This is a genomic window from Acidovorax sp. Root219 (genome assembly GCF_001428665.1).
Classification (GTDB): Bacteria; Pseudomonadota; Gammaproteobacteria; order Burkholderiales; family Burkholderiaceae_C; genus Acidovorax.
Genome location: NZ_LMIJ01000010.1, coordinates 164,872 through 280,214, shown reverse-complemented (window position 1 = coordinate 280,214; position 115,343 = coordinate 164,872). Strand labels below are relative to the sequence as shown.

94 protein-coding genes and 1 pseudogene (1 of these 95 running past the window's edge) are annotated in these 115,343 nt (G+C 66.6%); 59 read left to right on the top strand and 36 right to left on the bottom strand.

The annotated features are described in order from the left end of the window. The 10 genes from ASE28_RS09595 to ASE28_RS09550 form a co-directional block, all read right to left on the bottom strand. A protein-coding gene (locus ASE28_RS09595) for a catecholate siderophore receptor Fiu (protein ID WP_057266401.1) crosses the window boundary here: on the bottom strand, positions 1–1,205 show its 5' portion. 1,135 nt of this gene lie to the left of the window's left edge; 1,205 of the gene's 2,340 nt are visible here — the first part of the coding sequence; its start codon is at positions 1,203–1,205; its stop codon lies off the left edge, out of view. A gap of 327 nt (positions 1,206–1,532) precedes the next feature. Then, positions 1,533–2,468, bottom strand: coding sequence for an MBL fold metallo-hydrolase (locus ASE28_RS09590; protein WP_057266400.1), 936 nt, complete (start codon positions 2,466–2,468; stop codon positions 1,533–1,535). A gap of 121 nt (positions 2,469–2,589) precedes the next feature. Continuing rightward, positions 2,590–2,979: a D-ribose pyranase gene (rbsD, locus tag ASE28_RS09585; protein ID WP_057266399.1), complete on the bottom strand. Its 390-nt coding sequence runs from the start codon at positions 2,977–2,979 to the stop codon at positions 2,590–2,592. After that, entirely contained in the window at positions 2,976–3,929 is a 954-nt protein-coding gene (rbsK, locus tag ASE28_RS09580; protein ID WP_057266398.1) for a ribokinase, read from the bottom strand. Before rbsK ends, rbsD begins: the two co-directional genes overlap by 4 nt. Further along, complete coding sequence (locus tag ASE28_RS09575) at positions 3,926–4,939, bottom strand: LacI family DNA-binding transcriptional regulator (RefSeq protein WP_057266397.1); 1,014 nt, start codon at positions 4,937–4,939, stop codon at positions 3,926–3,928. Before ASE28_RS09575 ends, rbsK begins: the two co-directional genes overlap by 4 nt. Before the next feature lie 43 nt (positions 4,940–4,982). Then, the gene (locus tag ASE28_RS09570) at positions 4,983–5,978 is read right to left on the bottom strand and encodes an ABC transporter permease (RefSeq protein ID WP_057266396.1); all 996 of its coding nucleotides are present in this window, start codon (positions 5,976–5,978) and stop codon (positions 4,983–4,985) included. Further along, positions 5,975–7,573, bottom strand: coding sequence for a sugar ABC transporter ATP-binding protein (locus ASE28_RS09565; protein ID WP_057266395.1), 1,599 nt, complete (start codon positions 7,571–7,573; stop codon positions 5,975–5,977). Before ASE28_RS09565 ends, ASE28_RS09570 begins: the two co-directional genes overlap by 4 nt. Before the next feature lie 39 nt (positions 7,574–7,612). Then, positions 7,613–8,566: a sugar ABC transporter substrate-binding protein gene (locus tag ASE28_RS09560; RefSeq protein WP_057266394.1), complete on the bottom strand. Its 954-nt coding sequence runs from the start codon at positions 8,564–8,566 to the stop codon at positions 7,613–7,615. A 282-nt stretch (positions 8,567–8,848) separates the two neighbouring features. After that, entirely contained in the window at positions 8,849–10,537 is a 1,689-nt protein-coding gene (locus ASE28_RS09555) for an AMP-binding protein (RefSeq protein WP_057200003.1), read from the bottom strand. 64 nt (positions 10,538–10,601) lie between these two features. Next, positions 10,602–11,342, bottom strand: a complete 741-nt coding sequence (locus tag ASE28_RS09550) for a hypothetical protein (RefSeq protein WP_057266393.1) — start codon at positions 11,340–11,342, stop codon at positions 10,602–10,604. Between the two features lie 100 nt (positions 11,343–11,442). Between ASE28_RS09550 and ASE28_RS09545 the strand changes: the two genes are divergently transcribed. Continuing rightward, positions 11,443–12,339 carry a triacylglycerol lipase gene (locus ASE28_RS09545; protein ID WP_057266392.1) on the top strand — a complete coding sequence of 299 codons (897 nt, stop codon included), beginning with the start codon at positions 11,443–11,445 and terminating at the stop codon, positions 12,337–12,339. 33 nt (positions 12,340–12,372) lie between these two features. Here ASE28_RS09545 and ASE28_RS09540 read toward each other — a convergent pair whose 3' ends face one another. From ASE28_RS09540 to ASE28_RS09530, 3 genes are all read right to left on the bottom strand, one after another. Then, positions 12,373–13,341 carry a tripartite tricarboxylate transporter substrate binding protein gene (locus ASE28_RS09540; RefSeq protein WP_057266391.1) on the bottom strand — a complete coding sequence of 323 codons (969 nt, stop codon included), beginning with the start codon at positions 13,339–13,341 and terminating at the stop codon, positions 12,373–12,375. 130 nt (positions 13,342–13,471) lie between these two features. Beyond that, complete coding sequence (locus tag ASE28_RS09535) at positions 13,472–14,467, bottom strand: lipase chaperone (RefSeq protein WP_235516082.1); 996 nt, start codon at positions 14,465–14,467, stop codon at positions 13,472–13,474. A gap of 19 nt (positions 14,468–14,486) precedes the next feature. Then, complete coding sequence (locus tag ASE28_RS09530; protein ID WP_057266389.1) at positions 14,487–15,428, bottom strand: triacylglycerol lipase; 942 nt, start codon at positions 15,426–15,428, stop codon at positions 14,487–14,489. Between the two features lie 166 nt (positions 15,429–15,594). On the opposite strand from ASE28_RS09530, the gene ASE28_RS09525 reads away from it, so the two are divergent. From ASE28_RS09525 to fabB, 9 genes are all read left to right on the top strand, one after another. Further along, a complete protein-coding gene (locus ASE28_RS09525; protein ID WP_057200007.1) occupies positions 15,595–16,077 on the top strand; it encodes an Lrp/AsnC family transcriptional regulator in 483 nt (160 codons plus the stop codon). 49 nt (positions 16,078–16,126) lie between these two features. Then, a complete protein-coding gene (locus tag ASE28_RS09520) occupies positions 16,127–17,020 on the top strand; it encodes an ABC transporter ATP-binding protein (RefSeq protein ID WP_057200238.1) in 894 nt (297 codons plus the stop codon). Further along, positions 17,017–17,850 carry a hypothetical protein gene (locus ASE28_RS09515; RefSeq protein ID WP_057200008.1) on the top strand — a complete coding sequence of 278 codons (834 nt, stop codon included), beginning with the start codon at positions 17,017–17,019 and terminating at the stop codon, positions 17,848–17,850. The genes ASE28_RS09520 and ASE28_RS09515 overlap by 4 nt, the downstream gene beginning before the upstream one ends. Next, positions 17,847–18,803 (top strand): hypothetical protein, encoded by a 957-nt coding sequence (locus tag ASE28_RS09510; protein ID WP_057266388.1) that lies wholly within the window; start codon positions 17,847–17,849, stop codon positions 18,801–18,803. Before ASE28_RS09515 ends, ASE28_RS09510 begins: the two co-directional genes overlap by 4 nt. A 278-nt stretch (positions 18,804–19,081) precedes the next feature. Then, the gene (locus ASE28_RS09505; protein WP_057200010.1) at positions 19,082–19,813 is read left to right on the top strand and encodes a GNAT family N-acetyltransferase; all 732 of its coding nucleotides are present in this window, start codon (positions 19,082–19,084) and stop codon (positions 19,811–19,813) included. Between the two features lie 122 nt (positions 19,814–19,935). Beyond that, positions 19,936–20,811, top strand: coding sequence for an HlyC/CorC family transporter (locus ASE28_RS09500; protein WP_057266387.1), 876 nt, complete (start codon positions 19,936–19,938; stop codon positions 20,809–20,811). Continuing rightward, positions 20,811–22,442: an apolipoprotein N-acyltransferase gene (gene lnt, locus ASE28_RS09495; protein ID WP_057266386.1), complete on the top strand. Its 1,632-nt coding sequence runs from the start codon at positions 20,811–20,813 to the stop codon at positions 22,440–22,442. The genes ASE28_RS09500 and lnt overlap by 1 nt, the downstream gene beginning before the upstream one ends. Positions 22,443–22,610: 168 nt before the next feature. Further along, complete coding sequence (gene fabA / locus ASE28_RS09490) at positions 22,611–23,141, top strand: 3-hydroxyacyl-[acyl-carrier-protein] dehydratase FabA (protein WP_057200013.1); 531 nt, start codon at positions 22,611–22,613, stop codon at positions 23,139–23,141. Next, positions 23,138–24,352 (top strand): beta-ketoacyl-ACP synthase I, encoded by a 1,215-nt coding sequence (gene fabB / locus ASE28_RS09485; protein ID WP_057200014.1) that lies wholly within the window; start codon positions 23,138–23,140, stop codon positions 24,350–24,352. Before fabA ends, fabB begins: the two co-directional genes overlap by 4 nt. A gap of 51 nt (positions 24,353–24,403) precedes the next feature. Here the strand turns inward: fabB and ASE28_RS09480 are convergent, their stop codons facing one another. Beyond that, positions 24,404–25,315 (bottom strand): LysR family transcriptional regulator, encoded by a 912-nt coding sequence (locus tag ASE28_RS09480; protein ID WP_057200015.1) that lies wholly within the window; start codon positions 25,313–25,315, stop codon positions 24,404–24,406. A 154-nt stretch (positions 25,316–25,469) separates the two neighbouring features. Between ASE28_RS09480 and ASE28_RS09475 the strand changes: the two genes are divergently transcribed. From ASE28_RS09475 to ASE28_RS32915, 8 genes and pseudogenes are all read left to right on the top strand, one after another. Then, positions 25,470–26,540, top strand: a complete 1,071-nt coding sequence (locus tag ASE28_RS09475; protein ID WP_057266385.1) for an asparaginase — start codon at positions 25,470–25,472, stop codon at positions 26,538–26,540. A gap of 451 nt (positions 26,541–26,991) precedes the next feature. Beyond that, a complete protein-coding gene (gene glyQ / locus ASE28_RS09470; protein WP_057200239.1) occupies positions 26,992–27,912 on the top strand; it encodes a glycine--tRNA ligase subunit alpha in 921 nt (306 codons plus the stop codon). 23 nt (positions 27,913–27,935) lie between these two features. Then, complete coding sequence (gene glyS / locus ASE28_RS09465) at positions 27,936–30,068, top strand: glycine--tRNA ligase subunit beta (RefSeq protein ID WP_057266384.1); 2,133 nt, start codon at positions 27,936–27,938, stop codon at positions 30,066–30,068. Between the two features lie 35 nt (positions 30,069–30,103). Continuing rightward, positions 30,104–30,673 (top strand): D-glycero-beta-D-manno-heptose 1,7-bisphosphate 7-phosphatase, encoded by a 570-nt coding sequence (gmhB, locus tag ASE28_RS09460; RefSeq protein WP_057200018.1) that lies wholly within the window; start codon positions 30,104–30,106, stop codon positions 30,671–30,673. A 69-nt stretch (positions 30,674–30,742) separates the two neighbouring features. Continuing rightward, entirely contained in the window at positions 30,743–31,501 is a 759-nt protein-coding gene (locus tag ASE28_RS09455; protein WP_057200240.1) for a 1-acyl-sn-glycerol-3-phosphate acyltransferase, read from the top strand. Positions 31,502–31,519: 18 nt separating this feature from the next. After that, a complete protein-coding gene (locus tag ASE28_RS09450) occupies positions 31,520–32,464 on the top strand; it encodes a M48 family metallopeptidase (RefSeq protein ID WP_057266576.1) in 945 nt (314 codons plus the stop codon). Positions 32,465–32,500: 36 nt separating this feature from the next. Next, a pseudogene (locus ASE28_RS32920) lies at positions 32,501–33,031 on the top strand (MBL fold metallo-hydrolase); the annotation flags it as partial. Between the two features lie 201 nt (positions 33,032–33,232). Then, positions 33,233–33,643 (top strand): rhodanese-like domain-containing protein, encoded by a 411-nt coding sequence (locus ASE28_RS32915; protein WP_369818153.1) that lies wholly within the window; start codon positions 33,233–33,235, stop codon positions 33,641–33,643. 63 nt (positions 33,644–33,706) lie between these two features. On the opposite strand, the gene lysM is transcribed toward ASE28_RS32915, so the two are convergent. Beyond that, positions 33,707–34,189: a peptidoglycan-binding protein LysM gene (gene lysM / locus ASE28_RS09440; RefSeq protein WP_057200020.1), complete on the bottom strand. Its 483-nt coding sequence runs from the start codon at positions 34,187–34,189 to the stop codon at positions 33,707–33,709. Positions 34,190–34,381: 192 nt separating this feature from the next. Here lysM and ASE28_RS09435 point away from each other — a divergent pair, with 192 nt between their 5' ends. Further along, the gene (locus tag ASE28_RS09435) at positions 34,382–35,149 is read left to right on the top strand and encodes a type III pantothenate kinase (RefSeq protein WP_057266383.1); all 768 of its coding nucleotides are present in this window, start codon (positions 34,382–34,384) and stop codon (positions 35,147–35,149) included. A gap of 24 nt (positions 35,150–35,173) precedes the next feature. On the opposite strand, the gene ASE28_RS09430 is transcribed toward ASE28_RS09435, so the two are convergent. From ASE28_RS09430 to ASE28_RS09420, 3 genes are all read right to left on the bottom strand, one after another. Continuing rightward, on the bottom strand, positions 35,174–35,947 hold the full coding sequence (locus tag ASE28_RS09430) for a hypothetical protein (RefSeq protein ID WP_057266382.1): 774 nt from the start codon (positions 35,945–35,947) through the stop codon (positions 35,174–35,176). Between the two features lie 59 nt (positions 35,948–36,006). Further along, positions 36,007–36,669 (bottom strand): TetR/AcrR family transcriptional regulator, encoded by a 663-nt coding sequence (locus ASE28_RS09425; RefSeq protein ID WP_057266381.1) that lies wholly within the window; start codon positions 36,667–36,669, stop codon positions 36,007–36,009. 247 nt (positions 36,670–36,916) lie between these two features. After that, a complete protein-coding gene (locus ASE28_RS09420) occupies positions 36,917–37,531 on the bottom strand; it encodes a phasin family protein (protein ID WP_057266380.1) in 615 nt (204 codons plus the stop codon). 228 nt (positions 37,532–37,759) lie between these two features. Between ASE28_RS09420 and ASE28_RS09415 the strand changes: the two genes are divergently transcribed. From ASE28_RS09415 to ASE28_RS09365, 11 genes are all read left to right on the top strand, one after another. Further along, entirely contained in the window at positions 37,760–39,745 is a 1,986-nt protein-coding gene (locus tag ASE28_RS09415) for an SDR family oxidoreductase (protein ID WP_057266379.1), read from the top strand. A gap of 111 nt (positions 39,746–39,856) precedes the next feature. Further along, positions 39,857–40,945 carry a dTDP-glucose 4,6-dehydratase gene (rfbB, locus tag ASE28_RS09410; RefSeq protein ID WP_057200025.1) on the top strand — a complete coding sequence of 363 codons (1,089 nt, stop codon included), beginning with the start codon at positions 39,857–39,859 and terminating at the stop codon, positions 40,943–40,945. Continuing rightward, a complete protein-coding gene (gene rfbD, locus ASE28_RS09405; RefSeq protein ID WP_057200026.1) occupies positions 40,942–41,832 on the top strand; it encodes a dTDP-4-dehydrorhamnose reductase in 891 nt (296 codons plus the stop codon). Before rfbB ends, rfbD begins: the two co-directional genes overlap by 4 nt. 11 nt (positions 41,833–41,843) lie before the next feature. Then, complete coding sequence (gene rfbA, locus ASE28_RS09400) at positions 41,844–42,728, top strand: glucose-1-phosphate thymidylyltransferase RfbA (RefSeq protein WP_057200027.1); 885 nt, start codon at positions 41,844–41,846, stop codon at positions 42,726–42,728. 18 nt (positions 42,729–42,746) lie between these two features. Further along, positions 42,747–43,310: a dTDP-4-dehydrorhamnose 3,5-epimerase gene (gene rfbC / locus ASE28_RS09395; protein ID WP_057266378.1), complete on the top strand. Its 564-nt coding sequence runs from the start codon at positions 42,747–42,749 to the stop codon at positions 43,308–43,310. A gap of 32 nt (positions 43,311–43,342) precedes the next feature. Further along, entirely contained in the window at positions 43,343–44,314 is a 972-nt protein-coding gene (locus ASE28_RS09390) for a glycosyltransferase (protein WP_057266377.1), read from the top strand. Continuing rightward, positions 44,311–45,426 (top strand): DUF1972 domain-containing protein, encoded by a 1,116-nt coding sequence (locus ASE28_RS09385; RefSeq protein ID WP_057200030.1) that lies wholly within the window; start codon positions 44,311–44,313, stop codon positions 45,424–45,426. The genes ASE28_RS09390 and ASE28_RS09385 overlap by 4 nt, the downstream gene beginning before the upstream one ends. Continuing rightward, entirely contained in the window at positions 45,423–46,319 is an 897-nt protein-coding gene (locus ASE28_RS09380; RefSeq protein WP_057266376.1) for a hypothetical protein, read from the top strand. The genes ASE28_RS09385 and ASE28_RS09380 overlap by 4 nt, the downstream gene beginning before the upstream one ends. 342 nt (positions 46,320–46,661) lie before the next feature. Further along, positions 46,662–50,543 carry a glycosyltransferase gene (locus ASE28_RS09375; protein ID WP_082608004.1) on the top strand — a complete coding sequence of 1,294 codons (3,882 nt, stop codon included), beginning with the start codon at positions 46,662–46,664 and terminating at the stop codon, positions 50,541–50,543. Between the two features lie 57 nt (positions 50,544–50,600). Then, a complete protein-coding gene (locus tag ASE28_RS09370) occupies positions 50,601–52,397 on the top strand; it encodes a methyltransferase domain-containing protein (RefSeq protein WP_157421924.1) in 1,797 nt (598 codons plus the stop codon). A 33-nt stretch (positions 52,398–52,430) separates the two neighbouring features. After that, entirely contained in the window at positions 52,431–52,946 is a 516-nt protein-coding gene (locus ASE28_RS09365; protein ID WP_057266373.1) for a hypothetical protein, read from the top strand. A gap of 2,987 nt (positions 52,947–55,933) precedes the next feature. Here the strand turns inward: ASE28_RS09365 and ASE28_RS09355 are convergent. From ASE28_RS09355 to ASE28_RS32465, 9 genes are all read right to left on the bottom strand, one after another. Then, positions 55,934–56,818 carry a hypothetical protein gene (locus ASE28_RS09355; protein WP_157421923.1) on the bottom strand — a complete coding sequence of 295 codons (885 nt, stop codon included), beginning with the start codon at positions 56,816–56,818 and terminating at the stop codon, positions 55,934–55,936. Between the two features lie 214 nt (positions 56,819–57,032). After that, entirely contained in the window at positions 57,033–58,166 is a 1,134-nt protein-coding gene (locus tag ASE28_RS09350; RefSeq protein ID WP_057266370.1) for a glycosyltransferase family 2 protein, read from the bottom strand. Beyond that, complete coding sequence (locus ASE28_RS09345) at positions 58,157–59,341, bottom strand: bifunctional 2-polyprenyl-6-hydroxyphenol methylase/3-demethylubiquinol 3-O-methyltransferase UbiG (RefSeq protein ID WP_057266369.1); 1,185 nt, start codon at positions 59,339–59,341, stop codon at positions 58,157–58,159. Before ASE28_RS09345 ends, ASE28_RS09350 begins: the two co-directional genes overlap by 10 nt. After that, entirely contained in the window at positions 59,338–60,099 is a 762-nt protein-coding gene (locus ASE28_RS09340; RefSeq protein ID WP_057266368.1) for a hypothetical protein, read from the bottom strand. Before ASE28_RS09340 ends, ASE28_RS09345 begins: the two co-directional genes overlap by 4 nt. A 15-nt stretch (positions 60,100–60,114) precedes the next feature. Then, positions 60,115–60,975, bottom strand: coding sequence for a hypothetical protein (locus ASE28_RS09335; RefSeq protein WP_162261371.1), 861 nt, complete (start codon positions 60,973–60,975; stop codon positions 60,115–60,117). 77 nt (positions 60,976–61,052) lie between these two features. Next, positions 61,053–62,063 carry a GNAT family N-acetyltransferase gene (locus ASE28_RS09330; protein WP_057200042.1) on the bottom strand — a complete coding sequence of 337 codons (1,011 nt, stop codon included), beginning with the start codon at positions 62,061–62,063 and terminating at the stop codon, positions 61,053–61,055. Continuing rightward, positions 62,060–63,397 (bottom strand): ABC transporter ATP-binding protein, encoded by a 1,338-nt coding sequence (locus tag ASE28_RS09325; protein ID WP_057266366.1) that lies wholly within the window; start codon positions 63,395–63,397, stop codon positions 62,060–62,062. Before ASE28_RS09325 ends, ASE28_RS09330 begins: the two co-directional genes overlap by 4 nt. Further along, positions 63,387–64,178: an ABC transporter permease gene (locus ASE28_RS09320; RefSeq protein WP_157421922.1), complete on the bottom strand. Its 792-nt coding sequence runs from the start codon at positions 64,176–64,178 to the stop codon at positions 63,387–63,389. Before ASE28_RS09320 ends, ASE28_RS09325 begins: the two co-directional genes overlap by 11 nt. Before the next feature lie 81 nt (positions 64,179–64,259). Then, complete coding sequence (locus tag ASE28_RS32465) at positions 64,260–64,958, bottom strand: Crp/Fnr family transcriptional regulator (protein WP_162261372.1); 699 nt, start codon at positions 64,956–64,958, stop codon at positions 64,260–64,262. A gap of 319 nt (positions 64,959–65,277) precedes the next feature. Here ASE28_RS32465 and ASE28_RS32675 point away from each other — a divergent pair, with 319 nt between their 5' ends. From ASE28_RS32675 to ASE28_RS09275, 8 genes are all read left to right on the top strand, one after another. After that, positions 65,278–66,726, top strand: coding sequence for a FecR domain-containing protein (locus tag ASE28_RS32675; protein WP_162261373.1), 1,449 nt, complete (start codon positions 65,278–65,280; stop codon positions 66,724–66,726). Between the two features lie 93 nt (positions 66,727–66,819). After that, positions 66,820–68,892, top strand: coding sequence for a CHASE2 domain-containing protein (locus ASE28_RS09305; RefSeq protein ID WP_057266363.1), 2,073 nt, complete (start codon positions 66,820–66,822; stop codon positions 68,890–68,892). Between the two features lie 55 nt (positions 68,893–68,947). Continuing rightward, positions 68,948–70,501, top strand: a complete 1,554-nt coding sequence (locus ASE28_RS09300; protein WP_057266362.1) for a c-type cytochrome biogenesis protein — start codon at positions 68,948–68,950, stop codon at positions 70,499–70,501. Between the two features lie 415 nt (positions 70,502–70,916). Then, positions 70,917–72,590, top strand: a complete 1,674-nt coding sequence (locus ASE28_RS09295) for a bluetail domain-containing putative surface protein (RefSeq protein WP_082608001.1) — start codon at positions 70,917–70,919, stop codon at positions 72,588–72,590. A gap of 179 nt (positions 72,591–72,769) precedes the next feature. Then, positions 72,770–75,121, top strand: a complete 2,352-nt coding sequence (locus ASE28_RS09290; RefSeq protein ID WP_057266360.1) for a tetratricopeptide repeat protein — start codon at positions 72,770–72,772, stop codon at positions 75,119–75,121. Positions 75,122–75,229: 108 nt separating this feature from the next. Then, entirely contained in the window at positions 75,230–76,765 is a 1,536-nt protein-coding gene (locus ASE28_RS09285; protein WP_057266574.1) for a class I SAM-dependent methyltransferase, read from the top strand. Positions 76,766–77,029: 264 nt separating this feature from the next. Further along, entirely contained in the window at positions 77,030–78,592 is a 1,563-nt protein-coding gene (locus ASE28_RS09280; protein ID WP_157421921.1) for a hypothetical protein, read from the top strand. A gap of 165 nt (positions 78,593–78,757) precedes the next feature. Beyond that, positions 78,758–79,309 (top strand): hypothetical protein, encoded by a 552-nt coding sequence (locus tag ASE28_RS09275; protein ID WP_157421920.1) that lies wholly within the window; start codon positions 78,758–78,760, stop codon positions 79,307–79,309. Between the two features lie 55 nt (positions 79,310–79,364). On the opposite strand, the gene ASE28_RS09270 is transcribed toward ASE28_RS09275, so the two are convergent. From ASE28_RS09270 to ASE28_RS09235, 8 genes are read right to left on the bottom strand one after another with little or no spacing between them, the layout of a single operon-like run. Further along, positions 79,365–80,255, bottom strand: coding sequence for a 3-keto-5-aminohexanoate cleavage protein (locus ASE28_RS09270; protein WP_057266357.1), 891 nt, complete (start codon positions 80,253–80,255; stop codon positions 79,365–79,367). Between the two features lie 13 nt (positions 80,256–80,268). Beyond that, positions 80,269–81,435, bottom strand: a complete 1,167-nt coding sequence (locus ASE28_RS09265) for an acyl-CoA dehydrogenase family protein (protein WP_057266356.1) — start codon at positions 81,433–81,435, stop codon at positions 80,269–80,271. A gap of 4 nt (positions 81,436–81,439) precedes the next feature. Next, positions 81,440–83,419, bottom strand: a complete 1,980-nt coding sequence (locus ASE28_RS09260) for a biotin carboxylase N-terminal domain-containing protein (RefSeq protein ID WP_057266355.1) — start codon at positions 83,417–83,419, stop codon at positions 81,440–81,442. Next, positions 83,416–84,231, bottom strand: a complete 816-nt coding sequence (locus tag ASE28_RS09255) for an enoyl-CoA hydratase/isomerase family protein (protein ID WP_057266354.1) — start codon at positions 84,229–84,231, stop codon at positions 83,416–83,418. The genes ASE28_RS09260 and ASE28_RS09255 overlap by 4 nt, the downstream gene beginning before the upstream one ends. 14 nt (positions 84,232–84,245) lie before the next feature. Beyond that, on the bottom strand, positions 84,246–85,427 hold the full coding sequence (locus tag ASE28_RS09250) for an acyl-CoA dehydrogenase family protein (RefSeq protein ID WP_057266353.1): 1,182 nt from the start codon (positions 85,425–85,427) through the stop codon (positions 84,246–84,248). Between the two features lie 55 nt (positions 85,428–85,482). Beyond that, the gene (locus ASE28_RS09245; RefSeq protein ID WP_057266352.1) at positions 85,483–87,096 is read right to left on the bottom strand and encodes an acyl-CoA carboxylase subunit beta; all 1,614 of its coding nucleotides are present in this window, start codon (positions 87,094–87,096) and stop codon (positions 85,483–85,485) included. After that, a complete protein-coding gene (locus tag ASE28_RS09240) occupies positions 87,093–88,004 on the bottom strand; it encodes an SDR family oxidoreductase (RefSeq protein WP_057266351.1) in 912 nt (303 codons plus the stop codon). The genes ASE28_RS09245 and ASE28_RS09240 overlap by 4 nt, the downstream gene beginning before the upstream one ends. Before the next feature lie 3 nt (positions 88,005–88,007). Beyond that, a complete protein-coding gene (locus ASE28_RS09235; protein ID WP_057266350.1) occupies positions 88,008–88,736 on the bottom strand; it encodes a TetR family transcriptional regulator in 729 nt (242 codons plus the stop codon). Between the two features lie 313 nt (positions 88,737–89,049). On the opposite strand from ASE28_RS09235, the gene ASE28_RS09230 reads away from it, so the two are divergent. Further along, positions 89,050–90,159, top strand: coding sequence for a carboxypeptidase regulatory-like domain-containing protein (locus ASE28_RS09230; protein WP_057266349.1), 1,110 nt, complete (start codon positions 89,050–89,052; stop codon positions 90,157–90,159). Here the strand turns inward: ASE28_RS09230 and ASE28_RS32910 are convergent. Beyond that, positions 90,133–90,363 carry a hypothetical protein gene (locus ASE28_RS32910; protein ID WP_235516081.1) on the bottom strand — a complete coding sequence of 77 codons (231 nt, stop codon included), beginning with the start codon at positions 90,361–90,363 and terminating at the stop codon, positions 90,133–90,135. The two genes, ASE28_RS09230 and ASE28_RS32910, sit on opposite strands and share 27 nt — an antisense overlap. A gap of 532 nt (positions 90,364–90,895) precedes the next feature. On the opposite strand from ASE28_RS32910, the gene ASE28_RS09225 reads away from it, so the two are divergent. The 20 genes from ASE28_RS09225 to ASE28_RS09130 all read left to right on the top strand — a co-directional run bounded on the left by ASE28_RS09225 (position 90,896) and on the right by ASE28_RS09130 (position 115,186). Continuing rightward, a complete protein-coding gene (locus ASE28_RS09225) occupies positions 90,896–92,212 on the top strand; it encodes a M12 family metallo-peptidase (protein ID WP_057200062.1) in 1,317 nt (438 codons plus the stop codon). Between the two features lie 166 nt (positions 92,213–92,378). Next, positions 92,379–92,987 (top strand): hypothetical protein, encoded by a 609-nt coding sequence (locus ASE28_RS09220; protein ID WP_057266348.1) that lies wholly within the window; start codon positions 92,379–92,381, stop codon positions 92,985–92,987. Beyond that, complete coding sequence (locus tag ASE28_RS09215; protein WP_057266347.1) at positions 92,984–94,744, top strand: type I secretion system permease/ATPase; 1,761 nt, start codon at positions 92,984–92,986, stop codon at positions 94,742–94,744. The genes ASE28_RS09220 and ASE28_RS09215 overlap by 4 nt, the downstream gene beginning before the upstream one ends. 19 nt (positions 94,745–94,763) lie before the next feature. Next, complete coding sequence (locus ASE28_RS09210; RefSeq protein ID WP_057266346.1) at positions 94,764–96,518, top strand: type I secretion system permease/ATPase; 1,755 nt, start codon at positions 94,764–94,766, stop codon at positions 96,516–96,518. A gap of 57 nt (positions 96,519–96,575) precedes the next feature. Beyond that, a complete protein-coding gene (locus tag ASE28_RS09205; protein ID WP_057266345.1) occupies positions 96,576–97,937 on the top strand; it encodes an HlyD family type I secretion periplasmic adaptor subunit in 1,362 nt (453 codons plus the stop codon). Positions 97,938–97,941: 4 nt separating this feature from the next. Further along, entirely contained in the window at positions 97,942–99,327 is a 1,386-nt protein-coding gene (locus ASE28_RS09200) for a TolC family outer membrane protein (protein WP_057266344.1), read from the top strand. 196 nt (positions 99,328–99,523) lie between these two features. Then, on the top strand, positions 99,524–100,624 hold the full coding sequence (locus tag ASE28_RS09195; RefSeq protein ID WP_057200068.1) for a glycosyltransferase: 1,101 nt from the start codon (positions 99,524–99,526) through the stop codon (positions 100,622–100,624). A gap of 164 nt (positions 100,625–100,788) precedes the next feature. Then, positions 100,789–101,679 (top strand): acetylglutamate kinase, encoded by an 891-nt coding sequence (gene argB, locus ASE28_RS09190; RefSeq protein ID WP_057200069.1) that lies wholly within the window; start codon positions 100,789–100,791, stop codon positions 101,677–101,679. A 16-nt stretch (positions 101,680–101,695) separates the two neighbouring features. Then, positions 101,696–102,388 carry a response regulator transcription factor gene (locus ASE28_RS09185; RefSeq protein WP_057200070.1) on the top strand — a complete coding sequence of 231 codons (693 nt, stop codon included), beginning with the start codon at positions 101,696–101,698 and terminating at the stop codon, positions 102,386–102,388. A gap of 69 nt (positions 102,389–102,457) precedes the next feature. Then, entirely contained in the window at positions 102,458–103,909 is a 1,452-nt protein-coding gene (locus ASE28_RS09180) for a sensor histidine kinase (protein ID WP_057266343.1), read from the top strand. Positions 103,910–104,087: 178 nt separating this feature from the next. Next, positions 104,088–104,756, top strand: coding sequence for a nucleoid occlusion factor SlmA (gene slmA / locus ASE28_RS09175; RefSeq protein ID WP_057266342.1), 669 nt, complete (start codon positions 104,088–104,090; stop codon positions 104,754–104,756). 135 nt (positions 104,757–104,891) lie between these two features. Beyond that, the gene (locus ASE28_RS09170; RefSeq protein WP_057266341.1) at positions 104,892–105,626 is read left to right on the top strand and encodes a TetR/AcrR family transcriptional regulator; all 735 of its coding nucleotides are present in this window, start codon (positions 104,892–104,894) and stop codon (positions 105,624–105,626) included. Positions 105,627–105,631: 5 nt separating this feature from the next. Further along, the gene (locus ASE28_RS09165; RefSeq protein ID WP_057266340.1) at positions 105,632–107,428 is read left to right on the top strand and encodes an acyl-CoA dehydrogenase C-terminal domain-containing protein; all 1,797 of its coding nucleotides are present in this window, start codon (positions 105,632–105,634) and stop codon (positions 107,426–107,428) included. Between the two features lie 48 nt (positions 107,429–107,476). After that, complete coding sequence (locus ASE28_RS09160; RefSeq protein ID WP_057266339.1) at positions 107,477–107,917, top strand: DUF2147 domain-containing protein; 441 nt, start codon at positions 107,477–107,479, stop codon at positions 107,915–107,917. A 90-nt stretch (positions 107,918–108,007) separates the two neighbouring features. Then, entirely contained in the window at positions 108,008–110,428 is a 2,421-nt protein-coding gene (locus ASE28_RS09155; protein ID WP_057266338.1) for a 3-hydroxyacyl-CoA dehydrogenase/enoyl-CoA hydratase family protein, read from the top strand. Positions 110,429–110,446: 18 nt separating this feature from the next. Further along, positions 110,447–110,965 (top strand): DUF4442 domain-containing protein, encoded by a 519-nt coding sequence (locus tag ASE28_RS09150; RefSeq protein WP_057266337.1) that lies wholly within the window; start codon positions 110,447–110,449, stop codon positions 110,963–110,965. A gap of 15 nt (positions 110,966–110,980) precedes the next feature. Next, the gene (locus ASE28_RS09145) at positions 110,981–112,180 is read left to right on the top strand and encodes an acetyl-CoA C-acyltransferase (protein WP_057266336.1); all 1,200 of its coding nucleotides are present in this window, start codon (positions 110,981–110,983) and stop codon (positions 112,178–112,180) included. Between the two features lie 343 nt (positions 112,181–112,523). After that, complete coding sequence (locus tag ASE28_RS09140) at positions 112,524–113,411, top strand: alpha/beta fold hydrolase (RefSeq protein ID WP_057266335.1); 888 nt, start codon at positions 112,524–112,526, stop codon at positions 113,409–113,411. A gap of 27 nt (positions 113,412–113,438) precedes the next feature. Further along, on the top strand, positions 113,439–114,320 hold the full coding sequence (locus tag ASE28_RS09135; protein ID WP_255361072.1) for an acyl-CoA thioesterase II: 882 nt from the start codon (positions 113,439–113,441) through the stop codon (positions 114,318–114,320). 89 nt (positions 114,321–114,409) lie between these two features. Continuing rightward, a complete protein-coding gene (locus ASE28_RS09130) occupies positions 114,410–115,186 on the top strand; it encodes an enoyl-CoA hydratase (protein WP_057266334.1) in 777 nt (258 codons plus the stop codon). The last annotated feature ends 157 nt before the right edge of the window (positions 115,187–115,343 follow it).

The window sequence follows — 115,343 nt, the reverse complement described above, 5'->3', positions numbered from 1 at the left end:
GTGGTCAGGCTGGTCTGGTTGATGGCGATCTTGTTGGTCTGGTTGACGTTGGTCGGCAGGTTGCGCGTCACCGTCCAGGTGGAGGGATCGTTCGGGTTGGGCGTGGCCAGCAGGGCCGACGCGGCGGTGAGCGCACCGGTGGCGGGGAAGCCGCCGCCCATGAAGGCCGTCAGTCGGTAGTCGTTGTGCGTGCGGCCAAAGCGCGTGGTGTTGCGCAGCTTCATGCCCGAGGCGAAGTCATGCTCGATGCGCGCCGTGACCATGTCCATCTCCACCTTCGCATAGTCCGAGGTGGTGCCGTAGAAGTTGCTCGAATCCACGCGCCCTGCGGTGTTCAGGAAGGTGCGGCGGTTGGCCAGGGCCAGGGCGTCCGGTGAGGTGTAGCCGGGCAGGCCGATGGTGGGCACGCCGCCGTCGGGCACGTTGTCCTGGTTCACGTGCAGGTAGTTCAGGAACACGCGCGTGGGCGAGTTCAGGCCCAAGGCAAGCGAGGGCGCGATGCCCCAGCGCTTGTTCTTGACCAGGTCGCGCCCGGCGACGCCGGAGTCCTCGCTCATCACGTTCAGGCGGAAGGCGGCCCCCGGGTAGGCCTCCAGGGCCTTGTTCCAGTCCACCGTGCCGCGCTTGTACGAGGCGCTGCCCGCGCCCAGCGATGCCGCAAAGCTGTTTTCCAGCGTGGGCTGCTTGCTCACCAGGTTGATGGCGCCGGTAGGGGAGGTGCGGCCCGTGTCGGTACCGGCCGGGCCCTTGACCACTTCGACCTGCTGGATGTTGAACACGTCGCGCGAGACCGATCCCAGGTCGCGCACGCCATCGACAAAGATGCTGCTGGAGCTGTCGAAGCCGCGCATGTAGATCGCGTCGCCGGTGCTGGTGTTGCCGTTCTCTCCGAGATAGAAGGTACCGGCGCCGGGGGTGTTGCGCAGGGCTTCGGTCAGGGTCGAGGCGGCCTGCTCGCGCAGCACCTGCTCCTTGACCACCGAGATGGTCTGGGGCGTGTCCAGCAGCGGCTGGGTGAACTTGGGCGAGGAGACGGCATTGGCCTTGTAGTTGTCGGCGGCCGATTCGACCTTGACCTCCTGCAGCGTGCCGCCGGTGGCGGCGGTCTGTGCCTGGGCGGGCATGCCCAGGGCCACGAGGGCCGCCGTAGCCGCCATGCCGACGGGGTGTTTGCGGCTCTTGATGTAAGTGGTGTTGTGCGCCATGAAAGTATCCGTAGGAGTGAGAAACCGGAACTTGGCTGGCTGCAGGGACAACAGGCACGCGGAGAATGCGGCGTGGCAATGTCGGTCGATGGTGGCTGGCTGAGAACCCGCGCAGCCGAACGTACCGATGGCTTGCAGGAATATCAAATGATAACAATTATCATTTAATTGTGGTTACATATGGCAGCATCCAGTCCTCACGGCACCTGAAGATGGTCGAGAAATGTGGCGATGCAGCAACAGCGTGACGCGCAGGGGCACAGAAGGGCTTGAGAAGCCGCCCCTCTGGCAAAGGCAACGGGGTGCGACGTGACCCAGGCGTCTATTTCAGGCGTTGTGCAGCAACTCGCCCCGGCGCACGGCTGCGCCCGAGCGCACCAGGTCGTCCATCAGGCCCAGCAGCCAGTCGTCCTGGCCCTGGTCGCCAAAATGGCGCGCATGCAGCATGCCGAAGTAGGGTGTGGCGAGCGTCCAGGCCGTGAGGTCGGCCAGGCTGATCTGCTGCCACTCGAGCAGCTTGTACTTGAGCAGTACCTTGGCGGCGTAAAGCGCATGCTTGTGCGGGTTGCGCACGAAACCGTCCAGGCGGCGGCGTGCGCCCTCGATGGCGCGCGGTGCGTCGGCAAACACCGGGCCATGGCCCGGGATCACCGTGCGCGGCGCCAGGCGCTCGATCAGGTCGAGCGTGGCGCCCACCTGGGCGAATGCATCCTCGCCTTCGAGTTCGGGGAAGACCACGCCGAAACCGTTCTCCCACAGCGCGTCGGCCGAGATCAGGATCGCATCGCGCGGCTCGAACAGCACGACGGAATGCGTGTCGTGCCCCGGCGCGGCATGCACCTGCCAGGTGCGGTCGCCCAGCAGCACGCAGGACCCGGGGTCCAGCAGGCAGTCGGCACGGAATGGAGGGCACTGCTGGCCGGTGGGGGTGTAGCTCAGCGCGTAGGCGTCCCACTGGCGCACGTGCCGGGCCTGCCCGGGGGGGATGGAGGTGAGTGCGCGCGGCCAGGCTTTTTGCAGTGCGGCGTTGCCGCCGCAGTGGTCGCTGTGCAGGTGGGTGTTGAGCACCCGGTCCAGCGGCCTGCCGCCCAGGGCCGCCTGCACCAGGGCCACGGTCTGCTCGGCATGGCTGCAGTAGCCGGTGTCCACCACGGCGGTGTCGTAGTGGCCGATGAACAGGATGTTGTTGGCCGATAGCCAGCCGCGTTCCAGCACGGCGATTTCAGGGGGCAGAAAGGGCGCGGCAGAGGCGGGCGTGGGCATCAGGAGGGGACTGGCAGATGGCGTGGCGCAGCGGGTGACCCGCTGCTGCGATCTGCCAGCCTAACCCAGCGCAAGCGTCTGCCGGGTTATCCAAAACCCGTGCGTTACCGCGCAGATTGCATCAGAACGTGACACCGGCACACAGAATCACGTTCGCATAGGGCGTGCATTCCCCGGTGCGCACCATCACGCGGGCCTCGCGGCACAGGCGCTTGAATTCTTCGTGCGGCACCGCCTCGGGTGCCACGGGCAGGGTGCACCAGCCGGGCAGTGCCCCTGCGGCACGCTCCACGGCCTCGGTGGCGATCAGGGCGCGTTCGACCTGCATTTCGGACAGCACGGCCTGCAACACGTCGGCCACCGCCGGGATGCCCGGCGTCAGCGCCAGATCAATGCGCCGGGGGCCGGGCGGGATCGGCAGGCCCACGTCGCCGATCACCAGCATGTCGCCATGGCCCAGGCAGGCAATGGCGTGGGAGAGTTCGGCGTGCAGCAAGGTGGTGCGTTTCACAGCGGGATCCAGTCGGGTGGTTGCGGGCTTGCCGCCACGGCGGCCCGGGTGGGGATGGAGGGCTGGGCCCCCGCCTGCGTCACGCACAGCGCGGCAGCGCGAATGCCATCCCGCACGGCGGCGTTCAGCGGCTCGCCGCGCGCCAGGGCCACGGCCAGTGCGCCAAGGAAGGTGTCGCCTGCGGCGGTGGTGTCCACGGCCTTCACGGCCATACCCGGGTGGTGCGTGCTGCCCAGGGTGTCGGCTGCCACGGCGCCGGCTGCGCCCAGCGTGACCACCACCTGCGCCGGCCCCAGGCCGCGCAGCGTCTGTGCGGCCACGGCGGCGTCGGACACGGTTTCCACGGCAGTGCCTGCCAAAGCCGCAGCCTCCACCTCATTGACCACCAGCGTGTGCACCAGCGGCCACAGGCCCTCGGGCAGGCGCTGGATGGGAGAGGGGTTGAGCAACACGCGGCAATCGGCTGCAAACGCCTGCTGCGCGGAGGCCAGCACCTGGGTCAGGGGGGTCTCGAACTGCAGAACCAGGCTGTGGGCCTGGGCCAGTACGACGCCGAGGGCCTGTGTGTCGAGTTCGAAGCGGCCATTGGCGCCGGGTACCACGACGATGCGGTTCTGCCCGGTGGCTTCCACGGTGATGGCCGCCACACCCGTGGTCTCGGTGGGGTCGGTCTGCACGCCGCTGTGGTCGATGCCGTCCTGTGCCAGGCTGGTGCGCAACGTATGCCCGTAGGCATCGCCGCCCACGCGGCCGAACAGGTGCACGCGGGCGCCCTGGCGTGCGCAGGCCACGGCCTGGTTGCCGCCCTTGCCGCCAGGCACCAGGTGCAGTGCCTGGGCCAGCACCGTTTCGCCCGGGCCTGGCGCATGTGCCACCTGCAGCACCAGGTCCATGTTGAGGCTGCCCACCACCGCGATGTTGGGTGTGTCGTGCTTTGCCGCGGCCGTCATGGCTGGACCTGTGCCGTGGAAGCACGCACGCGCAGCTCGGGTTGCAGCATGACCTTGCGCGCATCCTGGCGCTTGCCGTCGATGCGTTCGAGCAGCATGTCCACCGCCAGCGCACCGATGCGCTGCTTGGGTTGGGCCACGGTGGTCAGCGGCGGGCTGGTGAAGGCGGTGAGCTCGATGTCGTCGAAGCCCACGATAGACAGCGCTTCGGGCACGCGCAGGTCACGCTCGTGCGCTGCGCACAGCGCGCCCATGGCCATCAGGTCGTTGCAGACGAACACGGCGGTGGGCGGCTGCTGCGCGCGCAGCACGGCATGCATGGCCTCATAGCCGCCCTGGCTGGTGAAGTTGCCGTGCCAAAGCAGGCCTTCGCCCGTGCCGCAGCCGGCATCGGCCAGCGCGGCGCGCCAGCCGGCGATGCGCTGCTCGCTGGGCGCAATGCCCTCGGGCCCGCCGATGCAGGCGATGCGCCGGTGGCCCAGCGACAGCAGGTGGCGCGTGGCCAGCAGGCCGCCCTGCATGTGGGCGGTTTCTACCAGGTCGCAGGGCTGCTGCTCGGCCAGCTCGATCTCGCGGTCCACCAGCACCGTGGGGATGGACAGGCCCGCCAGCTGCGTGGGCAGCGTGGCGTCGTGCCCGGTGGAGACGACGATCAACCCGTCGATGCGGCGTTCGGCCAGCACCTGCAGGTAGCTGCCCTGGCGGTGCGCCTCGTCGTTGGTGTTGCACAGGATGAGGTTGTAGCCCGCTCCGAAGCAGCGGTCTTCCACCGCGTGCACGATCTCGGCGAAGTAGGGGTTGGAGCTGTTGGGGATCAGCATGCCCAGCGTGCGCGTGTTGTTGCTCTTGAGGCTGCGGGCGATGGCGCTGGGCACGTAGCCCAGGGCGCGGATGGCTTTTTCGACGCGCTCGCGCCCCTCGGGGCTCACGTGGCGCGTGCCGTTGACCACGTGGGACACCGTGGTGACCGATACGTCGGCATGCCGCGCAACGTCCTTGATAGTAGCCATGGAGAAAATGGTGAGACAGGGAATTCGTGGGGAGATGGAAGGTTCAGGCCGCCGCGCGCCGCTGGCGCAAGGTGTCCACGATGACCGCCGCGACGATCACCACCCCCGTGATGATGCGCTTGCTCGGCTCGCTGGCACCCACCTGCGCCAGGCCGGCCTCCAGCACTGCAATGATCAGTACGCCGAAGGCGGTGTTCACCACCGAGCCGCGCCCGCCCATCAGGCTGGTGCCGCCGATCACCACGGCGGCAATCACCTGCAGCTCCATGCCCGTGCCGGCATTGGGGTCGGCCGCCTCCAGGCGTGCCGACTGCATCAACCCGGCCAGGCCGGCCAGCAGACCGGTCACGGCGAACACGATGACGCGGATGGGCCGTGGGTCCACACCGGCCAGGCGCATGGCCTCCTCGTTGGTGCCAATGCCGACCACGCAGCGGCCGAACACCGTGTGCGTGAGCACCAACTGCGCCACTACCACCAGCGCCAGCGCGATCAGAAAGGCCACCGAGATGCCGCCGAGCATCGGCGCGGACAGCCATGAGATCGCGTCGCCCACGTACTGTGTGCGCGAATCGGTCACCACGTAGGCCCCGCCGCGCACGGCCTCGAGCATGCCCAGCGAGACGATGAAGGACGGCAGGCGCCACGCCACCGACACGGCCCCGGTGACGGTGCCGCAGATGAGACCCGTGGCCAGCGCCAGCAGCGCGGCGGCGGGCACGCTCCATTTCCACTGCACGATGGCGGCGGCCGAGGTGGCGGCGGCCAGGGCCATCACCGAGCCCACCGAGAGGTCGATGCCGGCGATGATCAGCACGAAGGTCATGCCCACGGCCATCACGGCCAGCGCCGGGATCTCGTTGGCGATGGTGACGAAAGTCTCCACGCTCCAGAAGTAGTCGGAAAGGGTGGAGAACAGCGCCACCATGCCCGCCAGCACGGCCATCAGCCCGAGGTAGGTGCCCAGCTGGCTGCGCCAGGCGGGCGTGGGGCGGGGTGCTGCAACAGCGACAGCGGCAGGGGATGCGGGGGCGTTCATACGGTGGCGGGACTGGAAGAGGATGAATGGCCAGGGGCTTCGCGGCCACCCGGCTCGGAGAATGCAGCGGCCAGCAGCGATTGCTCGGACCACTGCCCGCGCTCGAACACGGCCACCAGGCGGCCGGCGCTCATCACGCCGATGCGGTCGGCCATGGCCATCAGCTCGCGCAGGTCGGACGAAACCATGAGCAGTGCACGCCCGCTGGCGGCCATGCGGTCGAGCTCGCCATAGAGTTCGGCGCGTGCCCCCACGTCCACGCCACGCGTGGGTTCGTCGAGCAGCAGCACCCGGCCTTCGCGGTGCAGCCAGCGTGCGAACACCACCTTCTGCTGGTTGCCGCCCGAGAGCGTGCCCACGGGTTGTTCGGGGCTGCGGCAGCGAATGCCCAGTGTCTGGACGAATCCCTGCACCAGGCGGTTTTCCTTGGCGCGCTGCAGCCAGCCTGCGCGGGAGATGGTGGAAAGATCGGACAGCGTGGCGTTGATGCGGATGGATTGGCCCAGCAGCAGGCCCTGGGACTTGCGGTCTTCGGTGACCAGGCCCACGCCGGCCGCGATGGCCTGCATCGGTGAGGCAAAGCCGCGTTGCAGTACGCGCGGCGCGGCGCCTTCCGCAGTGTCAGGATCAGGGTGCAGGGTGACGCTGCCCCGGTCGGCGCGGTCCGCGCCGAACAGCAGCCGCACGAGTTCGGTGCGGCCCGAGCCCACCAGGCCCGCAATGCCGAACACCTCGCCAGCGCGCAGCTCCAGGCTCACGTCCTGCACCGCCGTGCCCCGGCCGATGCCCTGGGCGCTCATCACCATCGGGCCGGCGGCGCGGCGCGGGCGGTGCTCCAGGTCGCTGACGGAGCGGCCCACCATGCGCTGCACCAGGTCGTCCTCGCTCATGCCGGCCATGGGGCGCGCGTCCACCAGGCGGCCATCGCGCAGCACAGCCACCCGGTCGGCAATGCGGCGCAGCTCTTCCAGGCGGTGCGACACGTAGACGATGGCCACACCGCGCGCCGTGAGGCGCGCGATCTGGTCGAACAGGTAGCTGGTCTCGCGCGGGGTGAGCATGGCCGTGGGCTCGTCGAGCACCAGGATGCGTGTGTCGTCCTGCAGGTTGCGCGCAATCTCCACCATCTGCTGCTGCCCTATGCCCAGCTGCGACACGGGCGTGGCGGGGTCGATGCTGTCCAGGCCGATTTTGGCCAGTTGCGCGCGCGCAGCAGTATGCAGTGCATCGCGCCGCAACCAGCCCGCGCGGTGCGGCAGGCGGCCCATGAGCAGGTTCTCGGCCACGGTGAGCGTGGGCACCAGGCCCAGCTCCTGCATCACCATGCGCACGCCCAGGCGCTCGGCCTCGCGGCGCGAGGCAGGGGCGTAGGTCTCGCCGGCCAAGCGCATGCCGCCGCGCGTGGCCGATTCCAGCCCGCAGACGATCTTGGACAGGGTGCTCTTGCCCGCACCGTTCTCCCCCGTGAGCGCCAGCACCTCGCCGGCGTTGAGCGCGAGCGTGATGCCGTCGAGCACGGTGGCGGTGTAGTCCTTGCCCACTGCGTCGATGCACAGCAGCGGCGCGGCAGGGGCTTGGGAGGCACGTCTGTTCATATCGTCCAGCGGCTGGGAGTGGCGGCTGAGAGCGGCCGTTTACTTGCTGCCCTTGGTGACCAGCACCACGTCGGTCTTCACCTCGGCGGGCAACTGGGCCTGGGGCGTCTTGGCGGCAATCGCCTTTTGCGCCAGCTCGATGCCAAACACGGCCTGCTTGGCGGCGTACTGGTCGGCGGTGGCCAGCACGCGGCCATCGGCCAGCATGGGCTTGATGGCGCCGATGTTGTCATAGCCCACCACCTGCACCTTGCCCGCCTTGCCCGCGGCCTTGACGGCGGCGACCACGCCCAGCGCCATGCTGTCGTTGCCGGCCAGCAGGGCCGTGAGGTCGGGGTGCTCGCGCAGCATGCCGGCGGCCACGGTGTTGCCCTTCTCGATCTCCCACTGGCCCGACTGCACACCCACCACGGTGATGCCGGCGGCCTGCATGGCGTCCTTGTAGCCCAGGGTGCGCTGCTGTGCGTTGAAAGTGGTCGACACGCCCTCGATGATGCCCACCTTGTCGCCCGACTTGAGGGACTTGGCCAGGTGCTCGCCCACCAGCTTGGCGCCGGCGCGGTTGTCCGGACCGACGAAGGGCACGGTCAGGTTCTTTTCCTTCAGGGCATCGCCGTCCAGCCGGTTGTCGATGTTGACCACGATGATGCCCTTGTCCACGGCGGCCTTGACGGCCGGCACCAGGGCCTTGGAGTCGGCCGGGGCGAGCACGATGGCGCTGACCTTCTGCGCCACGGCCTGCTCGATCATCTTGATCTGGGCCGCCGTATCGGTCTCGTTCTTGATGCCGTTGGCCACCAGCGTGTACTCGCTGGCGTGGGCCTTCTGGTGCGCCTTGGCGCCGTCTTCCATGGTGCGGAAGAACTCGTTGGCCAGCGACTTCATGACCAGGGCGATCTTGGGCTTGTCCTGCGCCCAGACGGGGCTGGCAAGCATGCCGCCGAGCACGGCAATGGCGGCGGCGGTCTGAACGGAACGGCGGGTGAACTGCATGGTGTCTCCTGTTGGAATGGTGGGCAAGGCACGGCCACCGAAAAGCCGCGCGAAATTGCGCGAGAGCCCCGGTGGCGTACCAAGCCAGTGCTGTGTCGCCTGGCAATCATATCGCTCGCAATCGTTTGCGCAAACGATTGCTAATCGGGGATTACCCTAAAAAGTGCGATGCGCGAAGCGCAGTCGAGGTGCCTCGGGACGCATCCACTGGGCATACCGGGGAGCCGAAAAAAGGGCGCCGAAGCGCCCTGGAAAATGGGGTGGCCAGTGTCGGCCGAGGTGCTATGCCGTGGGCGCGCGCAGCTCGCGCCGCAGGATCTTGCCCACATTGCTCTTGGGCAGTTCGTCGCGGAACTCGATGTACTTGGGGCGCTTGTAGCCGGTCAGGTTCTCCTGGCAGAAGCGGGCCACGTCTTCCTCGCTCAGGGCCGGGTCGCTCTTGATGACGAAGATCTTGATCGCCTCGCCCTGCTTCTCGTCGGGGATGCCGATGGCCGCGCACTCCACCACGCCGGGGCACAGCGAGACGACCTGCTCGAGTTCGTTGGGGAAGACGTTGAAGCCGCTGACCAGGATCATGTCCTTCTTGCGGTCGATGATGCGCGTGTAGCCGCGTTCGTCCATGATGCCGATGTCGCCCGTGCGCATGAAGCCGTCGGCCGTGAAGGCCTTGGCGTTCTCCTCGGGCTGGTTGTAGTAGCCGGTCATCACGTTCGGGCCGCGGATGCAGATCTCGCCCGATTCGCCCTGCGCCAAGCTGTTGCCTGCGTCGTCCTTGATGGCAATGTCGATGCCCGGCAGCGGCAAGCCGATGCTGCCGCTGAACTCGGTGTTGGTCACCGGGTTGTTGGTGCCGATGGCGCAGGTTTCGCTCATGCCCCAGCCCTCGATCATGGTGCTGCCCGTGAGCTTCTGCCATTGCTTGGCCGTGCCCTCCGACGCGGCCATGCCCCCGGCCTGCGACACGCACAGGTGCGAGAAGTCGAGTGTGCGGAACTGCGGGTTCTGCAGCAGCGCGTTGAACAAGGTGTTCACGGCGGGCAGCATGTGGAAGGGGCGCTTCTTGAGTTCGGCCACGAACTTGGGGATGTCGCGCGGGTTCGGGATCAGCGTGAGGCTGGAGCCCTGGCGGATGGCCAGCAGGCACAGCGTGAGCGCGAAGATGTGGTACAGCGGCAGCGCAGCAATGCTGTTGGCGCGGCTGAGGTCGCCGACCTTGGACAGGGCGGGGGTGAACCAGGCCTCGGCCTGCAGCGTGGCGGCGACGATGCAGCGGTGGGTGAGCACCGCGCCCTTGGACAGGCCGGTGGTGCCGCCCGTGTACTGCAGGAAGGCGATCGAGTCGAGCGTGGCCTGGCTGGGCGCCAGCGTGCGGCGCTCGCCCAGGGCGAGTGCCTTCTTGAACGGGACCACCTTGCGGCCGTTGGTCAGCGGCAGCTCGTAGGCCGGCACCATCTTCGCCAGGTGGCGCACGGCAAACGTGATCCAGCGGCCGAACCACGGGCCGAGCAGGTCGCCCATCGAGGCCATGACCACATGCTTCACGGCCGTGTTGTCGATCACCTCGGCCAGCGTGTGGGCAAAATTTTCCAGGATCACGATGGCCGTGGCACCCGAGTCCTTGAGCTGGTGCTGCAGCTCGCGCGCGGTGTACAGCGGATTCACGTTCACGCAGGTGTAGCCGGCGCGCAGCACGGCGGCCATGGTCACGCCGAACTGGGGCACGTTGGGCAGCATGATGGCCACACGGGCCCCGGGCTCAAGCCCCAGGCCCTGCAGGTAGGCGCCCATGGCGCCGGACAGGCGATCAAGCTCGCCGTAGGTCATCCACTGGTCCATGCAGACCGAGAAGGGGCTCGATGCGTTCTTGCGGAAGGACTCCTCCAGCATATGGGCCACAGAGCGGTATTGCTCGGGCTTCACGTCGTGCGGGACGCCCGGGGGGTAGCTCTTGAGCCAGATCTTTTCCATGCGCTTTTCCTTGCTCGCCAGTAAGTGTTGGGCACAGATTGTCAAAGCGCGAGGGGGCAATCAGCTATCGGGCTTGTCCTAGGGTGCGGGCCAGTTCGGTCCCCGAGGTGACAGCATCGCCGTCGAACAGCAGGTGCATCAGTGCCTGCTCGCGCTGCTCGATGGTGGCCAGGAACTGCTCGACCGCGCCGCGCTGGCGTGCCAGCTGGCCGAAGGTGTCGAACCCGGCTTCGAGAAACTGCTGCAAGGCACCCATGCCGGCTGCCGTGGCAGGCCCGCGCATCATGCGCAGCATGGTGCGCAGGCCGGGCGTGCGGGTCAGGCGCGCCAGGTCGCGCCCCATGGCCAGCACCCGCGCCAGTTGCTGCTCGCGTCCGGTGCGCTGGCCCACGGCGCGCCATGCGGCGGCGTAGCGGGGGGCTTCGGGTGCGGCGGCATCGGCCTGCAGCCAGGCGCGGCCCATGTCCTGGTCCAGGTTCTCGGTCTGGGCATGCAGCACGGCCAGCGCCACGGCGGTGTCCACCACGGGGCGGGGAAACATGGTCTGCAGTGTCCCTGCGATGCGGGCGAACTGCTGGTCGCGGGCCGTGTAGTCTTTGTCGCTGTAGAGCTCCTCCAGAAAGAAGCGCGCTGCCGGACCAAACGCGGGCGACGCCATCAGGTCGGCATAGGTGCCGGCAAAGCGGCGCGCCTGCAGCGTTTTGACGGTGGCCACCACCGCCCCCAGGGGCACGTCCCCCGTGCGGTGCAGGCGCAGCGCGTTGACATCGGCAATGCTGTCGCGGATGGTCTGGGCCGCGTCCATAGGTCCGTCTCCTGAGGCCGCACAATGCAGCGACGCCATTAGAACCTGTTCAAAATGGTCTTGCACAGCGTCGTTGACGGGAAACAACTCCATTCAAATCATGATTGCGCACGGGCAAAAAATCCTTCTCCTGATTCTGGCGCTGGCTGAAGCCGCCTGGCTGGCCTGGCAGTGGCCACAATCCCCCGCGCGGGCGCTGGCCGGTGCGCTGTTGCCCCTGGCCTGGTTCTGGCTGGTGATGGCCATCGAATTCGTGCTCATGCACCGGCTCAATCGGCGCGAAGTCGCACCACGGGCGCGCCTGTCCCAGGTGGTCGGCGCCTGGTGGGCCGAGATATGGGTGTCCCTGGTGGTGTTCTGCTGGCGCCAGCCGTTTCGCCACCAGGCGGTGGGGGACTGGCTGCCGGGCCAGGCGACGGGCCGCCGCGGCGTGGTGCTGGTGCACGGCTTCATGTGCAACCGGGGGCTGTGGCTGCCCTGGTATGCGCCGCTTCGGGCGCAGGGCCATGCCCATGTGGCGGTGAACCTGGAGCCGGTGATGGGCTCCATCGACGACTATGCCGCGATCATCGAGGACGCCGTGCTGCGCGTGACGGCTGCCACCGGCATGGCACCGGTGTTGCTGTGCCACAGCATGGGTGGCCTGGCGGTGCGCGCCTGGCTGCGCGTGCATGCGGCCGATGCGCGCGTGCACCGCATCCTGACCCTGGGTACGCCGCACGGCGGCACGTGGCTCGGGCGCTTCAGCCGCGCCGTCAACGGTCGCCAGATGAGCCTGGCAGGCGACTGGGTGAAGGGCCTGCTGAGCGTGGAGCCGCAGGGGCGGGCGCAGCGCTTCACTTGCTGGTACTCCAACTGCGACAACATCGTCTTCCCGGCCAGCACCGCGACCCTGGTCGGGGCGGACAACCGCTTCCTCGACGGCCTGGCGCATGTGCAGATGGCACTGCACCCCGAAGTGATGGCTGCCTGCCTGGCAGAGATCGGCAAGGACTGACTTGGCCCTGGCGCGGCGCACCAGCCCAGCCGCTTATTCGATCTTGATCTTCGCGGCCCGGATCAGGAACTCGTACTTGCTGTTTTCCGAGCGCACGAACTGCGCGAACCCGTCCAGCGTGAGCTCCTCGGGGGTGATGCCCATCTGCTTGAACTTCTCTTTGCCGGCCGCCGACTGCATGGCGGCCGTGAAGGCCGCCGCGTAGCGCTGCGCATCGGTCTGCGGCAGCGATGCCGGTGCGAACAGCCCGAACCAGGTCGAGACGTTGAAGCCCTGCACGGCATCGTTGATGCTGGGAACCTGCGGCAGCGCGTCGCTGCGGCTCAGGGTGGTCACGCCCAGCGCGTGCAGCTTGCCCGAGCGGATGTGCGGCAGCGCCGACGCGAGGTTGTCGAACACCATCAGCACCTGGCCCGACTGCAGCGCTGCCAGCGCCGGGTTCGAGCCCTGGAAGGGCGTGTGGCCCATCTTGGTGTTGGTCAGCGACTTGAACATCTCGGCCGAGATATGGCCGATGCTGCCGTTGCCGCCCGAACCGTACTTGGCCTGGTCGGGGTTTTTCTTGAGGTACTGCACCAGGTCGGGCGTGGTCTTGATGCCCAGCTTGGCTGCCTGCTCCGCGTTCACGACCAGCACGTTGGGTGTGCGGGCCACAAGTGCGATGGGCTTGAAGTCCTTGATGGCGTTGTACGGGAAGTTCTTGTACAGCCAGGGGTTCACTGCATGGGTGGCCACGGCGCCCATCAGCAACTGGTTGCTGCCGGCCGGTGACTTGGCCACCAGGTCGGCGCCGGTGCCGCCGCCGGCGCCGGGCTTGTTCTCCACCTTGATGGCGCCCAGTTGTGCAGCGGCGCCTTCCGCGATGATGCGGGCCGAGGTGTCCAGAGGGCCGCCCGCAGGGTAGGGCACCACGATGGTCATCGGGGCGGAAGGGGTCTGGGCCAGGGCGGCGGTGGCCGCCATGGCCAGGGCCACACTGAACAAGGTGCTACGGAGCGACATCGGGATCCTCTTGATTTCCGGAGTGCGCAGTATATGCACGTGTACAGGGTTTACCCTTTGTTACTTACCGAATGGTCAAACCGCCTGTACAGGTGGAACGCGCTCAAGAGGCGATTGGCTGTGCCCCGCTTCAGCGGACGGGAATTCCGCCCTGGAGTGCACGCAACGCCAGGGCGGCATCCACGCGCTGCAGTTCTTCCGGCGTGAACAGCTGCTGGCGCAGTGCCTGAGCCGCCGCCTCACCCTGTCCGGTGCGCGCCTGGCTGAGTTCGTCGAGCCGGCTTTGCCACTGCTGCTCCTCGCGGTCCAGTTGCGCCAGGGCATGGGCGGCCTGCTCCCCGAACTGTGCGCTGCGCGCCGTGTGGCGCTGGAAATCGCCCACGCCCTGGGCGTTGAAGGCGGCCGTCTGCGCGGCGGCATCCATGTGGGCCGTGGCTGCAGCGCGCTCGGCACGGCGCTCGGGAGCGAGTTCGGCTTCGGTGGCGCGCAGCGCGCTGTCACGCTGCTGCGGAGTGAGTTGGGTATTGCGCGCGATCTCCAGGCGCGCCAGGGTGTAGCGGTCGAGTTCGGCCTCCTGTGCAAACAGGGCGTCGTACTCTTCGTCCTGGAAGTGCTGCTGCCGGATCTTCTGGCGCGCCTCCATGGCCTCGCGCAATGCGCGCGGATCACCGGGGTCGCGGGGGGCCGACAAGGCGCCCAGTGCCACGCGGTAGTCCACATAGCGCTCGGTCAGGGCCAGGGCGCGCGTGGCCAGTTCGGCGGGGAAATACTTGCCCACCAGTTGCGCCAGGCGTTGCTTGAGCGCTTCGGGATCGCTGGCTTCGCCGGCTTCGAAGAGGAGGGCCTCCAGCGTGTTGCGCAGGCCGGGCACCAGCAAGGGGTCGGCCCCCCCGGCTGTCGAAGAGGCGGCCGGGGCAGCGGCGAGGGCTGCGGAAGCCGGTGTGAGCGCTGCCGATGCCGTGTGGCCGGCGGGCGCCGCCGCGCCTGCCGCAGGCAAAGCCGCGCTGGCGCCAGGACCGGTGTCCTGGCTCGCCTCGGCCCGCCAGGCCCGCCACCCGAGCACGGCCGCGACCATCAATGCCAGCACAATGGCAGCGGTTACGGCAGGGCGGGGGAAACGGTCCATGGCGGTGATCATCGCAAAATCACAGGCCGGCCGCCTTGAGGCGGTTGGCCTGCTGGCGGTACAGCGTGACCGGGTCGGTCGAGAACCAGTCGCGCAGGCCCACGAGCTGGTTCACTTCATCGAGGTGGTTCTGGCGGTAGTCGCCCAGGTGGGTGCCCAGGCGCGAAGAGCAGGCCGAGACCAGGCCGTCGCTGGCTTCGCCAAAGACCAGGCCCAACACGCCGAGCAGGGCGTCGCTGGCGTCGAGCACATTGGTCAGGGTCTTGGTACCCGTCCAGGAGTAGTAGCGCACGCCGTTGACCAGCTCGGCGCCATTGCCGCAGCCTGCGGTGGGAACGCCCTGCGGGAAGCGGCGGTTGAACGCGGCCGAGCCGGCGGTGGTGAGCGAATCGAGCGCAGCCGTGGGCATCTGCGGCAGGCCTGAGCCGCCCGAGGTCAGGTTGATCAGCGCCACCAGGGCCGATGCCGCGCCGCTGGCGACGGTTTCGGACACCGAACCCGCGGGCGCCACGCCGCGCAGGATGTCGGCCACGCGGGACCCCCGGTTCACGCCGCCCACCGAGGTCACCGAGGCGATCTTGCCCGGGGCCACGCCGGCCACGTAGCGCGCGGTGGGGCCGCCATGCGAGTGCCCCACCAGGTTCACCTTGGCTGCGCCGGTGATGGCCAGGATGTTCTTCACCTGGGCCAGCAATTGCTCGCCGCGCACTTCGGTGCTGTTGGCTGCCGAAACCTGGGCCACGTAGACCTTGGCTCCGCCCTGGCGCAGCGCGTCGGGAATGCCGTAGAAGTAGTCCACGCCCAGCGCCGAGTCGAAGCCGAAAAGGCCGTGCACCAGCACGATGGGGTAGCGCGTCTGCGTGTACCCGGCCTGTGCGTGGGCACTGGCCCCGAGGAGCAGTATTGATACCGTGGCGGCGAGCGCCAGTCGCCGCAGAAGGTGGCCAAAGAAACCTGTCATGTGCTTGTCTCCGTTGATGGATATTTTTGGTTCTCACAAAAAAGAACGACCGTTCGTTTTTGCGGTATTCATTGTTCTTTGGCAGCCCCTGGTGTCACTATCGGGACATACCCGAGTTTGGTGAAGGGCCATCGCGGTCGACGCCAATTTCGTAGAATCCTGCGCCATGACTGCTTTCAACGCACTTGACAAGCTGGATCGAGCAATCCTGCGCCGTTTGCAGGAAAACGGCAGGGAAACCTACGACGTGATCGGCGAGCAGGTGGGCCTGTCGCCCAGCGCCGTGCTGCGCCGGGTCAAGCGGCTCGAAGACAGCGGCGTGATCGCGCGCTACGTGGCCCTGGTGCCGCCCGAGGCCGTGGGCCTGGGGCTCACCGCCTACCTCAACGTGCGCCTGGAAAAGCACACCGAGAGCCACAAGCGCAACCCCATGGACGTGTTCCGCGCGAGCGTGCAGACCTGGCCCGAAGTGGTCGAATGTGCCTCGCTCACGGGCGAGATGGACTACCTGCTGCGCGTGGTGGTGGCCGACATGGCGCACTACAGCCGCTTCATCATGGACACGCTGCTCAAGCACCCCAGCGTGCAGGACTGCAAGACCAGCTTCGTGCTGGACCGTGTGAAGGCGACCACGGCCGTGCCCGTGTGAGAATCCGCGGGCCTGCTCCCATGCCAGGGGAGGTGTTTCACGGATGCCCATGATCGCCATCGACGACCTGCACTTCGGCTACGGCCGCAACGCGCTCTACCAGGGGTTCTGCGCAGAGGTGCGCCAGCCCGGCATCTACGGCCTTTTCGGGCGCAACGGCAGTGGCAAGTCCACCTTGCTCAAGCTCCTGTGCGGGCTGCTCACGCCCTGGGGCGGGCAGGTGCGGGTGATGGGCCAGGTGCCCCGCCAGCGAGCGGCGGACTTCCTGGCCAGTGTCTACATCGTCCCCGAGGAATTCCACCTGCCCAATCTGACCACGGGCCAGTTGGCAGACACGCAAGGCGTGTTCTACCCGCGCTTTTCCACGGCTCTGTTCGGCGAATACCTGGCCGAGCTCGAGGTGCCCACCGCCAGTCGCTTCGAGGCCATGAGCCTGGGGCAGAGGAAGAAGGCGGCGATCGCCTTCGCGCTGGCGACGGGTACGCCGCTGCTGCTGATGGACGAGCCCACCAACGGGCTGGACATCGTCGGCCGCGGCCAGTTCCGTCGTCTGATGCAGCGCCCCGAGCATGCCGAGCGCGCCGTGCTCATCAGTACCCACCAGGCGCACGACCTCGAAAGCATACTGAGCCACATCTGGTTCATTGACCAGGGGCAACTGGCCCTGTCGGCGCGCATGGCCGATCTCGCCGGCGTGCTGCGCACCGGCGTGGCGAGCGGCGCGCAGGATTTGCCTGCCGCGCAGGACCTGCTGTACCAGGAGCGCATCGGCCAGCAGACTGCCTATGTGGCGCGGCATTCCCGATCCGATGCAGAGGCTCCGCTGGCTGGCGGGGCGATGCAGCTGGAGCTGCTCTACAAGGCACTGAGCCTCAACCGCGATGGCATGCTGGCGGCGCTGGTGCCGGCGCAGCAGACGGGCTTGTCCGTGGAGCAGGCATGAACATCGAATTCATCCCTGTGCGCGCCCCGGAATCGCCCACTTTTTCGTGGGCGCGCTGGTGGCGCCTTGCGCGGGCCCAGTGGGCCGAGCAGCGGCCCCAGTACCTGGCGCACCTGCTGGTGTGCGGAATGCTCTACATCGCGCTGCTGCTGTTCTTGCTGGGGGTTTCAGGCTTTTCTGCGTTCCAAACCGCGGTGCAGGTCTCGCTGTACTTTGGGGGCTTGTTTCTCACGGGCTTCGTGTTCGCCGGGCGCTATTTCGGGGCCATGGCGCAGCGCGAGTCGGCCTTGCTGGCATTGATGCGGCCCGCGTCGGTGTTCGAGAAATGGCTGCTGTGCGCCGTGGTGGTGGCCATGGCCTACCCGCTGGCCTACAGCCTGCTGTTCCTGGCGATCTCCTGGCCCGTGCAGCAGATGGTCATCGCAGTGCGCTCGGCCCTGGAGCCGCAGACCTTCAAGCCCGAGGACTATGCGCTCTTCGTGCCGCTGGCGAAGATGGCCGCCCGGCAGGCCATGCCGGTGCCCCAGCAGGCAGGCTTTCTGGTCGCTTTCTGGGCCCTGCAGGCCTTTGCCGTGGCGGGCTCGCTCTACTATGCGCGCGCCTCTTTGCTCAAGACCCTGGCGTTGGGCTTTGCGCTGTTCGTGCTCACGGCGCTGGTGTGCTCCGTGGCGGGTGTGCGGGGTGAGGTGCTGTTTGCCTGGTGGTCTTCGAGCGGGGCCGTGCCCCGGGATGCGGGCGTCCATGCCATCAACGCGCTGCTGTGGATCGGCCTGCCCGCGCTGCTGTGGCTGCAGGCCTATGTGCACCTGAAAGAAAAGGAGCTGCGGTGAGCACCCCCGTGGCCCCACGGCGTGCCCCGCCCCGGCGCGGGCGCTGGCTTTTTCTGGGAACCCTGCTGCTGTTCTGGACGCTGCTGTTCACGAGCGGCATGGATCGCTTCAAGAGGCCGGAGCCCACCGCCGTCGCCTACACCGTCGAGGCCCGGGCGCTGGTGGGCGTGAACGGTCTGCGGCTGGAGGAGGCGGGCGACAATGCCTCGCGGTTGTCGGTGCGCGTGGTGCTGGACGATGTGCCCGATGTGCGGATCACAGTGCAGTCGCGCCATGGGGACGGCGATGGTCCGGAGACGCTGCTCGGAAAATTCCCGGGGCTCACCGCCACCCGCGAAGGCGACACGCTGGTCCTGCACTGGACTGACGTGCCGGCGCCTGCCGGTGCGCAGCCCAGACGGCCTGGGAAACCCGCCGTGTGGATGGAACAGATCGTTCTGCCCACCCAGTTCAGGCACCTGGCACTCGCACGCGCCCGTATCGAAGCGCAAGCCCCCGTGGAGCGGCTGGAAGTGGCCGGGCAGGCTATCGCCGTACGCGGCACCGTCACACACCTGGACCTGTGGTCCACGCAGTGCCGGCCCTGTGGCACCTGGGTGGTGCCCGCAGTGGCCGAGGACCCGGCCCAGTGCGCGGAACGCACCCGCCGGGGCACGGCGTCGATGGAGGTGCAAGCGGCCGGCATGCGTTCACTGCGGGTGGACGCCCTCGCCGGGAAACTGGATCTATCGGAGACCCAGGGCCTGCAAAGCGCGGTTCTGCAACTGGGGGACTCCGTCGCAGTGTCGGTCGACCGTGCGAGCGTGCTGGAGAAGGCGCGCGGCAGCGCCAGGGATGATGCCCTTGGCCTGCCTGACGCCTGCGGCGTGCCGGCTGCGGCGCCCAGGCCCGTGCCCGTGTCGTCGGCCTATACATCGCAGGCCGAGGACACACCGGCCCGCCAAATGCCTTGAACGGCGAGCTGCCAACAGCGGGCAGTCCCCGTGTGGCCAGGGGTGTTGCTCTTGCATCCTGTGCGCCACAGGCTTAACGTGGCGCTGCCGGGCGGATGGCTCGCAGGGCTGGTGCGCAACCGGCATGCCGGTCGTTTTGCTATTAAATAGAGAGCATCCCGTGCCGGCTGTGTTTCATGTCATCCCACTTTTCGAAGGAATTCGACGCACCTCACTATTTTGCTGCAATGCAGCAAAAATCACTGGAAATTCCTAGGGAAAACCCTTATATTTGCAGCATGACCGCTACCAAAAACTGGCTCAAGGCATCCTGGGACGCAGGCCGGGGAATGCTGCGCCCGGTCACGGGGCGTCCGCATGAGAGCGAGGACAAAATGTCTCCACCGGTGATGGTTCCCATCCGTTCGCTCGGCCCTTCGTACCGCGAGCGCATCACGGCCCACCTGCTGCAGCTGGAGCCTGCCGACCGCTACCTGCGCTTCGGCTACGCGGCCAATGACGAGCAGATCCGCCGCTATGCGGACCAGCTCGACTTCAACCGCGACGAGATCTTCGGCATCTACAACCGGCGCCTGGAGCTCATCGCCATGGCGCATCTGGCGTTCTCCGAGCACCCTGAGTACAAGCACTGCGCCGAGTTCGGCGTGTCCGTGCTCAAGCAGGCCCGGGGCCGAGGCTTCGGTGCACGCCTGTTCGAGCGCGCCGTGATGCACGCCCGCAACGAGGGGGTGAACATGGTGTTCATCCATGCGCTGTCCGAAAACACCGCCATGCTCAAGATCGCCCGCAATGCCGGCGCTCAGGTGCGCCGCGACGGTTCGGAGTCCGAGGCCTACCTGCAGATCGCACCGGCCAGCCTGGACACCCGGATGGCCGAACTGGTCGAGCAGCAGTTCGCCGAGGTGGACTACCAGCTCAAGCGCCAGGCCAAGCAGTTCTGGGACTTTCTGGCCAGCGTGCAGGAAGTGCGCAGCGGCGTGCAGCATGCGCGCCACCAGTCCGCCGAATAGGCCGGACAGTGTGGGCAGGCGGTCCTGCACCTGCCGATTGGCCTCAGGACGACAGGCGATGTCACAACAATCCGCTATCCTAGGGGCCTGTTCCACTACCGCACGTCCTGCACTCCAAGACAGTGTCTGACCCGCACCCCGGGCGATTGCCCGAAAAGGAAGACAAGCGCACCTTCCTGCAGAAAGTCGCCGAGTTCATCCACCCCGGACCGGACTCGACCGAAGAGCTGATCGAAACGCTGGCCGAGGCCGAAGACAACGACGTCATTGGCGCCGAGTCGCGTGTGATGCTCGAGCGTGTGATCCGCATGGCCGACATGACGGCGGGCGACGTGATGGTGGCCGCGCCCCGCATGGATCTCGTCAACATCGATGCGCCGTTCGATGAGCTCCTGTACCTGGTCATCAACACGGCGCACTCGCGCTTTCCGGTGTACCAGGGCGAGCGCGAGAACATCATCGGCATCCTGATGGCCAAGGACCTGCTCAAGCTGCAGCGGGCGCCCGAGCTGAACATCCGCGCGCTGCTGCGCCCGGCCGTGTTCGTGCCCGAGAGCAAGGGCCTCAACGACCTGCTGCGCGAGTTTCGCGGCAATCGCAACCACCTGGCCATCGTGATCGACGAGTTCGGCCGCGTGGCAGGGCTCGTCACCATCGAAGACGTGCTCGAACAGATCGTGGGCGAGATCGAGGACGAGTTCGATATCCCCGAGGATGCGGGCGACATCTTCGCCCTGGCCGACCGCACCTACCGCGTGAGCGGCGACACGCCCATCGAACGCGTGGCCGAGTCCTTCGAGGTCACGCTGCAGGGCAGCGATGCCGAGGAACAATTCGACACCATTGGCGGCCTCATCGCCCACGAGATGGGCCATGTGCCCAAGCGTGGCGAGCAGGTGGAGCTCGGTGGCCTGCACTTCGTGGTGCTGCATACCAAGGGCGGCGCCGTGCGCTGGTTCAAGGTATCGCGGATCGAAGAGAGCCAGGCTGGCGCTTGATGGGGTTGGCGTACCGAACGCAGGGATCCGGACTTGCCTTGCCCGTGCTGATCGCCGTGCTGGCGGGGCTCGCGCAGGCGGCCTCGCTGGCCTTGCCCTGGAATGGGCAGCCCCAATGGTGGCTGCAGATCGCATCGCTGGCCGTGCTGGCCTGGCAAGTGCGCGCGGGAGCCCCCACGGGGCGCCGTGGCGCGCTGCTGGGTTTTGCCTTTGCCACCGCCTGGCTGTGCGGCACCTTCTGGTGGCTCTATATCTCCATGCACACCTATGGCGGGCTGGCTGCGCCGCTCACGGTGGCTGCCATCCTGGGGCTGGCGGCCTTTCTGGCCAGCTACTACGCGCTCGCGCTCGGCGTCTTCTGCCGGCTGGCCGTGGTGCACCGTGCAGGCGCTGCGCTGCTGTTCGCAGCGCTCTGGACGCTGGCCGAGATGGCGCGCGGCTGGCTCTGGACCGGTTTTCCCTGGGGCGCCGGCGGTTATGCCCATGTGGATGGCCCGCTGGCGGCGTTGGCGCGCTACGTGGGTGTCTACGGCCTGTGCTTCGTCGCGGCCGCCATCGCCATGCTGCTCGTGCAGGCGCGCGCCAGCGATCTGCTCCGCCTGCGCGCCTGGGCCCTGGTGGCGGGCGGGCTGGCGGTGCTGGGTCTGGCCACGGTGGACCGCCACTGCGCCGTGGAGCTGTGCCACACCCCTGCGGCGCGCGCACCGGCCCCGCTGCAACTGGCGTTGTTGCAGGGCAATATCCCGCAGGACGAGAAATTCCAGCCGGGCTCGGGTGTTCCCATGGCATTGCAGTGGTACCGCGAGCAACTGGAGCGTGCCACCGCGCCCCTGGTCGTGGCGCCCGAGACGGCCATTCCCCTGCTGCCGCAGCAGCTGATACCGGGCTACCTCGAAGGCATCTCCCAGCGCTATGCCAGCGGCTCGCAGGCGGTACTGCTGGGCATTCCGCTGGGGGATGAGCGCGAGGGCTACACCAACTCGGTGCTGGGTGCACGGGCGGGGCTGGCCGAACCCTACCGCTACGACAAGCACCACCTGGTGCCGTTCGGCGAGTTCATCCCGCCCTTCTTCAAGTGGTTCACGCAGATGATGAACATCCCCCTGGGGGACTTCAACCGGGGGGGCTTGGGCCAGGCGCCGTTTGCCTTTGCGGGCCAGCGCATCGCCCCCAACATCTGCTACGAGGATCTGTTTGGCGAGGAGCTGGGAGCGCGCTTTGCCGATCCGGCCGGCGCCCCCACGGTGTTCGTCAATTTCAGCAACATCGGCTGGTTCGGCAATACGGTGGCCATCGACCAGCACCTGCACATCAGCCGCATGCGCGCGCTGGAGTTCGAACGCCCGATGGTGCGCGCCACCAACACCGGTGCCACGGCCATCATCGATCATCGGGGCGTGGTCACGCACCAGCTGGAGCGCCACACCCGTGGCGTGCTGCTGGGCGCGGTGCACGGCCGGGGAATGGATGCGCAGCAGGGCTGGGCCATCACGCCCTACGCCTTCTGGGTGTCGCGCTGGGGCCTGGTTCCCCTGGCACTGCTGGCGGCCGCCATCGTGCTGGTGGCGGCCCTCGGGGCGGGTCGGCGTGGCCGGGCGGTGCGGTCGAAAAACGGTGGTTTTCGGGAGTAGCGGGCCTTGATCCTGGTCAGCTGCGGCAGGGGTGCCCCAGTGCCCTGGCAGGCCAATGCGCGGCACAGGCTCGCCGTGCCTTGATAATAGAGCCCGCAAGCGGGGGCTTGTGTTGGATACAACGATGATTTGAAGCGGTGTGGCCGCTGTTCTGGAGCACGACTGAAAATGGCAGATTCCTTTTCCTACGAACAACTGATCGCCTCGGGCGAGGGCCGGCTGTTCGACGCTGACAGCGGGCGCCTGCCGCTGCCGCCCATGCTGATGTTCGACCGCATCACGCACATCGATAGCGATGGTGGCGAGCACGGGCTGGGAAAGGTCCGCGCCGAGCTGGACGTGCGTCCTGACCTCTGGTTCTTTGCCTGCCATTTCCAGGGTGACCCGGTCATGCCCGGTTGCCTGGGCCTGGACGCCATGTGGCAGCTGATCGGTTTTTACCTGACCTGGCTGCGCCTGCCGGGCAAGGGCCGCGCCCTGGGCGCCGGCGAAGTCAAGTTCACCGGCGAAGTGGGCCCGGACGTCAAATTGGTCACTTACGAGATCGACATCAAGCGCGTGATCAAGCGCAAACTGGTCATGGCCATCGGCGACGCGCGCCTGTATGCTGACGGCAAGGAAATCTACGTGGCCAGCGACTTGCGCGTGGGCCTGTTCAAGCGCGAGGAAGCCGGCGCAGCCCCAGGGGAGGCAGCATGAAACGCGTGGTCATCACGGGCACGGGCATCGTCTCGTGCATTGGCAATGACAATGCCAGCGTCACCGAGTCGCTGCGCGAGAGCCGTCCGGGCATCCGCGCCATGCCCCAGTTCACCGAGCTGGGCATGCGCAGCCAGGTGGCCGGCGTGCCGCAGATCAACCTCGAAGAGCTGATCGACCGCAAGCAGCTGCGCTTCATGGGCGATGCGGCGGCCTATGCCCACATTTCGCTGGCCAACGCCATTGCCGAATCGGGCCTCACGCCCGAGCAGGTCTCGCACCCGCGCACCGGGCTCATCATGGGCTCGGGGGGCGGCTCGCCCGCCAACCAGATCGAGGCCGCCGACATCCTGCGCAGCAAGGGCATCCGCCGCGTGGGGCCTTACCAGGTCACGCGCTGCATGAGCTCCACCGTGTCCGCCTGCCTGTCGACCAACTTCGGCATCAAGGGCATCAACTACTCCATCACCTCGGCCTGCAGCACCTCGGCGCACTGCATCGGCGCAGCCGCCCAGCAGATCGCCTGGGGCATGCAGGACGTGATGTTCGCCGGTGGCGGCGAAGAAGTCAGCTGGGGCATGGGCCTGCTGTTCGACGCCATGGGCGCCATGTCCAGCGCCTACAACGCCACGCCCGAAAAAGCCTCGCGCGCCTATGACGCCCACCGCGACGGCTTCGTGCTGTCGGGCGGCGGCGGTGCCGTGGTGCTCGAAAGCCTGGAACATGCACAGGCACGCGGCGCCACCATCCTGGGCGAAATCGTCGGTTTCGGCGCCACCTCGGACGGCGCCGACATGGTCGCCCCCTCGGGTGACGGCGCCATCGCCTGCATGCGCCAGGCCATCGCCACGGTGGACGGCTCCATCGACTACATCAACACCCACGGCACCTCCACACCCGTGGGCGACGTGCCCGAGTTGCGTGCGATCCGCGAAGTCTTCGGTGACGCCATTCCCCCGTTCTCGTCCACCAAGTCGCTCACCGGCCACTCGCTGGGCGCCACCGGTGTGCAGGAGGCGATCTACTGCCTTTTGATGCTGCGCCAGGGCTTCATCGCCGGCTCGGCCAACATCGACAACCTGGAGCCCGCCGCCGAGGGCATGCCCCTGGTGCGCGAGACGCGCGATGCGCCGATCCGCACCGCGCTGTCCAACAGCTTCGGCTTTGGCGGCACCAACGCCAGCCTGGTTCTGCGCCGATGGGATAACTGATCCGCGCGATCTCCGGCAACCCGCCATCCTGCAAGGGATGGGCGGGTTTTTTCATGCCCTCTGGTTCTGGGATGACAGGGCTTGGTGCAACAAGCCGGGGAGCATTGCCAGCATGCGCGTGGCCTGCAGGCCTGGGGGCAGGGCGCGTGCGTGGTAGCAGTACAGCGACATGGGCGGCAGTTCGTGCAGCTCCACGGCCACCATGGCCTCTGGGTCGAGTTGGGTGGCGGTGAGGAAGTCGACCACCGTCCAGCCCATGCCCCGGCGCACCAGGTCCAGCGCCAGGCGCGAGGTCTGCACCTGCAGCCCCGGGCCGGCGGGTGTGCCCAGGCGCTGGGCGATCTCGTCGATGGACTGGCGCATGGGATCGTCCCCCACGAGCCGGATCACCGGCACCTGGGCCAGCCGGGCTGCGGGCGTCACAGCGCGCGGCGCACGCGTCCACACCGACTGTGCCACGGCCAGGTACATGCGGCCGCTGACCAGCAGGTCGCTGCGCACCTGCGGATGCGGGTGCTTGTAGAAGCCCAGGCAGAAGTCCACGCTGCGCGTGAGCAGCGCCTGCGTCATCTGGTCCTGGTGGATGGTGCGCACCTCCACACCCACCTGCGGGTAGCGCAGCGCGTGCTCCTGCAGCACCAGGGGCAGGAATTCGTGCGTGATGGACGGAATGGCCGCCAGGCGCACGTCCCCGGTGTCGCTGGTGCCCAGGTTGCGCGCTGTGCGGCGCAATGCGTCGAGCTGGCGGTGGATGCCGCTGGACTCTGCTGCCAGCACCTGGGCCTCGGGTGTGGGCGTCAGGCCAGCCGGCGTGCGCACGAACAGGCGGTAGCCCAGCTGCAGCTCGGTGTGCGCCACGGCCTTGCTCACGGCCGAGGGGGTGATGCACAGCAGGCGCGCTGCCGCGCTCATGTTGCCGGTTTGCAGCACGGCCTGGAACACCTCGAGTTGGCGCAGGTTCATGGATATGAGTGAAATTCACAAGGAATGGCTGATTATTCCCTGTTGCTGTGCGCAAGTCTCTCATACGATCCGGCACCGCCAACGAGCGGGTGAGGGCGCAGCAGCAAAGTCTGTTGGCAAGCCTCTTCAAAACAACTGTCTGGAGATTTCCGTCATGCGCATTTCCCAACCCATGCACCGCTGGCTTGCCGGCCTGCTGCTCTCCGCTGCCTCGGCTGTGGCCATGGCCCAGGCCGCCCGCCCCCATGTCGTGGTGCTGGCCACCGGTGGCACCATCGCCGGTGCCGGCGCGTCGGCGGCCAACAGCGCCACCTATGCGGCGGCCAAGGTGCCGGTGGACAAGCTGCTGGCCGGCCTGCCCGAACTGACGGGCGTGGCCCGTGTCACGGGTGAGCAGGTGTTCCAGATCGCCTCGGAAAGCTTCACCAACGAGCACCTGCTGCAACTCGGCAAGCGCGTCTCGGCCCTGGCCAAGCAGGCCGACGTGGACGGCATCGTCGTCACGCATGGCACCGACACGCTCGAAGAAACGGCGTACTTCCTGAACCTGGTGGTGCGCACCGCCAAGCCCATCGTGGTGGTCGGCTCCATGCGCCCCGGCACGGCCCTGTCGGCCGACGGCGCGCTGAACCTGTACGACGCCGTGAGCGTGGCCGCCAGCAAGGATGCTGCCGGCAAGGGCGTGCTGGTCACCATGAACGACGAGATCCAGAGCGGCCGCGACGTCAGCAAGACCATCAACATCAAGACCGAGGCCTTCAAGAGCCAGTGGGGCCCGCTGGGCATGGTGGTGGAAGGCAAGAACTACTGGTTCCGCGCGCCGGTAAAGCGCCACACCACGGCGTCCGAGTTCAACATCGACGAGATCCAGGCCCTGCCCGCAGTGGACATCGTCTACGGCTACGGCAACATGAACAGCACCGGCATCGAGGCCTACGGCAAGGCCGGCGTGAAGGCGCTGGTCCACGCCGGCACCGGCAATGGCTCGGTGGCGGCCCAGGCCGTGGCCTCGCTGCAGGCGCTGCGCGCCCAGGGCGTGCAGATCGTGCGCTCGGCCCGTGTGCCCGATGGTTTTGTGCTGCGCAATGCCGAGCAGCCCGACGACAAGTACGACTGGGTGGTGGCCCACGACCTGCGCCCACAGAAGGCCCGCATCCTGGCCATGGTCGCTTTGACGAAAACAAACGACAGCAAAGAGCTGCAGCGCATCTTCTGGGAATATTGACAACCCCCTGAGCCGCTTCGCGTCTTCCCCCTGGAAGGGGGACGCCCCCAGCGCGGCGGGGCGGCCCTTGCGCGGGGGCGCTGGCTTTCGCCGTGCCAGTTTCGCAGCCTGGGATGTTGCGCGGCATTGAAGTGCTGATACTTGACTTGGCGCACCACGCGTGCGCCGACCGGTCGCCCCAAGGGGCGGCCACCGGTGCGCACCGGCAGACTGCCCGCGCAACTGGTTGGAAAGGCCGGGGCTCCAAAAGGGCCCCGGCCTTTGTACTTGGTGCTTTGTTTTCGCGCTCTGGCGCGGCCTCCCAGGGCCTTGCGAGCGAAGGCTTGCTGCAGCGCCGTAAAATCACGGGTTTTGCGCGCACGCTGCAAAGCCCCCCGGGTCTGTCTGCTGCGCGCCTTCGGCTTTTTCATCCCCCTTTGCCCGGCCCTGGTCCGCCAGCGCCACAGACGCCATGTTGACATTCCAGCAAATCATTCTGAAGCTGCAGTCCTACTGGGACGCGCAGGGCTGCGCCCTTTTGCAGCCCTACGACATGGAAGTGGGCGCTGGCACCTCGCACACCGCCACCTTCCTGCGCGCCATCGGCCCCGAGCCCTGGAAGGCCGCCTACGTGCAGCCCAGCCGCCGCCCCAAGGATGGCCGCTACGGCGAGAACCCCAACCGCCTGCAGCACTACTACCAGTTCCAGGTGGTTCTGAAGCCCGCACCGGCCAACATCCTGGAGCTCTACCTGGGCTCGCTCGAAGCGCTGGGCTTCGATCTCAAGAAGAACGACATCCGCTTCGTCGAAGACGATTGGGAGAACCCCACCCTGGGCGCCTGGGGACTGGGCTGGGAAGTCTGGCTCAACGGCATGGAAGTGACGCAGTTCACCTACTTCCAGCAGGTGGGCGGCATCGACTGCAAGCCCGCCACGGGCGAGATCACCTATGGCCTGGAGCGCCTGGCCATGTACCTGCAGGGCGTGGACAACGTCTACAACCTGACCTGGACCGAGGGTGCCGATGGCTCGAAATTGAGCTATGGCGACGTCTACAAGCAAAACGAGGTGGAGCAGTCCACCTACAACTTCGAGCACAGCGACGCCGACTTCCTGTTCACCGCCTTCAATGCGCACGAAAAGCAGGCCAAGCACCTCATGGAGCAGCAGCTCGCCCTGCCGGCCTACGAGCAGGTGCTCAAGGCTGCGCACAGCTTCAACCTGCTGGATGCGCGCGGTGCCATCAGCGTGACCGAGCGTGCTGCCTACATCGGCCGCATCCGCAACCTGGCGCGCGCCGTGGCGCAAAGCTACTACGAGAGCCGCGAGCGCCTGGGCTTTCCCATGGCCCCCCGCGAGTGGGTGGAGCAAATGCCCAAGAAAGCCGCCTGAGCCACCGCCGGAGCCCCTGAAAAATGACAACGCAAAATCTTCTGGTCGAACTGTTTGTGGAAGAGCTGCCTCCCAAGGTGCTCAAGAAGCTGGGCGATGCCTTCGCCAGCGTGCTGGCCGAGCAGCTCAAGGCCCTGGGCCTGGCCACGCCCGCATCTGCCGTGACGGCATTCGCTTCGCCGCGCCGCCTGGCCGCGCACGTGACGGCCGTGGCCGGCAAGGCCGCCGACAAGGCCGTGCAGCAAAAGCTCATGCCCGTGACGGTGGGCCTGGATGCCAGCGGCAACGCCGCGCCCGCACTGCTCAAGAAGCTGCAAGCCCTGGGCGCGGATGTGTCCGACCCGGCAGCGGCCGTGGCCGCCTTGAAGCGCGCCCCCGACGGCAAGGCCGAGGCGCTGTTCTATGACAGCGTGGTGCCTGGCGCCACGCTGGAAGAGGGGTTGCAGAAGGCACTTCTGGAATCCATCGCCAAGCTGCCCATTCCCAAGGTCATGAGCTACCAGCTCGAGTCCGACTGCGAGTTGCCCGGCTGGACCAGCGTGAACTTCGTGCGCCCCGCGCATGGCCTGGTGGCGCTGCATGGCAGCGCCGTGGTGCCCGTGAAGGCGCTGGGCCTGAAAGCCGGCAACAGCACCCTGGGCCACCGCTTCGAGGCGGCCGTGTCGCCTGTGGTGTTCAAGGATGCCGACAGCTATGCCGCCACGCTGCACAAGGACGGAGCGGTGATCGCTTCGTTCGCCGAGCGCAAGGCCGAGATCGCGCGCCAACTGGCCGCCGCCGCCGCCAAGGTGGGCAACGGTGCCCGCCCCATCGAGGACGATGCGCTGCTCGACGAAGTGACCGCCCTGGTCGAGCGCCCCAACGTGCTGACCTGCGCGTTCGAGCAGGAATTCCTCGACGTGCCGCAAGAGTGCCTGATCCTCACCATGAAGGCCAACCAGAAGTACTTCCCGCTGCTGGACGCCGCAGGCAAGCTGACGCACCAGTTCCTGGTGGTGAGCAACATCAGCCCTGAGGACGCGAGCTTCGTGATCGGCGGCAACGAGCGCGTGGTGCGCCCGCGCCTGGCCGATGCCAAGTTCTTCTTCGACCAGGACCGCAAGAAGACCCTGGCCTCGCGTGTGGACGGCCTGTCCAAGGTGGTCTACCACAACAAGCTCGGTACGCAGGGCGAGCGCGTGGAGCGCGTGCGTGCCATCGCCAAGGCCATCGCCGGGCAACTGGGCGATGCCACGCTGGTGGCGCAGGCCGACCAGGCCGCGATGCTGGCCAAGACCGACCTGGTGACCGACATGGTCGGCGAGTTCCCCGAGCTGCAGGGCACCGTGGGCCGCTACTACGCGCTCAACGACGGTCTGGGCGAGGTGGTGGCCGATGCCATCGAAGACCACTACAAGCCGCGCTTTGCCGGCGACACGCTGCCGCGCAATACCGCGGGCGTGGTGGTGGCCCTGGCCGACAAGCTCGAAACCCTGGTCGGCATGTTCGGCATCGGCAACCTGCCCACGGGCGACCGCGACCCGTTCGCGCTGCGCCGCCACGCGCTGGGTGTGATCCGCATGCTGGTCGAAAAGGACCTGCCGCTGGACCTGAACGCCCTGCTGGCCGGCGCCGTTCCGGCCTTCGGCGACAAGATCACCGATGCCTCGGCCGCCCTGGCCGACTTCATCTATGACCGCCTGGCCGGCAGCCTGCGCGAGCAGGGTTACAGCGCCCAGGAAGTCGACGCCGTGCTGGCCCTGCGCCCGCAGCGCCTGGCACTGGTCGAAAAGCAGCTGGCCGCCGTGCGTGCCTTTGCCGCGCTGCCCGAAAGCCCGGCCCTGGCCGCCGCCAACAAGCGCGTGGCCAACATCCTCAAGAAGGCCGGCGAGGTGGACGCCCACGTCAACCCCGAGCTGCTGCAGGAAAAGGCCGAGCAGGATCTGTATGCGGCGCTGCAGCGCTTCGTGCCCGAAGCCAACGCGCAGTTCAACGCGGGCGACTACACGGCATCGCTGCAGACCCTGGCCGTGCTGCGCGCCCCGGTGGACGCTTTCTTCGACGACGTGATGGTGAACGCCGAGCAGATGGACCTGCGCCTGAACCGCCAGGGCCTGCTCAAGAGCCTGCACGATGCGATGAACCGGGTAGCCGACCTCTCCCGCCTGGCGGCCTGACCTGCTAGGCTGGCGTCTGTCACAAGGGGATTCCCATGAAACTCGCCATCCTGGACCGCGACGGCACGTTGAACCCGCTGGGTGAGGACTTCGTCACTTCGCCCGAGGAGTGGACGGCCGTTCCCGGCGCGCTTGAGGCCGTTGCACGCCTGAACCACGCCGGCTGGCATGTGGCGCTGGCCACCAACCAGCCGGGTCTGGGGCGCGGGCTGTTCGACGTGGTGGCGCTCAATGCCATCCACGCCAAGATGCACAAACAGCTTTCGGCCGTGGGTGGGCGCATCGACGCCGTGTTCTATTGCCCCCATGCCCCCGACGAGGACTGCGCCTGCCGCAAGCCCGGCCCGGGCCTGCTTGAGCAGATCAGCGACCGCTATGGCGTGGAGCGCAATGACGTGCAGGTGGTGGGCAGCTGCCTGGCACACCTGCAGGCCGGCGCCGCGCTCGGTGCGCAACTGCACCTGGTGTGCACGGGCAGCTCCGCCGGCGTGGTGCCGGGCCAGGCGCTGCCGCCCGGCTATCCCCCCGGCACGCAGGTGCATGCGAGCCTGGCGGCCTTCGTCGAGCAGCTGCTGCCGGCCGCCATCCCTTTGATGGCGGTCTGACCCTCAGCGCCCCTTGGTGCCTGCCACACGCCTTTGCTGCGGCGGCACCCATCGCAAGACCTTTTCACCATGGCCCTGATCCGCTCCATCATTCACCTGCTCTGGATGGCGACCACCGTCATGCCCTATGCGCTGGCCATCATGCTGGGCACGCTCTTCGGCGTGCGCGGCCTGCCGCTGTACCGCATCGCGGCCGCATGGCTGTCGCTGTGCATCAGCGGCGCACGCGTGCTGCTGGACATCCGCACCCGGGTGACGGGCATGGAGAACCTGCCGCAGGGCGAGCACGAGGGGGCGATCCTGCTGGTCAAGCACCAGTCGACCTACGAGACCTTTCTGATGCCCACGATCATGCCGCACCCGCTGGCCTACGTGTTCAAGAAGGAGCTGCTGTACGTCCCCTTCTTCGGCTGGGCCATCGGCCGGCTGGACATGATCCACATTGACCGCAGCCAGCGCGCCCAGGCCTTCAACAAGGTGGTGGAGCAGGGCAAGGACCTGCTGGCCAAGGGCATCTGGATCATCATGTTCCCCGAAGGCACGCGCATCGAGCGCGGGCAGAAGGGCACCTACAAGACCGGCGGCACCCGCCTGGCCATCGACACCGGTGCACCGGTGGTGCCGATTGCCGTGACCTCGGCCAAGGTCTGGTCGCGCAAGGCCTTCGTCAAGCGCCCCGGTGTGGTGGATGTGTCCATCGGCAAGCCGATCTCCAGCGTGGGGCGCGAGCCGGAAGAGCTGATGCGCGAGGTCGAGGACTGGATCGAGGCCGAAATGCGCCGCCTCGACCCCGAGGCCTATCCCGCAGCCGCACTGACGGCGCCCTGATCGGACCCCATTCCCATGATGCAGCGGCTCGTGCAACTGGCGTTGGACTTCTTCGACACTCCGCCTGCCAGCCCCGCACCGGCGCCCAAGGCGGTCGAGCCACCGCCGGCGGCCAGGGTTCCCGTGGCCGCACCGCCCCGGCCCGTGGGTCCGCCTGCGGTCCCGCTGCCTTCGCTGCTGTCTCCCGCCGAATTCCGCCACCCCGAGGCCAAACGCGAACTGCTGCTGGGTGACGCCGTGGTGGCGTATGCGCTGCAGCGCGCGCGCCGGCGCACCATCGGCTTCAGCGTGGGCCCGGACGGCCTCTCGGTGCGCGCCCCCAGCTGGGTCACCCTGGGCGCCATCGACGCGGCGCTGCGCGAAAAGTCCGAGTGGATCGTGCGCAAGCTCGGCGAGGCGCGTGAGCGCCAGCAGCGCATGGAAGGCGGACGCATCGTCTGGGCGGATGGCGCCGTGCTGCCCTACCTGGGCCGGCCGGTCACTGTGGTGCTGGACCCCGCGCACGGCTTCAGCGGCCGTGGTGGGCAGCTCAAAACCATCGCCGCAGCCGAGGACCCGGATGCACCGCTGGCCTCGCGCCTGCACATCGGCCTGCCGCACAGCGCCGGGCCTGCGCAGATCCGCGATGCCGTGCAGGTTTGGCTGATGCGCGATGCCAAGCGCCACTTCACCGAGCGGCTGGAGCACTTTGCGCCGCTCTTGGGCGTGCGCTGGACCAGCCTGCGCCTGTCGAGCGCGCAGACGCGCTGGGGCAGCGCCAAGGCCGACGGCTCCATCCGCCTGAACTGGCGCCTGCTGCACTACCGGCCTGCGGTCATCGACTACGTGGTGGCGCACGAGCTGGCCCACCTGCGCGTGATGGACCACAGCCCGCGTTTCTGGGACACGGTGGCCACCGTGGTGCCCGACTATGCGGCCCTGCGCAACCACCTGCGCGACGAGCCAGCACCGCTCTGGGATTGAGCGCGCGCAGGGCGGGGCGAAACCGGGCGCGGCAAAATGGCGGAAACCACCGCATTCAGGCCCACCATGATTCCCCTGCAGCTCTTCGATCCCGCCTCCAGCACCTACACCTACGTGCTGCATGACCCCGCTACCCGCCAGGCCGTCATCATCGACCCGGTGGACGAGCAGCTCGACCGCGACCTGGCCGCGCTGCAGTCCCTGGGACTCACGCTGCGCTGGACGCTGGAGACGCACACCCATGCCGACCACATCACGAGCGCCGCCCGCCTGGCGGAGCACACGGGCGCGCAGACCGCGGTGCCCGCAGGCTGCGACATCGGCACGGCGGTCGTGCAGCTGCAGCATGGCGACACCCTGGCCTTCGGCGGCGAGACGCTGCAGGCGCTGCACACGCCCGGCCACACGGCTGGCAGCATGTCCTACCGTTGGCGCAACCATGTGTTCACGGGCGATGCGCTGCTCATCAACGGCTGCGGCCGCACGGACTTCCAGTCGGGCGATGCGGCCGAGCTGTACCGCAGCATCACCGGCGTGCTGTTCGCACTGCCGGGCGACACCACCGTCTGGCCCGGCCATGACTACCAGGGCCGCAGCCACAGCAGCATCGCTGCCGAAAAGGCCGGCAATGCGCGCGTGGCCGGCCGCAGCGAGGCAGAATTCGTGGCCCTGATGGACTCGCTCAACCTGCCGCGTCCGCGCCGCATGGACGAGGCCGTGCCCGCCAACCAGCACTCGGGCCAGCGCCAGGACGCCGATGGCGCGGCGCTGCAGGCGCCGCGCGGGGCCGAGGGCTATGCCGGCGACGTGTCACCGGCGCTGGCCTGGCAGTGGGTGCAGGACGGCCAGGCCGTGCTGGTCGACGTGCGCAGCGATGCCGAGCGCGAATGGGTGGGCCAAGTGCCGGGGGCCGTGCCCGTGGCCTGGAAGCAGTGGCCCGGCATGGCCATGAATGCCGATTTCGATGCGCAGATTCGCCTGGCTGTGCCCGAAGGCGGGCGCGTTGTATTGCTGTGCCGCAGCGGCGTGCGCTCCGTGGCGGCCGCGAAGCGTGCGACGGAGTTGGGCATTACGGCCTACAACATTCTCGAAGGCTTCGAGGGCGACGCCGATGGCCAAGCCCACCGCGGGCGCAAGGGCGGCTGGCGCTACCGCGGCCTGCCATGGCGTCAGGGTTGAAGACACAGCTCCATGAAAAAAGCGGGCCATGTGGCCCGCTGTTCGTTGGGGAGCGCTGTGCGCTCAGAGTGGCGGAATGCGCAGCTTCTGGCCGGGGTAGATCTTGTCGGGGTGCGTGAGCATGGGCTTGTTGGCCTCGAAGATCTGGGGGTACTTGTTGGCATCGCCGTAGAACTTCTTGGCGATGGCCGAGAGCGTGTCGCCGCGCACCACGTCGTGGTACTGGGCTTCGGGCTCGGGGTTGGTCACGTTCATCAGGTTCTCGACGCTGGTGACGCTGGCCACGTTGCCGCAGCACAGGGTGATCTTTTCCTTGGCCGCCTGCGTGGGGGCGTCGCCCTTGACGGTGACCTTGCCCTGGCTGCCATCGAACGCCACCTGCACGTTGGTCGCGCCCAGGTTCTGCGTGCCGATGTAGGTCTCGATGGCCTTGGCGGCCTTGGCGTTGAGTTCGTCCGGCGATGGAGCGGCGGCCGTGGCGGCCTGTGCTTCCTTGCCACCGAACAGCTTTTCGCCGGCTTCCTTGATGAAACTGAAAAGACCCATGTCGTATCTCCTAAGGTTGCAGAAACAGGAAGGGCCACTGTAGCGGCAAAGTGCGACACCCTGGTGTAAGACGGGCGCGCGACACGATTTTTCACATTGGCAGGTACCGCTGTCGCCGGGGCGACGAGCTGCGCTGCTGCCTTTGGCAAATGCACCAAGTGCGCATGGCCAAAACTCGGGATAATCCGCCGCATGACTTTTCTGGCCATCGACGTCGGCAACACCCGTCTCAAATGGGCGTTGTACGACGCCCACCGCCCCGGGGCTGCGCTGTTGGCGCATGGCGCCGAGTTCCTGGACCATATCGAGAAGCTCGCCGAAGGCAGCTGGGCAGCCCTGCCAGCGCCCGAGCGCATGCTGGGCTGCGTGGTGGCGGGCGATGCCGCCAAGCGCCGCGTGCAGGAGCAGATGGAGCTCTGGGATGTGGGCGCCCAGTGGGTGGTCTCATCCGACGAAGAGGCGGGGCTGGTCAATGGCTACGACCACCCCTCGCGCCTGGGCTCGGACCGCTGGGTGGCCATGATCGGTGCGCGCCACCACGTGCTGGCCCAGGGCCCTGCGCGGCCGCTGGTGGTGGTGATGGTGGGCACGGCGGTCACCGTGGAGTGCATCGATGCGCACGGGCGCTTTCTGGGTGGGTTGATCCTGCCGGGCCACGGCATCATGCTGCGCGCACTCGAAACAGGCACCGCCGGCCTGCACGTGCCCACGGGCGACGTGCGCATGTTCCCCACCAACACCAGCGATGCACTGACCAGCGGCGGCACCTACGCCATCGCCGGTGCCGTGGAGCGCATGGTGCAGCATGTCATCCAGCACTGCGGCGAGGAGCCGGCCTGCATCATGACCGGCGGCGCCGGCTGGAAGATGGCGCCGAGCATGACGCGCCCCTTCGAGCTGGTGGACAACCTGATCTTTGACGGCCTGCTGGAGATCGCCTCGCGCCGTTTCGCCAACTGAGCGCCGGGGCGTCGCCCGGCAGCTTCAATCTTCCAGTTCAGCGCGCGCCATTTCCACGTCCAGGCGCTCCATCGCGTCGGCAGACTCGCAGGCAGCGGCCTTCTCGTAGAGCTGGGTCGCCTCCTTCATCTTCTTGTCGCCTTCAAGCATCACCAGTGCATTCGCGTACTCCACCATGGCGATGGCCGAGCCGGGGTTGAGCTTCAGGGCCTCCTGGAACAGCTTGAGCCCCGTGTCCTTCTTGGCGCCATAGGTCATGCCGCCGATCAGCGAGCCCACCTTGTCGATCACCTCGGCGTGGAAAGCGCCCAGCGCAATGCGGGCGTCGGCATGCTTGGGTGCCAGGGCAATGGATTTTTCCAGCGATTCCTTGACCTTGCCGCCCAGGCCCTGGGCCAGGGCCTTGGCCACGCTGATGCCCTGGCTGTAGCGGCCCAGGGCATAGGCATGCCAGTACCAGGCGTTGGCGTTGTTCGGGTCTTCGCCGGCCTGGGCTTCGGCGCGCTCGGCCACCTGGGTGAACAGGTCCAGGCGCGTCTTCTCCTTTTGCTCCAGGTAGTTGGCGTAGATGGCCGTGGCCTTGTTGGCCACTGTGATGCCGGGGCCGCCAGCGGCCAGGCCGGCTGCCGTCGCCTTCTCGAAATCACCGCTGTGGAACAGCGCCCAGGCCTGCAGCACGGCCGCATCCTTGGGGCAGGGTTCGACGTCGCCGCTGTGCAGTCGCGCCCAGTGCTTCTTGACGCTCGTGGCGTCGAAGCTGTAGTCACCCGCATGGGGAAAAGGGGTCCATTTGGCCATGGTGTGTCTCCTGTGGTTCTTGGGGTCGGGTGTAGGGTGTGGACAGGGCGCCCTGGGGCTCAGCCCGGCGCGGTGGCATAGGCACCGACGAGTTCCAGCAGGTGTGCGCGCTGCCCGCTTTCCAGGTAGGGCATCAGCAGGTTGAGCACGTGGTGGGCTCCGCGCAGCAGGGCTGCCTGGGCGCTCTCGGGCTCCAGCGCGCGGCGCGGGTCGCGCACGTACTCGAAGCTCAGCCAGTAGGTCAGCACCACCACCATGCTGGTCGCGGTGGCCTCCAGCTCGCGCGTGTCGATGTGCAGCGCGTCCGATCGGCCCATGCCGTCCAGCATGGCGCGCACGGCCCGGGTCTTGTTCTTGAGGATGGCCTGGAAATGCGTCTCCAGGCGCCGGTTCTTGGACAGCAGGTCGTTGAGGTCGCGGTACAGGAAGCGGTACTGCCAGATCAGCTCGAACAGCGTGTGCATGAAGAACCAGGCGTCCTCCACGTTGCGCACGCCATCGGCGGCAGCGAGCAGCTCGGTCAGCGACTGTTCGTAGCGGTCGAACAGCGCATTGATCAGCTCGTCCTTGGCCGGGTAGTGGTAGTACAGGTTGCCGGGGCTGATGCGCAGCTCGGCCGAGATCAGGGTGGTGGAGACGTTGGGTTCGCCGAACCGGTTGAACAGCTCCAGCGTGACTTCCAGAATGCGTTCTGCGGTGCGTCGCGGCGCTTTCTTCACCATGTGTGCGGGCCCTCTTCGCGTCGATTGGGATCGGTGTTGGTATGTCTCTGGGGGCTACTCTAACCGAGCCGCAGATGCTGCACTGCATCAATATTGGCATGTCCTTGGAACGTGTTGACGTTCCGGCTGCGGCCACCCGCGCAGAGAGCGCGGCCCGTGGCTCGAAGCGTGCCACAACGCAAAAGCGGCTGGCACGCACAAGGCGTGTCAGCCGCTTGCTGCAGCGGGCGGGCCCGCTGGCAGGAGGTCAGTTGGAAGCAGCAGGTGCCGAGGCGGAAGCTGCGGCCTTGGCGCTGGCCTTCTTGGCAGGGGCTGCGGCCTTCTTGGCGGGAGCGGCCTTGGCTGCAGGCTTGGCGGCGGCCTTGCGGGGAGCGGCTGCCTTCTTGGCGGCGGCTTTCTTTGCGGGGGCTGCTGCCTTCACGGCGGCCTTGGCAGGGGTCTTGGCCGAAGCGGCCGCCTTGCCGGCGCCCTTGGTGAGTGCGTCCACGCGGGCGGTCAGGGCTTCCAGGTCACGCGCCGAAGGCACGCCGAGCTTGGACAGGGCCTTGGCCACACGGTCTTCGAAGATGTTCTCGAGCTTGTCCCACTGGCCCTGGGCCTTGGAGCCGATGTCGCTGGCCATGGTGGTCACGCGGCTCGTCGCTTCGGAGATCTTCTCTTCGGCCACGGCCTGGGTCTTGCGCTGGATGGACAGGCCTTCCTTGACCAGGGACTCGAACACCTTGCCGCCTTCTTCCTGGGCCTTGGAGAAGGCACCCAGGCCCGCCAGCCAGATCTGCTGGGCCGAGTCCTTGACGGTGCTGGACAGCTGGGCGTTGCTCTTCTTGTTGTCGGCGCTGAGTTTCTGCAGTTTCTTGACCATGGGGCCTCCGGTATGCGGGTGGGTAGTGGGGGTTGCCAGTGCCGGTTGGCTTTGGCGCATGGCCGAACTGTACGCCGCGCGGCAGGCCAGATGTAGGCGCGCGCTCCTAAAAACGTAGAGCGCAGCGTCTAGGGAGCGGTGGCCGGGCCACCTGGCTGCGCGGGTTTGTGCTGAAGCCGCCGGCCATGCGCTTGCGCAAGAATGAACAGATCTCACAGGAGTTTTTCCATGCAGTATTTCGTGACGGGAGCGACGGGGTTCATTGGCAAGCGGCTCGTGAAGAAGCTGCTGGAGCGCAAGGGAGCCGTGGTGCATTTCCTGATCCGGCAGGGGAGCGCGGACAAGGTGGCCGACCTGCGCAGCTACTGGGGCGTGTCCGCCGCACGGGCCGTGCCGGTGTTCGGCGACCTCACGGCCAGGAAGCTCGGTGTGGCCTCCGAGGACGTGAAAAAGCTCAAGGGACAGATCGACCATTTCTACCACCTGGCGGCGGTCTACGACCTCGGTGCCGACGAAGAGACCCAGGTGGCCGTGAACATCGAGGGCACTCGCAACACCGTGGACCTGGCCAAGGCGATCGACGCCGGGCATTTCCACCATGTCTCGTCCATCGCTGCGGCCGGCCTGTACGAGGGCGTGTTCCGCGAGGACATGTTCGAGGAGGCCGAGGGCCTCGATCACCCCTACTTCCAGACCAAGCACGAGAGCGAGAAGATCGTGCGCCAGGACTGCAAGGTGCCCTGGACGGTGTACCGCCCGGCCATGGTGGTGGGCGACAGCACGACCGGCGAGATGGACAAGATCGACGGCCCCTACTATTTCTTCAAGCTGATCCAGCGCCTGCGCCAGTTGCTGCCGCCCTGGATGCCCACCGTGGGCCTGGAGGGCGGGCGCGTGAACATCGTGCCGGTGGACTTCGTGGTCAATGCGCTCAACGTCATCAGCCACCAGCAGTCCATTGCCAAAAAATGCTTCCATCTGGTGGACCCGGTCGGCTACCGCGTGGGCGACGTGCTGGACATCTTCAGCCGCGCCGCGCATGCGCCGCGCATGAACCTCTTCATCAACGCCGCGCTACTGGGCTTCATCCCCAAGGGCATCAAGAAGAGCCTGATGGCCATGGCCCCCGTGCGCCGCGTGCGCAACGCCGTGATGAAGGACCTGGGCCTGCCCGAGGACATGCTGACCTTCGTGAACTACCCCACGCGCTTTGACTGCCGCGAGACCCTGGCGGCGCTCAAGGGCTCGGGCGTGACCTGCCCCAATCTCAAGGATTACGCCTGGCGCCTGTGGGACTACTGGGAGCGCAACCTCGACCCCGAGCTGTTCATCGACCGCAGCCTCAAGGGCACGGTGGCCGGCAAGGTGGTGCTGGTGACGGGGGGCTCCTCGGGCATCGGCCTGGCAGCGGCGCACAAGTTCGCCGAGGCCGGTGCCACCACCGTCATCTGCGGGCGCGACCAGGACAAGCTCGACGAAGCCTGCGCCGAGGCCCGGGCCAAGGGCTACGAGTTCATCGCCTACGCCGCCGATATCGCGGACATGGCCGATTGCGATCGCTTCGTGCAGTTGCTCATCGACAAGCATGGCGGCGTGGACTTCCTGATCAACAACGCGGGCCGCTCCATCCGCCGTGCCATCGAGTCGAGCTACGACCGCTTCCACGACTACGAGCGCACCATGCAGCTCAATTACTTCGGCTGCCTGCGCGTGACCATGGGCTTTTTGCCGGGTATGGTGGCCAAGCGCAAGGGCCATGTGATCAACATCAGCTCCATCGGCGTGCTGACGAATGCGCCGCGCTTTTCGGCCTATGTGGCCAGCAAGGCGGCGCTTGATGCCTGGACGCGCTGCGCGTCGAGCGAGTTCGCCGACCAGGGCATCACCTTCACCACCATCAACATGCCGCTGGTGCGCACGCCCATGATCGCGCCGACCAAGATCTACAACAACGTGCCCACGCTGAGCCCCGAGGAGGCGGCGGACATGATCGCCCAGGCCTGTATCTTCAAGCCGGTGCGCATCGCCACGCGCCTGGGCATCACCGGCCAGTTACTGCATGCCCTGGTGCCCCGCGTGGCGCAGATCACCATGAACACCAGCTTTCGCATGTTCCCGGATTCCACTGCCGCCAAGGGCAGCAAGGACGCCAAGCCACAGCTGTCGGCCGAGGCGGTGGCGCTGCAGCAGATGATGCGCGGTATCCATTTCTGATGGCCTTTCAACCCGCCCCGGGGAGCCCGTGTTGAACTCTGTTACCGGGTAACCGGGCAGGGTGGGATAATCGCGGGTTCTGCCGAGCAGGCATTTCACACAGCCCACCCTATGATTCTGGTTACCGGCGGCGCGGGTTTCATCGGCGCCAACTTCGTTCTTGACTGGCTTGCTGCCTCCAGCGAGCCTGTCGTCAACCTCGACAAGCTCACCTACGCGGGCAATCTGCACAACCTGGACAGCATCCAGGGTGATGCACGCCATGTCTTCGTGCAGGGCGATATCGGCGACAGCGCCCTCATCGCCCGCCTGCTGGCCGAGCACCAACCCCGCGCGGTGGTCAACTTCGCGGCCGAATCGCATGTGGACCGCTCCATCCACGGACCCGAGGATTTCATCCAGACCAACATCGTTGGCTCGTTCCGCCTGCTGGAGGCCGTGCGTGCCTATTGGAGCGCGCTGCCCGAGGGCGAGCGCGAAGCCTTCCGCTTCCTGCACGTCTCCACCGACGAGGTTTACGGATCGCTGGCACCCACCGACCCGGCCTTTGCCGAGACGCGCGGTTTCGAGCCCAACAGCCCCTACAGCGCCAGCAAGGCCGCCAGCGACCACCTGGTGCGCGCCTGGCACCACACCTACGGCCTGCCGGTGCTGACCACCAACTGCAGCAACAACTACGGGCCCTACCACTTCCCCGAGAAGCTGATCCCGCTGATGATCGTCAACGCCCTGGCCGGCAAGAACCTGCCGGTCTACGGCGACGGCATGCAGGTGCGCGACTGGCTGTACGTGAAGGACCACTGCAGCGCCATCCGCCGCGTGCTGGAAGCCGGCACTGCCGGCGAGACCTACAACGTGGGCGGCTGGAACGAAAAGCCCAACATCGAGATCGTGAACATGGTCTGTGGCCTGCTCGACGAGTTGCGCCCGCGTGCCGACGGCCAGAGCTACCGCACCCAGATCACCTATGTGAAGGATCGTCCCGGCCACGACCGCCGTTACGCCATCGATGCGCGCAAGATCGAGCGCGAGCTGGGCTGGAAGCCCGCTGAGACCTTCGACACCGGCATCCGCAAGACGGTGCAGTGGTACCTGGACCATGCCGACTGGGTGGCCAGCGTGCAGACCGGTTCCTACCGCGACTGGGTGCAGACCCAGTATGCGCAGGAGCCTGCAGCCGTGGCGGATGCCAGCGCATGAACATCCTGCTCTTTGGAAAGGGCGGCCAGGTCGGCTGGGAGCTGCAGCGCAGCCTGTCGGTGTTCGGTACCGTCACGGCGCTGGATTTCGACAGCACGGAACACTGCGGTGACTTCGCCAACCCGGCCGGCGTAGCCGAGACGGTGCGCGCCCTGCGCCCTGACGTCATCGTCAATGCTGCCGCCCACACCGCCGTGGACAAGGCCGAGAGCGAGGTCGACTTCGCGCGCACCCTCAACGCCACCACGCCCGGCGCCATTGCGCAGGAGGCCGCGAAGCTCGGCGCCTGGCTGGTGCACTACAGCACCGACTATGTGTTCGATGGCAGCGGCAGCCGCCCCTGGGTGGAGACCGATGCCCCTGCGCCCCTGAGCGTCTACGGCCGCACCAAGCTCGAAGGCGAGCAGCTGATCGCCCAGTCGGGTGCCAGGCACCTGATCCTGCGCACCAGCTGGGTCTATGCGGCACGCGGCGGCAATTTCGCCAAGACCATGCTGCGCCTGGCCCAGGAGCGCGAGCGCCTGACGGTGATCGACGACCAGTGGGGCGCCCCCACCGGCGCCGACCTGCTGGCCGACGTGACCGCCCATGCCATCCGCCACCTGCAGCAGCGCCCTGAGGATGCGGGCCTGTACCACCTGGTGGCGGCTGGCGAGACCAACTGGAACGAGTACGCGAAGTACGTGCTGGCGGTGGCCGCCAGGCACCCGGTGGCTGAAAAGATCATTGCCAAGGAAGTGGCGCCCGTTCCGACCAGCGCCTTCCCCACCCCGGCCGTGCGCCCCCACAACTCGCGCCTGGACACCACCAAGCTGCGCAGCACTTTCGGTCTGACCCTGCCGCATTGGCAGACGGGCGTGGCGCGCATGCTCACCGAGATTCTCTGAGAACGACCAACATGACGGCACGCAAAGGCATCATCCTCGCCGGAGGCTCCGGTACCCGGCTGCACCCGGCCACCCTGGCCATCAGCAAGCAGTTGCTGCCGGTGTACGACAAACCCATGATCTATTACCCGCTGAGCACCTTGATGCTAGCGGGCATCCGCGACATCCTGGTGATCAGCACGCCGCAGGACACGCCGCGCTTCGAGCAACTGCTCGGCGATGGCAGCCAGTGGGGCATCAATCTGCAGTACGCGGTGCAGGCAAGCCCGGACGGCCTGGCCCAGGCCTTCGTGATCGGCGAGTCCTTCCTCGGCGATTCCCCCAGCGCGCTGGTGCTGGGGGACAACATCTTCCACGGCCATGACTTTCATGAGCTGCTGGGTAGCGCGACCGAGCGCCAGAGTGGCGCCAGCGTGTTCGCTTACCATGTGCATGACCCCGAACGCTATGGCGTGGCCGAGTTCGATGCGCAGGGCAAGGTGCTGTCGCTCGAAGAAAAGCCCAAGGTCCCCAAGTCGAGCTATGCGGTGACGGGCCTGTACTTCTACGACAATCAAGTGGTGGAGCTGGCCAAGGGGCTCAGGCCCTCGGCCCGCGGCGAGTACGAGATCACCGACCTCAACCGTCTGTACCTGGAGCGCGGCCAGTTGAATGTGGAGATCATGGGCCGGGGCTACGCTTGGCTCGATACCGGCACGCACGAGAGCCTGCTCGAAGCCGGCCAGTTCATCGCCACGCTGGAGCACCGCCAGGGCCTGAAGATCGCATGCCCTGAAGAGATCGCCTGGCGCAGCCAGTGGATCGACAGTGCCCAACTCGAGCGTCTGGCCCAGCCGCTGACCAAGAACGGGTACGGCCAGTACCTGATGCGCGTGCTCAAAGAAAAGATCTACTGATTTCCTGAAATTCACTCCATGCAAGCAACCCGCCTGGCCATTCCCGATGTCGTGCTGATCGAACCCAAGAAGTTCGGCGATGCGCGCGGCTTCTTCTTCGAGAGCTTCAACCAGCGTGCATTCAACGAGGCCACCGGTACCGACCACCAGTTCGTGCAGGACAACCACAGCCGCAGCGCCCGCGGCGTGCTGCGTGGACTGCACTACCAGGTCCAGCAGCCCCAGGGCAAGCTGGTGCGCGTGGTGCGCGGTGCCGTGTTCGACGTGGCGGTGGACATCCGCAAGGCCTCGCCCACCTTCGGCCAGTGGGTCGGCGAAGAGCTGAGCGAAGACAACCACCGCCAGCTGTGGGTGCCGCCAGACTTTGCGCACGGCTTCCTCGTGCTCAGCGAGACGGCGGAGTTCCTGTACAAGACCACCGACTACTACGCGCCGGCGCACGAGCGCTGCATCATCTGGAACGACCCCTCCATCGGCATCGAGTGGCCCGACATCGGTGCCAACCCTTTGCTGTCGGCCAAGGACCAGCAGGGCCTGACCCTGGAGAATGCGGAAGTCTTCGCTGCTGTCGCCGCCCGCTGACGGCGGGCCGTGGCGCACCTGAAAAGTCCGGCATGACCCTGCATGTGCTCCTGTGCAGCCACAACGGGGCACCTTTCATCGCACAGCAGATTGCCTCGATCCGCGCCCAGTCCCGGGCCGTGGACGTGATCCACGTCTTCGACCATGCATCGGAGGACGGCACGCGTGAAGTGCTGGCGCAGCTGGCGCAGGATGCAAGCGAGGCACCGCTGGAACTGCACTGGGTCGACAACGCCCCCGGCCCCGCCTTGTCCTTCTTCAATGCCATGGCGCAACTGGCCCCCAAGGTGGGCGCAGGCGATTGCATTTTCCTGGCCGACCAGGACGATGTATGGCTGCCTGGCAAGGTGGCGGCCATGCTCGATGCCGCCGCCGGGCTGCCGCAGCCCTGGGCGCTGTTCCACGATGTGCAGGTGGTGGACGAGGCGCTCGCGCCCCTGCAGCCCACTTTCTACACCGGCAACCCCTATGCCGTGCCCCGTGACCTCGACGCCCGGCGCCTGTTGCTGGTCAACCCGGTGATCGGGCACACGTTGGCGCTCTCGGGCGACATGCTGGCCTGCGTGGCCCGCCTGCCCGAGCCTTCGGCCTATGTGATGCACGACTGGGCCGTGGCGCTGGTGGCGCAGCGCATGCAGCGCCTGGCCTGCGTGCCGCAATGCCTGTCGCTGTACCGCCAGCACGGCGCCAACCTGCTGGGTGCGTCGCGCCAGCGGTCGCTGGGCGAGCAGCTGCGGCGCGGCATGCAACTGGCCGAGCGGGTGCTGGTCCAGTCCATGGCCTGGGCCCGGGCGCAGCAGGGTGGCGCCCTGCCTGGGGCGTCCCCGGCGGCCCAGGTTCCCGGCTGGCTGTCGATGCCCTGGGCTGGCCGCAGCCGTGTGCGGGTGGCGCTGCACCTGGCCTGGCACGCGCTGGTGTCGGGGCCCACGCGGCGGCGCCGGGCCATGGGGCTCTTTCTGGTGCTGCAGGCGCTGCGCCCGTCGGCCCAAGGCACGCAGCGATGACCGATTCCTCCAGGGGACCGCTGCGCATCGCGGTCATCGGTACCGATGGCCTGCCGGCACGCTATGGTGGCTTCGAGACCTGCGTCGATCAGCTTGCCCCCCGGCTGGCGCGGCGGGGGCATGCCACACTGGTCTTCGGTTCCTCTGTGGGCCGCACCGCATTGGCGGCGGATGGCGAGCGCCTGGCGCACCGCTACCTGCCATTGCGTGCCAACGGCCTGTGGTCGGTGCCCTATGACCTGCTCAACTTCCTGGTGTGCTGGCGCAGGGTGGATGCCATGCTGGTGATGGGCGTGTCGGGCGGCATCTTCCTGCCCCTGCTGCGCCGCATGGCCGGCCCACGGCGCATCATCGTGAATGTGGACGGGCTGGAGACCCGGCGCGACAAATGGACCGGGTTCAAGCGCTGGTTCCTCGAGCGCAGCGAGGCCCTGGCCGTGCGCCACGCCCATGTGGTGGTCAGCGACAACCAGGGCATTGCCGACATGGTGCTGGGCCGCTATGGCCGCACCAGCAGCGTCATCGCCTATGGCTGCGACCATGTGCTGCAGTTGCCTGCGGACCAGGCGCACGCGCTGCTCAAGGAACGCTTTGGCCTGGCGCCCGGCGGTTACCTGTTGACCGTGGCGCGCATCGAACCCGAGAACCACATCGCCGAGATGCTGCAGGCCTTTCTGGCATCGCCCCAGCCGCTGTATGTGCTGGTGGGCAACTTCAGCGCCACGCCGCTGGGGCGTGAGCTGCTCGCGCGTTACCAGGGCGAGCCGCGCGTGCGCTTCATCGATTCCCTGTTCGACCCCAAGGCGCTGGCGGCCCTGCGCGCCGGTTGCCATATCTATTTGCACGGGCACAGCGTGGGGGGCACCAATCCCTCGCTGGTCGAGATGCTGCCGTACCAGCGGCCGCTGCTGGCCTTCGATTGCGTCTTCAATCGCTACACGCTGGGGGACGGGGGGGGCTACTTTGCCGACGTATCCATGCTCACCCGGCAGTTGCAAAGCCCGCAGGAGAGCGCGTGGGTGCCAGGGCCATCGCTGGCGCAGCGCTATCGCTGGGAGGCCATTGCCGACGCCTACGAGGCACTGTGCAGCGGGCCAGGTGCCACGCCATGACGCCGCGCGTTCTGGCCTGCGTGGTGGCGTACCACCCGGACAGCCACAGGCTGTCGGCCTTGATTGCGCGACTGCTGCCGGATGTGGCGCAGGTGCTGGTCATCGACAACGGCCAGACCATCGACCCGGCGGCGGGGCCCTGGTCGGGCATGACCGCCGTGCAGTGGCACTTGGCGCCAGGCAACCTGGGCGTGGGCGCTGCGCTCAACCTGGCGCGCCAGCGGGCGCTGGATGGCGCCTTTGACTTCCTGCTGAGTTTTGACCAGGATTCCCTACCCCCCGCCGGGTACCTGGCCGGCCTGCTGGACATCTGGGCGCGGGCCGGTGAAGCCGCTGGCGGCTGGGCGGCGCTCGGCCCCGCCGTGCGCGACGAAACCACGGGACGGGCACTGCCCGTCCAGCGCGTGGATGCGCATCAGCGCCTGGTGCCGTCTGCAGACCCCTGGTCCGCGCAGCAGGCGGTGGCGGTGGACCACGTGATCACCTCCGGCTGCCTGTACCCGGCTGCAGCGTTGTCCGCCGTAGGCCCGTTCAGAGGGGGCTGGTTTGTGGATATGGTCGATACCGAGTGGTGCTGGCGTGCGCGCCACCGGGGATGGGCGGTGATGCAGACGGGGGCGGTGGTACTGCAGCACACCATTGGCAAGGCGGGCGTGAAGGTGCTGGGGCGCCAGGTGCTGGCGCATCCGCCGCAGCGCATCTACTTCCAGGTGCGCAACACGCTGTGGCTAATGCGTTCCCATGACGTGCCCCGTGGCTGGCGCCGCAAGCTGCTCGCCCCGCTGGCGCGCAAGCTGCTGCTGCAGCCACTGCTGCCCGAGCGGCGGCTGGCGCGCCTGCTCGCCGCAGTCCGGGGCGGGGTGCACGGGCTGTTGCAACGCCCGCCTGGGTAGGGCCGTGCGCCGAGGGAGATGCCGCCGGGTGTGACCGGTGTCGCACCAATGCGCAATATTTTGGACGCAAGAGGGCCTTGTGGTGCAACAATCCGTTGCCATTGCCAGGATAAGCGCATGATCGTGGCTGCATACGACAGAATATAGAATTGCAGACCTGCTCTGAGGGCCGCTGCGGCGGGCTTCAAGCGAAAAATCCCACAGACCTGGTCTCTGCCTGGCATCCACGGCGGTCCTTTTCGTTGACGAGGGACCGGCCCTTGCCGTGCCTGCGCCTTTTTTGCGGAAGCACACCGGTTTCCATGCGCCACAGACCGTTCCCACGTTCCTTTCCTGATCTGAATGCACAACATGCACCCTAGCGAGGCTGAGATCATCCCCTACCACGCCTCACCCGTGCCTCCCGCCCCAGGGGGCGTACTCGTCCTGGCGCCCCATCCCGATGACGAAGTCTTTGGATGCGGCGGGGCCATCATCGGGCATGTTCAGGCGGGGCACTCTGTGCACGTCGTCCTGCTGACCGCAGGCGGGCATGGCGAAGAAGGTGCGGCCAAGGGGTATGCAGACACCCGCCTCTCCGAAAGTACCGACGCGGCCCGTGTGCTGGGCCTGCCGCCGCCCCAGTGCTGGGGCCTGCAGGACCGTGAAGTCACCTATGGCGAAGCGCTGGTGCACAGGATCATCCAGGCGGTGGCCGATACCGGCGCCGACGTGGTGTACGCCCCGTCGCCCTGGGAGCTGCACCCCGACCACCGCGCCACGGCGCTGTGCGCCATCGAGGCCGTGCGCCGGCTGCAGGGCGTGGGCCTGCACCTGTACGAGGTGAGCGCGCCGCTCAGGCCCAACCGGCTGCTGGACATCACGCCCGTGTGGGCGCTCAAGCAGCAGGCCATGCAGGTCTTTGCCAGCCAGGAGAAGAAGCTGCCGTATGCGAGCTTCATTTCCGCGCTCAACCGTTTTCGTGCGCTTACGCTGTTCCCGGCGTCGGAATACGCCGAGGCTTTCGAGAGCTACACCTCGGCCGATCTGCGCGCTGGCGGCCCGCTGCTGATCGAGGGCGAAAGGCAGCGCCTGCTGGGCCGCGGCGTGGCCGTGCTGCCGCAGGACTTGCCGCTGGTATCGGTCATCGTGCGCACCATGGGCCGCCCCACGCTGGCCAAGGCCCTCGGGTCTGTGGCGTTGCAGACCTATCCGCACCTGGACATCGTGCTGGTGGACGCCGCCGGCGACGGCTTGCCTGGTACGAAGTGGGCCGACGGCCCCGTGCCGGTCACCCTGGTCTCCCAGGGCAAGAAGCTCAACCGCGCGCTGGCGGCCAATGCCGGCATGGCGGCGGCCACGGGCGAATACCTCATCTTCCTGGACGACGACGACTGGTTCTACCCGGACCACATTGCCAAGCTGGTGCTGGCCGTGCGCCAGAGCACCACGGTCAAGGCGGTGCACACGGCGGTGGAGTGCGTCGATGCCCAGAGCGAGCCCGTGGGAGAGATCTTCCAGTTCCCCTATGCCTCGGGCGAGCTGCGCTACGGCAACTTCATGCCCATCCACTCGGTGCTGTTCCATCGCAGCCTGGTGCAGGCCGGCGGGGCCGCCTTCGACGAGCGCTTCGATCTGTACGAGGACTGGGATTTCTGGCTGCAGGTGGAAAGCCGCACGCCGTTCGAGTTCGTGCCCGGCGTATCGGCTGCCTACCGCATCCATGCCGGGGCCGGTGAGGGCGTGCAGGCCGACCGCCAGCGCGCGGCCGATGCCACGGCCCAGTTGTATGCCAAATGGCAGGTGCTGCAGTCCAAGCAGACCTTCGAGGAACTGGTCACACGCTCGTTGTCGCGGCGCAGTGTGCTTTCGCAACTGGTAGAGCGCAGCAAGGATGTGAAGCGCCTGGCGCAGGACCTGGTGGACCAGCAGCAGCGCGCCATGGATGCCATGCAGGCGGCCGACAAGGCCCGTCAGGATGCTCACCACCTGGGCGAGGCGCATGACCTGGCCTGCGCCGCGCGCGACGTGGTGCAGCAAGAGCGCGATGCCACCATCGTCGAACTCCATGCCGTGATGCGCGAGCGAGACCTGGCCCACCAGCACGGCGCGAACGTGCTGGACCTGTACACCGACGCCCAGGCGCACATCGGTTCCCTGGAGGCTTCTGCCGCTGCCCTCTCGGCCGAGATCGCCTTGGCGCGCAACCACGCGCACAACCTGCAGACCATGCTCGATGGCACGCAGCACCAGTTGCGCCTGGTAACAGGGTCGCGCTCGTGGAAGATCACCCGGCCGTTGCGCCTGGTGGTCCGGCTGCCGCGCTACGCCAGGAGCGTCGTGGCGGCCTATTCGGTGGCCCGCAGTCGGGGTCTGGGCCTGTCGCACCTCGCCAAGCGCACGGTATCGGTGCTGCGCACCCAGGGGGTGCAGGGCGTGCGCCAGCGCCTGCGCCGCATGCTGCATGGCTCCGAACATGGCCTGGAAGCCCTGGATTCCGGCGCACCTGTGCTGGACACCGTGCCCGGTGCCACACCACGCAGTTATGCCGACTGGGTGGCGAAATACGACACCATGGACCCGGTCAAGCTCTCGCGCCTGGTGGCCGAGGCGGCCGAGCTGCCGCGCAAGGCGCTGGTTTCCATCGTCATGCCGGTCTACAACCCCGACCCGCAGGATGTGGGCCGTGCCATCGCATCGGTGAAGAGCCAGGTCTACCCGCACTGGGAGCTGTGCATCTGCGACGATGCCTCGACCAAGGCCGGTACGCGTGAATTGCTGGAGGCTGCAGCCGCCGGAGAGCCGCGCATCCGACTGGCCTTTCACGACAAGAACCAGCACATCTCCGCGGCGACCAACACGGCCATCGCCCTGGCCAAGGGCCAGTACATCGCCCTGCTGGACCACGACGACGAACTCACGCCCCATGCGCTGCTGCGCGCCATGCAGGCCTTTGCGCGCCACCCGCAGGGCAAGGTGCTGTATTCCGACGAGGACAAGATCGACCAGACCGGCCGGCGCTTCGATCCGTATTTCAAGCCCGATTTCAACCTGGGCCTGCTGCGCTCGCACAACTACATGTGCCACTTCGCGGTCTATGACGCCGACTTCATGCGCCAGCTCGGTGGCCCGCGCGTGGGCTTCGAGGGCGCGCAAGACTACGACCTGGCGCTGCGCGCCATCGACAGCGTGGAAGCCGCCGCCGTGCTCCACGTGCCGCAGATCCTCTACCACTGGCGCACGGCAACCGGCAGCACGGCATCGGGCCATGGCAACAAGAGCTATGCCTTCGAGGCCGGCCGGCGTGCGCTGCAGGAGCATCTGCAGCGCCGCGGCCTGCAGGGCGAGGTGCTGGAGGCGCCCGAGGCCTCGGGCATGTACCGCGTGCGCTGGGGCATACCGGCCAACCCGCCGCTGGTGAGCATCGTCATCCCCACCCGCAATGGCGAGAAGATCCTGCGCCAGTGCCTCGACAGCCTGGTGCAGACCCGCTACCCCAACTACGAAATCATCGTGATGGACAACGGCAGCGACGAAGCCGCTTCGCTGCAGTTGCTGGCCGAACGCACGGCGTCGGGGCAGATCCGGGTGCTGCGCGACGATGGCCCGTTCAACTTCTCGGCCATCAACAACCGTGCGGTGCGCGAAGCCACGTGTGGCGAGTTCGTGCTGCTGATGAACAACGATATCGAGGCCACCCACCCCGAATGGCTCGACGAGATGGTGGGCCCGGCCCTGGAGCCCGGCGTGGGCTGCGTGGGCGCCCGGCTGTGGTACCCCGATGGCCGCATCCAGCACGCGGGCGTGGTGCTGGTCTGCGGCGTAGCCGGCCATGCGCACAAGCTGCTGGCGCGCGGCCAGCATGGCTACATGGGCCGCGCGGTGCTGGCGCAGGACTTTGTGGCCGTGACGGCGGCCTGCCTGCTGCTGCGCAAGTCGGTCTACGAAGAGGTGAGCGGCCTGGACGAGAGCCTGGCCGTGGCCTTCAATGACGTGGACTTCTGCCTGCGCGTGCGTGAGGCGGGCTACCGCAACCACTGGACGCCCTATGCCGAACTGATCCACCACGAGTCCGTCTCGCGCGGCTATGAGGACACGCCCGAGAAGCAAAAGCGCTTCAACTCGGAAGTGAAGATCCTGCAGACCCGTTGGCCCGCCTTGCTGGCCAACGACCCCTGCTACAACCCCAACCTGACCATCGACGCCGAAGATTTTTCGCTGGCCTGGCCCCCCCGCGTTTCCTGAAACGGCGCTTGTCGCCGTCCTCACTTGCCTGACCGTTTCCTTCCTTGAATCCACCGTATGAGCCGACTTGACTCCCTTTTGCCCCTGCTGGCCTGCCCGCGTTGCGGCTCCAGACTGATCCAGCACGAGAGCCGGGTGGTGTGTGGCGGCTGCGAGGCGGCCTACCCCCTGCGCAATGGGGTGCCCGTGCTGCTGCCGGAAACCATCGAGGAGGCGGGAACGGGGGAGGCCTCGGTGGACGATCCGGTATCGCGCCACCCCTACAGCCAGGAGTCGCTCAGGATCATCGAGGAGCACCGGGACGAATGGGTGCTCGACTTGGGCGCAGGCGGCAAGCTGCAGCGCTGGGACAACGTGGTGCAGATCGACATCTTTCGCTACCCCATGACGGACGTGGTCGGCTCTGCCGACCGGCTGCCGTTCCGGGACAACAGCTTTGGCGCGGTGATCAGCCAGGCGGTGTTCGAGCACCTGCAGTACCCTCAGGCGGCGGTGGAGGAGATTCGCCGCGTGCTCAAGCCGGGCGGCGTGGTCAAGATCGACACCGCCTTCCTGCAGCCCGAACACGGCTACCCCCACCATTTCTACAACGCCACCGAAACCGGCCTGCGCGAGTGGTTCCGCGAGTTTGACCTGCGTTGGAGCGGTGTGGAACCCCACCAGCACCCGCGGTGGTCGCTGAGCTGGTTCCTCGGGGTCTACCTGGACCGCCTGCCCGCCGATGCGGCGGCACTGCTGCGCACCACGCCGCTGGGCGAGGTGGTCGACGCCCTGCAGCGTTCCGGCACGGGGGCGGCCCAGCCGCAGGACGTGGCCATCATGGATGCCCTCGGCGCGCTGCCCGAACACCACCTGCGCACGCTGGCTGCGGGGGTGTCCATTCGGGCGGTCAATCCTCCCAAGACCTTGTCTTCGACATCGATGCCATCCCTGGCGGGTGCGTCCCCCGTCGTGGCCACCGATCTGGACCGCAAGCTGGCTGCCGCGCGCATGGACCTGGAATACCTGCGCTCGGAGCTGACCACGGTGCATGAGCGCCAGTTGCTCGCCAACGACCAGGCGCGCTACATGGCGCAGTACTACCGCCTGATCGCCGATGCTGGCGAAGAGGTATCCCTCGGGGCCGGACGACGAGCGCATGCCCTGTTCCACGCCAAGAACATGGTGCGCGCCGTGGTGCCGCCAGGCATGTGGCGGTTCATGAGGGATGGCTGGCGCACATTGTCTGGCGCAAGCGCCGTGCAGGGCGCGCAAACAGTCCATTCCCAGGCAATGGCCGCGCCATTCGTCTCGGCGGTGGTGCAGCCTTTCGACGTGGCGGCGCTCACCGCCACCTTCTTCTCGCTGGTGCACCAGACCTACTCGGGCTGGGAACTGCTGCTGCTGGGGCACCCCGACCAGTCACCCGCAGTGCGCAGGGCCATGGAAGACTTTGCCCGGCTCGATGCGCGGCTGACCATCGTTGCGCGGACGGATCCCGAAGGCGACTACGATTGGCGCGGACAGTATCGCCTGGTGCTGCAGGAGGGCACCACGCTCTCCTTCAACGCGCTGCAGGAGATGTTCACCTTGGCCAAAGTGCGCCCCGATACCTGGGCCATCATGGCAGACTACGACGCCTTCCTGGGGCGCGATGACGTGATGCCGCCCATGCGCTGCCTGAGCGCTCCGGTGCCGCAGACCGACAGTTCGTTTGCTGTCTTGGCGCCTTGCGTCCTGCTCGCGGGTGACGCATTGCGCCGAAATGGTGGCCGCAGCATCATTGATGTGAACTATCAGCAGGTCGCCCATATCCCATTGGTGCTTTTTCACACGCTGCAAGAGCCCTCATCCCTGCGAGTCGCTCCCCCGTGATTCGTTGAACCTCCACACTATCTTGAGACACGCATGAAGAATTTTGCACAAAAAATCACGCTCGCCGCTGCCATGGTCGCGGCATTGCCATGGCTGGCCGGCTGCGCGACCTCGCAGACTGCAGGCAATGCAGCAGTTGCGCCAAGTACGGTTTCGAAGGAGTCCAAGCCGCTGAACCTGGTGTTCGAATCGCCTGCGCTTGAGCCCAAAATGGCGCAGATCGGCGTGCTTACCAATTTCAAACGCTATTGGCAAGCCCATGTGGACCGCAACTGGGGCGTGCGCTACGATCTGGAGCACGGGATCGACCCCAAGCGGACGGATTCCAAGTTCTATGCCGATTACCATGCGAAAGCATGGATCCTGAAATCCATCAAGGTGCATGATGTCACCCAGGATGGCAAGAATGCCAATGTGGAAGTCGAACTCACACTGGTCGATCCGACCGGGAAGAAGTCTGACTCCAATTTCCGCACCTCCGATATCTGGGAGATCGTGGATGGGCAGTGGAAGCACGTCAATCTCGACGCTGTTCTGAAGTCTCGCTGATGAGGGGCCGTGGCAGTGCTGCAAGGGTCAGTTGGGTACGCCCGCTGGCTCTCTGGCGACTTGCCTCTGGCCCGCTGTGCCGCAGCAGGGCAGGCCGCAGGCTTGCCGTGTCGGGCGCAGGAAAAGGACAACGGGCGCTTGTTGCTGAGGTGCAACATCCTTCGCCCTAGTTGTGACACCAAACACATTTTATCTACGCACCCCTGCGCAAACCGGGGGGCGATTGTGTAGGATGCGAATCAACAGTCCATAGAGTCCGCTTGTCTAGATTGTGTACGCGGGGCGGATTGTTGAAGTATCTGGTGTAAACTTGTAAAGCTATGAGTGTGGGCTTGCTCAGGTGCTTTTTTTAATTTTTATGGAGAAATCTGTGATGAAGAAGAAACTTCTTGCTGTAGCAATGGGCGCCATGCTCGCTGCTGGTGCTGCAAACGCTGTGACCGTGAATCACGCTGGTTTGGGTGATTTGCTGGTCGCTCCCTCGTATTTCATCGGTGGGGGATGGCAAAGTGAGTTGAAGGTTATCAACACTAGCCTGACGCAATCCGTCGTCGCCAAGGTCGTGATTCACGACAATGAGCGCTCCGAAGAACGTCTTGACTTCTTGATCTACCTGTCGCCTGGCGACGTGTGGGTCGGTACCCTGGCAAGCCAAGCTGCTGCCGCCAACGGCCAAACGACGCGTTCGGTTGTGACGTCCAGCGACGACTCGATCCTGCTGCCTAACTCCAACACCTTCGCATCCGCTGCTACCCCGGCAGTGATCGTGAGCGGTGCTGGCGAAGGCCGCTCGCCACTGACCAACATCGGTTACATCACGATCATCGAATCGCAAGCATTCGACCTCGCTCCTAACCGTCCTGGCGTTGCCAAGGCTGCCATCAAGGCCGCATTTGACGCAGCTCCAGCTGTGGTCGCTGACACCAACACGCCTAACGTGCTGGCCGGTTTCCTGACCATCTCGAACTCGCTGAACGGTCAGAACGCTTCGCTGCCTACCCTGGCACTGGCTGACTACAACAACCGCATCAAGCAAAACATCGGTGTTGACTCCAGCCTGGGCGCTCCACGTTCGCAAGCTACGGTTGCTGACATCGAAGACGCACTGTGGAAGACCTCCTTCGTCGTGCCTTACGTGGTCGGCGGTTCGCAATCTTCGCTGGTGTCCTTCACGTTCCCCACGAAGCTGACGTACCGTAACGTCATCAGCGGCCAGTACCCCTTCCAACAGAAGGTGCAGATCGCTGCTGACGTGTTCGATTACAGCGAAAACACCATCGCCGGTCCAACGTTCAACATCTCGCCTCTGCCACCAGCATCGTCGACCAGCGTGTTCGAACACGACTGGCTGGCCTTCGGTAGCCAGATCAGCGTGGGCACGTTCACCGCTGGCTGGGCTAACGTTCGCTACGCAAACCCAACGGTCTCCGTTGGCCAAACCTCGGCTCCTTCTGTGAACCTGGGCAAGTCGGGTGGTCCTGGCGTTGTTACCTACATCAACACGATTGGCCCAGAAGTCACGTGGCACTACGCTCCTTNTTTTTTTTTGGGCGGATGCAATGCGGTATCTAATTGTTATTTTTTTGGCTGCAATGGGCACGTTTGCACAGGCTGCAAATTTTGTTTCGATGCACCAGTCAGCACACAGAATTGCCCTGTCTCTGCCGTCCGGCAGCAGCAGCTATACCTTCGACACCAAGGTCGGCTTCAAGGAGCAGTACGCGCCTACCGGCGTGACGGGTTGTGCCATCGGTTTTGGCACCGGCGGCTGTGCCTTCCCTGGCGGCGGATCGCTGTCCCTGCCTGAGTTCACCGGCTTCCAGATGCAGAGCCAGGAATTCAAGATCTTCATTCCTGCAGGCACGCGCTCGTTCCTGTTCTCGGGCTACGCGGCCCAAACTACCCAGTCGGCCTTCGTGCTGCGCTACGGCAAGGAGCCGACCCGTGTCGCTCCCCTGAGCGGCGCAGAGTACCAGGCTGCACAGACCGGCGAGCGCATCGACTCCTCGTTCACACGCCTCATCAATGAAGACGTCGACCATTTCGTCGTGCACGACGGTGGTGGCACCCTGCGCTTCGTGGGCGGCCAGCTCGATGCCAACCGCAGCAGCACTGACCAGGGCAAATGGCTCTATGTGCGCCAGCTGAGCGGCGCCGGGCTCTATGACTACCAGGGCGCCCTCGACGTCGACATGCCCAAGTATGCGGCCGGTTACGCCAAGATCTCCTGGACGACCAGCCCCTTCCCGGATCCCGTGGACGCTGCTTCGCCTACGACCCCGACGACCCCGACGACGCCCACCACGCCGACGACACCTACTACGCCGACGATTCCGACCATCCCCACCACACCGACCGCGCCCACCACGCCTGGATCGGTGACCACCAACGTGGTGTCCACAGCAGGCCAGCCTCTGAAGCTGGATATCACGTTGACGCAGACCACTGCAGACGTCGCTGCCAGCGAGAAGACCAGTGTGTGGATCGCGGCGCGCATTCCAGCCAATGGTCTGTTCTTCACGACCGATGTGTGGTTTTTCCGCAAGGTTGACAGCTGGGTTCAGCTCGGACTGCCCAACCCTGAAACCGTTGCGTACTCCAGTCAGATCACCAATGCAGGAACCCTCAAGTTCACACCCACCATGGATCTGACGGCTGATGACCTGCGTGCGTTCAACGTCGAAATCTATTTCGGCTTCAGGAACAGCAACGGTTCCTTCGTCAACAAGGGCAAGATCTGGTAAACACCAGCCAGCGCTTTGCTCATACGTAAAAAAGGCCCCGAGGGGCCTTTTTTTATTCCATGAAGTGATCGCGCGGCGGGTCGGATTGATTGCTGCGATCTCTTCGCCACCGCTGCTGGTCCCGCGCACAGCGCCGGGGCCAAGACGCCGCGGGGCAGAAGGAGCAACGCCCGACAAACCGGTTCCTCGGTTGTGAACCGTTTCGCTTCGATGCTTTCTGCCGCGCAGCCTCCTAAGTGGGCTTCATTGCCGGGGTGCGCTGGGAACCTGGAAAGGGTTGGCACCCTGGTTCTGCTGCATGTTGGCATTGTTGCGTGCAGCATTCAGTGCCTCGGACAGGCTGTTGAACACCGTGTTGGCTGCGTTCGGTGAGTTGGCTGCCGGTGGGGCCGCCGGGGCTGCCGCTGCCTGCTGCTGGGCCGCCTGCCCGGCATTGGCCCCTGGTGGGGGCGCGACCGCTGCGGCGGCTGCCTGCGTGGCGGCGGGATCCCCGGCAGGCGCCTGTACCACCGGCGTCGCGCCCTGAACGGGCGACTGGCCCTGCGCCACAGGGGCTGGCGCCCCGGGGCCGGCAGCCCTGTCCGTCTTCTTGGTGAAATAGATGCTCTGGTGCCCGCCGGGTGCTGACAGCACCACGTGGGTGGGGTGCACCTGTGTCAGCGTGAATTCGCCCAGTGCCTGCCCCTCGCGGAAGGTCGAGAAGGGGCGCCCCTCGGTGGCCGAGCTGGCAAAGCGCGGCCCCAGGCGCACATTGGCCATTTTGACGCTGCCCGCAATCACCACACCGTACAACTGCAGGTCCTGGTCGGTCACCACGGCGGGTGGCGGCGGTGGTGGTGGCGGCGGGACGGGTGGGACGCGATCCGGCCATGCCTTGCGCTGGGCGTCGAAGGGGTTGGCGCCCCCCGCCTGGAGGGAGGCGGCCGCAGGAGGCGCAGTTGCGGGCGAGGGGGCAGCCACCACAGTGCCTGGGCGCGCGAGCGCGCCAGGAGCGGTACCCTGGGGGGCGGTCTGCGCCAGTGCTTGTCCACCCAGGGCGATGCCGGCGACGGCCATTGCCAACTGCATAGCCATGGCGCTGGGCGACGGCTTGTCCGGCGGGGGTGAAAGGAAACCAAGAGTAGACATGTACTCACTCCCAAGAAGTCGAAATGCCGGGCAAGCCTGGCGGGGAAAAGTGCTGCTGGCACGGCCTGACGGGGCGGTCAGGACATGAAGGCGGTGGGTGGCAAAGGTGCCTCGGGCGGCTTGTCGGCATGCCCTATCGGGCGTGATTTTCGCAGAGTGGCGGGTGCACATCGCGCTACAGGATGTGTCGGGTCCCGGGCCAGTGACGCACCGTTCAACCTGTGGAACCTGTTCCTGTCTCCCGTGGGGCGGTATGCGGCGGCTCCAGCATGGCCATCACTTCGGGTCCATCGCGGTCATCCACCCGGCTGCTGCGCAAGCGCACAAACACGGTGCCGGAGCCGAAATGCCCCAGCGTCTGGTATGAGGCCGATGCCCGTGCCCCGGTTCCCAGGTGCCCGACACAGATCTGCCGCAAAGGATCGGGGCTGAGCTCCAGCACCCAGCCTGCCTGCAGAGGTGCGGGCACCTCCAGCTCTATGCCTTCGAGGGTGCGTCGGCTTGGCTGGCTAAGGTCCCCCAGCGGCCCGGGCGGTATCTGCTGCAGCCGGTGGGCCTTGTGCAGCCAGCAGTCGTCGGCATGGTGTTTGGCGAAGTAGACGGCGGCGCCGGCCTCCATTAGGCCCTGCTTGTGGGGGGCGTTGCGCCAGGCATGAATGGCCTGCGCCTCCGGCGCCATGGCCATGCCCAAGCCCTGCCGGCGCAAGCGCAGGCAGAGGTCGGAGTCCTCGAAGTACATGAAGAAACGCGGGTCGAACAGGTCTCCGCCTGCGTCCAGTGCACTGCGGTGCACCATGACCGCGCCACCGGACAGCGCCCGCTGGCGCAGCGGTGCATGGCGGGCTTGCCAGTAGCGCAAGGCCTCAGCCCCCGTGGCGTGGCGAACCCGATCCCGGATGGGGGGCTCCCTGCGGGCCCGCTCGGTGGCCCATGCGCGCACGGCCGTGGGCAGCCAGCTGGGCGGCAGGCGCCACTGCAGGGCCGCATCCAGGAACTGTCGGGGGGCGATCGCTCCCAGCGTGGGGTCGTGGGCAAGTGCTTCGATCAGTGCCGCCGTGCAGCCCTTGACCAGGCGTACATCAGGGTTCACCAGGAAAAAGCAGTCGGCCGAAGAGGCAGCCACAGCCAGATTGCAGCCCCGGCCGAATCCGATGTTCCCCTCGGCGCGATGGCAGTGGACTGCCTGCGGGAGCAGTGATCGCAGCAAGGCCCATTCGGCATCGTCATCGCTGTTGTCGACCACGCGCACCTCGAGGCCCGGCGCATCCGACAGCACCGACGCCACTGCCAACGTAACCTCGGCGGCATCCCTGTAGTTCACCAGAACGGCGCAGCAGCTCAAGCCCATGGGCCCTCCTTGAGCGGGGTGGCGCGCACCAGGAAGGCATAGGTATTCCAGCTCGCCGGATCCGCCTTCAGGCGCGGGGTGTGCGCCCAGTGGCTGGCCCAGTCTTCGGGGGCGGGCACCTGGACGCGCTCCAGGTGATCCACTGCAAATCCTGCGCTGGTCAGCAAGTCCTGCAGGGTCTTCCAGGTGAAGAAGCGTACATGGGTGACGCAGTGGATGCCCAGCGGGCAGTAGTCCCAACGCCCCTCGATCAGGTCGGCCATCACGCCCCAGTGGCCCACATTGGGAATGGAGATGAGCACCGATCCGCCCGGCGCCAGCAGGCCCCGGGCCCTGGCCAGCCAGGCACGCGGGTCGTTGGCATGCTCCAGCACGTCCAGAAAACTGATGCAGTCGAACGCGCCCTGGCCTTGCCCCGGGAGCCCTGCGAACGGCTGCGTGAGAAAGTCGCCCTGCCACACATGGTCCACCTGGGTGCGTGCGGTGCGGCAGGCCTCTTGCGAATACTCGGCCAGGTGGGTCTCGCAGCCGCGCAGTTCCTTGACAGCCTGCAGGAAGCCGCCCTCACCACCGCCCACGTCCAGCACACGGGCCACGCCGGCAGGTAGCAGGGGCAGCATGTCCTCGCGCCGCGCCTGGTGGTAGCTGGCAAAGTCGTGCACGAAGGCACCGGGTACCCAATGGGCGCTGCTGCGCACGGTGCCGGCGCGCACGGCGGCCACCGTGGTCAGCGTCACCAGCGGTACATGCTGGCCACTGTCGAGGAGGAGGGGGAGCTCGCGGGCACCCAGTTGCTCCAGGTAGCGCTCCATGCCGCGCACCGTGCAGTAGTCGGGTGCCAGGGCCGGGGGAAAGCCCGGGTCGAAAGCGTGCATCGCCGTGGGCGCATCCTGTGCATCGTCGAGCGCCTGCCCCAGCCGCTCCAGCACATCGGGGTCGATCATGGCGTGGCCATGGCGCAGCAGCAGAACGCGGGCGTTCCCGTCCAGCGGGGCCGCGGCCGGTGCTTGCTCCAGGGCCTGGTGCCATGCCTGCGGGCTGGCCAGCGCCTGCGTTTCCAGCCACACGGTGGGTGGTGGCAGCACGCGGTGCAACTGGTCCCAGCCATGGCGAAATTCTTCCGACGACAGCGGGCTCGACGCGGTGGAGACGATGACCAGGGCAATGGGGGTCATGGGGCTGCCTTTTCCAGGGGGTCAACACCGTCGCCCAGCAGCGACTGCGCCATGGCGCGCACGTCGCCGCGCTGCTGAATCGCCACACAGGTGGTCGTCACAGGCAAGTGGGACTCCCACTTGGCTTCGAAGGCCGTGCCGCTGTGCGCAATCCGCTGGGCCGTGGCGCGGGGTAGAGGGGGCTGCGAAGGCGTGTCCGACCAGTGCTCGCAAAAAGCATCCACTGCGGCCGCTTGCTGGCCTGCAGCCTGAGCCTGCAGCACCAGGTCGGTGGCGTAGAAGTCCCATCCCAGCGCGGGATCCATGCGCAGGCCGCTGTCGCTGCGCACCGCCACCAGGAGTTCATCAAGGCTGTCCACCAGGCTGGGCAGTTCCGCAGGGCCGCGCAGCACATGGCCGCGGTCAAGCACGTGGCCTGCATGGCGTGCCTGTACGCCGGCGCCGATGACACCGTAGGCGCCCACGATGGAAAGCCGGCCCAGTCGCTGCTCGGCCTGCGCGATGGCCTGGCTGAACAATGTGTCCCAGCCCTCAGGCAGCACCACATCCTGGTGCAGCCATACCACCCAGCGGTGGGGGGGGCTCGCATCCATCACGTCGTTGAAAGCCTCTGCCGCTGAGCTGGCATTCCAGCGCAGCCAAAGGGGGCGCTTGCCCGCCTGCAGGCAGTGCGAGGTCAGTAGCCGCGCGCGGGCCACCTCCCAGCGGCTCACACAGGCCAGGAAAAGGAATTCATCATCATCCACGCAAGAGGTCATGGTTGGAGGTGTCTTTCAGCAGGCCGGGTACAGCGGTAGCAAGTGAGATCCCCACCACCGCGCGGGGTTCACGCGGATGTGTTGCTCCATGAACGCAAAGGCCCGTGCATAGGTGGCCTGGGCATCGTCCTGGGGGTCCCACAGCGGCGACAGGGCCACCGAATGCCGGCGGCCACCGTGGGCATGGCAGGCAAAGGCCGCCAGCAGGCTGCCCGACTGCGTGGCCAGGCGCAGCGCGCCCTGGGCTACCTTGCGTTGCGCGCCCAGAAAAGGCAGGCACACGCCGGGGCCGTCGGGCGGTGCCGGGGCATCGGCCAGCACCACAACCACATCGCCCTGGGCCAACATGCGGTAAAAATAGCGCATCGAGGTTTCCGCATCCGCCAGCTTGCCGCCCTGCAGATGGCGCTCCAGCCCGCTGTACTTCAGCCGGAAATGGGCCCTGATGGCAGGGTGCACACGCGGGTCTTCCGACACGATGGACATGACAGGGTGGACGCGCGTGCCGCGGCTGGCCAGGGCCGCAATACCCAGCACGAAGGTTTCCAGATGCGGTGTCACCAGCACAAGGCCGCGCCCCGGTGGGCGGGTGGCCAGCGTGTCCAGCGCTTGCGCCGCCTCGATGTCGAAATGCGAAAGGCCCCGCAATTGCAATGCCCGCGCTTCCATTTCTTCGCGGGCCACGGTTTCGAAGCGCTCCACCACTGCGTCGGCCACTTGTTCGGGCGGCAGGAGCTGTGCCAGGCCCTGTTCGACCATGGCCGCCACATGCCGGTGACCCAGGCTCAGCGAGACCCAGTCGCGGTCGTGGTGGGCATTGATAGCGCCGCGCCAGCGGGCCATGGGATAGGCCAGGGCATCAGGCAACCGTGCCATGGCGGGCACCAGCCAGCCGTACTCGGGCGCCTGCGCCCTGAGACTCCATGGGGACAATGCAGCGGCTGCCGACATGCTCAGCGAAAGTCCGTATCGCCACCCGTCAGCCACCAGGGCTGGTTACGCAGGGCAGCAGGCACCGCTGGTGCAGTGCGTTGTGTCACGCAGTAGGGGCAGGCGGATTGTTCGGATGCCTGTGCGCCATCCGGCGGGGGCGCGAGCGCCTGCAGGTGGCGTACCAGAGGCTGGCTCAGCCAGCTGTTCAAGGCCCTGGCCCCACCGTGCGCGGCCAGCTCGCGGGCGGCAGCCAGCAGGGTGGGAGTGTCCTGCACGGCACCCAGCCAGTCCAGCAGCTCCCAGTCCGCCGCCGGGCCCTGCCCAGGTCGCAGTACCACAGCGCCCAGAATGCGGCGCGAAAAGCGGCCGCGCACCCACCAGCACCGGTACGGTCCATCAGGATGGTTGGCAAAGCGGTGGCGCCACCAGCGCGCGTCGCGCTGGGGTAGCACGAAGCCCTGCGCGGTCTGGCGCAAGGCATCCCACAAGGCATCAAGGCGGGCGTCGGTGTGCGCTGCACTCCAGTCCACGGGGGCGCAGACCCAGGGGCGTTTCCAGAATGGAGTGGGGCAGGAGGGCGTGTTCCAGCGCACCTCCAGCACCTCGCCCAGCGGGGTGTACAGGCCGAGCTTTTCACCCAGGCGTGTGTGGCGCGCGCTCGGAAAGCCAAACCCCAATGCAAACCCGCCGGGCGAGCCGATATGGTCGTGCAAAAATGCCTGGGTGGCTGTGGCAAACGGCCCCTGGCGCGACAGAATGCCGCGCGCCTGGACTTTCACCATCACATCGCCCAATTGCACGGCCTGCAGCGGTTGCCCCTCGCAGACCAGCGTTCGGGCTGTTCCGCCGTAATGGGCTAGCAGGGCGCCATCTTCGTCCCGCGTGCCGGTGGCGCACCCCCGTCCGCCGTCGTATTTCCAGCGCCAGAGCGCTTCGCTCATGGAATGGCCGAACACCTGCTCAAACAGGGCGCGGGTCTCGCCCATCTGCGATTCGCCCAGCTCGACGGCATGCCATGGCCGCACGCTCACGCACCGGCTCCGCTGTTCCATTGGTGGGGCAGGCTGACCAATCCCTGCTCCAGCCCGGTCTGCACCACGCGCAGCGTGATCGCGCGCTCCACGACTTCATAGACATGCAGGCCACGCTCGCACGCCAGGATGATGGATACCGTGTAGTCACCCTTCAGGAGCGGCAGGCGCGGCAGCGTGAGCACGCCCATGCCGGCGCCCGAGGCGTCGCGGGACAGTTCCACTCCATCGTTGGCGCTTCCAGCGCTGGCGACCACCGTGCCATTGGCGTGGGCGATGCCGATGGCCACCGAAGGGCAGGGCAATGCCGGGTCGCTGGCAAAGCGGATGCGCACCTCCAGCGTGGTCACCCCGGAGTGGATGGCCAACTCGCTGGCGGCAACGCCATCGGCCAATGCCTCGATGCCGGTGAGCACGGCGGTGCCGTCTGGCGCCTTGCGCACCAGGGCGCCATCGGCCTTCATGCGGGCTTCAAAGCGATCGGTGTCGCTGGATGGTGCGTCGCCATCCGTGGCGGGCGATGCCGGCTCGGCATCGTGTGCCCCCAGGGTGGACTGCTGGCTGGGAGGGGCTTCCATCACCAGCGAAGTCTCGTAGGCCGCTGTTACCCGTGGTGCATCGTCCCACATGCGCATGCGTCCCCCTTCCAGCCACAGGGCGCGGGAACACAGGGCCTGCACGTGGTACATCGCATGCGAGCAGAACAGGATGGTGGCGCCCTTGTCCTTGAGGTCCATGATGCGGTCGAACGACTTGCGTGCAAACGCGCCATCGCCGACCGACAGCGCCTCGTCGATCACCAGAATGTCGGGCTCCACGCTCGTCGCCACGGCAAACGCCAGACGCACGAACATGCCGCTGGAATACGTCTTGACCGGCTGGTGGATGAACTGGCCGATGTCGGCAAACGCCAGGATGCTGTCCAGCCGCTCGTCCACCTGAGCGCGCCCCATGCCCAGGATGGCGGCGTTCATGTACACGTTCTCGAGCCCGCTGAAATCGGGGCTGAAGCCCGCACCCAGCTCCAGCAGGGCCGCCACGCGCCCGCGCACTGCCAGCGTGCCATTGGTCGGTGCCAGCGTGCCGCACACCATCTGCAGCAAGGTGGACTTGCCGGCGCCATTGCGGCCCACCAGCCCGACCACCTCGCCGCGGCGGATGTCGAAGCTCACGTCCTGCAGCGCCCAGAAATCGCGGCTGTACTGCTTGTAGCGGCCCCAGAGCAATTGCTTGAGCCGGTCGCTCGGCTGCTCGAACAGCGAAAAGCGCTTGCCCACGCCACGGGCCTCGATGGCCAGCGCCGGGGTGGTGCCTGCGGGGGTATCAAACGACATCGGAGAACCCCGTGCGAACCTTGTGGAAGAAAGCGGCGCCCGCAGCGGCGATGGCCGTGCAGGCCGCCAGCAGCATTGCCAGGGCCTGCCAGTCGGGCCAGCGGCCGTGCAGCAGCACTTCGCGCGTACCCGTCATGATCCAGGCCAGCGGGTTCAGCAGCAGCCAGGGGCGCACTGCCTCGGGCAGGGCCTCCACCGGAAAGAAGATGGGGCTCAGGAACATCAGCGCGGCCACCACCATGCCCAGCAACTGCCCCACATCGCGCACGTAAGTGCCCACCCCGGCCAGAAACCAGCCCAGGCCCAGCACCAGCGGCAGCAAGGGCAGCCAGACCAGCGGCAGCGCCAGCATGGTGACGGACAGCCCATGGCCGCTGAGCAGCGCCAGGCCGACCAGCAGCAGTCCAGACACCCCCAGCCCCACGGATGCGCTGACCGCATTCACCCAGGGCATGATCTCCAGGGGAAACACCACCTTCTTGACCAGGTGGGGCTGCTCCAGCACCAGGTTGGGCGCGCGGTTCACGCATTCGGCAAAAAAGCCGAAAACCGCCAGCCCCGCGTAGATGCGCAGTGCGAAGGCCATGTTGCCCTCATCCACCCCATACCAGCGCACGCGCATCACGTGGCGGAACACCAGGGTGTACACCCCCAGCATCAGCAGCGGGGTGAGCACCACCCACACCATGCCCAGCCACGACTGGCGGTAGCGTGCATGCACTTCGCGGCGTGCCAGTTGCATCACCAGCGACATGTGGCGCCAGGGCCACAAATACGACAACAAGACTCTCAAGGGCGGTAACCGTAAAACAGGGAGGAAGGCCACCAGGGTTTCCTGCGGAAAGACCCGTGGCAAGAGGTGTCAGGCTTTGGGCGGATCGGCCCGGCCCTCGGCGATATCGCGCATCAGTTCGGGCTGCATCAGCTTGAGAATGTTGCCTTCACGCACCAGAACCTTGTGCAGGAACAGCACCTGAAACGCGCGGGTGACCGTCTCCCGGCTGGCATTGATCATGATGGCCAACTCCTGGTGGGTTGGGGCCTGGGCGACCTCGGCCACCCCGTCGACCGGGCGCTGCGGTAATTGTAAAAGCAATACGCAAAGCCGTTGAAACGGGTTGGGAAGGCTCAGCAGCGTGCGCTGCGCCATCACCGTACGCACCCGCTGCGCCAGCCGGGCCATCACCGCCTGCGCCAGCGCAGGGTGGCCCAGGATCAGCTCGCGCGCCGCTGCGCCATCGAGAAACGCCACCGTGGACTTCACAGCGGCGATGACGAATTCGGACGGAGGCTTGCCATCCACCAGCGCCAACTCGCCGAAATAGTCACCGGGATCGACGAAGTACATGCCCACGCTGCGGCCATCCACGGTGAAATCCACCCCCTGAAGCCGTCCTTCCACCAGAAAACCCAGTTCCTGTGTCGGGTTTTCCTTGCCCATCACCATGGCCCGGCGGGGAAACGAGCGCAATGCCATGCGCGCCGACAGTGGTTCCAGGGCTTCGCGCGCCAACGGCTGCAGCAAAGGAAACTGGCTCAACAACTGAACGGAAACGGGCATAGATAGGGAAAAACGCGGCTTGAGCCGATAATACGAAGCCGCTGAAACACGGTGCCAAACGGGCGCCAGAAGGTGTCGATCCGCTGCGGATCGCGCCATGCACCAGTAGGAGTGTGCCGGGCTGCGCCAAGCAGCACATGGCGGCATTACACCACTGGCAACGCTCCCAGCATATTGCCAGCGCTGCGGCAAGTGGTGTGTGACCGCGCTCACACACTGTGAAACGGACATGAGCGAAAATACAGCGTCAGAGCCATTTCCTGGCCTTGCGCCCCTCTTTGGCGCCGCCAGGCATTCTCTGCTGTCCGAAAGGCACACCATGAACCACCGATTGCTCCCCATTGCCGCCTGCCTTGCCTTTCCCTTGATGGGGATGGGTGGCGCTGCGCATGCCTCCACGCCCGGGCAACCCTTGGGCGCCGTCGTGGGCGAAGCCACGTTTGTCATTGGCGCGGCCTCCATCCTCCAGGAAGACGGCAGCAGCCGTGCCCTGGACCGCGGCGCCGCCGTGCGCGTGGGCGACCGCATCGAAACCAAGGCCGGTGGCCATGTGCACCTGCGCTTTGTGGACGGTGGACGCCTGAGCGTGCGGCCGGCCAGCCGCCTGCACATTGAAAGCTACAGCCATTCTGCCCAGCAGCCACAGTTGGGTGCCATCAAGTTCCGCCTCGATGAAGGCGTGGTGCGCTCCATCACGGGCAGCTGGGGCGAGGCCGCGCGCGAGCGCTTCCGTCTGAACACGCCCGTGGCCGCCATTGGCGTCAAGGGCACGGACTTCGTCGTGCGCTCCGACATGGAGCGCACGGCTGCCTCGGTCTACACCGGCGCCATCACGCTCACTCCGCTGGCCAACAACGGCTGCGGTGCCAGTGTCGGCCCCTGCATCAGCGGCCATGAAAAGCTGCTGTCCGACGACATGAAGGGCCAGATTCTTGAGTACAGCCGGCGCGACGCGACGCCCCTGCTGGTGGCCACCGACACCGTGACGCGCAATGCCCGCGCGGTGGAAATGACGGCGGCACGCACGGACAAGACCCAGTCCCAGGCACTGGACGACCTGCGCGCCGAGCCCACCCCCGTCAAATCGCTCACCAGCGAGCAGAAGGCGGTGGAAGTGGCTGTCTACACGCCCCCGGTAGCGCCTGTGGCGCCACCCCCTCCTCCCGCGCCCGAGCCTCCAGTAACGGTTGCACCCACACCCGTACCGCCCGCGCCGGCGCCTCCTCCTGTGGTGGTTCAGCCCCCTGCACCCGTGCAGCCGCCCCAGGTGACACAGCTGGCATGGGCGCGCCAGTCCTGGACCTCGCGTGTCGAGGGTGATGGTTTTGTGGTGGACTACGAAGCTGCATTGAAGTCGGGCTGGAATCGCGTGGTGGGCAACGTATCCAATGTTCTCTTCCAGGCGCCTGACGCCCAGGGCAAGCTGCCCCAGGAGGGCATTGTCAACTTCCGCCTGGCCAACGCCAGTGCCCAGTTCTACAAGGACGCCCAAACCGCCATTGAATCGGTGGCGGTGCAGAGCGGTGCCTTGCAGGTGGACTTCGGCCGCTCGCTGTTCCAGACCTCGTTGTTCATGGCCAGCAAGAGCGTGGGCTCGCAAAACATACAGGCCTCGGGGAATGTGGGCGCGACGGGGCAGTTCGTCCCCACTGCGTCCAACGCCAACATCACTGGCGCCCTCAATGCGAGCGGCACTGAAGCCGCCTATGGTTTTGAGAAAACCCTGCCCCAAGGTTCGCTCAGTGGCGTAACCCTCTGGGGGCGCTGATTGACGCCACGCCAGCCGCCAGCGGACAGACGTCCGGCAGGACGACATCGGGCGCTGCTGGCAGGTCTGGCAGCCGCTGCCATTGTCAGCCTGTTGCTCTCGCTGCTTTTTGGCCCTGCACTGCAGGCGGTTGAAGAGCGGGCGGGCGACTGGGTCTGGCGCCTGGGTTCTCAGAAGACCGAGGAGCGCCGCGTCCTCGTCGTTGACATCGACGAAAAATCGCTCGCCGAAATCGGCCCCTGGCCTTGGCCGCGCAGCACGCAGGCGCGCCTCATCGAGCAGATCGCCCAGCTGGGCGCGCGCGAGCAGATCCTGGATGTGGTCTTCACCGACCCGAGCGACGACGACGCCTCGCTGCTTGCCGCCGTGGCCGAGCACCGCCCGGTGCTGGCGCAGGTGTTTGCGCTGGGCGCATCCGGCCCCGGCACGGGCCTGCCGCAGCTCAGCGAGCAGGCTGCTCCGCGCGTGGGCCAGCCCTCGGGTGCGCTCGACTGGGCCAGCTGCCCCGCTCCCTTCTCTGAGGCATTGGGGCATCTGTCCAACTTCCCGGCGCTGGCGGCGCTGGGAGACATGCCGCAAGGGCGCACCGGCCACATCAGCCCCCGCATTGCGGACGATGGCGTAGTGCGTCACCAGCCGGCCATCATCTGCTGGCAAGGCAAGTCCTACCCCTCGCTGGCCATCGCCTCGCTGATGCGCGCCACCTCCGAAACCAGCCTGCTGCTGCAGCGCGGCGGCTGGTGGGACGCGCCGTGGACCCTGGGCAGCGCCGGCCAGGCGCTGCCTGCGCTGCCCCTCGATGAGCGGGGCAACATGCGTGTGGCCTGGCGCCTGCACCCCGACAGTTTCGTGAGCATTCCTGCCGCCGACGTGCTGGCCGGCCGGGTGCCTACCGACATCATGACCGGCGCGTGGGTGCTGGTGGGCGCCAGCGCCTTCGGCATGAACGACACCATTGCCACCCCCTACAGCGGTGCCAGTGCCGGGTTGCTCGCGCATGCCCAGATCCTGAGCGCCCTTGTGGACGGGCACACGCCCTACACCCCGCGTGCCGCGCTGCCCCTGCAGGCGGTGGCGGCAGCACTGGGCGCGCTGCTGTTGTGGCTGCTGGTGCGGCTGGCCGGGCAGGGCGGCAGCGCCGCCCGCGATGCCCAGGCACTCACGCCCTCGCCCATGCTGCGCATGCCGGTGTACCTGCTGCCCCTGGCAGCCCTGGCCTTTGCCCTGGCACTGGTCGTTGCGCATGCCCTGGCCCTGTGGCTGGCCGATGTATGGGTGGGCTGGCTGCTGCCCGCACTCTTCGTGCTGCTGGCGGGGGTGTTTGCCGGCACCATCGAGCACGCCCGCAGCCGCAGTGAGCGTGACCGCCTCTACCAGCACCTGGCCAGCTATCTGCCGGCACCTGTGGCCGCGGCGTTGGCGCTGCAGCCGCCATCAAGCGCCATCCGCGCCAGCACGCGGCAGGTCAGCGTGCTGCTGGCAGACATTCGCAATTTCTCCGCCTACTGCGAAGCCCGCCCGCCCGAGGAAGCTGCAGCCGTGCTGCACGCCTTCTTCTCTGCCGCCAGCCGCATCGTGCAGGCGCACGGGGGCGTCATCGAGTCCTTCCAGGGCGATGCCGTCCTTGCCGTGTGGAATGGGGCAGACGACGTCCCCCTGCCGTCGGCCACCGACGAGCAGCACGCCCAGATCCACTCACGGCAGGCAGTCGCCGCCGCGCTCGACCTGCTCACGGAATCCCTCAAGCTGCTGCCCGACCCCGCGCCTGCGGGCCTGGAACCTCTGAGCCTGGGGCTGGGTCTGGAGACAGGCCCTGCCATGGTGGGCTCCTTCGGTCTGGCAAGCCGCCGCACCCACACGGTCATGGGCCGCACCATCACCATTGCCAGCCGCCTGGTCGACCTGACGGTGGACCTGGCGCACCCTATCCTGGTCGGCGAAGGCATGGCCGCGCAGTTGGGTGGGCAGTTCTCTCTGGGCGCACGGGCCGGTGGCAGCGGCACCCAGGAAACACAGCACCTGCAGTCCATGGGCACCTTCCTGCTCGAAGGCCTGCGCGTGCCCCACCATATATATGCAGTGCCCCTGGACACCCTGGTGGCCGAGCACCCGCCTGCACCGGGGGATGACCAGGCGGACCAACCCACAGCCCATGGCACAGCGTAGGCGGCACTTCCATTTCTCTGCCGAATCCTGCGCAGCATCCACCCCCCCGGGTTCAATGCCCCGCACGGTGTGGATGCTTGCCATGGCCCTGTGCGCCGCCGCGGCGGCGCAGGCACAGCAGCCTCGGGCACCTCTTGCACAGGGGCAGGGCAGTGCCCTGCCTCCGCTGTCGGCACAGGCGCAGGAGATGGCGCCTGCGTTCAACGTCCCCCAGGTGCCTCCCCCGGGTGCAGAACCCAGCGCCGCGCAGGCCGCTGCGGCTGCCGTGTGCGTCCCCGTGCCCGACGGTACGCCTGCCGACCGCCTGACTCCTTATGTGATCACCTGCCAGCGGGTGCCCGAATGGCTGGCCCAACTGGGCGCCCTCCTCAACAAGGAGGGCCGCTACGACGAGGCCGCCGAGCACCTGGAGCGCTCACTCATGCTGGAGCCCGACCAGATCCAGGCCGGGCTCGACTACGCCGTGGCCCTGGCTGGCGTGGGCGACTTGCTCAGCGCCACCCAGTTGCTGGGCCAGTGGCTGGCCCGCCCCGATCTGCCCGACACCCTGCGCGCCAGCCTGGCCCAGGCCCAGCAGCGCTATGCCGCCGCAGGCCGGGCCAGCACCGGCTGGCAGTGGCGCCGCCACGCCGGCCTGCGGCTGGGGCGCGACAGCAACCTCGCCGGCGCCCCCGGCATCACCAGCCTCACGCTCACCCTGCCCACCGGCAACGTCACCCTGCCGGTGGAAGAAGCCAGCCTCCCGCGCCCCGGCATCTATACCCGCGCCGACGTGCGCATGGACCTGGCGCGCCAATGGGCCGACGGCCAGCGCGTGGAAGTGGCTGCTGCCGTGCTCTCCCGCTCCAGCCCCCGTGCCCCGCAGACCGAAACCACCCAGGCCGAACTGGCGGGCGAATACTCCCGCGTGGCCGGAGAAATCGGCTCTGCTGGCGACACCACCCTGCTGCAGAACTACACAGGTGCCGCCATTGCCAGCCTGCACACACGTGGTGGCACACGTTACACCAGCTTTCATCTGGGCTCGGGCCTGCAGTTGCAAGACAAATACATGCCCAGCAACGGCCCTGGCCTGGCTGGCAAAACTGAAATGTCGTCCATCTGCAACACCCGCGTGGGTGCAGAGGCGCAGTTGCGCAACCTGTACAGCAACCCCGTGCTGTCAGGGCGCTATGCCGGCGTGGCCCTGCAGTGGAGCTGCAATGCGCAGCCCCAGCAGGTGCTGGCAGACAGCCTGGGTCTGAGCGTCAGCCAATGGCAGATAGGCCTGCGCGCCGGGGTGGACATGCCCACCGACGCCACCCGCCCCGGCGGCCGCCAGCAGCAATACAGCCTGCGCGCTGCCGCCCACCTGGGGCCCCGCTGGTACGTCGATGCCGAGCTGGGCCACAACCGCGACACCACCGCCTACAGCCCCATCCTCGACAACGGGCGCGTGCGCAACACCACCCGCGTGTCCATGCGCGCCGAGTACCAGCACCCCCTGCGCCAGCTGGCGCCGGGTGCTGTGGCGGTATTCGGCTTCGAAGGCTTCCGGCAGACCGCCAACCTGCCCCTGTTCGCCATCCGCAGCAGCGGGCCGTATATCGCCATCCGCGGGCAGTGGTAGCTGGCAGGGGGCTTCTTGGGGTGCTGCCCCCTGCGTGCCCTGGGTCCCTGGGTAATGGCCGGCGCGTCTGGTTACCCGGGCGTTGCCGCCCATGCGTGCTCTGCCGAGCCGCCCCTGGTTGTTGGCCTGCTGCAACATAGAAGGCCGCGCAGCGGCGTCGCCCACAAGCGCACAGTACTTGTGATCCGCGTCACGCCCCTTCCGGTGGGTTGCTTGCTACACTTCATCCCAAGTTGGCTAGGCATTGCTCTTGATTCGCTGGCATTTTTTTAAAAGTGCGTGTGATAATGCCAGAGCAAACTTGTAAAGATGGGGCTGAACGGGCACGCACGGCAGACAAGCGTGGTGCACTAGACGGGCTGGCCTTGCTTTAGCAACTTGTTTTCATTTTTCAACTGTTAATAGGAAGTTTCAAATGCCTAAGCAAATTTTTGGTATCGACTCGACTGTGACTTCGCTGAACCGCGCGTTCAACGACCAGTCGCCTGCCAACTCCGTGTACAACAACCAAGTGACGCAAGCCACTGCAGTTGGCGCGAACCAGTTCGCTCTGACTTTCGGCGCTGGCTTCACCAGCATGACCGAAGACGCTCTGTCCACCAAGATCCTGGGCAACCTGGGCGTGCTGCCTAACGCCGGCCTGCAAGCCGCCGTCAAGGACTACCTGGTTTCCGTGGGCAAGGCCAACGTCGGTATCGTTGCCATGCAACTGGCTGACATCCTGTCCGGCCTGGAAACCGCCACGGGCGACCAAGCAGCTTTCAACGCCGCTGCCCTGGCATGGAACAACGAAGTGACCGCTTCGTACACCTACTCGGCCAACCCAGCCAACACCACCGCATCGCCTGTCGGCTCTACCGACACCGCTGTGACCGGCGTGACCCTGGCCCTGACTTCCGGCGACGACTTCATCTCGCCAGCCGCTTCGGAAGCCAAGTTCAAGACCACCGGCAACAACGACACCATCCTGGCAACCACCGCTGGTTTCCTGTCGGCTACCGACGTGGTTGACGGCGGCGCTGGCGTTGACACGCTGAAGGCCACCCTGGCTGCTGCCGCTACGGTTGCTCCTACGCTGCAAAACATCGAAAAGGTGTTCGTTACTGCAGGTGCTGCTTCCAAGTTCACCGCTACCGGCGCTACCGGCCTGACCGAACTGTGGGTTGACGTGGCTGCTGGCGCTGCCGAATTCTCCGGCGTGAACCTGGCTACCACCGTTGGTATCCAGAACTCCGGCGCGGGCGGTGCACTGACCGTTGGCTTCTCTGGTGCTACCGGCGCTGCCGACTCTGCCAATGTCGTGTTCGCTGACGCGACCGGCGCTGACGAAGTCATCGTGACTGCCATCGAAACCCTGAACGTGAAGAGCACTGCCGGTACCGTGGCCGCCACGACCGTCAACGCTGCCAAGATCACTGCTGATCTGGCCGAAAAGATCATCATCACCGGCGACCAAGGCCTGACCACCACCGTGACCGGCGCTAACGTGACCGTGATCGACGCATCGGCTCTGACCAAGGCTCTGGGCCTGACCTTCACCACCACCGGCACGACGGCTGTGGCCATCACCGGCGGCGTGGGCGCTGACACGTTCAACATCACCGGCACGGCTGACGCAAAGATCACCCTGGTCGCTGGCGACGGTGCCGACACGGTCAACATCAACGCCCTGGGCGTGAACAAGGTCACCCTGGGTGGCGGTGCTGACACGCTGAACATCACGGGCCTGACCGGCGCTGGCGCCAAGGACTTGGACATCAGCACGGCTGCCAAGCTGGGCGCTTCGGCTTTCGAAGTGACCGACTTCGTGAGCGGTACCGACGTGATCAACCTGACGTCTGCTGCTGCAACGACCAAGGCTGCTCCTACGGGCACGCAACTGGCCAACATCGCCGCTTCGTCGTCGCTGCTGACCGCCGCCCAACTGGCTGCCACGACTGCTGGTGTCAACAAGGCCATCGCGTTCCAGTACGGTGCTGACACCTACATCCTGACGAACGACGGCACTGCTGCTCTGACCGCTGATGACAGCCTGATCAAGCTGACCGGCGTGGCTTCCCTGTCGGGCGCTTCGTGGACCTCGGCCTAATAGGTCAAGAAGGTAGCCTGCAAGGCTTGGCGTTTCGCTGAGCCTCTGCAAGCCACTTTCTGCAAAGCCCCCCAGGCGAAAGCCTGGGGGGCTTTTTTCATGGGTGGCTCTGAAGCCGCAGCCCGGCGTTTGCTGTTGAGGCTGGTACGCTGTGCACCCTCGCCGTTTGATTCCAGCCCATGACGTCCACCGCCGCCCATCCGATCCACGCCTGCCTTGCACAGCTTTTTCAGGAGCGCGCGTTTGCACAGTGCCTGGGCCAGGCGCAGGCGCATGTGGCGCAGCACGCACAGGACGCCATGGCCTGGGGCTGGGTGGTGCGCTCTGCCTTCGCGCTGGGCAATGGCCCCCAGGCCCTGCAGGCAGCCCAGCGGGTGTGCGAGTTGGCGCCCGGCGATGCACAGGCCTGGACAACATTGGGTGATGTGCGCCGCCATGCGGGGCAGCTGGACGAGGCCTTGGTGGCCTTTCAGTACGCGCTGCAACTGGTGTCTGCCGTAGCGTCGCCCACGGGCCAGTCGCAGGCGGTGCTTGCCGTGCTTTCCAACAAGGTGGGCGACGTGCTCTACACGCAGGGGCGATTCGAGCCGGCACACAAAGCCTTTGGGCAGGCGGTCCACCTCGCTCCGCGCTTTGGCCAGGCGTGGTTCCATCTGGGCATTGCCTGCATGGCGTTGGGCCAGTATGCCGAGGCACAGCCACCGCTGGCGCAGGCCTTGGCCCATGGCCACCCGCCCGCACAGGTACAGTCGGCATTGGGTGCCGTCTTCATGGAGCTTGGGGCCCACCGCCAGGCCCACACTGCGTTGTCGCAGGCCCTCGCGCTGCAGCCCGAGGACACCATGGTGCTCAACAACCTCAGCATCGCCAGCCAGAACCTGGGCTTGCTGGCCGAGGCCGAGGCACTGATACGCCGCAAGCTGGCGCTCCTGGAGCACGACGTCAGCGGCTGGATCAATCTGGGCAACGTGCTGCGCGCACAGGGCCGCCCCGGCGAGGCGGCCGCAGCTTTTGATCGCGCAATGTCGCTCGAGCCCGGCAACGTGACCGCACTGATCGCCATGGGCCTGCAGGCACATGAATCGCAAGCCCTGGCGAAGGCGCGCAGCTACCTCAGCGACGCGGTGGCGAGCCCCTCTGCAAGCCCCGCGCAAAAGCTTGACGCCATGGTGGAGCTGGCCTCCCTGCATGCCACGCTGGGTGAACATGAAGGGGCCGAAACGCTGTTCATGCAGGTGCTGGCCGCCAGGCCTCGGGAGCGCAAGTACTGGAGCAAATGGCTTTTTGCCCTGAACAACCACCCGCACAAAAGCCCGCGGCAGATCATGGCGCAGTACCAGGCCTTTGAATCCCATTGCTTTGCCCCGGTGCCACAGCCCGTGGCCACCGCATTGCCCGCGCAGGGGATGGCGATGGCGACGAGCCGGCGCCTGCATATCGGTTATGTGTCCGCCGATTTCACGCAGCACGCGGTACGCCACTTTCTGCTGCCCTTGCTGGCCCACCATGACCGCAGCCGCTTCGAGGTATCGGCCTTTGCCAACATGTCGGGCCCGGCCGAGGTGCTGCCTGCCTACCAGGGTATGGCAGAGCACTGGCATTTCATCAAGGGCATGACGGACCAGGAGGTGGCCGAGCTGGTGCGCGCCAGCGGGGTGGATGTGCTGGTGGACCTTTCGGGCCAGACCGGAGGCAACAGGCTCGATGTGTTTGCGCTCAAACCGGCGCCGGTAGCAGTGTCGTGGATGGGTTTTGGCTCCACCACGGGCCTTGGCGCCATCGACTACTTCCTGACCGACAGGCATGCCGTGCCGGCTCAGGATAGTGCCTATTTTGCCGAGACACCCTGGCGGCTGGACCGTCCTTACCTGGCCTACCGGCCGGCGCCGGGCATGGGCGACCCCGGGCCTTTGCCCGCGTTGGCCAATGGCCATGTGACGTTTGCCTCGCTCAGCCGGTCCATTCGCTTCAATGACGGATTGTTCGACGCCTGGGCACAGCTGTTGGCCCGGGTGCCGGGCTCGGTGCTGCTGCTGGACAGCAAGAACATGGTCGATGCCGACCTGGTGCACCAGACCCAGGCGCGGTTTGCGGCGCGGGGCATTGCTGCCGAGCGCATTCGGTGCGGTTTTCACAGCCCGCCCTGGGACGTGCTGCGCGGGGTGGACATTTCGCTGGACTGCTTTCCGCACAACAGCGGCACCACGCTGTTCGAGTCACTGTACATGGCCGTGCCTTATGTGACGCTGAGCGGGCGGCCTGGCGTGGGGCGCCTGGGCGCTGCCATTTTGCACGGCGTGGGGCGGCCCGAGTGGGTGGCCCACACCGTGCAGGAGTATGTGGACAAGGCGGTGGCGCTGGCCAGCGACCTGCCCAGACTGGCCCAGGTGCGCGCTACCCTGCGCGAAGCCATGGTGGCCAGCCCCCTGATGAACGAGGCCGGCTTTGCCCGCTCGGTGGAGGAGGCGTACACCCGTATGCTCGAAAGCCGTGGTCAAGGCGTGCGGGCCGAAAGTGGCTTGTTGGCCTGACGCCGCGATGCGTTGAACGGTGCTTGCGCACGCACCGCGGCCACAGGCTTGCACAGGGCGCCGATGGCGCGTGTAAAAATGCAGGCCTTCAACAAGGAGTGGCACCGCATGTCAGATTGGACCGCCGGCTACGTGGCCGACATTGGCTATACCTATGGCTACTACCCCGAGCTCAACCCGCTGCGGGTCAAACTGGCATTTCTGAACCAGGGCCTGGTGTTTCCCGAAGTGGGCACAGCCTGCGAACTCGGCTTTGGTCAGGGCCTTAGCGTGGGCATGCACGCGGCGGCCAGTGTGGTCGAGTGGCATGGCACGGACTTCAACCCCGCGCAAGCCGGTTATGCCCAGCAACTGGCCGCAGTGTCCGGCTCGGGGGCCCGCCTGTACGACCAGGCCTTTGACGAATTTGCCCGCCGCACCGACCTGCCGCAGTTCGATTACATCGGCCTGCACGGCATCTGGAGTTGGATCAGCGACGAGAACCGGGCCGTGATTGTGGAGTTCATCCGCACGCGGCTCAAGGTGGGCGGTGTGCTGTACATCAGCTACAACACCTTGCCTGGCTGGGCGGCCTTTGCTCCCATGCGCCACCTGCTGTCGCAGCATGCCGCCGTGATGGGGGCCGAGGGCCATGGCACCTTGAACCGCATCGATGGTGCGGTGGATTTTGCCGAGAAGTTGCTGGCCACCAACCCGCTCTACAGCCGGGTGAATACGAGCATCGCAGACCGCATGGCCCGCCTCAAGACCATGCCCAAGCAGTACCTTGCGCATGAGTATTTCAACCGCGACTGGGTGCCCATGCACTTTGCCACCATGGCCGAGTGGCTGGAACCCGCCAAGCTGCAATTTGCCTGCACGGCCCACCCGTCGGAGCAGGTCGACGCGCTCAACCTCAATGCCGAGCAGCAGCAGTTTTTGAAGGGTATTCCCGATGCCAACCTGCGCGAGAGCACGCGGGATTTCATCGTCAACCAGCAGTTTCGACGTGACTACTGGGTCAAGGGCGCGCGCAAGCTCAATGCCATTGACCAGGCCGAAGCGCTGCGCCTGATCAAGGTGGTGCTGGTGGCCTACCGCCCGGATGTGTCTCTCAAGATGACCGGCGGGGTGGGCGAGGTCACGCTGACTGAAGTGATCTATGCCCCCCTGCTCGACCTGCTGGCCGATCACAAGCCGCGCACGCTGGGGCAAATTGAGCAGGCGCTGCAGGGCAAGGGCATCAGTTTCGCGCAGATTCAGCAGGGCGTGACGGTGCTGGCCGGCGCCGGGCACCTGGCCCCCGCGCAGGACGACGCGGTGGCGCCCAAGCTGCGCAAGGCCACCGACAAGCTCAACACCTGGCTGGCCAACCAGTCCCGGGGCAGCAACGATGTGGGTTTTCTGGCCAGCCCGGTGACGGGCGGAGGCATTGCGGTCAGCCGCACGCACCAGTTCTTTTTGCTCGCGCTGGCCCAGGGCAAGAAGCAACCGGCCGAGTGGGCTCAACTGGCGTGGCAGATTCTGAGCCTGCAAGGGCAGAAATTGGTCAAGTCCGGCCAGGCGCTGGAAACCCCGGAGGAGAACCTGGCCGAGCTGATTGAGCTGGCCAACGCGTTCGCACAGAAACAGGTGCCCATGCTGAAAGCTCTGCAGGTGATCTGACCGAGACGCGGTGGCAGGGGGGAGCCGGCCCAGCGGCGATCACCCAGGCCACCGCACCATCGCCTCATCGGCGCAGCACCGAGCGCGCGCAGCCGGGCGTCGGCCCGGCTGCGCGCCTGCCAGGCATGGCGGGCAGCAAAATCGTGCCTTGGGCCCGGTGCCGCATATATGCCCCTCCTTTCAACGCAACGCGCCCTCGCGGACATTGCCTTACGGGCGGTGTGCCCGGATTGCGGGCAATGCCCTGGAAAGGAAATGTGCAGCATGGGACGTCATCTCGTATCGGGTGTGGATGCGCAAAACCAGGCGGTAACGGTCATGGCCGAAACGGCATTGGCCGCTGGCGACTATGCCAAGCTGGGATCGGGTGGCTTTGTGCGGCGCGCCGCGGACGGTGTGCCGCTGGCCTTGCAAAACTCTGCCAGCGGGGTGACTGCGCTGGTGCCACCAGCGGCCGTGGAGGCCAGTGGCACCGCATGGGGGCGCAGCGGTTTCAACGCGCAGATATTCCGCTCGATAGTCGCCCTGGACAATGGCAATTTTGCGGTGGTGTATAGCGGAAACGGCTCCCAGTCGGACACGGGGGTGAACCTGCGTATCTACGGCCCCCTCCGAGTGCCTTTGTCATCTCGGGTGGTGGTGACGGCGGCGACGGGGGTTGTGGGAACTCGCCTGGCGCGGGCAGGCGCCGACAATATGGCCGTGGTGTGGGTCGAGGGTTCAACGCTCAAGCTGGCAATCCATTCGGCGACCTCCGGGGCAGTCGTGGCAACCGAGGCGACTGTCGCCCCTCTGGCGAGCAGCGACATATCCACTTGGAACGTTGCCACCTTGACCGGGGGTGACGTGGTGGTGGCCTATGGCAAGAGCGGATCCAATGATTTCGCATTCAAATGCTTCAACGCGGCAGGTGTGCTCCAGGGCGCTGAGGTCGTGGTGGAAGCGGGGTCATCACCCATGTACATCGGTGCGCTGGCGCTGGCATCGGGCGGCTTTGTGTTGCACTACTACCGGTACACAGCCGCGACTGCCTACAAGTTTGCACGCTTTGCGGCCAATGGCACGCAGCAAGGGATATTGATCACACTGGCCACAGGTACCGCCAATCGTTCCGTGAGTCCCGCCGAGCGTAATGCCATGGAATTGAGCAACGGCCATCTGGTCTTTGTTGATCCCGCCAGCAATACTAGTGCTGCCGTACGTTTGTACGACGCTGCAGGCAACTTTATCTCTGCGGTGTTGGCTGCCACAGGCGCTGCCGGGATGCCAAATACCGTGTGTATCTGCCCGCGCCAGTTTGGCGGCTTCTGGCTGATGGTGGGTGGGCAGCTATACGAATACGACAACGTGGGAAAAGTCCTGCGGCAGTCGGCGGTGGTCAGCAATGCACCTGCCATGCTGTTTGACAGGGCGGGTACCGGCCCGCTGATGGCGGTCTATATGGCCGGGACCTTCACGACGCATTTGCTGGGATGGAACACCGAGCTGACAGCGGCAGATGGCATTGCGGTCGATTCGCTCAGCTATGCCTTGTCGTACGCATGGTTCGAGGTTTTGTCCAACGGGCTGGTTGCCGGGGTCAACGTGGGCGTGCCATCGTTTGGCGTAGCGCGGATTTTCGTGGTGACGCCCCAGGCATCTTCAATCCTCGGTATCGCGCAAGAGCCTGCGGTGCCGGGTGCCCTGGTGCGTGTAGCGACGGCCGGAAAGTTCGTATCGACACAGTCGTTCAGCGGCCCGGTCTTCGACCGGCGAGCTGCCACTCCACCGGGAACGCGTGGTGTAGCGGTTGGCAATTCGGCCATCCTGGGAGGGTTGGCGGGTTAGGTCAGGGTGGGTGGCAGGATGGAGCATCCACAACAGCCCAACACCAAGGGGTAAGGCCACTACGCGGGGGAATGTCCATGCCCCATATTGGCGAGCAATGTTTTCTTGAAGCCACTGGCACAAAGGCTCTATGCTCTGCACGTTTCACTATTTTTGGAGCTGTTTGTGGCCGTTGTCCTCTCTGCCGAACTCGAAGTCAGCATTCTGAACCGTGCGTTCAACGACCAGTCCCCTTCGAGCACGACTTTTTACCAGCAGAAGATGGCTGCTGGTGCCACGCCGCAAAGCTGGGAGGCCTATGCCTTCCAGTTCGGCGCCAACTACCAGCACCTGACGACGGGGGCCCTGGCGCTGAAGATCGTGACCAACATGGGTATGTCGTACGACATTGGCCTGCAAGGCGCGTTGGTCTCTTACCTCGACGCCATAGGCAAGGAGAATGTGGGCATCGTGGCCGTACAACTGGGCCATGCCCTGCTCGGCCTGGAAAATGCCACCGGCGACATGGCCGTCTACAACGCCCCCGCTGCGGCATGGGCCAAGGAGATCGCAGAGGCCTACATGTACTCGACCAACTCGGCCAACGGCGTCCCTTCGCCCAAGGGTGCGCCTGCAGGCGCCGCAGCCTGGAGTTCGGCGGCGGAGCACCAACCGGTCGAGGCTGCCATGGTGCAGTTGGTGGGCATGGGCGTCGACGCCGGGGCTTTGCTGGTCTGAGGGCGGCACATCGCTGCCAGGCCGATGGCCTAAGGCCGTGGGCAGCCGGCCCACGTCAAGCAGTGGTCGTCGCTTGCAAGCCCAGTAGCTCCCGCGCCTCCTGCGGCGACGCCACGCTGCGCCCCGCATCGCGCGCAACTTGGGCCAGCTGTGCAATCAGCGGTCCGTTCGACGTGGCCTTGCCGCCATCGGGCAAATAGAAGGTATCTTCCAGCCCCGTGCGCAGGTGGCCGCCCAGCTCGGCCACGCGCTGGTGCACGGGCCAGATTTCCTGGCGGCCGATCACGGTGGCCTGCCACGGTGCATTCTTGATCTTGAGCTTGAGCAGTATGGGCAGCAGGTCCGGGTCTGCCGGCATGCCCGATTCGACCCCCATCACGAAGTTGTATTCGGGCAGGCGCTCGGTGTACATGCCGGTCTGCACATACATCTCCACGCAGCGCACGATACCCACGTCGAAGCACTCGAACTCGGGCAGGGTGCCTGTCTCCAGCATCACATCGATGAAGTCCTTCACCTTGGCGGGCTGGTTGTCGAAGAGCATGGGTGGCCAGGCCCAGGTGCCGTTGCTGCGCACTTTCAGGTAGTTGAGCGAGCCGGCGTTGCAGGCGGCCATCTCGGGTCGGGTGGCGCGCAGGCAGTCCAGCGGGCCCTGGTAGTGCGGGCCCACCACGCCGGTGGTCTGGTTGATGATGAGGCCGGGGCATTCCTCGCGCATGGCCTGCACGCAATCGCGCGCTACCTGTGGGTCCCACGAGGGCAGGTGGCCCTTGCCGGCCTCTTGCTGGCGAAAGTGCACGTGCACCACGGCGGCGCCGGCATCCACGGCGCGGCGGGCTTCGCGCGCCAGTTGCTCGGGTGTCACGGGCACATGGTGCTGCGTGGGGTCGGTCAGCACGCCGGTGATGGCGCAGGTGATGATGGCTTTGTCTGTGGTTGTCGTCATGGCGATGTCTCTTTCAGATACCCAGTTGCCGGGCCGCCAGGTCCTTCATGATTTCTTCGGCGCCGCCGCCGATCATCATGACCTTGACCTCGCGGTAGATGCGTTCGCTGACGGTGCCGCGCATGTAGCCCATGCCGCCCAAAATCTGCACGGCCTGGTCTGCGCAGAACTGCATGGTCTGTGTGGCGTGGTTCTTGAGCAGGCAGACCTGGGCCACCCACTCGGCGCCGGTGTGGCCCGCATCGGCCTGCGTGGCCACCGATTCGAGCCAGGCGGCTGTGGAGTGGATGCGCATCTGCATGTCCACCAGCTTGTGGCGTATCACCTGGTGCGCCACCAGCGGCGCGCCAAAGGTTTTGCGCTGGCGCGCCCAGGCCAAAGCCTCGTCGTAGCAGGCCTCGGCAAAGCCCAGGGCCGATGCGGCGAGGCCAAAGCGCTCGGCATTGAAGTTGCCCATGATCATGCGAAACCCGTCGCCTTCGGCACCCAGCAGGTAGCGCGCGGGCACGCGTACGTTGTCAAAGCGCAGGTGCGCCGTGTCCGAGCACAGCCAGCCCATCTTGGCCAGCGCGCTGCGCGACAGGCCTGCACTGCTGCCCGGCACCAGCAGCATCGACAGGCCGCCACTGCCCCGGCTGCCGGCCTCGCCGGTGCGCACGGCCACGGTGATCCAGTCGGCACGCATGCCCGAGGTGATGAACACCTTTTCGCCATTCACCACATACTCATTGCCCTCGTGCCGCGCGGTGGTGGCCAGTTGCGCCACGTCCGAGCCGCCACCGGGCTCGGTGATGGCCAAGGCCGCAATGCGCTCGCCGGCCAGCACGGGCGGTATCACCTCATCGCGCACGGCATCGGTGCCATGCGCCAGCACCGGCGGCAGGCCGATGTTGTGCGACAGCAGGCTGGCCAGCACACCGCCGCTGGTGCCGTAGCGGCACAGGGCCTGCCACAGCGGCAGGCGCAGCGCATAGCTGGCGGGCGTGCCGCCGTACTGCTCGGGGTAGCCCAGGCCCAGCAGGCCCAGGTCGCCCGCGCGGCGGTACAGCATGCGGGGGAATTCACCCGCCGCGTCCCAGGCGTCCACATGCGGGGCGATCTCGGTGCGGGCAAAGCGCGTGACTGTGTCGGTCAGCGCGGCGCGGTCTGCGCGCAACTCATCAGCCGTCGGGACACGCATGGTCTCAAGCCTCCTGCATGGCAAAGCGCGCCAGCACCTGGCCCGGCGCCACCTGCTGGCCCGGCGCCACCAGCAGCTCGGCCACCGTGGCTGCCGTGGGGCAGGCCAGGCTGTGTTCGAGCTTCATGGATTCGAGCACCACCACCGTGGCACCTGCCTGCAAGGCCTCGCCAGCAGAGACGGGCACCGCCACCACGCGCCCGTTGAAGGGGGCTCGCAGTTCGTTGGCACCGCCTGCCGCGCCTGCGCGCGCGGCCGGTTCCCAAGAGGCATCTTCCACCCAGCCCTCCACACCGCCGGCCTGCCAGTGCCATCGGTGCGGGCCCACTGCCGCCGTTCGCACAGCGTGTGTCACGCCCTCCATGGCGCATTGCACGCGCCCGTCGGGCAGCGGCGTGAGGTGCATGCCGACGGATGCCGGCTCGGTACCTTGTTGTTCAACGCGCAGCTGTCCAGGGCCCAGCTCCCGCACGGCCAGCGGCAGCACAACGCCCTGGTGGCGCAGCCGCATGGGGCGCGCAAAGCTGCAGGGCAGGGTGGTGGTGCGGGGCGGGAACAAGGCGGCCATGGCACTGGGCAGCAAGGCGGTCTGTTCCTGCAGGCGCAGTGCGGCGCGCAGTGCATCACCCTCCTGCGCGAGGAAGGGCACGCGTGCCTGCCCGGCGCGGAACTGCGGGTGTCCCAGGCACGTTGCCAGAAAGGCGCGGTTGCTGGGCAACCCGAGCAGCGCGGTTCCCTCCAACGCACGCACCAGTGCATCGATGGCTTCGCCGCGCGTGGCGGCATGCACGATGAGCTTGCCCAGCATGGCGTCGTAGTGGGGCGTGACCTCGGTGCCTTCCTCCAGCGCATGGTCAAAGCGCAACCCGCCCAAGAGCGCACGTTCGAAAGAGGTGGCCGACGGCGCGGCGAAGTGCAGCACGCGCCCGGTGTGAGGCGTGAAGTGCGCGTCTTCCGCACACAGCCGCACCTCGATGGCATGGCCTTGCAGTGCCACCTGGTGCTGCGCCAGCGGCAACGGCTCGCCACGTGCCACGCGGATCTGCCACTCCACCAGGTCCAGGCCGGTAAGCGCCTCGGTCACGGGGTGTTCCACCTGCAGGCGGGTATTCATCTCCATCAGGTAGAAGCTGCCTTGCTGGTCTGAATCGTCGAGCAGAAACTCAACGGTGCCGGCACCCACGTACCCTGCTGCCTGTGCCAGCGCAACGGCGCAGGCGCCCATGCGCTCACGCAGGGCCATGTCCACAGCGGGGCTCGGCGATTCTTCGATCAGTTTCTGGTGGCGCCGCTGCACCGAGCAATCGCGCTCGCCCAGGTGGATGCAGTGGCCCTGTGCATCGGCAAACACCTGCACCTCTACATGGCGCGGGTTGAGCAGTGCACGCTCGATCAGCAGGTCGCCATTGCCGAAGCCCGCCAGCGCTTCGGAGCGTGCGCTGGTCAGCGCTGCGTGCAACTGAACGGCTTCGGTCACCAGCCGCATGCCGCGCCCGCCGCCACCGGCCACGGCCTTGACCATCAGTGGAAAGCCGATGCGCGCGGCTTCTGTAGCAAAGCGCTCGTCGCTCTGGTCGTCCCCCGCGTAGCCCGGCAGGCAGGGCACGCCCTGCGCCTGTGCCAGCGCCTTGGCGCCGGCCTTGCTGCCCAGCGCGCGTATGGCGCTGGCCGATGGGCCAATCCACACCAGGCCCGCATCGGCAACAGCCTGCGCGAACTCTGCGTTCTCGCTGAGAAAGCCATAGCCCGGGTGAACGGCGTCCGCACCGGTGGCGCGTGCTGCCGCCAGCAGCTTGTCGATGCGCAGGTAGCTGTCGGCACTGGCGCTGCCGCCCAGCGCCAAGGCTTGCGTGGCCTCGCGCACATGCAGGGCATGGGCATCGGGCTCGGAGTACACGGCCACGGTGGCAATGCCCATGGCGTGTGCCGTGTGCACGATGCGCCTGGCAATCTCTCCGCGATTGGCAATCAGTATTTTTTTCATGCCGCAGGGTTCCAGGGTGGTGCCTTGCGGGCCGTGAAGGCGGCCAGCCCCTCGGATGCCTCCGGTCCACGCAGCGCGCGGGCAAACAGGTGGGCGGCATCGTCGAGCAGGGCGGGCAGCGGCAGGGCGCTCTGCACCTGCAGCAGCAGGTGTTTGGTGGCCGCAATGGCCTGGGGGGCGGTGGTGGCCAGGCGCTGAACGGCGGCCTGCACAGCGCCATCCATCGCGCCCTCGATGACTTCATCTACCAAACCCGCCTGCTGCGCGGCAACCGCCCCGCTGCGTATGCCCGACAGCAGCCAGCGCCGGGCCGCCGCAGGGCCGAGCCGCCGCACCAAGAACGGCGCAATCTGCGCGGGCATCAGCCCCAGCGTGACCTCGGGCGCGCCGAACTGGGCGCCCGCATCCGCCAGCACCAGGTCGCCACAGCAGACCAGGCCCAGGCCGCCGCCCATGGCCGCGCCTTCTACCGCGACCACCAGCCACTGGGGCAGGTCGCACAGCGCCTGCAGCAGGCTGCCGAAGCGGCGGTTGAGTGGCACCAGCGGGTCGGGCACCCCGGCATCGAGCGGCTGGCCGATGGCCTTGGCAAAGCCGCCCAGGCTGCCGCCTGCGCAGAAATGCCCGCCTGCGCCGCGCAGCACCACACCGCGCAGTGCGGTGTCGCTCTGGGCGCGTGTGCAGGCGTTCAGCAGAGCGTCCACCAGGGCATCGGTCAGCGCATTGCGGCTGGCCGGGTCGTTCAGGGTCCAGGTCTCGCAGAAAAGGCCGGTACCCAGCGGTGCGCGGTCGATCAGCAGGGCGTCGTGCATGCTCGGGCCTGCTTTCAGTGGGCCGTGGGCCGCTTGGCAATGCCCATGGTCTTGGCGAGGATGCCCAGCATCACCTCGTCGGCCCCGCCGCCGATGGAGGCCAGGCGCCCATCGCGGTACATGCGCGAGACCTTGTTCTCCAGCGTGAAGCCCATGCCGCCCCAGAACTGCAGGCAGGTGTCGGGCACCTCGCGGTTCAGCCGGCCGGCCTTGAGCTTGGCCATGGAGGCGAGTTCCAGCACGTCCTGCCCGCCCACATAGAGCTCGCAGGCGCGGTAGGTCAGCGCGCGCAGGGCCTCCACCTCGGTCTTGAGCTCGGCCAGCTTGAACTGCACCCATTGCTGATCGGCCAGCGCACCGCCAAAGAGCTTGCGCTCCTGTGCCCATTCGATGGTCCAGCCGATGCAATTGTTCAGCGCCTCCAGCGTGCTGGAGGCGCACCACAGCCGTTCTTCCTGGAACTGCTGCATCTGGTAGATGAAGCCCTGGCCTTCAGCGCCAATGCGGTAGCGCTGCGGCACGCGCACCTCGTCGAAGTAGAGCAGGCCCGTATCGCTGCTGTGCATGCCGATCTTGCGGATCTTCTGCGCCACCTCCACGCCCTTGGTGAGCCGGCCGCCAGGGCCGTCGCGCAGGGGCACCATCACCAGGCTCTTGTTGCGGTGTACGGGGCCTTCGCCGGTGTTGACCAGCATGCACATCCAGTCGGCCTGCAGGCTGTTGGTGATCCACATCTTCTGGCCGCTGATCACATAGTCGTCACCATCCTTGCGCGCCGTGGTCTTGATGCCCGATACATCGCTGCCCGCAGCAGGCTCGCTCACGCCGATGCAGCCCACCGTGTCGCCCGCAATGGCAGGGGCCAGAAAGTCGCGCTTGAGCTCCTCGCTGCCGTGGCGCGCCAGTGCCGGGGTGCACATGTCGGTCTGCACACCGATGGCCATGGGCACACCGCCGCAGTGCACGTGGCCCAGCGTCTCGGCCATGGCCACAGAGTAGGAGTAGTCCAGACCCGAGCCGCCGTACTCCTCGGGCTTGCACAGGCCCAGCAGCCCGAGCTTGCCCATCTTCTTGAAGACCTCGTGCGCGGGGAAGATCTCGGCCGCCTCCCATTCGTCCACATGGGGGTTGATCTCCTCGTCAATGAAGCGCTTGAGGGTCTTCTGGATCTCGCGGTGCTCGTGCGTGAACTGCATGGTTTGTCTCCGTTGATTTTTGTGTGGACCAGTGCAAGAGGAAGGGAAAGCGCGTCTACATGCGGGCGACCCCGAACTGCATGGGGTGAAGGCTGCGCGCCTGTGCGTCGGCGCAGGTGGCTAGGCACAGGGCCAGCACGGCGCGGGTGTCGCGCGGGTCGATCACTCCGTCGTCCAGCAGCAGGCCGCTGGTGTAGAAGGCATCGGCCTGGGCCTCGAACATGGCCACGATCTTGTCGAACTGGGCCTGCGACTCGGCCGGATCGGGCGTGATGCCTTTGCGCGCCAGCGCTGCCTCGGTCACGATCTGCATGGTGCGTGCGGCCTGCTCGCCGCCCATCACGGCGGTCTTGGCGCCAGGCCAGCTGAACAGGAAGCGCGGTGCATAACCGCGCCCGCACATGCCGTAGTTGCCAGCGCCAAAGCTGGCGCCGCACTGGATGGTGATCTGCGGCACCGTGGCATTGGCCACGGCCTGGATCATCTTGCTGCCGTGCTTGATCATGCCGCCCCGTTCGCTGTCCTTGCCCACCATGTAGCCCGTGGTGTTCTGCAAGTAGATGATGGGGTGGCCCAGCTGGCACATCCACTGGATGAAGTGTGCCGCCTTGTTGGCGCCGGCCACGTCGATGGGGCCGTTGTTGGTGATGAAGCCCACGGGGCGGCCATCGATGCGCGCCTGCGCGCATACCGTCGCCATGCCGTAGCGTGCCTTGAATTCGAGCAGTTCGGAGCCATCGACGAGGCGCGCGATCACTTCGCGCATGTCCACGGGCTGGCGCAGGTCGTCGGGCATCAGGGCCAGCAGGTCATCAGCAGCCAGCGTCGGGCCTGGGGCCGCAGACGTTGAAGCAGGGTTCGCCCATCCCGATGCCTCGACGATGGCGCGCGCCATGCCAATGGCCTCGCGGTCATCCAGTGCCAGGTATTCGCCCAGGCCCGAGATGCTGGTGTGCATCTCGGCACCGCCCAGCTCCTCCTCGGTGGCGATCTCTCCCGTGGCAGCCTTGAGCAACGGCGGCCCGGCCAGGAAGGCGCGCGAGCGGCCCTGCACCATGATCACCACGTCCGACAGGCCGGGCATGTAGGCCCCACCTGCCGTTCCCGAGCCATGCTGCACGGTGATCACCGGGATGCCGGCTGCCGAGAGCCGCGCCAGGTTGCGAAACAGGCTGCCGCCATGCACGAAGCCCTCGACCCGGTAACGCATGAGGTTGGCCCCCGCGCTTTCGACCAGGTGCACGAAGGGCAGGCGATTCTGTAGCGCGATCTCCTGCACGCGCAGGATCTTGTCGAGGCCCATGGGCTGGATGGCGCCCGCCTCGATGCCAGAATCGCTGGCCACCACCATGCAGCGCACGCCCGACACCGTGCCGATGCCTGCGAGGATGCCGCCGCCGGGGACGGATTTGGCCGGGTCTTTCGTGTCCTGCAGATAGCCTGCCAGCGTGGCCAAGGGCAGCCAGGGCGCGCCCGCATCGAGCAGCAGCGCCACGCGCTGGCGTGGCAGCAACTGGCCGCGTTTCTCGAACTGCGGCAGCGAGCGGGCCGAGGCGGCCGCAGCGCGGTCTTCGAGGGCGCTCAGGGCGTCCAGGCGCGCCAGTTTGGCACTGCGCCGCCGCTGCACGTCGGGAGCGGCGGCATTGAACCGGGAGGCGAAAGCCGTCATGGCGCTGCCTCCGGGGGCTGTTGCTGCTGCTCTGCAAACACGCGCGGCACCTGCGCGCGGTGAAAGCCCTCGAATGGCAGCACGGCAGGCCGCTGCTGGGTGGGCGCATCGGGCACCTGCATGGGCCAGCCCAGGCGCGCCTGGGGCCGTGCGCCATCGACGCGCAAGGTGGTGCCGCTGATGAAGCTGGCCGCAGGGCTGAGCAAAAAGACGATGGCTGCCGAGACCTCGGCTTCGGTGCCAAAGCGCCCCTGCGGCACCGTGTGGCGCATGGCGCGCAGCATGTCGGCGGCGGCGGGCGGGTAGTTGTCCATGCCGCTCGATGCGATGTAGCCGGGCGCCACCGCGTTCACGCGCACGCCGCTGCCGGCCCATTCGAGCGCAGCGGTTTCGGTGAAGCTGACCATGCCGGCGCGCGCTGCGCCGCTGTGCCCCATGCCAGGCATGGAGCCCCACATGTCGGCCACGATGTTGACGATGCTGCCGCCCTGGGCCTGCATCCACTGCCGGTGGCACTCGCGCGCCATCAGGAAGCCGCCGGTGAGGTTGGTGTTCAGCACCGCCTCCCAGCCCTTGGCGGAGATGCTTGCCAGCGGCGCCATGAACTGGCCGCCCGCGTTGTTCACCAGCGCATCGATGCGGCCATGCTCCGCCAGGGCCTGCTGCACCACGATGGCCACGGCCTCTTCGGAGCGGATGTCGCAGGCATGCCAGGAGGCCCGCCCGCCGTCCGCCGTGATCTCGGCCTGCACCGCCTGCAGCTTGTCGGCCTTGCGCCCGACCAGCACCACCTGCGCACCCAGCCGCGCCAGCTCGTGCGCCGTGCAGCGGCCTATGCCCGAGCCGCCGCCGGTGACGATCACCACCTGCCCCACGAGCAGGCCTGGTGCGAACACGCTCTGGTACATGGCTCATGCCTCCCGTATGAACAATGCGAGCGCTTCGCCGGTCAACTCGTCCAGCGACTTGCCACCCTTGGGGGCAAACCACTGCACGGCCCAGTTCAGTGCGCCGAAAAGGAACAGGCGCGCCACGCCCGGGGTGGCCTGCAGTGCGCCCTGCCGTGACAGGGTTTCGAGCGTGGGCATCCAGGCGGCTTCGTAGGCGTCCTTGACGCGGGCGATCCCCTTGCGTTGCGCGGGCGTCAGCGAGCGCCATTCGTACAGCATCACCGGGATGAAGCCGCTGCGCGGGCCGAGCAGTATCTCGAAATGGTGGCGGATCAGCACCTGGAGCTGCTCGCGCGGCGAGGCGTCGAGGGGCAGGGCGGCCAGCGCCTGCTGCTGGCTTTGCAGGGCCATGACCATGCCTTCGTTCATGACCGCGTGGAGCAAGGCGCCCTTGCTTTCGAAGTGGTAGAAGGGCGAGCCGCTGTGCATGCCCGCCGCCGCAGCGATGTCGCGCGTGGTGGTGGCCGCAAAGCCCTTGGTCAGGAACAGCCTGGCCGCGCCGTCCATGAGCTTGCGGCGGCGGTTGCCGTCATCCACTTCTTCGGCGGTCTTGCGCGGGCGGCCGCGCGGGCGCCGGGGTTCTTCTGCCACCCCGACGGCGGTTTTGCGGATGCGGGCGGCAGGCGTGGTAGGGGCTTCAGGAGGGCGGGGAGGCAAGGGACGTTTGCGCCGGACAGCGGGGGTTTCCATGCTCTGCACAATAGCAAAACACTTTATTTTTAGCAAGCAAGTGCTTTGTAAAAATAACGGATCAGGTTGTTGGCGTTCGTGGTTCCGGTGTATGGACAGAGTGCACGGACGAAGCCCACAAAATTGTTCCCAATCGTTGATTCACCCATCAAGTTGAAACAGGCCGCGCTGCAAAAATGGCGGTTTTTGCGAAATCTGTCGCGCTTTGTCGGTTTAATGTTTGTAAAAGTGTTCTTTTGCGCATTGGCGGTGATTTGGCACGGCGGCAGTTATCCCCTACGCTCCGCGGTCAATTCAACGAGAGGCTGGTTTCATGAACACATACGGCATTGCCCGCTGGGCGCGTTGCGCAGTGGTCGCCGCGTCCGCAGCCCTGGCGCTTGGTGCGCAGGCACAGGTCATCGATTTCTCCGGCACGCGTGGCGCGGGCGTCAACCAGACGGACGTGCTGCTGGAAAACCTGCGCCTGCTGGTGCCGGTGCCCAACCCGCAGCAGCCGGGCACCACGACCACGGTGGAATCCAACTACAACATCCTGTTCCGCTTCGACCCTGCCACCTTGCACCTGGTGCCGGTGGGGCTGCAGCAGACCGGCGGGTCGGGCTCGGTGCAGTGCGCCACGGCCCAGGTGACGGTGTTCGATGCGTTGCGGGGCGCGAACCAGCCCCTGGCCAATGCGTCGGTGACGCTGGGCACGCGCTCGGCCACCACCAATGCACAGGGCGTGGCCTCTTTCGCGGGGCTGGCACAAGGTTTCTTCACCGTGACCACCACGGCGCCCAACTATTCGCCCGCCAACCAGACGGTGCTGCTCAACTGCTCCGCCCCCAACCAGGTGGCGGTGGCCCTGTCGCCAGCCAGCGGCAGCGCGGGCGGGCTGGCTGCCGGCCAGTTCCGCACCATCCTGACCTGGGGTGAGAACCCGCGCGATCTGGATTCGCACCTGACGGGCCCGGCTGCTAGCGCCAATTCGCGCTGGCATGTGTACTTTGGCGCCAAGACATCCGGCGACATGTGCGCGCTCGATGTGGATGACATCTCGTCCTATGGCCCGGAAACGGTGACCTGCCCGCCCACGGCCAGCGCAGCCAGCGCGCTGCGCCCGGGCGTCTACCGCTATTCGGTGCACCACTATGCGGGCTCTGGCAACCTCGGCACGTCGAATGCCAACGTGCGGCTGGAGCTTTCCAATGGGCAGGCCTATACCTTCACGCCCCCGGCCGCACCCTATACCGGCTCCAACAATGTCTGGACGGTGTATGAGCTGACGGTGCTGGCCGATGGGTCGGTGGGCGTGGCGCCGGTCAATTCGGTGATGGCGAACGTATCGTCTAGCAGCGTGGCCCGCGAACTGCCGATTGCCGAAGGCACCGGCCTGGGCCAGGCGGAGAGCCCTTCAGTGTTCCGGAACCTGGCGAAATAACTGCGCAGGCAGACGCCGCAAGGCGCTTGAAGTGTCCGCGTCCTGCCCAATTCGAGCCCCGGCACCCAAGGTGCCGGGGCTTTTTGCATTGCGTCGCGATTGTCTGAGGGGTGACAGATTGTTCTTCGCAACCATGTGGCTCTTCGCCAGGTTTGCAATGCTTTTGATAGCGATGGAGGCAATTTCGGCGAAGTCTTCCAGCAATTTGGCCCTGCTTTTGAGCCCTATGGGTTAGCCTGGCTCACAATCCGTAGTGCCCGTTTAACAGAGACATTTGCAGGGTTAATGCGGCGGCACGCTGGCCACGGTGATAACGTAAGCGCATGAATACACCGAACCAAACCCCTACGCCTTCGCCCTCCGGTCTGGACCCCCAAAAGGTACGCGCAGATCTGGAGAACCTGTTTCGCCAGGCTGTGCCGCAGCCGGGCAAGCCTTCTGCCGACAAGCCCGCAGGCAAGTAAGGCACCGAAAACCGCATTCACGCCGCCCATCCGCCTTGCGGATGGGCGGCGTTTGCTTTGGTGGTCTGCACTCCGGTGGGTGATAACTTCGCTGCACCACCGGATGGTGATCATTGGTTTTCTGTATCAACGGCGTGTGGGCGCCGGTGATACAGTGGTGCAGCGATTCACCCTGCGGCCAGATCCTGCCTTTTCACACTGACTTGCTGCCTGCTTCACGGCGGGCTGGGGCGGTTTTGGAAGGAGATGACCACACGCAAGAAAGCCCTGCCATGGCCAACGTCTCCGATCTCCAGCGCATCGTGTACTCCGGCAACCCGCAGGCCGATGCCCTGCTGGACAACCCGTCGCCGTGGAACTTCTTCCCCGATGGCCGCAAGGTGCTTTACTACACGTTTGACGCAAGCCCCGGCAGCGTGGCGGCTTCCGATGCGGGGCGTCCGATCACGGCATTCAACACAGCGCAGCAGCAGGCCACCCGGCAGATACTGCAGCATGCGGCGGCGGTCACGGGCATCGTGTTCACCGAGGTGGGCAGCTCGGCCCAGGCGGACCTCCATTTTGTTGCGACGAATATCCCGGGGGCATCGACGGCGGGATTGGCATCGACGTTCTACAACTACAGCTACAACGGCAGCCAGACGCTGACCCAGCTGAATGCGGAGTCGGTGGTGTACCTGGACAACGTGGAGCATGCCGGCATCAACAACCAGCCCACGGCGGGCGGTGCCGGCTACGAGGTGCTGCTGCACGAGGTAGGGCATGCGCTGGGGCTGGCGCACCCGTTCGACTCCTCGCGGCCGTTGCCATCGGCGCAGGACAACACCAACAACACCGTCATGTCGTACACACGTGCTGGCCCCTACAAGACCACGTTCCAGGCATTTGATCTACTGGCGCTGGACTGGATCTACGGGCGCGATGGCCTGGGCGGGACCTGGGGCATGAATTCCACGAACGGCCCGACGCTGAACTTCGCCAGCCAGCCCAGTGGTACTGCGGGGCCGGACGTGCTTACCAGCACGCAGGCCAGCGAGACATTCAACGGTGCGGGAGGTGTAGACACCTTGGTGGCCCACGGCGCGCGCAGCGGCTACTCGCTCACCCGCAAGGATGGTGGCTGGCAACTGGTGGATGGCACTGCGGGCCGCGATGGTACGGACACCTTGGTGCAGATCGAGCGCGTGCGCTTTTCGGACCGCTCGGTGGCGCTGGACCTGGATGGCGCGGCGGGCACGACGGCGCGCCTGCTGGGGGCGCTGGTCGGTCCGGCAGGGTTGGGCAGCCGCGAACTTGTGGGGGCGGTGCTCGGTGTGGTGGATTCGGGCACGTCGCAGCTGCAACTGGCGCAACTGGGCCTGAATGCGGTGCTGGGTGCTTCGGCAACGCCGGAGCAGGTGGTGGTACTGCTGTTCGGCAACGTGGTGGGGGCGTCGGCCGACGCCGCCACGGTGCAGTCGCTGGCCGGCCTGATCAGATCGGGTACCTACACCAATGCCTCGTTCACGGTGGCAGTGGCCAACCTGGACATCAATGCGACCCATATCGACCTGGTGGGGCTGAGCACACGGGGGCTCGACTACGTCTGACCACGCCGGGCGCTCGATGCCCTGACGCTGGGTTTTTCTCCGCCCAGGGTGGCGTGTGCCTGGGCTGCATCTTCTATTGACTGTGATTCAGGTCACTCCGGCGCGGCGAGTGCCTTTGGTTGGGGGAGAAAAATTCATATAGGAACTGCTACACTCCGCTCCCTATATGAATTCCCTCCTGCGCATTCCGCTCAACGCCACGCCCGACCAGGTGGGGCGGCTGCGTGCATTGCAGACGGGATTTGCCAATGTCTGCAATGCGCTGGCACCGGTCGTGCAGCAGACGCGGGTGTGGAACCGGGTGGCGCTGCATCACCTGACGTACAGGCAGTTGCGCGAGCAGTTTCCCGAGATGGGGTCGCAAATGGTGTGCAACGCCATCTATTCTGTGTCCCGCACCGGGCGCCTGATTTTTCAGCACCCCGCCAGTCCCTTCAATCTGGCGCGCCTGGGCGACAAGCCGCTGCCCCTGCTGCAATTCGCAGACACCTGCCCGGTGTATTTCGACCGCCACACCTTGAGCGTCAAGGGCGGGCAGCTGTCCATGTTCACGCTGGATGGACGCATGCGCTTCGAGTTGGCGCTGCGTCCGGAGGACGAGGCGAGCTTTCACGAACGCAAGCTGCGCGAGATCGTCCTGTCGCAGCGGGCCGACGGCGTCTATGAACTGTCCTTTTTGCTGGGCAGCGAGTCCGACGGCGCTGCACCAGCGCCCGACCAGGCCCTGCCCGACGGCGAGATCCCCGAATACATCATGGTCCACGAGACAGTATGAAACCCAACCTCCCTCCCTCTGAACTGCGTCAGGCGATTTCCTCGCTGAGGCCCTTTTTCGTGCGCTCCGGCTGGTTCAGCGTCTTCTCCAGTCTGCTGGTGCTGGCGCCTTCTGTGTACATGCTGGAAGTCTATGACCGGGTGGTGAACACGCGCAACCACCTTACGCTGGTGATGCTCACGCTGCTGGTGCTGGGGGCCTACGTGCTGATGGAGGTGCTGGAATGGGCGCGCAGTGAGGTGATGCGCTCTGCCAGCGTAGAGCTCGACCACCGCATGAGCGGGCGTGTCTTCGGCGCCATCTTCGAAGCCAGCCTCAAGCGCCTGCCCGGGGGGTCTCAGCAGCCGCTCAATGACTTCCGTATGGTGCGCGACTTCCTGTACTCGCCAGCACTGCTGGCCGTGATGGAAGCACCCATCGCGCTGGTGATGATGGTGCTCCTGTTCATGATCAGCCCGGTGCTGGGCTGGGCGGCGCTCGCCTTCGGGATATTGCAGGTGATCGTGGCCTGGTTCAACGAACGTGCCACCAAGCCGCCGCTGATGCAGGCCAATGGCAGCTCGATTGCTGCGCAGCAATACGCCGACGGCGCACTGCGCAATGCCGAGGTGATCGAGTCCATGGGCATGCTGCGCGACACGCACAAGCGCTGGCAGAACAAGCAGCGTGATTTCCTGCGCCTGCAGGCGCTGGCATCGGAGCGCGCAGGCGGCTTTCAGGCGCTCTCCAAGTTCGTGCAGAACACCTTGAGTTCGCTGCTGCTGGGGCTGGGTGCCTGGCTGCTTTTGCGCAACGAACTCAATGGCGGCGCGGGGATGATGATCGTCGCGTCCATCCTGGGCGGGCGCATGCTGGCCCCTTTGGTCCAGGTGGTGACGCAGTGGCAGACGGTCGTGAACGTGCGGGATGCCTGGATGCGGTTGGACCAGTTGCTGACAGCCCTGCCTGCTGCTTCAGTGAACATGGCCCTGCCTGCGCCTCGGGGCGCGCTCCAGGTCGAGCAACTGATTGCATCGGCGCCTGGCAACCCTGCCCATATCCTGCGTGGAGTGGCGTTCGCATTGAATCCCGGCGAAGTTCTGGTGGTGGTGGGGCCATCGGCCTCGGGCAAGACCACGCTGGCCCGCTTGCTGGTGGGCTTGTGGCCTGCGGCCGGGGGCAAGGTGCGGCTCGATGGCGCTGACGTGTACACCTGGAACAAGGCGGAACTGGGCCCGTACATGGGCTATCTGCCCCAAGGCGTGGAACTGTTCGAGGGCACGTTGGCCGAGAACATCGCCCGGTTTGGCAAGGTCGATATGGTCAAGGTGGAAGCTGCCGCCCGCGCGGTCGGCCTGCACGAGTTCATCCTTTCCCTGCCGCACGGCTACGACAACCCCGTGGGCTCCGATGGTGCCCGGTTATCGGGTGGCCAGCGCCAGCGTGTGGGGCTGGCCCGCGCACTGTACGACGACCCGGTGTTCGTGGTGCTGGACGAACCCAATTCCAGTCTCGACGAACAGGGCGATGCGGCGCTGGCGCAGGCCATCCAGGCGGCCAAGGCGCGCGGCACCACCTTCGTCATCATGACCCACCGCACCAGCGTGCTGGCCGTGGCCGACAAGATGCTGGTGCTGCGCGACGGGCTGCAGCAGGTCTTCGGACCGCGCGACGAGGTCATTGCTGCCTTGAACCAGGCTGCACAACAGCAGGCCCAGCCGGCACAAGCACGGCAGGCAACGCCGCAAGGTTCGGCGCCTGCGCTGGCTGCATCCTGATATCCACGCGAGTCCATTCATGAAGAAAACTGGTTTTTTCCACCGCAGCGAGCTCACCGAGGCGCTGTGGACCTTCCGGCGGGAGTTCATCGTGGTTGGCATCTTCAGCATGGTGGCCAATGTGCTCATGCTGGCGCCCACCATGTACATGCTGCAGGTCTTTGACCGCGTCATGTCCAGCCGCAGCGAGCTGACCTTGATCGTCATGTCGCTCATCACGCTGTTCTTTTTCATCGTGATGGCGTTTGCCGAGTGGATGCGATCGCGCGTGCTCGTGCATGCCGGCCTGCGCCTGGATGGGGTGCTCAGCACCCGCGTCTTCAACGCCAGTTTCGAGGCCCGCCTGAGCCAGACCGGGGCCTCGGTGGTGCGCGCATTCACCGACCTCATCCAGATCCGCCAGTTCCTCACGGGCAATGGCATTTTGGCGTTCTTCGACATTCCGTGGGCTCCTATCTACCTGGCCGTGCTGTTCTTTCTGCACCCCGTGCTGGGCTATGCGGCACTGGTCTTCGCCGCGATCCAGGGTGCGTTGGCATGGTTTGGCCACCGCCACACCGTAGCGCCATCGGAAGCCGCATCCAAGGCCACATCGGAGTCGGGTGCCTATCTGCAAAGCAAGCTGCGCAATGCGGAGGCGCTGGAGTCCATGGGCATGGTGCACAACCTGCGCCCCCACTGGGCCAAGCGCCATGCCAAGGCTCTGGAGCTGCATGGCCAGGCCCAGGCGCTCACGCACCGTATCAGTGCCTGGAGCAAGCTCATCCGCTACAGCCAGCAGTCGCTTGCACTCGGTATTGGCGCTTTGCTGGTGATTGACGGCCAGCTGTCGCCAGGGGGCATGATTGCCGCCAACGTGCTCATGGGGCGTGCACTGGCGCCTATCGACATGCTGGTCAGCACCTGGCGCAGCTTCATCGGTGCGCGCAGCGCTTTCGAGCGCCTGGAGGATCTGCTGCGCACACACCCCGAGCGTGATGCGGCACTGTCTCGTGTTGCGCCCAAGGGGGATGTTGTGGTGCGCGGGCTGGTGGCAACGGCCCCCGGTCGGCCGCTGCCCATTCTCAAGGGCGTGAGTACGGCAGCCCCAGCGGGAACGGTGACCGTGGTCCTGGGCCCTTCGGGGTCGGGCAAGTCCACCCTGGCGCGCTGCCTGATGGGCATCTGGCCCGGTGCGTCGGGCGAGGTGCTGCTCGATGGTTTGCCCATCGATGGCTGGGACCGCATGGAACTGGGGCCGTACCTGGGCTACCTGCCGCAGGACATCGAGCTCTTTGAGGGCTCCATTGCCGAGAACATTGCGCGCTTCGGGCAGGTCGACCCCGAAAAAGTCATTGCCGCAGCGCGCAGCGCGGGCCTGCACGAAATGATCCTGCGCTTTCCCAAGGGCTATGACACGCCCATCGGCGAGGCGGGCAATCTCCTCTCCGGCGGCCAGCGCCAACGCGTGGGCCTGGCGCGGGCCATGTATGGCGACCCGGTGATGGTGGTGCTCGATGAACCCAACGCCAATCTGGACGACGTGGGCGAAGCCGCCCTGGTTCGCGCGGTGCAGGAACTCAAGTCCAAGGGGTGCACGGTATTCCTGATCACGCACCGGCCCGGGATCCTGGCCGTTGCAGACCGGCTGCTGGTCCTTCAGGACGGCGCGGTGGTGGCCGACGGGCCGCGTGACGCGGTGCTGGACGCCCTGCGCGCGGGCCATGCTGCCGCCGCTGCGCAGCCTTCGCCTCCGGCTGCGACCTCGGGCGGGCTGCAGCCCGTGCCCGCATGAGCGCGGCGCCAACGCTGCACTTCGTTTTATTGATGCCTCTTTCTGTCGGATACTGACATGGTCAAATCATTGTTTCCTTTGAATAAGAAGCCGGATCCATCGCTGGACGGCAACGACGCCGTGGCGCTTCCCGCAGCCGGGGACTCCGGCCGTGCCGGGCGCATGGGCTTGTGGGCGCTGGCCATCGGTTTTGGCGGGTTCCTGCTGTGGGCATCTCTGGCACCGCTGGACGAAGGGGTGCCGGCTGCCGGTATCGTTGCCATCGATACCAAGCGCAAGGCGGTACAGCACCTGAGTGGCGGCATCGTCAAGGAGGTGCTGGTGCGCGAAGGCGATGAGGTGAAGGAAGGCCAGTTGCTGATCCGCCTGGACTCGGCCGTGGCGCGGGCCAACTACGAGTCCGTGCGCCAACGCTACCTGGGACTGCGCGCCATGCAGGGGCGCCTGCTCGCAGAGCAGGGCGGCCTGGCCAGTATCAGCTTCCATGCCGACCTGCAGGCCGCAGGCTCCGACCCGCTGATCCGCCAGCAGATGCAGAACCAGGAACAGCTGTTCATGACGCGGCGCAGCCTGCTGCGTTCCGACCTGCAATCCATTGAGGAAAGCATCCAGGGCCAGGAAGGCCTGCTGCAGGCCTATGACGGCATGCTGGCCAGCCGCAAGAGCCAGTTGTCGCTGATCAATGAAGAGTTGGGCAATCTGCGTGGCCTGGTCAAGGAAGGCTATGCACCACGCAACCGCCAGCTGGAGATGGAGCGCATGGTCGCCGACTCCACGACGGGGATTGCCGATCTTCAGGGCAATACCATCCGTGCGCGCCGCACCATTGGTGAGTTGCGCCAGCGCGCCCTTTCGCGCCAGCAGGAATACCGCAAGGAAGTCGAAAGCAGTCTGGCTGAAGTGAGCCGCGAAGTGCTCTCGGACAATGAAAAGCTGCATGCCGTCACCGACGACCTGGGGCGCACCGAGATCAAGGCACCAGCCTCTGGCCAGGTGGTGAGTCTGGCCATCCAGACCGTGGGCGGTGTGATTGCACCCGGGCAAAAGCTCATGGACATCGTGCCCAAGGATGCCTCGCTGCTGCTGGAGGCGCACGTGGCCCCGCACCTGATTGACCGCGTGCATTCCGAGCTGCCGGTGGATGTGCGGTTCTCGTCCTTTGCCCACTCGCCCCAGTTGGTGGTGAACGGCAAGGTGGTGTCCATCTCCGCCGACCTGCTGGCCGAACCGCAGACCAATGTGAGCTACTACCTGGCGCGCATCCAGGTGACGCCGGAAGGCATGAAGAAGCTGGGCAAGCGCCAGTTGCAGCCCGGCATGCCTGTGGAGGTCATCTTCAAGACTGGTGAACGCTCGATGCTGACCTATCTGCTGCACCCGCTGACCAAGCGGCTGGCGGCGTCCATGACCGAGGAGTGATGCAATGACTTTGCAATATGCCATCCTGCCTGCGGGCTGCGCCCGGCGCGGATATGCATCCCGCCTGACCTGCATGGCCGCTGCCGTGGCCGGGCTGCTGGCGGCCGCGCCCGCCTGGTCCATCGACCTGCGCCAGGCCTATGAGGCCGCGCTGGCCAATGATGCGACCATCCGCTCCTCGCGTGCCGCGGCCGATGCCAACCGCGAACAACTGCCCCAGGCGAAGGCGCAGCGGCTGCCCAACGTTTCTTTCTCTGCGGGCCGCAACAAGAACGACCTCACCAGCGAAACCCAGAACATTCTGGGTCAGCCGGTCACGACAGATAACAAGTACTACAGCGGCAACCAGGGGCTGACCATTCGCCAGCCGCTGTACCGCCCGTTCATCGGCGCGCTGGTCAAGCAGGCCGAGGCGGTGGTGAAGGATGCAGATGCCACGCTGGAAAGCGCCGAGCAGAGTCTCGTGGTGCGTGTGGGCGAAGCCTACTTCGAAGCCCTGCTGGCCGAGGAGCAACTCGCTCTTGTCAGCTCGCAGAAAAGCACCTACACCACCCAGCTCGATGCGGCCAAGAAGGGCTTTGCGGCAGGCAGTGGCACGCGCACCGACATCGACGAGGCCCAGGCCCGGCTGGACCTGACCTATGCGCAGGAGCTCGAAGTCCAGCAGAACGTGGAGTTCACCCGCCGCAAGCTGGAGACCATCACGGGGCAGCCCTTGGGAACCCTAGCGCGGCTGGATCTGGCGCGTTTCACGCCAGGGGCGCCCACCCCCAGCCTGGTGGAAGACTGGATTGCCCGTGCCGAGCAGGCCAGCCCTGATGTGAAGGCCCTGCGAGCGCGGCTGGAGGCCTCGACCTTCGAGATCGACAAGGCCAAGGCCGGGCACAAGCCTACACTGGACGCGGTGGCGCAGTGGTCGCGCAACAGCAGCGACAGCGTGACCAACGTGAATTCGCGCTATGACAACAAGTCCATAGGCTTGCAACTGACCGTTCCGATCTATTCCGGTGGCTATGTCAACTCCACGGTGCGCCAGGCGGTCGCCAGTGCAGAGCGGGCCCGTGAGCTGCTGGAGGCCACGCGCCTGGACCTGAGCGTGCGGGTGCACCGCGAATTTCGCGGCATGACCGAGGGCGTACTGCGCATCAGTGCCCTGGAGCAGGCCGTGCGCTCGGCCGAGCAGGCCGTGCTGTCCAACCAGATGTCGTTCAAGGCCGGCGCCCGCACCACGCTCGACGTGCTGAACGCCGAGCAGCAAAAGACCACTGCGCTGCGCGATCTGGCCCAGGCCCGCTATCTGTACGTGGCCTCCCGCCTGCGCCTGCAGTCCCTGGCGGGGGATGAGCGTGCGGCCAGCGTATCGGAAATCAATGCCTGGCTGGCCCTCTGACCCGCAGCCGTAGCCCCGCAAATGCCTCGCTTGCCTGCCTTCCCTGGCGAGTGGGCGAGGTTCCTCGCGGCGTGCCTCATCCGAAGCGAGACGCATTTCTATTGTCTGGTGCCCGGACGGATTGTGTGACCGGCGGCACGCCGGGGTACATGAGGTTACGCAACGACACGGTCCCTGCAGTTACGATTGGCGCCTCATGATCTGGTTGTCTGTGGTGGGTTTTCTGGTGGCGGCGATGGCTGCAGGGTTCGTCGTACGCTGGGTGCGGGGTCATGCATCTGCGTATGGCAATGGCATGCCCCAGCGTTTCCACATGGGGGACGTACCGCGCCTGGGGGGCGCAGCCTTGCTGCTGGGCCTGGCAAGCGCCTGGGGCCTGGGCATGCTGCAGTCTTTCCTGGGGGACCCCGGTTCCCTGCGGCTCGGTTGGTGGGTTGGCAGCTGGTTGCTGGTGCTCTTGCCTGCCGTGCTCGGCGGCATTGCCGAGGACATGACCCAGCGGCTGGCCGTGCGCTACCGCCTGGCGCTGACCGGCGCCTCGGGGCTCCTGGCCATCTTCCTGCTGGATCTTTCCGTTCCCCGCATCGGTTTGCCCTGGGTTGACATGCTGCTATCGGCCTGCCCCTGGCTGGGCCTGGCCATCGTGGTGCTGGCCGTGGCGGGCCTGCCCCATGCCTTCAACATCATCGACGGTTACAACGGCCTGGCCGGCATGGTCGCCATCATCGTCTGCCTGGCCCTGGCGCACGTGGCCCTGCAGGTCGGGGACCGCTCCCTGGCGGCGCTACTGGTCACAACCGCCGCCGCCACAGGGGGCTTCCTGGTGTGGAACTACCCGCGAGGCATGCTGTTTGCCGGCGATGGCGGGGCCTATGTATGGGGCGTCGTCATTGCCCTGGCCAGTATCTCCCTGGTACAGCGCAATGCCGATGTCTCTCCCTGGTTCCCCATGCTGCTCTTGATCTACCCGGTTTGGGAGACCGTGTTCTCGATCTACCGCAAGGCGGTTCGCGGCGTTTCGCCCGGGGTGGCCGACGCCCTGCATTTCCACCAACTGATCTACCGGCGCATCGTGCGCGGGGTGTTCCACGACGACGAGTCGCGCCGCGTGCTCATGCGCAACAACCGCACCTCGCCCTATCTGTGGGGCTTCACGCTGCTCACCGTGGTGCCCGCTATCCTGTTCTGGAACAACACCTTGGTGCTGATGGGTTTCTGCTGGCTTTTCGTCATCAGCTACGTGGTGGCCTATCTGGCCATCGTGCGCTTCAAGGTACCTGACTGGCTGCGTAGATAGCCGGCTGGCCCCTGAGACGCTTCGCGTCTTCCCCGGGGGCTTTGCAAGGGGTGTGGCATGGGCCGCGCCAGTTCCTTGGACGGCGCGCAGGCACTGCTTGCCAGACCGGCCCGCGAATGCGGCACAATTTGCGCATCCTCGTTTTCTCTTGATGGCACGCCCCCATGACCGATCTTCTCTCGATTGCGCCCCGCGACAAGGCTGAAATACTGGCCCAGGCGCTGCCCTATATCCGCAAGTTCCATGGCAAGACCATTGTCATCAAGTACGGCGGCAACGCCATGACCGACCCGGCCCTGCAGGCCGACTTCGCCGAAGACGTGGTGCTGCTCAAGCTCGTGGGCATGAACCCTGTGGTGGTCCACGGTGGCGGTCCCCAGATCGAGACGGCCCTGAACCGCCTGGGCAAGAAGGGCGAGTTCATCCAGGGCATGCGCGTGACCGATGCCGAAACCATGGAAGTGGTGGAGTGGGTGCTGGCCGGCGAAGTACAGCAGGACATCGTGGGCCTGATCAACCAGGCCGGCGGCAAGGCCGTAGGCCTCACCGGGCGCGATGGCGGCATGATCCGCGCGCAAAAGCTCAAGCTGCTCGATACCAAGGACCCGAGCATCGAGCACGACGTGGGCCAGGTGGGCGACATCCTCTCCATCGACCCCAGCGTGGTCAAGGCACTGCAGGACGATGCCTTCATCCCCGTGATCAGCCCCATCGGCTTCGGCGAAAACAACGAGAGCTACAACATCAATGCCGACGTGGTCGCCAGCAAGCTGGCCACCGTGCTCCAGGCCGAGAAGCTGATGCTCCTGACCAACACCCCCGGTGTGCTGGACAAGCAGGGCAAGCTGCTCACCGACCTGACAGCGCGCGAGATCGACGCACTGTTTGCCGACGGCACCATCTCCGGCGGCATGCTGCCCAAGATCGCCGGCGCATTGGACGCAGCCAAGGCCGGCGTGCACGCCGTGCACATCATCGACGGCCGCGTACCCCATGCCATGCTGCTTGAGATCCTGACCGACCAGGCCTACGGCACGATGATCCGCAGCCATTGATGGTCCTGGTGACGGAATGAGACTGCTGCTGGTCGAAGACGACGTGATGGTGGCCAGCGGCATCAAGCTGGGGCTGTCTGACGCCGGCTACGCGGTGGACTGGGTTGGCAGCGGCGAGCGCGCCGAAGAGGTGCTGCGCGTCGAATCCTTCGATGCGGCCATCATCGACATCGGCCTGCCCGCCATGGACGGGCTCGAACTCACGCGGCGCCTGCGCCGCCCGGACATGGCCAGCCCTTCGATGCCCGTGCTCATCCTCACCGCGCGCGATGCCCTGCATGATCGGGTGCAGGGGCTGGATCTGGGGGCCGATGACTACATGGTCAAGCCCTTCGAACTGCCCGAGCTGCTGGCGCGGCTGCGCGCCCTGCTGCGCCGCTCGCAGGCTGCCACCACCGCCGTGCTCAGCTTCGGGCCCCTGGAGCTCGATACGGCAGGCCGGCGCGCCAGCATCCGCTCCGATACCGGTGAGCAGGTGATCGAACTCGGTCCGCGCGAATGGACGGTGCTGGAGTACCTGCTCATCAATGCGCCCAAGCCCGCCAGCAAGGACAAGCTGCTGCAGGCGCTCACCGGCTGGGACAAGGAGATCACGCCCAACGCGGTCGAGGTGTATGTCTCCCGCCTGCGTGGCAAGCTGGAGCCGCATGGCGTGGCCCTGCGCTCCATCCGGGGGTTCGGTTACCGGCTCGAACTCCAGGCCGGCTGAACCCCTTCTTTCACAGCCCCGACCATGGAACCCCGGCTCCCTCCTGCGCGTCGGCCCGGGCTGCGTGCCATGACCTCGGACCTGCGCAACCGCTTGCTGCTGCTGCTGGTGCTGCCCCTGTGCGCGCTGGCGACCATCGGCGTCTGGCTGGACTACCGCTCGGCGGACGAGGCCGCCGGCCAGCACGACCAGCGCCTGCTCAGGCTGCTGCCCGCCCTGTCCGATTCGGTGCTGGCCCCGGCCATCCGAGACAACGATCCGCCCCTGCTGCTGCTGGCCCCGCCGCTGGAGGACTTTCTGCGCCAGAACGCGGGCTTCTCGGGCTACAGCGTGCGCGACCCTGCGGGCAAGCTGCTGCTGGGCGACGACTGGGTGCACAGCGCCGTGCCCACCACCCAGGCGCCCGAGTTCCACAGCATGGAGTACGGCGGCGTGACCTACCGCGTTGCCGTGCAGCGCGGGCGCACGGGGGCCGGCGAGATGGTGGTGGCCCTGGCCGATGGTTCCGACCCGCGCCAGCAATGGGCCCAGCAACTGCTGCTGCGCGTGCTGCTGCCCAACCTGGTGCTGGTGGCCGCCGCCGCGCTGGCCATCCACTGGGCTGTGCGCCAGGCCTTCAAGCCGCTGGTGGACCTGGCCGAAGCCGTGGAGCACCGCTCGCCGCGCGACCTGAGTCCCATCGACGAAGCCTCCTCGCCGTCCGAGGTGCGGCCGCTCGTGCACTCGCTCAACCGCCTGTTCGCCCTGGTCAATGCCCAGGCCGAAGGGCAGCGCCGCTTCGTGGCCGACGCCGCACACCAGCTGCGCACGCCGCTCGCAGGCCTGCAGGCCCAGGTCGAGGCCTGGGCCATGATGGCCAAGGCGGCTGCGCCCCAGCGGCAGCCATCGACTGGCCTGGACAAGAAGGGCCCAGTGTCCACCGACGGCCGCACCCAGGGCGCCATCGTGCTGGGCGTGGACCAGATCGAGAAGCTGCGCAATGCCACGCGCCGTACCTCGCAGCTGGCGCACCAGTTGCTCGCCCTGTCGCGCGCCGATGCGCGCAGCCTCGATGCCCAGCAACCGCAGCGCGTGGACCTCAAGGACCTGTGCGAGACCCTGCTCGAAACCTTTCTCGACCCCGCCACCGGCAAGGGCCTGGACCTGGGCCTGGAGGTGCAGCCCGTGCACGTCACTGGCCACGGCTGGCTGCTGCGCGAGTTGCTGTCGAACCTGGTGGACAATGCCATCAAGTACACCCCGCCCTCGGGCATCGTCACCATCCGCTGCGGCATGCGCCAGGGCAAGAGCGGGCCACCGCGTGTTTTCCTGCAGGTGGAAGACGACGGCCCCGGCGTACCCGATGCCGAGCGCACCCGGGTGATGCAGCGTTTTTACCGGGTGCCGGGCACGGTGGGGGAGGGCACGGGCCTGGGGCTGGCGATTGCCGACGAAATTGCCCGCGTACACCGCGCCTCGCTGACCCTGAGCACCGGCGCGCAAGGCCGTGGTCTGGTGGTGACTGTGGTGTTTCCGCTCTAGCGGAGCTGCTTGCCTGGGGCTCCCCAGGGGCTGTGCGAGAATCATTTCCACACATGATTTACGCCCTGCCGCAGACTGGGCATGCTGTTACCCCGGCATGCATTCCAGGTGGTGGGGACCACAGGCCCCAGGGCTCTGGGGCTGCCAGCCCCGGGGCGTACTCACTCCCTCTTTGCGCATGTCCGATCTTTTCACGCCTCCCGAGCCAGCCAGCACCGCCGATGCAGGGGACAGCCCTGCTGCGCGCAAGCGGCCCAAGCCCGGCGAGCGCCGGGTGCAGATCCTGCAAATGCTGGCCACCATGCTGGAGCAGCCAGGGGCGGAGCGCATCACCACCGCCGCACTGGCGGCACGGCTGTCCGTCAGCGAGGCCGCGCTGTACCGCCATTTCGCCAGCAAGGCGCAGATGTTCGAAGGGCTGATCGATTTCATCGAGCAGTCCGTGTTCACACTCGTGCAGCAGATCACGGGTCGCGACGTGCCCGATCCGGACCAGCCGGCCGAAGTGGGCCTGCGCCAGACGACCCGCATCGTCGCGGTGATTTTGCAGTTCGGCGAGCGCAATCCGGGCATGGTGCGCGTGATGGTGGGCGATGCCCTGGTGTTTGAGCACGAGCGCCTGCAGCAGCGCATGAACCAGTTCTTTGATCGCATCGAGTCCACACTGCGCCAGTGCCTGCGGCCGGCCAGCGCAGCATCCGCCACGCCCACGGTCGATGCCCAGGTGGCCGCCAGCGTGCTCACCGCATTTGCGCTGGGGCGCCTGCAGCGCTATGCACGCTCGGGCTTTCGCCGCATGCCCACCGAACACCTCGACGCCAGCCTGGCGCTGATGATCCAGAAGTAAGCGCCATTGGCGCAGCGCCCGCAGGTCGCTGCGATGCAACAGAGTTTGGTGCGGTCTCCCTATTTTTGGAGAGGCTTTTGGCAGTGGGGCGAATTTGCTGCAGAATAGTACGAACGTTCGTTTTTATTTGCACGCATGCCCGCCACCTCCGACTCTCCTGCGGTCACCCGCATCCCCCGTGCTCGCAGCGGTACGGGGCGCGCCCTGCAAAAAGGCCAGCATACCAAGGCGGTGATCGTCGAGGCAGCGCTGGGTCTGGCCACGCACATCGGGCTTGAAGGTCTGTCGATTGGCGCACTGGCCGATGTGACGGGCATGAGCAAGTCGGGCGTGTTTGCCCACTTCGGCTCGCGCGAAGAGTTGCAGATCTCCGTTATCCGCGAATACCACACGCGCTTCGAGCAGGAAGTGTTCTACCCCGCCATGTCGGCGCCCCGCGGCGTGGGCCGCCTGAGTGCGTTGTTCGACAACTGGATGAAGCGCACCTCGATCGAGATCGATTCGGGCTGCATCTACATCAGTGGCGCGGTCGAGTTCGATGACCGCAACGGCCCTGTGCGCGATGCGCTGGCCAGCTCGGTCCTCACCTGGCTGGCCGCCATGCGCCGGGCCATCGAACAGTGCAAGGAGTGCGGCGAGCTGCGCTCCGACACCAATGAGGAGCAGATGCTCTTCGAGATCCACGGCCTGATCCTGGCGCTGCACTACGAAGCACGCTTCCTGCGCACCCCCGGCTCCATGGCGCGCTCCGTCACGGGCTTTCGCAACATCCTGGCGCGCTACAGCGCGCAGGCATCCGCACCTGTGGCCGCAGCACCCGCTGCGGCACGCCGCAAAGTTTCCAACCAAACCACCATATCCAAGGAGTAACCCCCATGCCCAGCTATACGCCGCCCCTGCGCGACATGCAATTCGTCATGCACGAAGTGCTCAAGGTCAGCGACGAACTGAAGGCCCTGCCGGCCCATGCCGAGGTGGATGTGGACACCATCAATGCCGTGATCGAAGAAGCCGGCAAGTTCGCTGCCGAGGTCACCTTTCCGCTGAACATCAGTGGCGACACCGAAGGCTGCGTGCTGGACAAGGCCACCCATGAAGTGAAGACCCCCACGGGCTTCAAGGATGCCTACGCCAAGTACGTCGAAGGCGGCTGGGCTGCCCTCTCCTGCGACCCCGCCTACGGCGGCCAGGGCCTGCCGTTCGTGCTCAACCAGTGCCTGTACGAGATGATGAACTCGGCCAACCAGGCCTGGACCATGTACCCCGGCCTGTCGCACGGCGCCTATGAGGCACTGCACGCCCACGGCACCGACGCGCAAAAGGCCCTGTACCTGCCCAAGCTCACCAGCGGCGAATGGACCGGCACCATGTGCCTGACCGAACCCCACTGCGGTACCGACCTGGGCCTGCTGCGCACCAAGGCCGAACCCCTGGCCGACGGCAGCTACAAGATCACCGGCAACAAGATCTTCATCTCGGCCGGCGAGCACGACATGGCCGCCAACATCGTCCACCTGGTGCTGGCCCGCCTGCCCGATGCGCCCAAGGGCAGCAAGGGCATCAGCCTGTTCGTGGTGCCCAAGTTCAACATCAATGCCGATGGCTCGCTGGGCGAGCGCAACCCGATCTTCTGCACCGGCCTGGAGCACAAGATGGGCATCCACGGCAACGCCACCGCGCAGATCGCCATCGACGGCGCTGTCGGCACCCTGGTGGGCCAGCCCAACAAGGGCCTGGCCGCCATGTTCGTGATGATGAACGCCGCCCGCCTGGGCGTGGGCAACCAGTCGCTGGGCCTGACCGAAGTGGCCTACCAGAACGCCCTGGCCTACGCCAAGGACCGCATCCAGATGCGCAGCCTGTCGGGCACCAAGGCCAAGGACAAGGATGCCGACCCGATCATCGTGCACCCCGACGTGCGCAAGATGCTGCTCACGGCGAAGGCCTATGCCGAAGGCGGCCGGGCACTGCAGATCTTCTGCACGCTGCTGCTGGACAAGGCCCACGGCCACGCCGACGAGAAGGTGCGCAAGGACTCCGAGGAGCTCGTGGCTCTGCTCACGCCCATCGTCAAGGCCTTCATCACCGACAACGGCCACATCGCCACTAACGCGTGCATGCAGGTCTTCGGCGGCCATGGCTTCATCAAGGAATGGGGCATGGAGCAGTATGTGCGCGACAACCGCATCAACATGATCTATGAAGGCACCAACACCATCCAGTCGCTGGACCTGCTGGGCCGCAAGATCCTGGGCAACAACGGCGCCTCGCTCAAGAAGTTCGGCAAGCTGGTGGGCAAGCTGGTCGAAGAGGAAGGCGTGAACGAGAAGATGGCCGAGTTCATCAACCCGGTCGCCTACCTGGCCGACCAGATGACCAAGTTCACCACCGAGATCGGCTTCAAGGGCCTGCAGAACCCCGACGAAGTGGGCGCCGCCGCCGTGGATTACCTGCGCGTGGCTGGCCACCTGGTGTTCGGCTACCTGTTCGCCCGCATGGCCCAGGTCGCCCTGCGCGAGATCGCTGCCGGCAACACCGACCCGTTCTACCAGGCCAAGCTGCAGACCGCACGCTTTTACTTCGCCAAGCTCTTCCCCGAGACCGCGACGCTGATGCGCACGGCCCGCGCCGGCAGCAAGGTGCTGATGGACACCGACCTGGCCCTGGCCTGAGTCGCTGGCTTGCGGATCCCGACCCCCTTGAACCACGGAGCAGCGTCCATGTACAAAGCAGCAACAACCGCCCTTGCGTTCGTCGCCCTCGCGGCACCGGCCTGGGCGCAGATGACGCCCGAAGGCCTGTGGCGCAACATCGACGACAAGACCGGCGAGGCCAAGGCCGAGATCCGCATCCGCGACGCGGGTGGCGGTGCCCTGACGGGCGTGCTCGAAAAGCGTCTGGCCAAGGACGCCAAGCCCGACGAGGTGTGCGCGGAATGCAGCGATGACCGCAAGGGCAAGCCGCTGCTGGGCCTGGAGCTGATTCGTGGCGCGAAGAAGGCCGAAGGCAAGGACGTGTGGGAGGGTGGCAAGATCCTCGACCCCGAGAACGGCCGCAACTACACGCTGCGCATGGCACCCATCGAGGGCGGCAAGAAGCTCGAAGTGCGCGGCTCCATCGGCCCCTTTGGCCGCACGCAGACCTGGGTGCGGGTCCAGTAAGCAAAGAAAGACAACCGCACGCACCGGCCCCTGCCGGCGTGTGCAACAACGGAGGCGCCACGACGCTGCCGCCCTCCAGGAGAAATACCGATGTCAAGATTCCAAGTGAAGAAAGTCGCCGTGCTGGGCGCGGGCGTGATGGGCGCGCAGATCGCTGCGCACCTGGTCAACGTCAAGGTGCCCGTGGTGCTGTTCGATCTGCCGGCCAAGGAAGGCCCGAAGAACGGCATCGTCACCCGCGCCGTCGAAGGCCTCAAGAAGCTCAAGCCCTCGCCCCTGGGCGTGGCGGACGACGCCGCGCTGATCGGCCAGGCGAACTACGAAGAGCACCTGGAGCAACTGCGCGACTGCGACCTGATCATCGAGGCCATCGCCGAGCGCATGGACTGGAAGCTCGACCTGTACAAGAAGATCGCGCCCTTCGTCGCGCCGCATGCCATCGTGGCATCGAACACCTCGGGCCTGTCGATCACCAAGCTTTCCGAGGCGCTGCCCGAGAGCATCAAGCCGCGCTTTTGCGGCATCCACTTCTTCAACCCGCCGCGCTACATGGTGCTGGTGGAGCTGATCAACACGCCCACGACCTCGCCCGAAGTGCTCGACCAGCTCGAAGCCTTCGTCACCAGCGGCCTGGGCAAGGGCGTGGTGCGCGCCCACGACACGCCCAACTTCGTGGCCAACCGCGTGGGCATTGCCGGCATGCTGGCGACCATGAAAGAAGTCGAGAACTTCGGCCTGACCTACGACGTGGTGGACGATCTCACGGGCAAGAAGCTCGGCCGCGCGTCGAGCGGCACCTTCCGCACCGCCGACGTGGTGGGCCTCGACACCATGGCCCACGTCATCAAGACGCTGCAGGACAACCTGGACGACAAGAGCGACCCGTTCTACGCCAGCTTCGGCACGCCCGCCGTGCTCCAAAAGCTGCTGGAACTGGGCAACCTGGGCCAGAAGGCCAAGGCCGGCTTCTACAAGAAGGTCGGGCGCGACGTGCTGCGCTTCGACCTGGAGAGCGAAGAATACGTGCCCGGCGGCCAGAAGGCCGACGAGGTGTACGGCCGCATGCTCCGAAAGCCCGCTGCCGAGCGACTGCGCCTGCTGCGCAATGCCGAAGGCGCGCAGGGCCAGTTCCTGTGGGCCATCCTGCGCAACAGCTTCCATTACGCCGCAGTGCACCTTGGCACCATCGCCGACAATGCGCGCGACGTGGACCAGGCCATGCGCTGGGGCTTCGGCATGAAGCAGGGCCCCTTCGAGCTGTGGCAGGAAGCCGGCTGGCTCGACGTGGCGAAGATGATCCAGGAAGACATCGACGCCGGCAAGGCCCTGTCCAAGGCGCCGCTGCCCGAGTGGGTGTTCAAGGGCCCCGTGGCCGAGGCCGGTGGCGTGCACACCGCACAGGGCTCGTGGAGCGCATCGGCGCAGAAGTTCATCGCGCGCCGTGCGCTGCCCGTGTACGAGCGCCAGCACTTCCCCGAGAAGCTGCTCGGCGAGGCGTTGCCCGACTTCGCCACCGCCGGCACCACGCTGCACGAGGACGATGCGATTCGCCTGTGGACGCTGGAGGGCGCTGACCGCGCCCCTGGCACCGGTATCGTCATCGCCAGCATCAAGACCAAGATGCATGCCATCAGCCCCGACGTGGCCGAAGGCCTGGCCCAGGCCGTGGACCTCGCCGAGAAGGACTACGAAGGCGTGGTAATCTGGTCTGGCGACGAGCCCTTCAGCGCCGGTGCCGACCTGCAGGCCATGCTGCCCGCCTTCATGGTGGCTGGCGTGAGCGCCATCGAGGGGGCAGAAGCCGAGCTGCAGAACACCATGCTGCGCATCCGCTATGCCAACGTGCCTGTGGTCGCTGCCGTGCGCGGCCTGGCACTGGGCGGTGGCTGCGAGCTGGCCGTGCACTCGGCCCGCCGCGTGGTGCACATGGAGAGCTACATCGGCCTGGTCGAAGTCGGCGTGGGTCTGGTGCCGGGTGCCGGCGGCCTGACCTACATCGCCCGCCGCGCGGCCGAGAACGCCGCCACCTCCACGGGCAAGGACATCCTGCCCTTCCTGACCGAAGGCTTCACCGCTGCGGCCATGGCCAAGGTGGGCACCAGCGCGCTCGAATCGCGCAAGCTCGGCTACCTGCTTGACAGCGACGTGATCGTGCCGCACAAGGACGAGCTGCTGTTCGTGGCCATCAACGAGGCCAAGTCCCTGGCCAAGGGCGGCTGGCGTGCGCCCGCCAAGCGCTTGTTCCCGGTGGTCGGCCGCAGCGGCATCGCCACCATCAAGGGCTCGCTGGTCAACATGCGCGACGGCGGCTTCATCAGCCAGCACGACTTCCATATCGCCGGCCTGATCGCCGAAGTGGTCTGCGGCGGTGACGTGGATGCCGGCACCCTGGTGAGCGAGGAGTACCTGATGACGCTGGAGCGCAAGGCGTTCTGCGCGCTCATCGAGCACCCCAAGACGCAGGAGCGCATCCTCGGGATGCTGTCCACCGGCAAGCCCGTGCGCAACTAATTGACCAGGCCAACCACGATGAGCGAGACCACCACCCGCCCGCCGAACAAGCTGCAGCGCTCGCTGATGCGGCTGGACGAAGCCCCGGCCTTCATGCGCGGCTTCGTGCAGAACATCATCCTGCGCCGCGCCGTTCCCTTCACGGGAACGGCCGGGGTGAAGTTCGTGTCGCTCACGTCCGAACGGGTCGAGGTGCACCTGGCCAACGATCACCGGGTGCAGAACCACATCGGTGGCGTGCACGCCTCGGCCATGAACCTGCTGGCCGAGACGGCCACCGGCATGGTCGTGGGCATGAACGTGCGCGACGACTGCATCCCGCTGGCCAAGGAGCTCAGCATGGCCTTTCGCAAGCGCACCACGGGCGGCCTCAAGGCCGTGGCCGTACTCAGCGCCGAGCAGCGCGCCGCCATGCAGGCCAGTGACAAGGGCGAGGTCCAGGTCACCGTCACCGTGACCGATGAGGCCGGCGCCGAGCCGGTCGAATGTGCATTTACCTGGGCCTGGATTCCCTCCAGCCGCCCAGCCAAGAATTGAAGGAGTTTCACCACCATGGCCAAACAAGTCCAGGAAGCCTACATCGTTGCTGCCACGCGCACGCCCATCGGGCGTTCGCACCGCGGCTTCTTCCGCAACACCCGGCCTGACGACCTGCTGGCGACCACGCTCAAGGCAGCGCTGGCCGCAGTGCCCGGCCTTGATCCCAAGGCCATCGAGGACATCATCTGCGGCTGCGCGATCCCCGAAGCCCAGCAGGGCCTGAACGTGGCGCGTATCGGCGCCGTGCTGGCCGGCCTGCCCACCAGCGTGGGCGGCATCACCGTCAACCGCTTCTGCGCATCGGGCCTGTCGGCCGTGCAGATGGCGGCAGACCGCATCCGCGTGGGCGAGGCCGACGTGATGATCGCCGCCGGTGTGGAAAGCATGAGCATGGTGCCCATGATGGGCAACTCGCCCTCGCTGTCGCCCTCGATCTTCGAGCGCGAAGGCGATGTGGGCATTGCCTACGGCATGGGCCTCACGGCTGAGAAGGTGGCCCAGCAGTGGAAGGTCAGCCGCGACGCGCAGGACGAGTTTGCGCTGCAGTCGCACCTGAAGGCCCTGGCCGCGCAGAAGGCGGGCTACTTCGCCGACGAAATCACGCCCATCGAAGTGACCGACCGCACGGCCAACCTCGAAACCGGCGAGTCGATTGCCAAGAGCCGCACCGTGAGCCTGGACGAGGGCGCTCGCCCCGACACCACGCTCGAAGGCCTGGCCAAGCTCAAGACGGTGTTCGCCGCGCGCGGCTCCGTCACGGCCGGCAACAGCTCGCAGACCAGCGACGGCGCCGGTGTGCTGATCCTGGCCAGCGAGGCCGCCGTCAAGCGCTTCGGCCTGACGCCGCTGGCGCGCTTCGTGAGCTACGCCGCCAAGGGCGTGCCGCCGCACATCATGGGCATCGGCCCGATCGAGGCGATTCCTGCGGCGCTGCGCTATGCGGGCCTGAACCAGCAGGACATCGACTGGTTCGAGCTGAACGAGGCGTTTGCGGCGCAGTCGCTTGCGGTGATGAACACGCTGGGGCTCGATGCATCGAAGGTCAATCCGATGGGGGGCGCGATTGCGCTGGGGCATCCGCTGGGGGCGACGGGGGCGATCCGCTCGGCCACGGTGGTGCATGCGCTCAAGCGCAACAAGCTCAAGTACGGCATGGTGACCATGTGCGTAGGCATGGGACAGGGAGCCGCCGGCATCTTCGAATCTGTTTGATGTTGGCTGGCTACCGAGCGGGCGATCTGCGTCGTTGGGCGGTGCTCGCCATCCTCACGTACTTCAAGTACGTTCCGGTGGCTCCGCTCCGTCCGCCTAGCAGCTCATCCCGCTCGCTACGCCCTTGAGGGCGGGGTGGTGGGGCCGGCTACCGAGCGGCCTCCAGGCGTCGTTGGGCGGTGCTCGCAATCCTCACGTACAGGAAGTACGTTCCGGTTGCTGTGCTCCGTCCGCCTAGCCTGAAGACCGCTCGCTACGCCCTTGAGGGCGGGGTTTGAAGAGCGGGATTGTTTGAAGTGTTTTCCATTGAACCGGCGCAGATCGGTCTTCACAGGAGACGGACATGGACAAGCAGACTTTGCAGTTGGATGGTGGCGTGCCTTTGGCACTGCGCGTGTACGAGCCCGAGGGTGGCACCAGTGCCGCTCGCGCCAGCGTCGTCATTGGCGGGGCCATGGGGGTGCGGCAGGCGTTCTACGAGGCGTTTTCGCGCTGGCTGGCGCAGCAGGGGTTTCGGGTCACGACGTTCGACTACCGCGGGCATGGGGATTCGCTGCAGGGTCCTGTGCGGGCCGTGAAGGCGGATCTGTTCGACTGGGCGCAGGACTACGAGGCCGTGATTTCGGCCGCAAAGGCCGCGCTGCCGGCGCGGCCGCTGTACCTGCTGGGGCACAGCCTGGGTGCACAGTTGCCGGGGCTGTTGCGCAACCCGGCGCAGGTCGATGGGCTGCTCAGCGTGGCGGCGGGCAGTGGGTACTGGCGCGACAATGCGCCGCAGCTCAAGCGCATCGTTCCGTATTTCTGGTGGGTGCTGGTGCCGTTGGCCACGCGGCTGTGCGGTTATTTTCCGGGGCGCACGCTCAAGAAGGTCGGCGACCTGCCGGCCGGCGTGATCCTGCAATGGCGCCGCTGGTGCCTGAACCCGGCCTACAGCGTGGGGGCCGAAGGGGCTGCGGTGGCACAAAGCTATGGGGCCGTGCGCTTTCCGGTGCTGGCGCTGTCGATGAGCGACGACGAGCTGATGACGCTGCGCGGCACGCACAACCTGGTCAACCTGTATGCCAACACCGAGCGCCGGGTCGAGAGCATCACCCCTGCGGACCTGCAGGTGCGCCGCATCGGGCATTTCGGTTTCTTTCGCGACCAGTTCAGCAGCAGCCTGTGGCCGCGCGCGGCGGCGGCCTTGCTGGCGGGGCTGGGTGCGGCCACAGTCACCGGCACGACGGTGTAGTCCCGTAATTCGCGGCACACTCAGCGCATGAACAGCACCAAGACCCCGCACGGCAGCGACGACGCTTCGGCAACACCCGCCGACCAACACTGCCACCCGCTCGACGAAGCGCTGCAGCTGTTAACCAGCGGCGATGTCCCGGGGCAGTACCAGGGTCAGACCCACCCCGGTTACTGGAACATGGTCGGTCCGTTTGGCGGCATCACGGCGGCCAGCCTGCTCAAGGCCATCCTGCTGCACCCGGACCGGCTGGGCGATCCCCTGTCGCTCACGGTCAACTACGCGGGGGCCTTGGTGGAGGGCGCCTTCACCATCCAGGCCATGCCCGTGCGCACCAACCGCTCCACCCAGCACTGGACACTGTCCATCCTGCAGGCCGATGCCGAGGGTGCGCTGGTGGTCACCACCACCGGCACGGCGGTGACGGCTGTGCGCCGCGAGACCTGGAGCGTGGGCGATCTGCCCATGCCCGAGGTGACGCCGCCCGGCGAGCTGGTGCCCATTGCCCGGCAAGGTGTGGAGTGGATCAACCGCTATGAAATGCGCCCGTTGAAAGGTCCCATCCCCAACACCTGGGATGGCAGCGGCGACCACAGCACCACGCAGTTGTGGATGCGCGATGCGCCACCACGGCCGCTGGATTTTCTGTCGCTCGCCGCCCTGGCCGATGTGTTCTACCCGCGCGTGTGGCTGCGCCGCGCACGCCGCGTGCCGGCCGGTACGGTTTCCATCACCGTGTATTTCCACGCCAGCGCCGAGCAGCTTGAGGCCACCGGCACCGGCCACCTTTTGGGCCAGGCTCGCGGCCAGGAATTCCGCAACGGCTTCTTCGACCAGACCGCCCAGTTGTGGAACGAGGCCGGCACCATGCTGGCCACGAGCCACCAGATCGTTTACTACAAGGAATGATGGATGCAAGGCGGGCAGGGGGCGTTAGCATCCTGCGCGCGCATCCGTCCTTCGATGCCCCATTCATCCCAAACCCCGAGATTCCCGCCATGACTGCATCCACCCAAGACATCCTCGTCCACACCGAAGCCGGTGTCACCACCATCACCTTCAACCGGGTGGACAAGAAAAACTCCATCACCACCACCATGTACGCGGCCATGGCCGATGCGCTGGTTGCGGCCGAAGCGGACGTGGCTGTGCGCGTGGTGGTGTTCCAGGGCGATGTGGCGATCTTCAGCGCCGGCAACGACATCGGCGACTTCTTGCAGCAGCCGCCCGCCACGCAGGACTCGCCCGTGTTCCGCTTCCTGCACGGCATTGCCGCGTTCCCCAAGCCCGTCATCGCATCCGTCTGCGGTCCGGCCGTGGGCATCGGCACGACCATGCTGTTCCATTGCGACCTGGTCTATGCGGGTGACAACGCGGCGTTCTCCATGCCCTTCGTGAACCTGGGCCTGTGCCCCGAGGCGGCGTCGAGCCTGCTGGTGCCGCAGATGATGGGGTACCACCGTGCCGCAGAGGCCTTGCTGCTGGGCGAGCCCTTCATGGCCGAGGCTGCGCTGGAAGTGGGTCTGGTGAACCGCGTGGTGCCGCCGACGGAGTGCAATGGCATCGCGCAGGCGCAGGCGAAGAAGCTGGCTGCCAAGCCCTTGTCTGCGTTGATCGAGACCAAGCGGTTGATGAAGAAGGGGCAGATTCAGCCGGTGCTGGAGCGCATGGCGGAAGAGGGCGCGAGCTTTGGGCGCATGCTGCGCGAGCCTGCTGCGCGCGAGGCGTTCTCGGCGTTCATGGAGAAGCGCAAGCCGGATTTCAGCAAGGTTTGATCCCTGATTCTGCCTCGCGTTTGTTGAGCTAATGGTTGCTGCCTGCCTTGANGAGGCCGGGTCTCGGCCCGGCGGCCGAGGTACTTGTTCTTTGCTTCGCCAAAGAAAAGTACCCCAAAGAAAGGCGACCCCGCTGCCCGTGTCCCCACCCGCCCGG

Bases quoted from the DNA above. Each gene is read 5' to 3' on its own strand.
- ASE28_RS09590 (WP_057266400.1), bottom strand. From the start codon at position 2,468: ATGCCCACGCCCGCCTCTGCCGCGCCCTTTCTGCCCCCTGAAATCGCC.
- rbsK (WP_057266398.1), bottom strand. From the start codon at position 3,929: ATGACGGCCGCGGCAAAGCACGACACACCCAACATCGCGGTGGTGGGC.
- ASE28_RS09575 (WP_057266397.1), bottom strand. From the start codon at position 4,939: ATGGCTACTATCAAGGACGTTGCGCGGCATGCCGACGTATCGGTCACC.
- ASE28_RS09570 (WP_057266396.1), bottom strand. From the start codon at position 5,978: ATGAACGCCCCCGCATCCCCTGCCGCTGTCGCTGTTGCAGCACCCCGC.
- ASE28_RS09565 (WP_057266395.1), bottom strand. From the start codon at position 7,573: ATGAACAGACGTGCCTCCCAAGCCCCTGCCGCGCCGCTGCTGTGCATC.
- ASE28_RS09560 (WP_057266394.1), bottom strand. From the start codon at position 8,566: ATGCAGTTCACCCGCCGTTCCGTTCAGACCGCCGCCGCCATTGCCGTG.
- ASE28_RS09555 (WP_057200003.1), bottom strand. From the start codon at position 10,537: ATGGAAAAGATCTGGCTCAAGAGCTACCCCCCGGGCGTCCCGCACGAC.
- ASE28_RS09550 (WP_057266393.1), bottom strand. From the start codon at position 11,342: ATGGACGCGGCCCAGACCATCCGCGACAGCATTGCCGATGTCAACGCG.
- ASE28_RS09545 (WP_057266392.1), top strand. From the start codon at position 11,443: ATGATTGCGCACGGGCAAAAAATCCTTCTCCTGATTCTGGCGCTGGCT.
- ASE28_RS09540 (WP_057266391.1), bottom strand. From the start codon at position 13,341: ATGTCGCTCCGTAGCACCTTGTTCAGTGTGGCCCTGGCCATGGCGGCC.
- ASE28_RS09535 (WP_235516082.1), bottom strand. From the start codon at position 14,467: ATGGACCGTTTCCCCCGCCCTGCCGTAACCGCTGCCATTGTGCTGGCA.
- ASE28_RS09530 (WP_057266389.1), bottom strand. From the start codon at position 15,428: ATGACAGGTTTCTTTGGCCACCTTCTGCGGCGACTGGCGCTCGCCGCC.
- ASE28_RS09525 (WP_057200007.1), top strand. From the start codon at position 15,595: ATGACTGCTTTCAACGCACTTGACAAGCTGGATCGAGCAATCCTGCGC.
- ASE28_RS09520 (WP_057200238.1), top strand. From the start codon at position 16,127: ATGATCGCCATCGACGACCTGCACTTCGGCTACGGCCGCAACGCGCTC.
- ASE28_RS09515 (WP_057200008.1), top strand. From the start codon at position 17,017: ATGAACATCGAATTCATCCCTGTGCGCGCCCCGGAATCGCCCACTTTT.
- ASE28_RS09505 (WP_057200010.1), top strand. From the start codon at position 19,082: ATGACCGCTACCAAAAACTGGCTCAAGGCATCCTGGGACGCAGGCCGG.
- lnt (WP_057266386.1), top strand. From the start codon at position 20,811: ATGGGGTTGGCGTACCGAACGCAGGGATCCGGACTTGCCTTGCCCGTG.
- fabA (WP_057200013.1), top strand. From the start codon at position 22,611: ATGGCAGATTCCTTTTCCTACGAACAACTGATCGCCTCGGGCGAGGGC.
- fabB (WP_057200014.1), top strand. From the start codon at position 23,138: ATGAAACGCGTGGTCATCACGGGCACGGGCATCGTCTCGTGCATTGGC.
- ASE28_RS09480 (WP_057200015.1), bottom strand. From the start codon at position 25,315: ATGAACCTGCGCCAACTCGAGGTGTTCCAGGCCGTGCTGCAAACCGGC.
- ASE28_RS09475 (WP_057266385.1), top strand. From the start codon at position 25,470: ATGCGCATTTCCCAACCCATGCACCGCTGGCTTGCCGGCCTGCTGCTC.
- glyQ (WP_057200239.1), top strand. From the start codon at position 26,992: ATGTTGACATTCCAGCAAATCATTCTGAAGCTGCAGTCCTACTGGGAC.
- glyS (WP_057266384.1), top strand. From the start codon at position 27,936: ATGACAACGCAAAATCTTCTGGTCGAACTGTTTGTGGAAGAGCTGCCT.
- gmhB (WP_057200018.1), top strand. From the start codon at position 30,104: ATGAAACTCGCCATCCTGGACCGCGACGGCACGTTGAACCCGCTGGGT.
- ASE28_RS09455 (WP_057200240.1), top strand. From the start codon at position 30,743: ATGGCCCTGATCCGCTCCATCATTCACCTGCTCTGGATGGCGACCACC.
- ASE28_RS09450 (WP_057266576.1), top strand. From the start codon at position 31,520: ATGCAGCGGCTCGTGCAACTGGCGTTGGACTTCTTCGACACTCCGCCT.
- lysM (WP_057200020.1), bottom strand. From the start codon at position 34,189: ATGGGTCTTTTCAGTTTCATCAAGGAAGCCGGCGAAAAGCTGTTCGGT.
- ASE28_RS09435 (WP_057266383.1), top strand. From the start codon at position 34,382: ATGACTTTTCTGGCCATCGACGTCGGCAACACCCGTCTCAAATGGGCG.
- ASE28_RS09430 (WP_057266382.1), bottom strand. From the start codon at position 35,947: ATGGCCAAATGGACCCCTTTTCCCCATGCGGGTGACTACAGCTTCGAC.
- ASE28_RS09425 (WP_057266381.1), bottom strand. From the start codon at position 36,669: ATGGTGAAGAAAGCGCCGCGACGCACCGCAGAACGCATTCTGGAAGTC.
- ASE28_RS09420 (WP_057266380.1), bottom strand. From the start codon at position 37,531: ATGGTCAAGAAACTGCAGAAACTCAGCGCCGACAACAAGAAGAGCAAC.
- ASE28_RS09415 (WP_057266379.1), top strand. From the start codon at position 37,760: ATGCAGTATTTCGTGACGGGAGCGACGGGGTTCATTGGCAAGCGGCTC.
- rfbB (WP_057200025.1), top strand. From the start codon at position 39,857: ATGATTCTGGTTACCGGCGGCGCGGGTTTCATCGGCGCCAACTTCGTT.
- rfbD (WP_057200026.1), top strand. From the start codon at position 40,942: ATGAACATCCTGCTCTTTGGAAAGGGCGGCCAGGTCGGCTGGGAGCTG.
- rfbA (WP_057200027.1), top strand. From the start codon at position 41,844: ATGACGGCACGCAAAGGCATCATCCTCGCCGGAGGCTCCGGTACCCGG.
- rfbC (WP_057266378.1), top strand. From the start codon at position 42,747: ATGCAAGCAACCCGCCTGGCCATTCCCGATGTCGTGCTGATCGAACCC.
- ASE28_RS09390 (WP_057266377.1), top strand. From the start codon at position 43,343: ATGACCCTGCATGTGCTCCTGTGCAGCCACAACGGGGCACCTTTCATC.
- ASE28_RS09385 (WP_057200030.1), top strand. From the start codon at position 44,311: ATGACCGATTCCTCCAGGGGACCGCTGCGCATCGCGGTCATCGGTACC.
- ASE28_RS09380 (WP_057266376.1), top strand. From the start codon at position 45,423: ATGACGCCGCGCGTTCTGGCCTGCGTGGTGGCGTACCACCCGGACAGC.
- ASE28_RS09375 (WP_082608004.1), top strand. From the start codon at position 46,662: ATGCACAACATGCACCCTAGCGAGGCTGAGATCATCCCCTACCACGCC.
- ASE28_RS09370 (WP_157421924.1), top strand. From the start codon at position 50,601: ATGAGCCGACTTGACTCCCTTTTGCCCCTGCTGGCCTGCCCGCGTTGC.
- ASE28_RS09365 (WP_057266373.1), top strand. From the start codon at position 52,431: ATGAAGAATTTTGCACAAAAAATCACGCTCGCCGCTGCCATGGTCGCG.
- ASE28_RS09355 (WP_157421923.1), bottom strand. From the start codon at position 56,818: ATGTCTACTCTTGGTTTCCTTTCACCCCCGCCGGACAAGCCGTCGCCC.
- ASE28_RS09350 (WP_057266370.1), bottom strand. From the start codon at position 58,166: ATGGGCTTGAGCTGCTGCGCCGTTCTGGTGAACTACAGGGATGCCGCC.
- ASE28_RS09345 (WP_057266369.1), bottom strand. From the start codon at position 59,341: ATGACCCCCATTGCCCTGGTCATCGTCTCCACCGCGTCGAGCCCGCTG.
- ASE28_RS09340 (WP_057266368.1), bottom strand. From the start codon at position 60,099: ATGACCTCTTGCGTGGATGATGATGAATTCCTTTTCCTGGCCTGTGTG.
- ASE28_RS09335 (WP_162261371.1), bottom strand. From the start codon at position 60,975: ATGGCACGGTTGCCTGATGCCCTGGCCTATCCCATGGCCCGCTGGCGC.
- ASE28_RS09325 (WP_057266366.1), bottom strand. From the start codon at position 63,397: ATGTCGTTTGATACCCCCGCAGGCACCACCCCGGCGCTGGCCATCGAG.
- ASE28_RS32465 (WP_162261372.1), bottom strand. From the start codon at position 64,958: ATGCCCGTTTCCGTTCAGTTGTTGAGCCAGTTTCCTTTGCTGCAGCCG.
- ASE28_RS32675 (WP_162261373.1), top strand. From the start codon at position 65,278: ATGAACCACCGATTGCTCCCCATTGCCGCCTGCCTTGCCTTTCCCTTG.
- ASE28_RS09300 (WP_057266362.1), top strand. From the start codon at position 68,948: ATGCCCCGCACGGTGTGGATGCTTGCCATGGCCCTGTGCGCCGCCGCG.
- ASE28_RS09295 (WP_082608001.1), top strand. From the start codon at position 70,917: ATGCCTAAGCAAATTTTTGGTATCGACTCGACTGTGACTTCGCTGAAC.
- ASE28_RS09290 (WP_057266360.1), top strand. From the start codon at position 72,770: ATGACGTCCACCGCCGCCCATCCGATCCACGCCTGCCTTGCACAGCTT.
- ASE28_RS09285 (WP_057266574.1), top strand. From the start codon at position 75,230: ATGTCAGATTGGACCGCCGGCTACGTGGCCGACATTGGCTATACCTAT.
- ASE28_RS09280 (WP_157421921.1), top strand. From the start codon at position 77,030: ATGGGACGTCATCTCGTATCGGGTGTGGATGCGCAAAACCAGGCGGTA.
- ASE28_RS09270 (WP_057266357.1), bottom strand. From the start codon at position 80,255: ATGACGACAACCACAGACAAAGCCATCATCACCTGCGCCATCACCGGC.
- ASE28_RS09265 (WP_057266356.1), bottom strand. From the start codon at position 81,435: ATGCGTGTCCCGACGGCTGATGAGTTGCGCGCAGACCGCGCCGCGCTG.
- ASE28_RS09260 (WP_057266355.1), bottom strand. From the start codon at position 83,419: ATGAAAAAAATACTGATTGCCAATCGCGGAGAGATTGCCAGGCGCATC.
- ASE28_RS09255 (WP_057266354.1), bottom strand. From the start codon at position 84,231: ATGCACGACGCCCTGCTGATCGACCGCGCACCGCTGGGTACCGGCCTT.
- ASE28_RS09250 (WP_057266353.1), bottom strand. From the start codon at position 85,427: ATGCAGTTCACGCACGAGCACCGCGAGATCCAGAAGACCCTCAAGCGC.
- ASE28_RS09245 (WP_057266352.1), bottom strand. From the start codon at position 87,096: ATGACGGCTTTCGCCTCCCGGTTCAATGCCGCCGCTCCCGACGTGCAG.
- ASE28_RS09240 (WP_057266351.1), bottom strand. From the start codon at position 88,004: ATGTACCAGAGCGTGTTCGCACCAGGCCTGCTCGTGGGGCAGGTGGTG.
- ASE28_RS09235 (WP_057266350.1), bottom strand. From the start codon at position 88,736: ATGGAAACCCCCGCTGTCCGGCGCAAACGTCCCTTGCCTCCCCGCCCT.
- ASE28_RS09230 (WP_057266349.1), top strand. From the start codon at position 89,050: ATGAACACATACGGCATTGCCCGCTGGGCGCGTTGCGCAGTGGTCGCC.
- ASE28_RS09225 (WP_057200062.1), top strand. From the start codon at position 90,896: ATGGCCAACGTCTCCGATCTCCAGCGCATCGTGTACTCCGGCAACCCG.
- ASE28_RS09220 (WP_057266348.1), top strand. From the start codon at position 92,379: ATGAATTCCCTCCTGCGCATTCCGCTCAACGCCACGCCCGACCAGGTG.
- ASE28_RS09215 (WP_057266347.1), top strand. From the start codon at position 92,984: ATGAAACCCAACCTCCCTCCCTCTGAACTGCGTCAGGCGATTTCCTCG.
- ASE28_RS09210 (WP_057266346.1), top strand. From the start codon at position 94,764: ATGAAGAAAACTGGTTTTTTCCACCGCAGCGAGCTCACCGAGGCGCTG.
- ASE28_RS09205 (WP_057266345.1), top strand. From the start codon at position 96,576: ATGGTCAAATCATTGTTTCCTTTGAATAAGAAGCCGGATCCATCGCTG.
- ASE28_RS09200 (WP_057266344.1), top strand. From the start codon at position 97,942: ATGACTTTGCAATATGCCATCCTGCCTGCGGGCTGCGCCCGGCGCGGA.
- ASE28_RS09195 (WP_057200068.1), top strand. From the start codon at position 99,524: ATGATCTGGTTGTCTGTGGTGGGTTTTCTGGTGGCGGCGATGGCTGCA.
- argB (WP_057200069.1), top strand. From the start codon at position 100,789: ATGACCGATCTTCTCTCGATTGCGCCCCGCGACAAGGCTGAAATACTG.
- ASE28_RS09185 (WP_057200070.1), top strand. From the start codon at position 101,696: ATGAGACTGCTGCTGGTCGAAGACGACGTGATGGTGGCCAGCGGCATC.
- ASE28_RS09180 (WP_057266343.1), top strand. From the start codon at position 102,458: ATGACCTCGGACCTGCGCAACCGCTTGCTGCTGCTGCTGGTGCTGCCC.
- slmA (WP_057266342.1), top strand. From the start codon at position 104,088: ATGTCCGATCTTTTCACGCCTCCCGAGCCAGCCAGCACCGCCGATGCA.
- ASE28_RS09170 (WP_057266341.1), top strand. From the start codon at position 104,892: ATGCCCGCCACCTCCGACTCTCCTGCGGTCACCCGCATCCCCCGTGCT.
- ASE28_RS09165 (WP_057266340.1), top strand. From the start codon at position 105,632: ATGCCCAGCTATACGCCGCCCCTGCGCGACATGCAATTCGTCATGCAC.
- ASE28_RS09160 (WP_057266339.1), top strand. From the start codon at position 107,477: ATGTACAAAGCAGCAACAACCGCCCTTGCGTTCGTCGCCCTCGCGGCA.
- ASE28_RS09155 (WP_057266338.1), top strand. From the start codon at position 108,008: ATGTCAAGATTCCAAGTGAAGAAAGTCGCCGTGCTGGGCGCGGGCGTG.
- ASE28_RS09150 (WP_057266337.1), top strand. From the start codon at position 110,447: ATGAGCGAGACCACCACCCGCCCGCCGAACAAGCTGCAGCGCTCGCTG.
- ASE28_RS09145 (WP_057266336.1), top strand. From the start codon at position 110,981: ATGGCCAAACAAGTCCAGGAAGCCTACATCGTTGCTGCCACGCGCACG.
- ASE28_RS09140 (WP_057266335.1), top strand. From the start codon at position 112,524: ATGGACAAGCAGACTTTGCAGTTGGATGGTGGCGTGCCTTTGGCACTG.
- ASE28_RS09135 (WP_255361072.1), top strand. From the start codon at position 113,439: ATGAACAGCACCAAGACCCCGCACGGCAGCGACGACGCTTCGGCAACA.
- ASE28_RS09130 (WP_057266334.1), top strand. From the start codon at position 114,410: ATGACTGCATCCACCCAAGACATCCTCGTCCACACCGAAGCCGGTGTC.